This is a genomic window from Tersicoccus solisilvae, assembly GCF_014643255.1.
In the GTDB taxonomy this organism is placed as follows: domain Bacteria; phylum Actinomycetota; class Actinomycetes; order Actinomycetales; family Micrococcaceae; genus Tersicoccus; species Tersicoccus solisilvae.
Map to the genome: position 1 here is coordinate 55,842 of NZ_BMJI01000002.1, position 115,343 is coordinate 171,184.

Sequence of the window (115,343 nt, forward strand, 5' to 3'; positions counted from 1 at the left end):
GTCTCCACAGACGTTGCCGTGACACCGGTCACGGCGACCGTCGGACGAAAGGACATCCGGATGACCGCTCAGGTCGAGGCTGCGGGCCACGTGCTGCCGGTCTCCGCCACCCAGGACGCGATCGTGGTCGCGCGACGGGAGGCGGCGGACGGCATCGCGCACCTCACGCTGCGCCCCGCCGTGGGCGGGTCCTTCCCCGCCTGGGAAGCGGGCGCTCACATCGATCTGCACGTGCCGGGGCACACGCGCCAGTACTCGATCTGCTCCTCGCCGACCGACCGCTCCAGCCTGGAGATCGCGGTGCTGCACGACCCCGACTCCCGGGGCGGGTCCGCGTGGGTGCATGCGGAGCTGACCGTCGGCACCCGGGTGGTGGTCGGCGGACCCCGCAACAACTTCGCGCTCGCCCCGTCGCGCAAGTATCTCTTCATCGCCGGCGGCATCGGCATCACCCCGATGCTGGCGATGATCGAGGCGGCCGAGCACGCGGGCAAGGAATGGCGCCTCGCCTACGGCGGCCGGAGCCTGCGCACGATGGCATTCGCCCGGGAGCTGCTCGACACCTACGGTCCCGAGCGGATCCTCCTCTACCCGGCGGAGGAGACCGGGCGGCTCGATCTCGAGACACTGCTCGGCGTCCCGCGCGCGCTCATGCTCGTCTACGCCTGTGGGCCCCAGCGGCTCCTCGACGCGATCGAGGAGTACTGCCTCGGCTGGCCGGCCGGTGCCCTGCACCTCGAGCGCTTCGCCGCGGCGTCGGACGGGCAGGGCACCTCCGGTCCGTTCGACGTGGAATTGAGCCGGACCGGGCGGACCGTCCACGTGGCCGCGGATCGCACGATCCTCGACGCCGTCGAGGAAGCCGGGGTGCGGGTGCTCTCGTCCTGCCGGCAGGGCGTGTGCGGCACGTGCGAGATCCCGGTCCTCGCCGGCGAGATCGACCATCGTGACGCGATCCTCACCCCCGAGGACAAGGCCCGGAGCGCCTCGATGATGGTGTGCGTCTCCCGTGCCGCCGCCGGCTGCAGCAGACTCACCCTCGACCTCTGACCCCCGGGAGACCACCATGTCGCTCATCACCCAGCACGAGGCCCCCGTCCTCGACGTCGATCCGTTCTCCCCGGAGAACCTCCGCGGCCGTTACGCCCTCCACGAGACCCTCCGCGAGGCGGGCCCGGTGGTCTACCTGGAGCAGTACGGCGTCTACGCCGTCACCCACTTCGACGCCGTCCACGAGGTGCTCATGGACTTCGAGACGTACTGCTCCTCCGGCGGCGTCGGACCGACGGACATCCGCAGGGAATCCGAGTGGCGGCCCGCCGGCATCCTCGAGTCCGACCCGCCCACGCACACCGCCATGCGCCGCGGCCTGGCCAAGGTGATCCACCCCGGCTCGGTCCGGGAGCTCGCCGCCGGTTTCGCCCCGTCGGCGGACGCCCTGGCCGAGGCCCTCGTCGCCCGCGGCGGCTTCGACGCCGTGACGGACCTCGCCCAGGTCTACCCGCTGCGGGTCTTCCCCGACGCCGTGGGCATCCCCGACGTCGGACGGGAGAACCTGCTGCCCTACGGCAGCATGGCGTTCAACGCCTTCGGCCCGCGGAACGAGATCTACGACCGCGCGTTCGTCGGCGCCGAGTCGGTGACGGCCTGGGTGGAGCAGGCCTGCGCCCGCGGCAGCCTCCTCCCCGGCGGGTTCGGGGAGAAGATCTGGGAGCAGGCGGACCTGGGCAACATCACCGACACCGAGGCATCCTTCCTCGTGCGGGCCCTGCTCTCCGCCGGTGTCGACACCACCGTGGCCGGCATCGGCAACACCGTCCTCTGCCTGGCCAGGGAACCGGAGCAATGGGACCGGCTGCGCCGCGAGCCCCACCTGGTCAAATTCGCCGTCGACGAGGCGCTCCGGCTGGAGTCGCCCTTCCAGATGTTCCACCGCACGACGACGGTGGACACGGAGCTCGCGGGTGTCCGGATCCCCGCCGACGCGAAGCTCCTGCTCTTCCTCGGCGCCGCCAACCGGGACCCGCGGCGGTGGGGCGCGTCCGCCTCGTCGTTCGACCTGGAGCGGAACGCCACCGGCCACGTCGCCTTCGGGATGGGCCTGCACCAGTGCATCGGGCAGCCCATCGCCCGCCTCGAGATCGAACTGGTCCTCACGGCGCTGGTGGCCCGTGCCGCCACGCTGGAGCTCGACGGCGATCCCGTCGAGGAGCTCCACAACACCCTGCATTTCTTCGCTTCCGTTCCCCTCACGGTCTCCGCCGCGGCGCGGACCCGCGCTCCGAAGGAGTAGCCATGACTCAGCTCGCCGAACCCACACCGGACCGGGCGCCGAAGGCGCCCTCGACCGGCCCCGCGTCCTGGTCCTATGCCAGGCGCCGTCGCTACGGCTGGATCGTCACCGTCTCCCTGCTGTTCCTGATGATGCTCAGCTGGGCGGACAAGGCGGTCCTCGGCCTCGCCGCCGTGCCGATCATGAAGGACCTGCACATCACCCCCGAGGCGTTCGGCGTCGTCAGCAGCGCGATGTTCTTCACGTTCGGCGTCGCCCAGCTGATCGCCGCGCCCCTGGCCAACAAGGTGCAGAGCCGCTGGATCCTCCTGGTGATCTGCATCCTCTGGTCGATCGCGCAGGCCCCCGTCCTCGTCTTCGCGTCGCTGCCGGCGCTGTGGGTGAGCCGGCTGATGCTCGGTGCCGGTGAGGGGCCCCTCGCCCCCGTCATGATGCACGGCGTCTACAAGTGGTTCCCGGCGAAGAAGGGTGCCACCCCGGCCGCCCTCGCCTCCTCCGGCGTCACGCTCGGCATCGTGGCCTTCGCCCCCGTGCTGGCCTGGGTGATCGGTGCCTACGGTTGGCGCGCCGCGTTCGCCGTCCTCGCCGTCGTCGGGCTCCTGTTCGCCGTCTACTGGGCCGTGATCGGCAAGGAAGGGCCCTACACGAGCCGCGCCGCCGAGCTGGAGCTGGACGGTCCGGGCGAGGCCGCGCTGGCGGCCCACGGCATCGAGGGCCCGGCGGTCGTCGAGCAGCGGGTGCCGTACCTGCGCACCATCCTGACCCCGAGCTGGATCTTCGCCGTCCTCACCTCCTTCTTCGGCTACTGGACCTTCACCCTGGCGATGTCCTGGGGTCCCGCCTACTTCCAGACGGTGCTGGGCCTGACCGGACAGCAGGCCGGCAGCCTCATCGCCCTGCCGGCCGCCTGGGGTGCCGTCGCCACGGTCGGCCTGAGCGCCCTCACCCAACGGCTCCACCTGCGCGGGGTCCCCACGCGGAAGTCCCGCGCCTGGGTGCTGGGGGGAGGTGCCCTCTTCGGCGGGGCCGCCCTGTTCGCCGCGTCGATGGTGCCGAATCCGACGGTGGCCGTCGGGCTGATGGTGTTCGGCTTCGGGACGGCGCCGGCGCTGTTCGCCCTGAGCTACCTCGTGGTCGCGGAGCTGACGTCGGTGGCCCAGCGCGGGGCCAACCTGTCGATCGCCAATGCGGTGTTCACCACCGGCGGCGTGTTCGCCCCGGCCGTCTCCGGGTTCCTGATCGGGGGTGCCGCCGGGCCGGCCGCCGGCTACACCGCGTCGTTCGCCCTCGCCGGCGGCCTCATGCTCGTCTGCGGGATCCTGTGCCTGCTGTTCGTGAACCAGCAGCGGGACCGCCGGCGGATCGGGCTGGACGTCGACCCCGCGGCGGTCGCGCCCGGCGCCGAGCCCAACGCCGATCCGCGCCGCGGCGCGGAGGTCCCCGCCTGAGCCGGGCCGCCCGACCCTGATCCGGCACGAGCGGCCGGCGGACCCCGAGCTCGGGGGGCCGCCGGCCGCTCGTATCATGAACCGGGTGACCATGACCCCGTCCTCCCTCTCGCGTCCACTCGACCCCGTCGTGCTCGAGACCGCCGCCGCACCCGTCAGCGCCGCCGGGCTGCGCGTCGGCGTCCTCGCCGTGCAGGGGGACGTGCGGGAGCACGCGGCGATCCTCGACGCGGCCGGCGCCGACGTCGTGCTGGTGCGCCGGCCGCGGGAGATCGACGGTCTGGACGGCCTGGTCATCCCCGGCGGGGAGTCCACGACGATGGACCGGCTCACCCGCGCGTTCGACCTCGCCGATCCGCTGCGGACCGCCATCGCCGACGGCCTGCCCGTCTACGGCTCCTGCGCCGGCATGATCATGCTGGCCGACCGCATCGCCGACCCGGCACGCGACCGCCGGGGCGACCCGCAGCGGTCCCTCGGCGGCATCGACATGACCGTGCGGCGCAACGCCTTCGGTCGCCAGCGCGACTCCTTCGAGGTGACCCTCGACTTCACCGGGGTCGGCGCGGTGCCCGCGGTGTTCATCCGCGCGCCCCTGGCCGAGGACGTCGGCGACGCCGTCGAGGTGCTCGCCCGCACGCCGTCCGACGCCCCGGCCCAGCACCCCGAGGGGCTCGGCGGGCCGAGCGATGCGCCGGTGGTGCGGGACACGGCCGGTAGAATCGTCGCCGTGCGGTCGGGCCGGCTGCTCGCCACGTCCTTCCATCCGGAGGTCACCGGCGAGCGGCGGATCCACGACCTGTTCATCCGGATCATCAGAGGAGAAGCGTAGGCATGTCGGGCCACTCCAAATGGGCGACCACCAAGCACAAGAAGGCGGTCATCGACGGCCGCCGCGCGAAGGCGTTCGCCAAGTTCATCAAGAACATCGAGGTCGCCGCGCGGATGGGCGGGCCCGACACCTCGGGCAACCCGGCCCTCGAGCTCGCCGTCTCCAAGGCGAAGAAGAACTCGGTCCCGAACGACAACATCGACCGCGCGGTCAAGCGCGGCGCGGGCCTGACCGGCGAGACCGTCGACTACGCGGAGATCTTCTACGAGGCCCGCGGTCCCCAGGGGTCGGCGCTGCTCGTCGAATGCCTGACCGACAACAAGAACCGCGCCGCCTCCGAGGTGCGCGTGGCCATCACGCGCAACGGCGGCACCGTCGCCGACCAGGGCTCGGTCAACTACCTGTTCACGCGCAAGGGCGTCGTCCGGCTGCCGAAGAACGGGCTGTCCGAGGACGACGTCCTGATGGCCGTGCTCGACGCCGGTGCCGAGGAGGTCAAGGAGGAGGGCGAGTCCTTCGAGGTGATCTCCGAGGCCAGCGACCTGCCGGCCATCCGCGCCGCCCTGACCGAGGCGTCCATCGAGTACGAGACGGACGAGGCGGAGTTCCTCCCCTCGATGCAGGTGGAGCTGGACAGCGACGCCGCCCGCAAGTTCCTGCGCCTGGTCGACGCCCTCGAGGAGCTCGACGACGTGCAGAACGTCTACTCCAACGCGGACATCAGCGAGGCCGTGCTGGCCGAGCTGGACGCCGAGGGCTGACCGGGAGCGACGGCGGCGTGACCCTGCGCGTGCTCGGTGTCGACCCGGGCCTCACCCGGTGCGGGCTCGGCGTCGTCGACGTCGCGGCCAACCGGCGCGCCACCCTCGTCGAGGTCGGCGTCGTGGGCACATCGGCGGACACCCCGCTCGACGCCCGGCTGCTGGCCATCGACGCCGCGGTCGAGCAGTGGCTGGACCGCCACTCCCCGGACGTGCTCGCCGTCGAACGGGTGTTCAGTCAGCTCAACGTCTCGACCGTGATGGGCACCGCCCAGGCCTCCGGCGTCGTCATCGCCGCCGCCGCGCGCCGGGGGATCACCGTCGCCCTGCACACCCCCACCGAGGTCAAGGCCGCGGTGACCGGGAACGGGCAGGCGGACAAGGGCTCGGTCGCCCGGATGGTGGTGCGGATTCTGCGGCTGGACGTGGCACCGACCCCGGCGGACGCGGCGGACGCGCTGGCCCTGGCGATCACCCACGCCTGGCGCTCCGGGCTCTCGGCGGCGGCGTCGTCCGTCAACGGATCGGGCGGCGCCGCGTCGGGCGCGGGCTCACGGGCCGCGGCGGCCGCCCGTGCCGGCCAGCGCACGCCCGCGGGCACCCTGACGGCCGCCCAGCAGCTCTGGGTGCAGGCCGAGGCGAGCGCCCGCCAGGCCGGACACGGCCGGCGCCACCGATAGGGCGTGCCCTGGGGTGTCGGCACCGGTGGGTCGCCCTGGATGCCTGGATGCCTGGATGCCTGGATGTCTCGGTTCCCCCGTACCTCGGGACCCGGCGCGCCGGGACGATGCTGCACCGCCGCCCGGCGTGGCGATGATGCGGGACCGTCGGCGTCCGCCGCTAGGGTGTTCGTAGATATGTTCGACGACGTCTCGTCCGACGACCCCGCCCCCTCACGACAGGAGTGACCCGACGTGATCAGCTCGCTGCGCGGCACCGTGACCCACGTCGGCCTCACCTCGGCCGTCATCGACGTCAACGGCTTCGGCATGCTCGTCAACGCCACGCCCCAGACCCTCGCCGGCCTCCGGACGGGGGAGAGCGCCACCGTCGCGACGTCGATGGTGGTGCGCGAGGACTCGATGACGCTCTTCGGCTTCCCCGACGCCGAGCACCGCGAGGTGTTCGAGACGCTGCTCGGGGTCAGCGGCGTCGGACCCCGGCTCGCCCTCGCCGTCCTCGCCGTCCACGACCCCGAGACCGTCCGCGTCGCCGCTGCCTCGGGCGACGACAAGGCCTTCAGCAAGGTGCCCGGCATCGGCCCCAAGGGCGCGCGCCGGATCGTCCTCGAACTCGCCGACAAGCTCGTCCCGACGGGCGCCGCGCCCGTTGCCGCCGCGCCCGCCGGCCCCGTCTGGCAGCCGCAGGTGCTGCAGGCCCTCACTGGGCTGGGCTGGTCGGAGAAGGACGCGACCGCCGCCGTCGAGTCGGCCACCGCGGACGAGCCGGAGGTCGCCGCCCGCGGCCAGGTCGCCGAGATCCTCCGCCTCACCCTGCGCTGGCTCGGCCAGGACACCGGCCGAGCCCCCCGCAGCCCGGGCCGCATCACCGGCTCCCGCGGCACCGGCGTGCGGTCCGCCGCGGCCACCGACGACGACGCCGTGGGGGCCGGACGTGGCTGACCCTGACGGCGCTCAGCCCGGCGGCGCCGGCGCCCGCATGGTCTCCGCCGACGGGGAACCTGAGGAGCGGATGATCGAGGCCGCCCTGCGGCCGAAGAGCCTCGACGACTTTGTGGGGCAGCGGCGCGTGCGCGAGCAGCTCTCCCTCGTCCTGGAGGCCTCCCGGATGCGTGGCCGCAGCGCCGATCACGTCCTCCTGTCCGGCCCGCCGGGTCTGGGCAAGACGACGCTGGCCATGATCATCGCCGCGGAGATGAACGCGCCCCTGCGAATCACCTCCGGCCCGGCCATCCAGCACGCCGGGGACCTCGCCGCCATCCTGTCGTCGCTGAGCGAGGGGGAGGTGCTCTTCCTCGACGAGATCCACCGCATGTCCCGGCCCGCCGAGGAGATGCTGTACATGGCGATGGAGGACTTCCGGGTCGACATCGTCGTGGGCAAGGGTGCGGGCGCCACCGCCATTCCGCTGGATCTGCCGCCGTTCACCCTGGTCGGCGCCACCACCCGCGCCGGTCTGCTGCCCGGCCCGCTGCGGGACCGGTTCGGCTTCACCGGCCACCTCGAGTTCTACGCCGTCGACGAGCTCGAACGCGTGCTGCGCCGGTCCGCCGGGCTGATGGACCTCGCCGTCAACTCCGCCGGGTTCGCCGAGATCGCCATGCGGTCCCGCGGCACTCCCCGCATCGCCAACCGGCTGCTGCGCCGGGTCCGGGACTGGGCCCTGGTGCACGGGGTCGACCAGATCGACTCCCGCGCCGCCTCGGCCGCCCTGGACATGTACGAGGTCGACGCCCGCGGGCTCGACCGGCTCGACCGCGCGGTGCTGCAGGCCCTCGTCGGCAAGTTCCACGGCGGCCCGGTCGGCCTGTCCACCCTCGCCATCGCGGTGGGGGAGGAGACCGAGACGGTGGAGACGGTGGCCGAGCCGTATCTCGTCCGGGAGGGGCTGCTCGGCCGCACCCCGCGCGGGCGGATCGCGATGCCGGCCGCCTACGAGCACCTCGGCATCGAACCTCCCGCCGGGTACGCCGCCGCCTCGCTGTCGGCGCGGCTCGACGAGGACGTCGCGGCCGGCAGCGGTATGGCCCCGCTGTTCACCGGCGACGACGTCGACGGCTGAGGCGGGTGCGCTCCGGGGCGCCGACGCACGTCAGCGCGCCGTCGCCGCGTTCGTCGGTGACGTGGCCTAGACTGGGCCGACACTCGTGATGCTTCTGCGCGCCCGTTCAGGTTGCCGTGCCACCATCAGGGGTGCTCGCCGCTGGCCGGCGTGATCCTGCACTCGACGAATGGACTCTCAGGACCGTGGATCCCCTTTTCCTCATCATGCTCGTCGTGCTGATCTTCCTGATCTTCACGATGTTCCGCCGCAACAAGAAGGCTCAGACCGAAGCGCAGGAGCGGAAGTCCTCGATGGCCCCCGGTCAGCAGGTCATGACCAGCTACGGTCTCTTCGGCACCGTCGTCTCCGTGGACGCACCCGAGAACAAGGTGGTCCTCGAGCTCTCGCCCGGCAACACGGCCACCGTGCACCTGCAGTCCGTCACCAAGATCATCGACCCGGCAGAGACCTCCGCCACCGCCGACGCCGGGGCGACCGCCGCCGGTGCTCCGCTGGACGCCGAGCCCCTCGACACGCCGCGCGCCGACGCGCAGCGCACCGGTGATCCGGTCCTCGGTGACCCCCGCGACGCCGACGGCGCCGCCTCCGATGCGTCCGCCACTCGCACGGAGACCCCGGAGGAGACGCTGCGCCGCCTCAACGAGCGCAACGAGAACAACAACCGCTGACCCACGCCGGCGCCCACCCTCGCGGTGGGCGCCGCGTTCGCAGGAGACCCTCCGCCCATGGCAAAGAACCGGGCCGGCACGAACCGGACGATGTCCGGTGCCCGCCGCACCATCATCTGGCTCGCCGTCCTCTTCATCGCGCTCGGCGCGGTGCTGACCGGCGGTGCCCTGACCGGCCAGGCGAGTGCCGCGCCGAAACTCGCCCTCGACCTCGAGGGCGGCACCGAGATGATCCTCGCGCCCCGTACCCAGTCGGGCACCGAGATCAACGAGGAGCAGCTCGCGCAGGCGGTGGAGATCATCCGTCAGCGCGTCGACGGCTCCGGTGTCGCCGAGGCGGAGATCAGCACCCAGTCGGGCCGCAACGTCGTCGTCAGCATGCCCGGCACGCCCAGCGCCCAGACCCGGGAACTGATCCAGGCGTCCGCGGACATGACGTTCCGCCCCGTCCTGCAGGTCGGCGACGCCGCACCGGTCACCGGGGCGAACCGGGCGAAGGACGCGGCCCTGCCCAAGCCCACGGCCAAGCCGACGAACGCGAGCGACACCAACTGGATCACCGGCGACGTGTACCGGGCGTTCGAGGCGAAGGACTGCCGCCCCGAGGCCGCGGCGAAGCAGCAGCCGCCGACCGACCCGGCGAAGCCCGCCATCGCGTGCGAGCCCTCCACCGGCGCCAAGTACATCCTCGGTCCCGTCGAGGTCCCCGGGTCGGACATCCAGACCGCCAGCTTCGGCATGGAGACGGGCGCGCAGGGCGCGAGCACCGGCAAATGGGCCGTGAACATCCAGTTCAACGGCCCCGGCACCGACAAGTTCCGCACCGTCACGCAGCGCCTCTTCAGTCTGAAGCAGGAGTCGCCGCGTGATCAGTTCGCCATCGTGCTCGACGGGCGGGTCCTGTCCGCCCCGCAGACGAACGCGGTGATCACCGACGGCAAGCCGCAGATCACCGGCAACTTCACCCAGGAGTCGGCGAAGGCCCTGTCCGAGCAGCTGAAGTACGGCGCCCTGCCGATCAGCTTCGAGATCCAGAGCGAACAGCAGATCTCCGCGACGCTGGGCAGCCAGCAGCTGGCGATGGGCATCATCGCCGGTCTGATCGGCCTGGCGCTGGTGTGCGTGTACTCGCTGTTCCAGTACCGGCTGCTGGGCTTCGTCACCATCGCCTCGCTCGTGGTGGCCGGCGTCCTCACCTGGCTCGCCATCGCCATCCTCGGCTGGACCGCCAACTACCGGCTGTCCCTCGCGGGCGTGGCCGGCCTGATCGTCGCCATCGGCCAGACCGCGGACTCGTTCATCGTGTACTTCGAGCGCATCCGCGACGAGCTGCGCGACGGGCGATCGGTGATCTCCGCCGTCGATCACGGCTGGAAGCGCGCCAAGCGGACGGTGCTCGCCTCGAAGGCGGTCAACCTGCTGGCCGCGCTGGTGCTCTACTTCGTGGCCGTCGGCAACGTCCGCGGCTTCGCCTTCACCCTGGGCCTGACGGCGATCGCCGACCTGATCGTGGTGTTCATGTTCACCCACCCGACGATGGTGCTGCTCGCGCGCACCCGGTTCTTCGGCGGGGGCCACCGCTGGTCCGGGCTGGACCCGGAGCGGCTCGGCGCCGTGCCGTTCTACCGCGGCGCCGGCCGGTTCCGCGAGCCGGTGCTCGCCGGGGCGGGCGCCAGCCCCGCTCGGCGCGGCCGCAACAGTGGCGCGGGCCGGGAGGCGGAGCGTCGGCTGACGATCGCCGAGCGTCGGGCAGCCGAGCAGGGCGCGGGCGCGCGCGAGACCCACGACCGTGCCGGCAGCACCGCTGTCGGGAAGGACGAACGATGATCAGCTTCTCCCGTTTCGGCAACGACCTCTACAGCGGCCGGCGTTCCTTCGACTTCGTCGGCAAGCGGCGGATCTGGTTCGTGCTCGCGGCCCTCGCGATCATCGGGTCCATCCTCGTGCCGGTGATCGGCGGCGGCTTCAACCTCGGCATCGAATTCCGTGGCGGCTCCGAGTTCACCGTCTCCGGCAGCACCCACACCGAGATCAGCCGGGGTGAGGACGCCGTGGACTCCGTCGTCGGCGGTGAGGACGCCACCGTCACCAACGTCGCTCCGGGCACCATGCGGGTGCAGACGGAGCGCCTCAGCGACGACCAGACCCTGCAGGTGCGCGACGCGCTGCGGACCGCCTACGAGGTGCCCGAGGGGCAAGTGACCTCGAACTTCGTCGGCCCCACCTGGGGCGCCGACGTGACCCGGCAGGCCCTGCAGGGCCTGGTCGTGTTCGTCGTGCTCGCCGCCGTCCTGATGGCCCTGTACTTCCGCACGTGGAAGATGTCGGTGGCCGCGCTCGGGGGTCTGGTGACCGTCATGGTCGTCACCGCCGGCCTCTACGCGCTCAGCGGCTTCGAGGTGACACCGTCCGCGATCATCGGCTTCCTCACCGTGCTCAGCTACTCGCTGTACGACACGGTGGTGGTGTTCGACAAGATTCGCGAGAACACCGCCGATATCGCCACCAACACGCGACGCACCTTCGCCGAGGAGGTCAACCTCGCCGTGAACCAGACCCTGGTCCGGTCGATCAACACCTCGGTGGTGGCCATCCTGCCGGTCGCGGCGATCCTCTTCATCGGTGCCTTCCTGCTCGGGGCGGGCACGCTGAAGGACCTGTCCCTGGCGCTCTTCATCGGCATCATCCTCGGCACCCTGACCACCCTGTTCATCGCCGCCCCGCTGTACGCGGCGCTGCGCGCCCGGGAGCCGGACCTCGTGCACCAGGCGGAGCGCGTGAGCGCCCGCCGCGAGGCCGCGGCGACGGCCTGACGGCGTTTCGGGAGGCCCGCGCCGCGGCCGTGTAAACGTTTTCGTTGCGAGGGCATAAACTGTCACAACCGTTCTCGCGGACGGTCCGGCGCGGCGACGCGCGGGGCCGTCCCACGTCCTCGGAACCGGCGGCCGTTCCTCCGCTGACCGACCAAGGGAGGTGGCAGCCGTGGCAGATGACAGCCAGACCCCGGGCTCCATGTCCGTCCAGTCCGTCGTGCCCGCGCCCCGGGAAACGGCCACCGGCACGCCCCGGGAGCCCGGCCCGTCCCGGCCCGGGTCGCACGGCCCGGCGGCCGCACCGGCGCCGGCCACCGGGCGACGGGAGCGCACCCGGTCCCGGATCGCCCGGTTGACCGGACGGGGCACCCCGCCCGCGTACTCGCCCATCCTCGAGCCGTTGATGCGGACGGTGCGGTCGAACAACCCTCGCGAGGACCTCGACCTCATCCAGCGGGCCTTCGTCGTCGCCGAACGTGCGCACCGCGGTCAGAAGCGCAAGAGCGGCGACCCGTACATCACCCATCCGGTGGCCGTCGCGACGATCCTCGCCGAACTCGGCATGACCGGGTCCACACTCGCCGCCGCGCTCCTGCACGACACGGTGGAGGACACCGAGTACACGATCGAGCAGCTGACGAAGGACTTCGGCGAGGAGGTCGCCCGCCTCGTCGACGGTGTCACGAAGCTCGACAAGGTCACGTTCGGCGAATCGGCGCAGTCCGAGACGGTCCGCAAGATGATCGTCGCGATGTCCAAGGACATCCGGGTGCTGCTGATCAAGCTCTCCGACCGGCTGCACAACGCCCGCACCTGGCGCTTCGTCTCGCCGGAGTCCTCTGCCCGCAAGGCCCGCGAGACGCTGGAGATCTTCGCGCCGCTGGCCCACCGGCTCGGGCTGAACACCATCAAGTGGGAGCTCGAGGACCTCTCGTTCGCCGCGCTGTACCCGAAGGTGTACGAGGAGATCGTCCGGCTCGTGGGGGACCGCACCCCGGAGCGGGAGAAGAACCTCGCGGCCGTCAGCGCCCAGATCGCCGAGGACCTGCGATCCGTGCGGATCCGGGCCTCCATCAGCGGACGCCCGAAGCACTACTACTCGATCTACCAGAAGATGATCGTCAAGGGCCGCGACTTCGATGACATCTACGACCTGACCGGGGTGCGGGTTCTCGTCGACTCTGTCCGGGACTGCTACGCGACGCTCGGGGCGCTGCACGCCCGCTGGAGCCCGCTGCCGGGGCGGTTCAAGGACTACATCGCGATGCCGAAGTTCAACATGTACCAGTCGTTGCACACGACGGTGATCGGGCCGGGCGGCAAACCGGTGGAGATCCAGATCCGCACCCACGAGATGCACAAGCGTGCCGAGTACGGCATCGCGGCGCACTGGAAGTACAAGGACCGTAACCTCGCCACGGACGCTTCCGGCGGGCGCGACACCTCCGACATGAACTGGTTGCGTTCCCTCGTTGCGTGGCAGCAGGAGACCAGCGACCCGAACGAGTTCCTGGACTCCCTCCGCTTCGAGATCAACGCGAAGGAGGTGTTCGTCTTCACGCCCAAGGGCGAGGTGATGTCGCTGCCCGCCGGGTCCACCCCGGTGGACTTCGCCTACGCGGTGCACACGGAGGTCGGGCACCGCACCATCGGGGCCCGCGTGAACGGCAAGCTCGTGCCGCTGAACAGCGAGCTGACCAACGGGGACTGGGTCGAAATCTTCACGTCCAAGGCGGAGAACGCGGGACCGAGCCAGGACTGGCAGAACTTCGTCAAGTCGCCGCGTGCCCGGAACAAGATCCGCGCCTGGTTCTCCAAGGAGCGGCGCGAGGAGAACATCGAGAAGGGCAAGGACCAGCTCACCAAGGCGATGCGGAAGCGGCGGCTGCCGCAGCGGCTGATCACGCACGACCTGCTGGTCGCCGCCGCCGACGAGCTGCGGCACGCCGACATCTCCGCCCTCTACGCCGCCATCGGCGACAACCAGGTCTCGGCCGGCCGCGTGGTGGACTGGCTGGTCGAATCCATCGGCGGGCACGAGGGCGCCGAGGAGGACCTCTCGGAGACGGTCTCCGCGGCCGCCCCCGAGCGCCCGCGGTTCTCCGACTCGGGCATCATCGTCAAGGGCGTGGGCGACGTCTGGGCCAAGCTGGCCCGCTGTTGCACGCCGGTACCCCCCGACCCCGTCGTCGGCTTCATCACCCGGGCGCACGGCGTGTCCGTGCACCGGGCGGACTGTGCCAATCTCGGATCGATGCGCTCCGAGCAGGAGCGGTTCGTCGAGGTCGAGTGGGCGCCCACCCAGTCCAGCGTCTTCCTGGTCGAGATCCAGGTGGAGGCCCTGGACCGGAAGAGCCTCCTCTCGGACGTGACCCGCGTGCTGTCCGAGAACCACGTCAACATCCTCTCCGCCACGGTGCACACCTCCAGCAACCGGCAGGCGATCAGCCGGTTCTCGTTCGAGATGGGCGACCCGCGGTACCTGAACCACGTGCTGACCGCCGTGCGGAAGATCGACGGCGTGTACGACGTGCATCGCACCGTCGGGGGCACCCGCCACCCCGCCTGAGGGGCATCGCACGACGGGTACCGTGAGGGCGGCACTCGCCGGTCACCGGGGGACGAGCCCGCCGAGACGCTCGAGCGCCCGGTGCCGGCCCGGACGGCGTGGCATGGTCGCCAGCACCTCGGCGAGGTGCTCACGGTCCTGCGGGCTCATCGCTCGCCGCGCCGCCTCCAGGGCGGGCTCGTCCTCGGCACCGCCGTACTGCGCCAGGTCCAGCACGGTCTGCGGCAGGGTCGTCGTGAGCACCCCGGCGACCACCGCGGCCTCGACCCCCGAGCACACCGTCTCGTGCACCCGCAGCCCCGGCGGCGCCCGCTTGGAGCGCCGGCGTGCGTCGAGCAGGACGTCGAGCACCGGGGGCGGCGCACCACCGGCGTACAACCAGGCGGCCGTCGACCGACAGACGAGGGCACGTCGGCGCAGCACCGGATCCAGCAGGGCGTCCAGGGCGACGGCCCGCAACGCGATCGTCTCCGGCATGCCCACCGCCGTGTAGACGTCCCGGATCACGTGCCTCAGGATCCCGTCCCGCGTCAGGATGGTCAGCTCCTCGGCGCGGAACGGCCGACCGGGACGGAGCACGGGAACGGTGGTCATGCGGCCAGTCTCGTCCCGGAGGCGGCGCCTCCGGTCGGCGGGCGCGGCGGTTGTGGACAAGTGCGACGGCCGGTGCCCTCCGGGGAGGGAGAAGAACTCCCGGCCCGTCACGGGCCGGGAGTACCCGTCAGCGGAAGTCCTGGGCCGAGCGCTGCAGTGTCTCCAGCCACTGCTGACGAGCCTCGAGCGCCTGCCGAGCCCGCGCAACGCGGGACGCGTCGCCCGCGGACTCCGCCGCCGTGAGGTCGTCCTGCAGCGAGGCGATGGTCGACTCGAGCTGACTCAGCGCGCTGTTCGTGCGCGCCTTCGTCTCCGGGTCGGAGCGCCGCCAGTGGTCACGCTCGGCCTTCTGCACGGCCTCCTCGACCGCACGGAAGCCGGACTCCATCCGGTGCATGTCACCGCGCGGCACCTTGCCCGCCGCCTCCCACCGGTCCTGGAGGGACCCGAGGGCTTTGCGCGCCGCGGCGTGGTCGGTGACGGGCAGCAACCCCTGCGCCTCGCGGAGCAATTCCTCCTTGGCCGTCAGGTTCTGGGCGAACTCGGCGTCGACCGCGGCGTTGGCCGCCGTGCGCGCCGAGAAGAACGCGTCCTGCGCGGCCCGGAACCTGGCCCACAGCGCGTCGTCGTCCTTGCGGCTGGCCCGGGGGGATGCCTTCCAGCGGTCCATCAGGCGGCGGTACTCGCCGGCCGTCGCCCCCCAGTCGGTCGACCCGGAGAGGGACTCCGCCTCGGCGATCAGCTTCTCCTTCTCCTTGCGCGCGGTGGCGTTCGCGTCGTCGAGCTGGGAGAAATACGCCCGACGGTGCTTGTCGAAGGTGGTGCGGGCGGTGCGGAAGCGCTTCCACAGCCCGTCCTCCGCACTGCGGGGGAGGCGCACGCCGCTCTTCTGCGCCGTCTTCCACGCGTCGAACAGCTCGTTCATCCGCGTGCTGCTGGCCTTCCACTGCACGGTGGTGGGATCCTTGGCCGCCAGCTCCTCGGCCTCGGTCACGATCGCCTCGCGGGCGCTCACCGCCTCTCGGCGGGCCTGTTCGTGGGCCTGCTTCTCCTCGCCCTCGAGGGCACCGATCTTCTCGGCCAGGGCGTCCAGGCGGTGTTCGAGATCGCGGACGTCGCCGACGAGGGCGCGTTCGGCCAGCTGCTCACGGGCGTGATCGATGGTGCGACGCATGTCGGTACTCGGCGCGTGGGCGAACACCCGCTGCTCGAGCAGCTCCACCTTGCCCCGCACCTCGTCGAACTTGCGCACGAAGTAGGCGAGGGCCTCGTCCGCGGACGCCCCGGGGTACTGACCGGCGACCTGCTCCTGCCCGTCCACCGTCAGGTACACGGTGCCGTCGCCGTCGACGCGGCCCCACCGGGAGGCCTCCTCGAGCGTCATGGACGGCGTCGGTGGGGCGATCACCGGCAGCGACGTCGTCTCGGGCCGGGGGCCGGACGCGGCCGGGGCGTGCGGTACCGGTCGGGGGCCGGGTCGCGGGGCCGCCGGCTTCGGCGGGCCGGGCCGGGCTCCACCGGGCGCCGGCGAGGCCGGCCGGTCGGTGGCTGCCGGTGGCGTGGCGACGGTGTCCGCACCGGCGTCGTGAGAGGCGTCCTGAGTGCCGTCCGGGCCGGTGCTGCCCGGCTCGGCGCTGGGTTGCTCCAGGGAGGAGGAATCGGAATCGGGGTCCGCGGCGGGATCCACCGGGCGTTCACCGCCGTCGGACTCGGCCGGGGCGCCCGGCACGGGTGCGCCGTCGGCCGGGTCGGTGTCCTCGGTGAAAGTGTCCGGCTGGTCGTTCTCGTGCCGACCCGTATCGGGAAGGTCCGTGGTCTCGCGCCGCTCCGGTTCGGGGGCCGGGTCGGCATACTGGTCGGCGTCCTGGACATCGGGGCGGACGCTGCGTTCGTCGGATTGCTGACTGTGTGTCACCGCTGGAACTTCCTTCTCGGATCTGCACCGGCACCCGGACGGGCGGATACTGCCGAAGACAGGCACCGGCGACATGACTCAGGAGGATGAGTCTAGCGTCACAGGTTCGCCGCCCGCATCGCGCGCGACGAGCGGCGACGGGCGTGGCGGGGACCGACCCGCGGGCCCGGTTGGGGCGGGACGGGGACCGGAGAATAGACTGACGGACGCGCGCGACGCCCGGTCGCGACCACGCGCGGAACCGTCGAATCGAAAGGTGTTGCCGCTCCATGGCACGTCAAGCATCCCTGTCCGGCTTCACGGAACTGCTTCCGGCCGAACGGGTGGTGGAGCTGCACGTGCTCGACAGCCTGCGCCGCACCTTCGAGCTGCACGGTTTCTCCTCGCTGGAGACCCGCGCCGTGGAGACCGTCGGCTCGCTGCTGCAGAAGGGCGAGATCGACAAGGAGGTCTACGCCGTCAGCCGGCTGCAGGCCGACGAGGACGAGCGCGGCGGCCGCACCGACCCGCAGCAGCTGGCCCTGCACTTCGATCTGACCGTGCCCTTCGCCCGGTACGTCGTCGAGAACGCCGGCTACCTCTCCTTCCCGTTCCGGCGCTACCAGATCCAGAAGTGCTGGCGGGGGGAGCGGCCCCAGGAGGGCCGGGCCCGCGAGTTCACCCAGGCGGACATCGACGTCGTCGGCGACGGCGAGCTGCCCTTCGTGTACGACGTCGAGATGGCCCTGATCGCCGCCGAGGCCCTGGCGGCCCTGCCGATCGGCGACTTCGTCATCCGGATCAACAACCGCAAGCTCGCCGAGGGCTTCTACCGGGGACTGGGCCTCGACGACCCGACCGCGGTGCTGCGCGCCGTCGACAAGCTGGAGAAGATCGGCGAGAGCGGCGTCGTCGCCGAGCTGGTCGCGACGGCCGGCGCCACCGAGGAGCAGGCCCGCGCCGCCCTGGCCCTGGCCGCGATCCGCACCCCCGACACCGGGTTCGTCGAGCAGGTCCGGGCCCTCGGCGTCGAGCACCCGCTGCTCGAGCAGGGCCTGAGCGAGCTCGCCGAGGTGATCGGGCTCGCGAGCCGGCGCGCGCCGGGCCGGGTGGTCGCCGACCTGTCCATCGCCCGTGGGCTGGACTACTACACCGGCACCGTCTACGAGACCGTCATGGTCGGCCACGAGTCGCTCGGCTCCATCTGCTCGGGCGGGCGTTACGACGCCCTCGCCGTCAAGGGCGACCGGCGCTTCCCCGGCGTCGGCCTCTCCGTCGGCGTCACCCGGCTGCTGGCGCGCGTGCTCGCCCAGAAGCTGGCCGTCGCGACTCGCCCGGTGCCCACCGCGGTGCTGGTGAGCCTCGCCGACGAGGACGGCTGGGCCGCCGCCGACGACGTCGCCACCGGCCTGCGGGCGCGCGGCATCCCCACGGAGGTCGCCGCCACCGCCGCGAAGTTCGGCAAGCAGATCAAGTACGCCGACCGGCGGGGCATCCCGTTCGTCTGGTTCACCTCGGTGGATGACGACGGCACGGTCCGCCACGAGGTCAAGGACATCCGCTCCGGCGAGCAGGTGCCCGCGGACCCGGAGACCTGGACGCCGCCGGCCGACGACCTGCTGCCGCGCGTCGTCCCCGGCGACTGACCCGCCCCTCCCGCTCTCGGTCGGTAGAATCGACCGGACGTTTCCCCTTGTTCTTCGGAAGGACCCCTGTGCTGCGCACCCATGAGGCCGGCTCCCTGTCGGCCGAGCAGATCGGACAGACCGTCACCGTCGCCGGGTGGGTGGCCCGCCGGCGTGACCACGGCGGCGTCGCGTTCCTGGATCTGCGGGACGCCAGCGGCATCGTCCAGGTCGTCGTGCGCGACGAGGACGTCTTCCACGGGCTGCGCAACGAGTTCGTCCTCCAGGTCACGGGCGCGATCGAGCGCCGGCCCGAGGGCAACGAGAATCCGGGGCTGCCCAGCGGTGAGGTCGAGCTGATGGCCGACGACGTCGTCGTGCTCAACACCGCCGCGGCGCTGCCGTTCCAGGTGGACGAGCACGTCGAGGTCGGCGAGGAGGCCCGACTGCGGCACCGCTACCTCGACCTGCGCCGGCCCGGCCCGGCCGCGGCCATGCGGCTGCGTTCGACCGCCAACAAGGTGGCGCGGGACCTGCTGCACGACGACGGGTTCACCGAGGTGGAGACGCCGACCCTGACCCGCTCCACGCCCGAGGGCGCCCGTGACTTCCTGGTCCCGGCCCGCCTGGCGCCGGGCAGCTGGTACGCCCTGCCGCAGTCCCCGCAGCTGTTCAAGCAGCTGCTGCAGGTGGGCGGGATCGAGAAGTACTACCAGCTCGCCCGCTGCTACCGCGACGAGGACTTCCGCGCCGACCGGCAGCCCGAGTTCACCCAGCTGGACATCGAGGCGTCCTTCGTCGAGCAGGACGACATCATCGACCTGGGCGAGCGGATCGTCGCGGCGCTGTGGAAGCTGATCGACGTGGAGATCCCGCGGCCCATCGCGCGGATGACCTACGCCGACGCGATGGCCAGGTACGGCTCCGACAAGCCGGACCTGCGGTTCGGCCTGGAGCTGACCGAGCTGACCACCTTCTTCAAGGACACCACCTTCCGCGTGTTCCAGGCGCCGTACGTGGGTGCCGTGGTGATGCCGGGCGGCGCCTCCCAGCCGCGGCGCACGCTGGACGCCTGGCAGGAGTGGGCCAAGCAGCGCGGCGCGAAGGGCCTGGCCTACGTGCTCGTGCAGGAGGGCGGCGAGCTCACCGGGCCGGTCGCCAAGAACCTCACCGACACCGAGCGGGCCGGCCTCGCCGACGCCGTCGGCGCCTCCGCGGGGGACTGCATCTTCTTCGGCGCCGGAGACGCCAAGTCCTCCCGCGCGCTTCTCGGCGCGGCGCGCGTCGAGATCGGCCACCGGACCGGGCTGATCAAGGACGGGGACTGGGCGTTCGTGTGGGTCGTGGACGCGCCCCTGTTCGAGCCGGCCGCCGACGCGGTCGCCTCCGGCGACGTCGCCGTCGGGCACGGCGCCTGGACCGCCGTCCACCACGCCTTCACCTCGCCCAAGCCGGAGTTCCTGGACACGTTCGACACCGATCCCGGTTCGGCGCTGGCCTACGCCTACGACATCGTCTGCAACGGCAACGAGATCGGCGGCGGCTCCATCCGTATCCACCGCCGCGACGTGCAGGAACGCGTCTTCGCGGTGATGGGGCTGAGCGAGGCCGAGGCGCAGGAGAAGTTCGGCTTCCTCCTCGAGGGCTTCAAGTTCGGCGCCCCGCCGCACGGCGGCATCGCCTTCGGCTGGGACCGCGTCGTCGCACTGCTGGCCGGGTACGACTCGATCCGCGAGGTGATCGCCTTCCCGAAGACCGGTGGCGGCTACGACCCGCTCACCGCGGCGCCCGCCCCGATCACCCCGGAGCAGCGCAAGGAGGCCGGCGTGGACGCGAAGCCCGAGACGACGTCGCAGGCGGCGAGGAACGAGCCCGAGGGCGGCACCGGCATCACGACCGAACCGGCGGACCCCGAGGACGCCTGAGCCCTCAGCGGCTGCCGCCGGTCGCCGCGTGGCCGCGGATCCGCGCGGTCACGGCATCGACCGTGGTCGGTAGACCCTCGGTGAGGGACGTGCCCGGGTAGAGGCGAACGGTCCCTGCCGCGACGCGAAGTCTGCCGGACGGCCCGGAGAGGGTGACGTACACGTCGTCGTCCCCGGAGCGTCCGGTGGCGCGCAGGAACAGGATCTCGTCGTCGCCCGGGTGCAGGAGCGGGGCGTCCGGGGTGTGGACCTGCACACCGTCGACGACGCCCCCGCCCTGCCGGACGACGACGGTGCGCGGTCGACCCCTTCAGCCAGGCGGTGACCGTGACGGGCGAGTCCGTGTGGGGCATCCCGTTCTCGACGACGAGGCGCTGTCCCCGGCTGACGGTGCCGCGCACGACGACGTCGGCGTCCGCCGTCAGGCTCGCCAGGGTGGGGTAGGCGCGGGCCCAGCTCGCGCTGCTGCCGTGAGCCACGGTGGTCGTGATGGCCACGGTCGGCGCCGTCGCCGCCGGAGGCCCGGCGGTCGTCGTCGGGGGCGCCGAGCACCCGGTCGCCAGCGCGACCAGCGCGAGCGCGGCGACGGCTCTGCGCGCCATTCGTCCCCGCATGTCGCCTCCCGTTCCGGCCGGCCGCATCGGCGTCCTGCGTGCATCATGCCCCGGTCGAGTGCCCGCTGACCAGGCCGATCGTGTACCGATCGGACAACGGCGAGTTTCGTCGGTGGGGGCTGGTGGAGTGGGGTCATGGAGGCATCGACGACCGAACGCCCGGCACCGTCGCCGGGTGAGTCCCGGCCGCCGATCGGATTCGCTGCCGACCCGCGTGGACGCGGGGCTGGGCAGGGTTTGCCGCCTGGCGTCGGTGCCGGCTCGTCGGCGGCGAGTTTTGTCGGTGGGGGCTGGTGGAGTGGGGTCATGGAGGCACCCTTGACCGAACGCCCCGCACCGGCACCGTCGCCGGGTGAGTCCCGGCCGCCGATCGACACGGGCTCCGCGGACACGGGGGTCGCCGGAGGCCTCGGCCCGTCGACGGACGCCCTCTTCTCCCTGACCGCGCCCGCTCGGCGCAGGCCGAACGGTCCGACGTCGTTCGAGCTGCTCGCGGCCGTCGGGGCGGTCTCCGCCGTCGTCGACGCTGGTCGTGCGGAGGGGGATGCCGTCGCGCTGGGCTCGGCGGTGACGGCTCTCGAGGACCTCCGGCGGCTCGAGTCGTGGGTAGCGTGGGCCAGGCATCGGGTCGCGGCGGCGGCGGCCTCTGCGGCCCAGGCCGCGCACGGACGGTGGGTGGACGCGCATCCGCGCTGGTTCGACGACGAGTCGGAGCCGTCGCGGGGTTTGAGCCGTTCCGACCGGCTCGCGGTTGGTCACCGGAGCGGCGTGGCGGAGATCGCTTGCGCTCTGCGGATCAGCGAAGACGCGGTCACCACGCTGCTGCGAAGCGCGGAGCTGCTGGCCGAACGTCTCCCCGACACGGACGCCGCGCTGCGGACCGGCCGGATCTCGGGTCCGGCTGCGGCGGCGATCGCGGGCGCGACCGCCGAGTATGCCGACCGGCTCGAACAGGGCGTCGATCCCGGTATGGAGGCGGCACTGGAGGGAGCGATCGACACCACCGAGCAGGCATTGCTGCCGGCCGCGGAGCGGGGGGAGTCGACCACCAAGCTGAACGCCCGCGCTCGCCGCGTTCGTGAAGCCTGCCACCCCGTCGCCTTCGCCCAGCGGCACCGGGAGGCGTGCGCTGAGCGATACGTCAGGATCTTCTCCCGGCCCGACGGGATGGCGACGCTCACTGCCCTGCTTCCCGCCGCGGTGGCGTACCGAGTCGACGGCCGGCTCTCGTCGTTGGCGCGTCAGCTCCGCGCGACGCTTGTCAGCGACGGCGGTGAGGGGACCGATACCACGACGTCCGCGCCGCATGTCGGCGATCCGGGCACCGATGCCGCTGCCTCTCCGGGACCCGTGCCGGCGGATGACCGCACACTCGCTCAGCTGCGCGCCGACGTCCTGGTGGACCTGCTCGGCGGCCTCGGCGGCACGGGCATCACGCCGGACGGCTGCTCGCCGCCGGCCGATTCATCGAACGGCTCGCCGCCCCGCGAGTCGGGTGAATCGCCGCTCGACGGAGTGGTCAGACGCACGGATGATGGTCCCGTTCCCGGACTGACGCTCACGGTGTCGGCTGAGACCCTGCTGGGCGGTGACGATCCCGGCATACTCGGGATGTTCGGCCCCGTCGCCGCGGCCGATGCCCGTCGCCTCGCCGCCCTCGCGCCGTCGTTCACCCTTGCGGTGACCTCCGAGCGCTGGACAGGTGCGCGGCCGGGGTCATCGCTGTCGCGATGCGCTCCCGGACCAGGTTCGTACACTGGTCCGCCCACGGGATCGGCGTCCAGGCCCGACCTTGCACGACCACCCGACGCGGCACTGGCACCCGGTGGTGCCGGACCGGCCCCGGACGGTGACCCGCCACCCGAGAGCGGTGCCGCACCACCGTTCGGGAGCGATCCGCTCGGGATGGTCGTTCCCGTCACCTGGACGGCGGGGGAGCAGTACCGGTTGCCGCGGGCGCTGCATCGCGCACTGGCGATCCGCGACGTCACCTGTCGGTTCCCGGGCTGTCGGCGGACGGCCGAGAGTTGCGATGTCGACCACGTGATCGCCTGGGCCGACGGCGGGCGGTCGACGTCGGACAATCTCGCCCACCTGTGCCGCACCCATCACGTCCTCAAGCACCACTCCGGGTGGTCGGTCGAGGCGGTGCGTGGGGCCGTACCGGGCGCCGCTTCGCGGGCAGCCACCCTGGAGTGGACCTCGCCCGCGGGCCGACGCTACCTGACCGATCCCGAACCGCCGCCGTTCTGAGTACCCGACCCAGAACTCTGCTGCGGACCCGGGCGGGGCCGCCGGCGAACGGCGCTGCCGACCCGGGCGGGGCCGCCGGCGAACGGCGCTGCCGACCCGGGCGGGGCCGTCGGCGAACGGGATCAGGGAGATGGTGGGGCGAAGTCGGCGCTGTCGACCAACACCGTGAACGGGCCGCTGTTGATCGACTCCACGTCCATCATGGCGCCGAACACCCCGGTCTCGACGCGGGCGCCCCGCTCGCGCAGTTCGGCCACGAACCGCTCGTACAACGGTTCGCTGTGGTCACGCCCGGCGGCCCGGCTCCACGACGGCCGGCGACCCTTTCGCACGTCCCCGTACAGGGTGAACTGGCTGACCACCAGCAACGGTGCCCCGGCGTCCGCGCACGAGCGCTCCCCGTCGAGGATCCGCAGCCGCCAGCATTTCTCGGCCACGGCCGCGCACGTCGCCTCGGTGTCCTCGTGGGTGACGCCGAGCAGCACCAGCAGACCCGGTTCGTCGATCGCACCGACGACGGCGCCTTCGACGGTCACCCGGGCTCGGCTCACTCGCTGCAGGACGGCACGCACCGGCCCAGTCTTCCATTGCCACGGCCCGCCCCGGAGTGACGTCGTTCACCCGGACGTCACGGCGCGTCCTTCCCGGCGCCACCGGACGGTGGTGGGATCGGACGGTCATCCTCACTCGCGACCTCTCCCCAGGAGCGCACCATGGATCACCACACCCCCACCCCCGGCGGCCTTCTCCGCCGTCTGACCGGCGGAACGCTCGCCGCCGTCGTGGCCGCATCCGCCTTGGCCGGCCTCGTCGTCGGACCCGCGCAAGCCGCCCCGACCCCGACCCCGACGACCGCCCCAACCCCGACGACGACCCCGGCCCCGACGAAGGCGCCGACGAACGCCCCGACCACGCCGGACGACCGAGGTTCCGGTCACGGCAAGCCCGGCCGGGTCCAGGCGACCGCGCCTCGGCTGATCGCCCGGGCGACCCTGCCGGCCGACGCCCCGCAGCCCGGGCCGCCGTCGGGCGCCCAGGCCACCCCCGCCAACGGCCGCACCGGCCCCTTCCCCGGCCAGGTGATCCCCGGCTTCTCCGCCGCGATCGACAATGGCGACGGCACCTTCTGGGCCATGCCGGACAACGGTTTCGGGGCGAAGACCAACTCGGCCGACTTCCTGCTGCGGATCTATCGCGTCAAGCCGCTGTGGAAGAAGGCCGGACGCGGTCCGGGGACCGTCCGGGTACTGAACTTCATCACCCTCTCCGACCCGCGCCACCGCACCGGCTTCCCGATCGTGAACGAGAACACCGCCGGTCGGCAGCTGACCGGTGGGGACTTCGACATCGAGTCCCTGCAGCGCGGTAAGGACGGCAGCTTCTGGATCGGCGAGGAGTTCGGCCCCTTCGTGCTGCAGTTCGACGCGAACGGCAGGCTGCTGCGCGCCCCGCTGCCGTTCCCGGGCGGCGGCTCCCCGCAGAACCCCCGCGCGGGCACCGGCGCACCGCTGACCCAGGCCAGCGGCGGATTCGAGGCGATGGCCGCCTCGCGCGACGGCCGGTACCTGTACCCCGTGCTGGAGAAGGCGACCACCACCGCCTCTGATCCGCGGGCCCGCGTCATCAATCAGGTCGACACGCGCACCGGCCGGTACACCGGCCGTAACTGGACCTATCGGGTGGACACCGACGAGAACCTGGTCGGCGACGCGCAGATGATGCGCGACGGCAGTCTGCTGATCCTCGAGCGCGACGACCAGGACGGCGACGCCGCGGTCACCAAGAGGGTCTACCGGGTGCAGCTGGGCCGGACCGAGGCCGGCGGCACCCTGGCCAAGAGCCTCGTGGCCGATCTGCTCGCCATCACCGACCCGTCCCGGATCAGCGCCGGCGGCGGGTGGGGGACCGGCGACCCCTACGCGTTCGGCTACCGCTCCGTGGAGACGCTCGTGCCCCTGCGGGACGGCACGCTGCTGCTGGCCAACGACAACAACTACCCGGGCGACGCGGCGCGTCGGCCGGGCACCCCGGACGACACCGAGATGATCGTCATCGACCCGGCCGCTCGGATCGCCGCGCCCGTTCACACCGCCACCGTGATCGCTCACCGCGGCGCCAGCGGCTACCGGCCCGAGCACACCCTGGCCGCCTACGAGCTGGCGATCCGGCAGTGCGCCGACGTGATCGAGCCCGACGTCGTGGCGACCAGGGACGGGGTGCTGGTCGACCGGCACGAGCCGGAGATCAGTGGCACCACGAACGTGGCCAACCACCCGGAATTCGCCGACCGTCGCACCACGAAGACCGTCGACGGCACGATGCTGACCGGCTGGTTCACGGAGGACTTCACCCTGGCCGAGCTCCGCACCCTGCGCGCCGTCGAGCGGCTGCCGCAGGTGCGACCCCAGAACACGGCCTACGACGGGATGTACCGGGTGCCCACCCTCGCCGAGGTCCTCGACCTGGCCCGCCACTCCCGTACCTGCGCGGGCAAGCCGGTCGGGGTGGCCCCGGAGACCAAGCACCCGACGTACTTCCGCTCTCTCGGGCTGCCGCTGGAGGACCGGCTGGTCGCCGACCTGAGCGCGGCCGGCCTGAACCGTCCGCACGCCCCGGTGATCATCCAGAGCTTCGAGACGAGCAACCTCAAGACGCTGAACCGCAAGACCCCGGTCACCCTGAGCCAGCTGATCGACTGCCAGGGCAGCCCGTACGACCTGACCTCCGCCGGCACCCCGCGCACCTACCAGCAGCTCGTCACGGCGGGCGGCCTGCGGCAGATCGCCCGGTACGCCGACGACGTCAGCTTCTGCAAGGACGTGATGATCCCGCGCAACCCCAACGGCACGCTGGCGAAGCGCCCCACCCCGGTGATCCGGGACGCCCACCGCGCCGGGCTGACCGTGACCGGCTGGACCTTCCGGCGGGAGAACCAGTTCCTGCCGGTCGACTACCGGCGCGGCAGCGATCCCGCCGCCCCGGGTGACCTGGTCCGGGAGATCCGCACCTTCGTCGCCGCCGGCGTGGACTCGGTGTTCACCGACAACTCGGACCTCGGCGTCACGGCGGTCGCCCGCCGCTGACCGAGCCGGCAAACCGCGCGACGACGGCGGGCCGGTGGACGGGACATCCCGTCCGCCGGCCCGTCGTCGCGTCCGCATCAGCCCGAACCGCCCGGGTAAGCCCGAGCCGGCGGCGTCAGCCCGAGCCGCCCGGTTCAGCCCGAGCCGCCCGAACCGCTCGATCCGCGTGACGACGACGGGGACGGGGAGCTGGACGGGGTCGGGCCGCCGGCGGGCGGGGCGAAGGCGGTCGGATCGATCGGTTGCACCGTGGTGACGGCGTGTTCCCCGGCACCCGGCCCCGTCGTACCCGACAGCAGCAGGTTGCCCCGGCCGAGCACGGCCGCCAGCATCGTCGTCGAGCGTGCGGTGAAGGCGCCGGTGTCCACCGGGAGTCGCCGGCCGTACCCGCCGTCGGCATCGACGGCGACGATGCCAACGGACCGCTGCCCCGCTTTCTCCTCGACGACGGCGATCCCCGGCCGGCGGCCCGTCGCGAACGGGTCGACCGAGACGACCCGGGCGGCGGGGTCCGCGGCCCTGACCACCGTGGCCGGCCGCCACGTGACTCCCTGGTCCGCGGACGTCCAGACACAGTGCCGGTCACCGGTGCGGGTGGGGCAGGAGCCCGAGGCCAGCCGGTGCGTGCCGTCCGCCACGAGCTGGTCGACCGACCCCGACACGGACCCCGCCGGCAGGCGCAGCAGGATCCGGCCCCAGGAGACGGCCGTCTGTCCGCCCGGGAAGACGGTGGGTCGCCAGCCGTCCCGCGTGGTCACCGAGCCCCCGGCGAGCACCCGGCCCGCCCGACCGGCGGTGAGCGCAGTCACCCGGGTGTCAGCCGTGACGGTGCCGTCCAGCGCCCGTGGGCGCAGTGGCGACCAGCTCGATCCGTCCCGGGAGACCAGGGCGACCCCGCGCGTGACCCGTTCGGCGGTCTCGGTGCCCACCACGACCCATGCGGACCCTGCTCGGACCGCCCCGGTCAGGTCCAGATCGGTCCCACGGTGACGGGCCTCCAGGGGGTCACCGGAACCGGTCCGCCAGGTCACGCCGTCGCGGCTGGTGAAGATCGCCGGCGCCGGCCGGAGCGAGTACTGCTTCCACCCGGTGGCCAGATACCCGCCGGCGCCCGCGGCGACCCGGTCCACCCGGTAGCCGTCGGGCAGGGTGACGGTGGCCTGCACGGTCAGCGTCCGGGCGGGCGGCCCGGCCAGGAGCACCGCCTGCCGACCGATCGACCCCAGCAGGGGAGCGCCGTCGCCGCCGACCGGCCCACTGACCGTCGCACTGCGAGGCGTGCCCTCGTCCGGCAGGGCGGGGGTGCGCTCGGTGGTCCGCCCGGACGGGCCGACGAACAGCACGCGGGACCGCACGCCCCCGCCGGCGTAGTCGTTCCACACCAGCAGGTGACCGCCGGGCACCGGCCGCGCCGTGCGGATGAACCGCTCGTTGCCCGCGGGTTCGGGAGGCAGGGTGACCGGGCTGAAGGGCGCGGTGCCTGGGCCGGCGAGATGCACCTGGGTGTGCCGCTGCGCCCGGTCGCCGATGCTCTGCACCAGGAGCCGGGAGCCACCCGACAGCGACAGCGCCCGGGTCTCGTTCACCGGGTCGGTGCCCGTGACGAAGGCGCCTCCGGCCGGAGCGCGGCGCACCTCGTCGACGACGTCACGGGTGACCGTGTCCCCGCGGAACTGCGCCCACTCCGTCCGCACGTCGAGGTCCGGGTGACTCGCCTCCACGCTCGCGGCCAGGGTGTCGCCGGCGTACTGCAGAGCGTCCACCCGGGCGTAGTCGTCGTCCGGGTTGACCGGGTGCGGTGCCGCCCGTCGAGGTGACGATCGCGCCGCGGAAGACGCCGTCGGCCAGGGGCCCGCGGACCGTCACCCCGCCGAGGGCGATGCGGTCCGTCGTGGCGGCGGCCACGGTCAGGATGAAGTCGTCCACCGTCGGCCGGATCTCGACGGCCCCGTCCCAGTGCCCCCCGTCGGCGCTGCGCCGGGTGCGCAGCAGGTCCGGCCGGTCCGCCCGGACGGCGGAGGTCACCAGGACCCAACCGGACCGCGTGCCGAGCACCCGCTCCACTGTCTCGTCTGCGCGCACGTCGAGCCGGCTTCCCACGACCCGGAAGACCGCACCGTCCGCACTGGTGGCGACCGTGTAGCGCGACGACGCATCGGCCGGGTCGTGCAGCAGGAGCAGCCACTGGCCCGGGCGGTGCGCCAGCAGCCGGACGTCGGCGCCGATCATGGTGGCGTCGATCCCCGCGAGACCCTGCACGCTCGACTCCGTCCAGGTGCGGCCGGCATCGGTGCTGCGTCGCAGCTGCCACCGGTCCGTCCCGCGGTCCACCGGGGCCACCACCGTCGCCCCGTCGACCTCGAGGTGCTCGATGCGTGACCGGCCGATCCGGTCCTCGGCCGCGCCGGAGCGGACCGTGGCGGCGTCGATGTCGACCGGGGCCGCGGTGGCCGCGGCGCTGGTGACCGGGTGGGTCGACGCCGCATCGCCGGACCCGGGTGGTCGGTTGCCGGTGCAGCCCGCGAGCAGCAGCGCCATGACCAGCACGCCGATCACGGCCGCTCGGTGACGGATCCTCACGGTGGTCCCCCGTCCTGCCTCGCCGGGCGCCGTACGCGGTGGCCGACCCGGTGTCGCCGAGCGTAGGGAGGCAGGGCCGCCCGCCGCCAGAGGGCGGCGTGAACCTGTGGACAACTCCGTTCCGATCCGCTTCCGTCGGTGCGGGGACGTAGCCTGAAGGGCGTGCAGGATCTCTTCAGTGCCGCCTCCGACCCGGACTCCGACGAGGACGACGACGTCGTCGCGCCCCGGCGCACCCGGGAGCGGCAACCCCTGGCCGTGCGGATGCGACCGCGCGGCGTCGAGGAGATCGTCGGGCAGCAGCACCTGCTCAAGGACGGGTCGCCCCTGCGGGTGCTCTCCGGCAGTCAGGCCGGCCCCACCGGGCCGTCCTCGGTGATCCTGTGGGGACCGCCCGGCACCGGCAAGACGACGATCGCCCACGTCATCGCCCGCGCCGGCGGCCGCCGCTTCGTCGAACTCTCCGCCATCACCGCCGGCGTCAAGGACGTGCGCAAGGTGATGGACGACGCCCTGACCCACCGCGACCTGCACGGCACCACCACGGTCCTCTTCCTCGACGAGATTCACCGCTTCACCAAGGCCCAGCAGGACGCGCTGCTGCCCGGCGTCGAGAACCGGTGGGTGGTGCTCGTCGCCGCCACCACCGAGAACCCGTCCTTCTCCGTCGTCTCCCCGCTGCTGTCCCGGTCCCTGCTGTTGACGCTGCGGTCCCTGACGGACGACGACATCACGGGCCTGCTGCGCCGGGCCGTCGAGGACCCGCGCGGCCTCGACGGGTCCGTGACGGTCGACGACGACGCCATGGAGCACCTGGTCCGGCTCGCCGGTGGCGACGCGCGACGCGCGCTCACCTCGCTCGAGGCGGCGGCCGGCGTCGCCTTCGCCGAGGCCGTGGAGGGCAGCGGGACGGTACAGCGGACGGAGGACGACGGACCCGTCGTCGTCACCCTCGGCCACGCGGAACAGGCCCTCGACAAGGCGTCCGTGCGCTACGACCGGGCCGGGGACGGGCACTACGACGTCGCCAGCGCCCTGATCAAGTCGATCCGCGGGTCCGACGTCGACGCGGCCCTGCACTACCTCGCCCGGATGGTCGAGGCGGGGGAGGACCCGCGGTTCATCGCCCGCCGCCTGGTGATCTCCGCGTCGGAGGACGTCGGGATGGCCGATCCCACCGCGCTGCAGACGGCGGTCGCCGCCGCGCAGGCCGTGCAGCTGATCGGGATGCCCGAGGGCCGGATCGTCCTCGCCGAGGCCGTGGTGCACCTGGCCACCGCGCCCAAGTCCAACGCCGCCTACGTGGGCATCGACGCCGCGATCGCCGACATCCGCGCCGGAAAGGGGCAGTCCGTGCCCGCGCACCTGCGGGACGCCCACTACCCGGGCGCCAGGCAGCTCGGCCACGGCAGGGGTTACCGCTACAGTCACGACGCCCCGCACGGGGTGGCCGCCCAGCAGTACGCGCCCGACGACCTCGTCGGTCGGGAGTACTACCAGCCGACCGACCGCGGCGCCGAACGGGAGATCACCACTCGCGTCGACCGGCTGCGGCAGATCCTGCGGGGTGGGCGCTGAGCAGCGGCACGTCCCGCGTGCGGTAGGATGGACCGGTTGGCTGGCAAGCCACCACACCCCTGTCATCGGACTCGGTGCTGAACCGGGCCCTGGTCGCATGGGCACGTGGCGGCTGTAGCACGGGTAGCGGCTGCTCCACGCTCTCCGCTCCACGACCGGACGGGAACGTCCGGATCGCGACGGAGGCCAGACCATACAGACATGAGCCGGGGATCCGCATGCGCTGCGGTTCGCTCCGGCCACCGCAACCATGAAAGGTAGACGTGACTGCACAAGCACGTGTGCGCCGCCAGGCGCGCAAGTCCCGAGCCCTCGGGATCGCCCTGACGCCGAAGGCCGCCAAGTACTTCGAGCGTCGTCCGTACCCGCCGGGTGAGCACGGCCGTGCCCGCCGCAAGCAGGATTCCGACTACGCGGTCCGCCTGCGCGAGAAGCAGCGCCTGCGCGCCCAGTACGGCATTCGCGAGAAGCAGCTTGAGCGCGTGTTCGTCGAGGCCCGTCGCACCGAGGGTCTGACCGGTGAGAACCTCATCGAGCTGCTCGAGATGCGGCTGGACGCCCTCGTCCTGCGTGCCGGCTTCGCCCGCACCATGGCGCAGGCCCGCCAGATGGTCACCCACCGCCACATCATGGTGGACGGCCGTCGCGTGGACATCCCCTCCTTCCGCGTGAAGGAGGGGCAGACCATCCACGTGCACGAGCGCAGCGAGAAGATGACCCCCTTCCAGGTCGCCGCCGCCGGTGCGCACCGCGACGTGCTGCCGACGCTGCCGGGGTACCTGGACGTCTCGCTGGAGAAGCTGCAGGCCCGCCTCGTGCGGCGCCCGAAGCGCTCCGAGGTCCCCGTGACCTGCGAGGAGCAGCTGGTCGTCGAGTACTACGCTCGCTGACCCCGCTTCCACGAAGCACCACGAACAGCCCGCGGCACACGCCGCGGGCTGTTCGTGCCTGAAGAAGCGGACACTCTAGAGTGGACCGGGGCCGGACGCGCCCCGGAACCCCAGCCGAGACCGACCGAGGAGACCCGATGAGTGGTGGCGACATCGCCGGACTGATCGCCGCCGGCGTCTTCGCCGTGCTGGTGATCCTGCTCGCGGTCCCGATCCTCAAACTCGGGGCCGTGTTCGACGAGGCCCGCCGCGCCATCCGCGGCGTCAGCGACGAGACCACGCCCCTGCTGCAGGAGGTCACCGGCACCGTCGCGACCACGCACGAGCAGCTGCGCCGCGTCGACGACATCTCCCGACACCTCGCCGCGACGGCCGCCAGCCTGTCCTCCCTCTCGGCCAGCGTCACCGCCCTGATCGGCACGCCCCTGGGCCGGCTCGCCGCCGTCGCCCAGCGCCTCACCACCCCCGCACGAACCCCGACCACGCGAAGGACCGCCCGCCGACCATGAAGACGCACGAGATCACCGACCGCTGGAAGTCCTACTTCGCCAAGCACGGGCACGAGGTCGTGCCCTCGGCGTCGCTGGTCTCCGCGGACCCGACCGTGATGTTCAACATCGCGGGCATGGTGCCCTTCATCCCGTACCTGACCGGTCGGCAGACCCCGCCCTACTCGCGGGCCACCAGCGTGCAGAAGTGCATCCGCACCCTCGACATCGACGAGGTCGGCAAGACCGCCCGGCACGGCACCTTCTTCCAGATGGCCGGCAACTTCTCCTTCGGCGACTACTTCAAGGAAGGCGCCATCACGTTCGCGTGGGAGCTGCTGACCACCCCGGTGGCCGCCGGGGGCTTCGGCCTGGACCCGGACCGGCTCTGGGTCACCGTCTACCTGGACGACGACGAGGCGGCCGGCATCTGGCACCAGAAGATCGGCCTGCCCGCCGAGCGGATCCAGCGTCTCGGCATGGAGGACAACTACTGGCACACCGGCCAGCCCGGTCCCGCCGGCCCCGACTCGGAGATCTTCTACGACCGTGGGGAGAAGTACGGTCCCGGCGGGGGACCGGCCGCCAACGACACCCGGTACATCGAGATCTGGAATCTCGTGTTCATGCAGTACCAGCGCGGTGAGGGCAGCGGCGACGACTTCCCGATCCTCGGCGAGCTGCCGAAGAAGAACATCGACACCGGCCTGGGCGTCGAGCGCCTCGCCATGATCCTGCAGGGCGTCGAGAACATGTACGAGACGGACCAGGTCCGTCCCGTGCTCGACGCCGCCGCGGCCCTGTCCGGCAGGACCTACACCAGCACCGAGGACAAGAACGACCCGGCGTACGCGGACGACGTGCGGATGCGCGTGGTGGCCGATCACGTCCGGTCCGCCCTGATGCTCATCAGCGACGGGGTCGCCCCCTCCAACGAGGGTCGCGGCTACATCCTGCGCCGGCTGATCCGCCGGGCCGTGCGGGCCATGCGCCTGCTCGGTGTCGAGGACGCCTGCCTGCCCGCGCTGCTGCCGGCCTCCCGGGACGCGATGAAGGGCACCTACCCGGAGGTCGAGGCGGACTTCTCCCGGATCAGCCGCATCGCCTACGCGGAGGAGAAGGCCTTCCTGCGCACCATCGCCTCCGGCACCGCGCGGCTCGACGAGGCGGTCGCCGCCTCCCGCGCCGCCGGCACGCCGCTCTCCGGGCAGGACGCCTTCACCCTGCACGACACGTACGGCTTCCCGATCGACCTGACCCTGGAGATGGCCGCGGAGGCCGGCCTGTCGGTCGACGAGACCGGGTTCCGCACCCTGATGGCGGAACAGCGCGACCGGGCCCGCGCCGACGCCAGGGGCAAGAAGTCCGGCGGCGTCGACCTGAGCGTCTACCGCGACCTGATGACCGACGGCGGCACGACCTTCACCGGCTACGACGAGCTGACGACGGCGTCCCGCGTGCGGGGCGTGCTCTCCGGCGGCGCGCCGACCGGCAGCGCCGGCGTCGGCCAGGAGATCGAGATCGTCCTGGACGAGACCCCGTTCTACGCGGAGGGCGGCGGCCAGGCCGCCGACACCGGACTGATCACCGGGGACGGGTACGTCCTCGAGGTCACCGACGTGCAGGCCCCGATCAAGGGGCTGAGCGTGCACCGGGCGATCGTGCGCGAGGGCGAGGTCTACCCGGGGGCCCGCGCGACCGCGGACGTCGACCGGGAGCGGCGCCGCGCCGGGGAACAGGCGCATTCGGGCACCCACCTCGTGCACGCCGCCCTGCACCAGGTGCTCGGGCCCGAGGCGCTGCAGCGCGGCTCCTTCAACAAGGCCGGCTACCTGCGCTTCGACTTCTCGTGGGGTGAGCAGCTCTCGGCCGCCGCGCGCAGCGAGGTGGAGGAGGTCACCAACCTCGCCATCCGCAACGACCACGAGGTCGTCACCCGCGTGATGCCGCTGGCCGAGGCGAAGGCCCTCGGGGCGACCGCCCTGTTCGGCGAGAACTACGGTGACACCGTGCGCGTCGTCGAGATCGACGGCGCCTGGTCCCGCGAGCTGTGCGGCGGCACCCACGTGGCCAACACCTCCCTGATCGGCTCCCTCACCCTGACCGGCGAGCAGTCGGTCGGCTCCGGCAACCGCCGCGTCGAGGCGTTCGTCGGCATGGAGGCGTTCCGGCACCTGGCCGCCGAGAGGGCGCTCGTCACCGAACTGTCCGAGATGCTCAAGGTGCCCTCCCCGCAGCTGCCCGAGCGGCTCGCGGCGACGTTGAACCGGCTCAAGACCGTGGAGAAGGAACTGGACCGGCTGCGCGCCGCGTCCCTCGCCGCGTCCGCCGCCGCGCTGGTCGACACTGCGCAGGACGTCGACGGGGTGCGCCTGATCGCGCACGACGCCGGGCAGGTCTCCGGCGCCGACGATCTGCGCACCCTGGCGCTGGACCTGCGCTCCCGCCTCGGCTCCGGGCCCGCCGTGGTCGCCCTCACCGGGGTCGCGAAGGACCGGCCGCAGGTGCTCGTGGCCACCAACGACGCGGCCCGCGCCGCCGGGGTGAAGGCCGGCGCCCTGGTCCGCGTCGCTGCCGGGGTGCTCGGCGGCGGTGGCGGCGGCAAGGACGACATCGCCCAGGGCGGCGGGTCCGATGCCGGCCGGATCCCGGCCGCGCTGTCCGCCGTGCGCGACGCCGTGGCGGGCCGTGCATGACCGCTGACGACGGGCCCCGCTTCGCGCCGGGCGTGCGGATGGGCGTCGACGTCGGGGCCGTGCGCGTCGGCGTCGCCGCGAGCGACCCGCACCTGATCCTGGCCACTCCCGTCTCCACCGTGCCCCGCGACACGGCCACCGACAGCGACATTGCGGCTATTGTGGGCGAGATACGGGAGCGCGACGCCGTCGGCGTGTACGTCGGACTGCCGCGCACCCTCGCGGGGCAGGAAGGAACCAGTGCGCGGATGGCCCGTGAGTACGCCCAGCGCCTCGCCGACCGGCTCGCCGCACCACGCGGGCCCCACGAGCCCCCCGTCGAGGTCTACCTGATCGACGAGCGCCTGACCACCGTGTCCGCGCACCGGTCCCTGCACGCCGCGGGGCTGCCGATGAAGAAGCACCGCAGCCGGGTGGACCAGGTGGCCGCGACCGGCATCCTGCAGCAGGCCCTGGACGGGCTGCGTGCGGGCCGCCGGCCCGGTGAACCCGTCCCCCCGACCACCCCGGCGGAGACCCCGCCCGATGATGGAGGCCGTTCGTGAGCCACCTCTCCCACGGCCGTCCCGAGGACACCAGCACGGGTTCCCTGGACGCCATTCCCGGTTTCGGCCACGACGACGAGGACCGCAAGCGCCACGACCGCCGAGCGCGCCCGCCGCGTCGGGTCCGCCGCCGCCGCACCGTCGTCGTGCTCGCCGCGCTCGCCCTCGTTGTCGTCGCCGTCGTCGTGCTCGCCAACACCCTGGTCGCCCCGTTCCTGGCCCGGTTCCAGACGCCGGACTATCCCGGCCCCGGCAAGGACAGCGCGATCGTGACCGTCGCCCAGGGCGACACCAACCAGGCGATCGGCAACACCCTCGTCCAGCAGGGCGTGATCGCCAGCACCAAGGCCTTCACCGAGGCGCTGCAGAACCAGGGCGGCGGCAAGTTCATCCAGCCCGGTCAGTACCAGCTGAAGAAGGAGATGAAGGCCTCCGACGCGCTGACCTCGATGCTGGACACCACCGCCAGCGCCGTCCACTACGCGGCCGTGAGCCAGAACCTGCGGCAGAGCGACGTGTTCGCGATCCTCTCCAAGGCGACGAGCGTGCCCGTGGCCCAGTTCCAGGCCCTCGCGAAGAACCCGCAACAGTTCGGGCTGCCCGCGAAGGCACCCAGCCTCGAGGGCTACCTGCACCCGGGCGAGTACCGGTTCGCCCTCGACGCGAAGCCGAAGGACATCATCGGCCAGATGGTCGCCAGCACCAAGAAGTCGCTGACCGACGCGGGTGTCACCGACCCGAACGAGCAGTACCGGCTGCTCACCATCGCGTCCATCATCGAGGCGGAGGCCGGTGAGGCCGACTACGGCAAGGTCTCCGGCGCCATCTACAACCGGCTCGGTCCGAACAACAAGGAGACCGTCGGTCGGCTCGACTCGGACGCCACGGTCAGCTACGGGCTCGGCCGGCGCAGCTACCAGATCTCCAACGAGGAGAAGCAGGACGCGAGCAACAAGTACAACACCTTCGCCAACCCGGGCCTGCCGGTCGGGCCGATCGGTTCCCCGGCGGGCAAGGCCATCGAGGCGGCGAAGAACCCCGAGAAGGTGCCGTACTTCTACTGGGTGACGGTCAACCTGGACACGGGGGAGACCAAGTACGCGACCACGCTCGAGGAGCACCAGCGCAACGTGGACGAGTACACCGCCTGGTGCGGCGCGAACCCCGGCAAGTGCGACTGACGCCCGACCACCAGCGCGACGGGGCGCCGGGCGAGGCGACGACGCGCCGGGCGGCCGTGCTCGGGCACCCGATCGCGCACAGCCTGTCCCCGGTGCTGCATCCCGCCGCGTACCGGGTGCTCGAGACGGACATCGCGTACGAGGCGATCGACACGACCCTGGAGCAGCTCGACGACGTCCTGCGCCGGATCCGTGCCGAGGACGTCTGGATCGGCCTGTCGGTGACCATGCCGTTGAAGGCCGCCGTCGCCGAGCGGGTCGACCGGCTGGCCGGCCGGGCGGAGGCCCTCGGCGTCGTCAACACGGTCACCGTGTCCGGGGATCCCGGAGCCCGCGTGCTGACCGGCCACAACACGGACGTCGACGGCATCGTCGGCGCCGTCACCCACGCCGGCGCGGCGCCGGGGCTGCGCGGAGCGATCCTCGGCGGCGGGGGCACCGCCACTGCGGCGGTCGCCGCCCTGGCGGCCCTCGCGGCCCGGGAGGTCGACGTGTTCGTGCGTGACTCGTCCCGCGCCGCCAACGTCCGCCGGGTCGGCCGGAGGCTCGGCGTCGACCTGACCTTCTGCGACTGGGACGACGCCGTCGCCCGCCTCGCCGAGGCCGACCTCGTCGTCGCCACCCTGCCCCCGCGCGGGGCGGACGGCCTCGCGGCCGCGATGGTGCAGGCCCACACCGCCGTCCGGCCGGGCGCCGTCCTGCTGGACGCCGCCTACGACCCGTGGCCCTCGGCGCTGGCCGACCACTGGGAGCGGGCCGGCGGCACCATCGTCCCGGGCCTGGAGATGCTGCTCTACCAGGCCGTCGAGCAGGTGCGCCTGTTCGCGCCCGACGCGTGGGACGCCCGCATCGTCGACGCCGACGCGCGCAGCACCCTGCTCGACGCCATGTGTGACGCGGTGGGGCTGCCCCGGCGCGGATGACGGTCCCGCCCCGTGCGAGGATGGAAACCATGCGCTGGTTGACTGCGGGAGAATCACACGGTCCGGCGGTCGTCGGCATCCTGGAGGGCGTTCCCGCCGGCATCGAGGTGACCACCGCGCAGATCCAGGCCGCACTCGCGCGGCGCCGGCTCGGCTACGGCCGCGGCGCCCGGATGTCCTTCGAGAAGGACGCCGTCCGCCTCCTCGGCGGGGTCCGGCACGGCCTGAGCCAGGGCGGGCCCGTCGCCATCGAGGTCGGCAACACCGAGTGGCCGAAGTGGGAGCAGATCATGGCCGCCGACCCGGTCGACCCGGACGTGGTCGCCGGGCTGGCCCGCAACGCCCCGCTCACCAGGCCCCGCCCCGGGCACGCCGACTTCACCGGCATGCAGAAGTACGGGTTCGACGAGGCGCGGCCCGTGCTCGAACGCGCCAGCGCCCGCGAGACCGCCACCCGGGTCGCCCTCGGTACCGTGGCCGCGAACTTCCTCCACCAGCTCGGCATCGACCTGGTCAGCCACACCGTCGCCATCGGCCCGGTCGCCGCACCGGCCGAGGCGCCCGTCCCGGTGCCCGGGGACGTCGACGCGCTCGACGCCGACCCGATGCGCTGCTTCGACCCCGCCACGTCGACGGCGATGGTGGCCGAGGTGGACGCCGCCCACAAGGAGGGGGAGACCCTCGGCGGCGTCGTCGAGGTCCTCGCCTACGGCCTGCCGCCGGGACTGGGCAGCTACGTGCACTGGGACCGGCGCCTGGACTCCCGGCTGGCCGGCGCCCTGATGGGCATCCAGGCGATCAAGGGCGTCGAGGTCGGCGACGGCTTCACCACCGCCACCCGCCGCGGTTCGGCCGCGCACGACGAGATCGTCCGTGACGAGCACGGCGTCATCGTCCGCTCCACCAACCGCGCCGGCGGCATCGAGGGCGGCATGAGCATCGGCGACACCCTCCGGGTCCGCGCCGCGATGAAGCCCATCGCCACCGTGCCCCGCGCCCTGCGCACCATCGACGTCGCCACCGGCGAGGAGGCGAAGGCCCACCACCAGCGTTCCGACGTGTGCGCGGTGCCCGCCGCGGGCGTGGTCGCCGAGGCCATGGTCGCCCTCGTGCTCGCCGACGCGGTGCTGGAGAAGTTCGGCGGCGACTCGGTCGCGGAGACCCGCCGCAACCTGACCGCGTTCGTCGACGCCGTCCCGGCCGCCCTGGACTCGTTCGGCCACGACGGCGCGACGCGGTGACCCCGCATCCGGGACCGCCGGCCGCCCTGCTCAAACCCGTCGTCATCATCGGCCCGATGGCGGCCGGCAAGTCCTTCCTCGGCATGTGGATGGCCGACCTCTTCGGGTACACCTTCATCGACGCGGACCAGGTGATCGTCAGCCGGCACGGCTCCATCCAGGAGATCTTCGTCGAGCACGGCGAGGAGCGGTTCCGCGAGCTGGAACGGGACACCATCTGCGACCTGCTCGGTGAGCACCGCCCGCCCCCGCACGACGTGCATGCCAACGCGTCCGGCACCGACAGCGGGGCACTGGTCCTCTCCGTCGGCGGCGGGGCGCCCATGCACCCGGACATCGCCCAGGCCCTCGCCGACACCGTCGTCGTCTACCTGAAGACCGACCTCGAGACCGTGCTGCCGCGGATCACGGGAACCTTCACCCGGCCGATGCTCCGGCCGGACCCCCGCCGCCGGTGGACCGAGCTCTACGAGCAGCGCCGGCCCACCTTCGAGCGGCTCGCCGACATCACCCTCGACGTCCCGGGCCGGCCCATCCAGGACATCGCCATCGAACTGAACAACCGCCTGTTGCACTGGGAGGAGAACGCGTGAACGCGTCCACGACCACCATCCGGGTCTGCGGATCCACCAGCGCCGAGTCCTACGACGTCCTCGTCGGCCGGGGCCTGCTCGGCGCCCTGCCGGCGACCCTGGGCGAACGGGTGCGACGGGTGCTGATCATCCACCCCCGGGCCCTGCGCACGACCGGGGAGACGGTGCGCCAGGAGCTGCTCGACGCCGGGTACACCGCCCTGCTCGCGGAGATCCCGGACGCCGAGGAGGGCAAGCACATCCAGGTGGCCGCGTTCTGCTGGCAGGTGCTCGGCCAGAACGACTTCACGCGCTCCGACGCCATCGTCTCCGTCGGCGGGGGCGCCGTCAGCGACGTCGCCGGCTTCGTGGCCGCCACTTGGCTGCGCGGGGTGAAGGTCGTGCACCTGCCCACCTCGCTGCTGGGCATGGTCGACGCCGCGGTCGGTGGGAAGACCGGCATCAACACCGCGGAGGGCAAGAACCTGGTCGGGGTGTTCCACCCCCCCGCCGCCGTCCTCGCGGACCTGGACGCCCTGGCCACCCTGCCGCGTAACGAGCTGATCCCAGGGCTGGCCGAGGTGGTCAAGTGCGGGTTCATCGCCGACCCGGTCATCCTCGACACCATCGAGCAGCAGCCCGATGCCGCCACCGACGCCGGCTCGGACGTGCTGCGGGACCTGGTCGAGCGGGCCATCACGGTCAAGGCCGACATCGTCTCCACCGACCTGAAGGAGTCCGGCCGACGCGAGTTCCTCAACTACGGGCACACCCTCGCGCACGCCATCGAGCTCGCGGAGCGGTACCAGTGGCGGCACGGGGCGGCGGTCTCCGTCGGGCTGGTCTACGCGGCCGAGCTCGGCCGGCTGGTGGGGCGCACGCCCGACGACGTCGCCGACCGGCACCGCTCCATCCTGACCGGCCTCGGCCTGCCCGTCACCTACCGCGGTGACCGCTGGAAGACCCTGCTCGACGGGATGCGCCGCGACAAGAAGGCCCGCGGCGACCTGCTGCGCTTCATCGTCCTGGACGGGCTCGGCAAGCCGGGCATCCTCGAGGTGCCGGACACGTCCCTGCTGTTCACGGCCTTCGGCGAGATCGCGGACTGAGGCAGCCGCTCCCGCCCGCACCGGGAGGAGCGCCCCAGCAGGCTAGAATGGCCTCTGGTTTTTCGACATCGATACGGTGAGAGAGCGGTCTGTGGCAACCACGAACGACATCAAGAACGGCAGCGTCCTCAACCTCGAGGGCAACCTGTGGAACGTCATCGAGTTCCAGCACGTGAAGCCCGGCAAGGGCGGCGCGTTCGTGCGCACCAAGCTGCGGAACGTGCGCACCAGCAAGGTCGTCGACAAGACGTTCAACGCCGGCACCAAGGTGGACTTCGCGACCGTCGACCGGCGCGACTACCAGTACCTGTACCAGGACGGCGCCGACTTCGTGTTCATGGACACGGCCGACTACGACCAGCTGACCGTGCCCGGTGAGACCGTGGGCGACGCTGCGAACTTCATGCTCGAGAGCATGACTGTGCAGATCGCGCTGCACGAGGGCGAGGTGCTCTACATCGAGCTGCCGCCGTCCGTGGTCCTCGAGATCACCTACACCGAGCCGGGCCTGCAGGGCGACCGGTCCTCGGCCGGCACGAAGCCGGCCACCGTGGAGACCGGCTACGAGATCCAGGTGCCGCTCTTCCTCGAGACCGGCACCCGGGTCAAGGTCGACACCCGCACCGGGGACTACCTGGGCCGCGTCAACTGATGAGTGCCCGCGGCAAGGCCCGGCGCCGGGCCTTCGAGATCCTCTTCGAGGCCGAGCAGCGGTCGCTGCCGACCGGGGAGATCCTCGCGCTGCGGCGGCGGAACACCGAGGCGACCTACGGGGAGTACACCGAGCAGATCATCGACGGGGTGATCAGCCGGCAGGCCGAGATCGACGAGTACCTGACGACGTACTCGCAGGGCTGGTCCCTCGAGCGGATGCCCTCCGTGGACCGCGTCGTCCTGCGGGTCGGCGCGTGGGAGCTGTTGTTCAACGACGACGTGCCGGACAACGTGGCCGTCGCCGAGGCCGTCGCGATGGCGCGGGAACTCTCCACGGACGACTCGCCGTCGTTCATCAACGGCCTGCTCGGCCGGTTGCAGCAGCTCAAGCCGACGCTGCTGGCCTGAGCGGCGGTGCCGGGGCCGCTCACCGCACCCGGGCGAGCACCTCGCCGCGGGCCGTGGTGACCGCGTGCAGCAGGCGCAGCTCCTCCTCCTGCTGCGTGTCCCGGTCGAAACCGGCGATGATCCGCTGCCGGGTGAACGCCAGCGCCGTCGCGTCCCGGACGAACCGTTTCATCGGCGCACGGGCGCCGCGGGTCCCCGCCCACGCCAGCGCCTGACGCCGGCCGGCCGGGGTCGCGAGCATCTGCACCTCGGCGGGCGTGAACCAGCCCGCGTGCACGTAATCGGCCAGCCGCGCCCGAGTCAGCCGCACCTCGCCGCGGCCCAGCAGCACGACACCGACGATGCCGAGCACGAAGAGCGGCACCTCGATCAGGACGTAGAAGCCGAGGAAGCTGCCGGCCAGGGTCGCGCCGCCGTTCCAGAGCGCGTGCAGCGCGACCGCGGGCAGCAGGCCGAGCACGAAGGCCAGCAGCACCGGGGCGGTCCGGTGCCGGCGGGACGCCCAGCCCAGGGCGAAGCCGAGGCACGCGGTGAACATGGTGTGCGCGAACGGGGAGAGCAGGCCGCGGCCGATGAAGATCGCCGCCAGGGAGCCGTCGATGACACCGGCCTGCGCGAGGGTGGAACCGAAGTAGAGGATGTTCTCCGTGAAGGCGAAGCCCGCGGCCACCAGCATCGCGTAGACGACGCCGTCGACGGGCCCGTCCACGTGCCGGCGGCGCAGCAGCACCAGCAGCAGCACGCCCAGGCCCTTGGCGAACTCCTCGACCACGGGGGCCTGCAGCACCGTGCCGAGCACCTCGGACGTGGACGGGTCCGTCGCGGCCTGCAGGTAGCGGCGCACCGGCTCGCCGATCGTCATGGTGACCACGATCGACCCGGCCGCCCCCCACAGGAACGCGAACGCCTTCGTCACCAGCGGTTCGGGCTCCCAGCGGTCCAGCCAGCGCACGGCCAGCAGGACGATCGACAGGGGCACCAGGGCCAGCACCCAGCAGATCAGGAACGCCGTCGCCCCGAGCCGGGACACCAGCAGCAGCCCGACGCCGACCGACGCCGCCGCGAGGAACACGAACAGCAGCACGAGCACCACCGTCCCGGCCACGCCGCGGCGACGTCGCGCCGGGGCCTGCCAGAGGGGCGCCACCGCGACCTGGCGCTCGGGAGCGGGGGAGGCGTGCGGCCGCGTCGGGGAGCGCCACCCGGGCGCCGTCCACCCGGGACCGGCCGGCCCGGCGAGGCCGCTCGAGCCGGCCGCCGAAGCGCCCGACGGTGCCGGGGAGTCGGCCCGGTAGGCCGGCTGGTCGTAGGGGTCGAAGGTGCGGTCCTGCCGCCGGCCCGGGGTCGTCATAGCCCCAGAATAGGGGCGGCTGCGTGGTAGCGTGGATGCCGCACCCACCCTTTAATGACCGTCCTGTGAGGCGGGGAAGGAGGAGGCAGCGGATGAGTGTGCCCCCCGACGGGAGCCCGGTGAGGACGCGCGTCGTCCTGGCGGCCCCGGACATCGACCGGGCGTTGACCCGGATCGCCCACGAGATCATCGAGGGCAACAAGGGAGCCGAGGATCTCCTGCTGCTGGGCATCCCCCGCCGCGGATTCCCGCTGGCCCGCCGGCTCGCCGCCCGCATCGGCGCCATCGAGCCCGGCATCGACCCGGAGGCCATCGTCGGCCAGCTCGACGTCACCATGTTCCGGGACGACCTGCGGCGCCACCCGACCCGCACCCCCCACGCCACGACGCTGCCCCCCGCGGGCGTGGACGACAAGGTCGTCGTCCTCGTCGACGACGTGCTCTACTCCGGCCGGACCATCCGGGCGGCCCTGGACGCCATCGCCGACCTGGGCCGGCCACGCATCATCCGACTCGCGGTGCTCGTGGACCGCGGCCACCGCGAACTGCCGATCCGCGCCGACCACGTGGGCAAGAACCTGCCGACCTCCTCCGCCGAGCGGGTCCGGGTCCGCCTGACCGAGACGGACGGCGAGGACGCCGGGCCGCGCGACGGCGCCGGGGACGGTGTCGGCTCCGGGCCCGGCTCTCTCGACGAGGTCGTGATCGAGGGATGAAGCACCTGCTGAGCACCGCGGGCCTGCCCCGGGCCACCGCCGTCGGTCTGCTGGACACCGCCGAGCGGATGTCCGAGGTGGAGCACCGGGAGATCAAGAAGCTGCCGGTGCTGCGCGGCCGGACCGTCGTCAACCTCTTCTTCGAGGACTCCACCCGCACCCGCATCTCCTTCGAGGCCGCCGCCAAGCGGCTGAGCGCGGACGTCATCAACTTCGCCGCCAGGGGCTCCTCGGTATCCAAGGGCGAATCGCTCAAGGACACCGCCCAGACCCTGGAGGCGATGGGCGCCGACGCCGTCGTCATCCGGCACGCCTCCTCCGGTGCCGCCGAGCAGCTCGCCCGGTCCGGCTGGATCGACGCGGGCGTGGTCAACGCCGGGGACGGCACCCACGAGCACCCGACGCAGGCGCTGCTGGACGCGTTCACCCTGCGCCGGCACCGGGCCGCCGTCGCCGGCACCGATCCCGCCGGCACCGACCTGGCCGGGATGCGGGTCGCCATCGTCGGGGACGTGCTGCACTCCCGGGTCGCCCGGTCCAACCTCTGGCTGCTCACCACGCTCGGCGCCGACGTCACCCTCGTCGCGCCGCCCACCCTGGTCCCCGTCGGAGCCGGCGGCTGGCCCGCGCGGATCAGCTACGACCTGGACGAGGTGCTCGACGGCGGTGTCGACGCCGTGATGATGCTGCGGGTGCAGGCCGAGCGGATGCAGGCCGCGTTCTTCCCGACGGCCCGCGAGTACGCCCGCCGGTGGGGGTTCGACGCGGCCCGGCTGGCCGCGCTCGACCGCGCCGGCGCCGCCGGTGCTCGGGCCGCTGCCGCCGAGACGATCATCATGCATCCCGGCCCGATGAACCGGGGCCTGGAGATCGCCGCCGAGGCCGCCGACTCACCGCGCTCGACGGTCCTGGCGCAGGTCCGCAACGGCGTGTCCGTGCGGATGGCCGTGCTCTACCACCTGCTCGCCGGCGGCCCGGACGACCCGTCCACGGGCTCCGCCGCCGACGCTCACCTCGAGAGGACGCCGTGACCGACTCCGTGACCGACGCCAGTGCCCTGCCTCCCGGCGGCGGCCGGTACCTGATCCGCGGCGCCCGCCTCCTCGGCGGCGCGCCCACCGACCTGCTGATCGAGGACGGGGTGATCACCGAGACCGGGGCCCTCTCCGCGGCCGGCGCGCAGCTCGTCGACGCCGACGGGCTGGTCGCCCTGCCCGGGTTCGTCGACCTGCACACCCACCTGCGCGAACCCGGCCGCGAGGACGCCGAGACGGTGCTGACCGGCTCCCGCGCCGCGGCCCTGGGCGGGTTCACCGCGGTGCACGCGATGGCCAACTCGGACCCGGTCGCCGACACCGCCGGCGTCGTCGAGCAGGTGTTCACCCTGGGCCGGGACGCGGGTTGGACCGAGGTGCGCCCGGTCGGCGCGGTCACCGTGGGTCTGGGCGGCACCCGGCTGGCCGAGCTCGGCGCCATGGCCGACTCCCGCGCCCGCGTCCGGGTCTTCTCCGACGACGGGATGTGCGTGCACGACCCGGTGCTGATGCGCCGGGCCCTGGAGTACGTCAAGGCGTTCGACGGTGTCGTCGCCCAGCACGCCCAGGAGCCCCGGCTGACCGAGGGCGCCCAGATGAACGAGGGCGCCGTCTCGGCGACCCTCGGGCTGACCGGCTGGCCCGCCGTCGCCGAGGAGGCGATCATCGCCCGCGACGTGCTGCTCGCCGAGCACGTCGGCTCCCGGCTGCACGTGTGCCACGTGTCCACCGCCGGCAGCGTGGAGCTGATCCGCTGGGCCAAGCAGCGCGGCGTCGCCGTCACCGCCGAGGTCACCCCGCACCACCTGATGCTCACCGACGAGGCCGTCACCGGGTACGACCCCGTGTTCAAGGTCAACCCGCCGCTGCGCACGGCCGAGGACGTCACCGCCCTGCGGCAGGGTGTCGCCGACGGCACGATCGACGTCATCGGCACCGATCACGCCCCGCACCCGGCCCAGGCCAAGGAGTGCGAGTGGAGCCAGGCCGCGATGGGCATGACCGGGCTGGAGACCGCGCTCCCCGTCGTCCAGGAGGCCCTGGTCGAGACCGGGATGCTCGACTGGGCGGGAGTCGCCCGGATCATGGCGCAGACCCCCGCCCGGATCGGCCGGCTGCCCTGGCAGGGTGGCGGCCTCGCCGTCGGGGAGCGGGCGAACCTCGTCCTGGTCGACCCGGCCGCGCGCCGCGTCGTCGACCCCGCGACGATGGCCACCAAGGGGCGCAACAGCCCGTTCGCCGGTCGCGAGCTGCCCGGCCGGGTGGTGGCGACCTTCCTCGCCGGGCACCCGACGGTGCTTGACGGTGCCCTGAACGCCCCGTTCACGGTGGCCACGGCGACGGGAGGCGCCCGATGACCGGCCGGGTGCTCGCCGTCGTCCTCCTCGTCGTCGCGCTCGTGGTCGTGTTCGCCCTGATGCGGCGCGGCTGGCTGGCCCGGCAGCGGCGCCAGGGTGACCTGCCGGCCCCCCACCGGAGCGGCGACCTCGGCGCGAGCATCGCCGCCGCCGACGGCATGTACGTGGTGACGACCACCGCCGGCGACTGGCTGGACCGGGTCGCCGTGCACGGCCTCGGCGTGCGCACCGCCGCCGCCCTGAGCGTGCACCCGGGCGGGGTGCTGATCTCCCGCCGCGGCGCCGACGACGTCGTGATCCCCGCCGCCGACCTGGAATCCGTCACCACCACCTCCGGCATGGCCGGCAAGTTCGTCGAGCGCGACGGGCTGCTCGTGCTCACCTGGCGGCTCGGCCCGCGGCGCGTCGACACGGGCTTCCGCGTCCGGCACGCGGGGGAGCAGGCGGCGCTGATCGAGGCGCTGCTGACCCTGCCGGGCGTGCGACGACGCGAGGCGCCGCGGGGCGTGCCCGACACCGAGCCGGTGTCCGGCCCCGACCGCGGCGCCACCACCACCGATCCCACCGACCCCACCACCGAGACCAGGGGACCTTCCGCATGACCACTCCCGCCATCCTGATCCTCGAGGACGGGCGCACCTTCCGCGGCCGCTCCTACGGCGCCGTCGGGCAGGCGCTCGGCGAGGCCGTCTTCGCCACCGGCATGACCGGCTACCAGGAGACCATCACCGACCCGTCCTACGCCGGCCAGCTCGTGGTGCAGACCGCACCGCACATCGGCAACACCGGCGTCAACCGCGAGGACGCCGAGTCCGTGCGCATCCAGGTCGCCGGCTACATCGTCCGCGACCCCGCCCGCCGCGCGTCCAACTGGCGCAGCGAGTCCTCCCTCGACGACGAGCTGGTCCGCCAGGGCGTCGTGGGCATCGCCGGCATCGACACCCGCGCGCTCACCCGGCACCTGCGCGACGCCGGCTCCATGCGCGGCGGCATCTTCTCCGGCCCCGCCGCCGAGCGGCCCGTCGCCGAGCTGGCCGCGGAGGTCGCCGCGAGCCCGCGGATGACCGGCGCGAAGCTGGCCGAGACGGTCTCCGTCAGCGAGCCCGAGGTGATCGAGCCCGCCGACCACGGCTGGGACGGGCCGGTCCGCTTCACCCTCGCCGCCGTCGACCTCGGCATCAAGGCGATGACCCCGCACCGGTTCGCCGAGCGCGGCGTGCGGGTGCACGTGCTGCCCGCCACGACCACGTGGGAGCAGCTGCAGGCGGTGCAGCCCGACGGCGTCTTCTACTCCAACGGTCCCGGCGACCCGGCCACCGCGGAGGACCAGATCGCCCTGCTGCGCCGGGTCCTGGACGCCCGGATCCCGTTCTTCGGGATCTGCTTCGGCAACCAGCTGCTCGGCCGGGCGCTCGGCTTCGGCACCTACAAGCTCCGCTTCGGGCACCGGGGCATCAACCAGCCGGTGCTGGACCGCAGCACCGGCAGGGTGGAGATCACCTCCCAGAACCACGGCTTCGCCGTCGACGCCCCCCTGGACGGACCCGTCGAGGCGCCCGCCGGGGACTACGGCCGGGTCGAGGTCAGCCACGTGTGCCTCAACGACGACGTCGTCGAGGGCCTGCGCTGCCTGGACATCCCCGCCTTCTCGGTCCAGTACCACCCGGAGGCGGCGGCCGGCCCGCACGACGCGGCCTACCTGTTCGACCGGTTCATCGCACTCATGGAGGACTCCCACTGATGCCCAGACGCGACGACCTCACCTCCGTCATGGTGATCGGCTCCGGGCCGATCGTCATCGGGCAGGCGGCCGAGTTCGACTACTCCGGCACCCAGGCACTGCGCGTGCTCAAGGAGGAGGGCCTGCGGGTCATCCTCGTCAACTCCAACCCGGCGACGATCATGACGGACCCGGAGCTGGCCGACGCCACGTACGTCGAGCCGATCACCCCGGAGGTGGTCGAGAAGATCATCGCCAAGGAGCGGCCCGACGCCCTGCTGCCGACCCTGGGCGGGCAGACCGCCCTGAACACCGCGATCGCACTCGACGGCAACGGGGTGCTCGAGAAGTACGGCGTCGAACTGATCGGCGCCAACGTCGCGGCGATCAACCTCGGCGAGGACCGCGAGGCCTTCAAGGGCGTCGTCGAGCGCTGCGGCGCCGAGTCCGCCCGGTCCCGGATCGTGCACAGCCTGGACGAGGCGTTCGCCGCCGTCGAGGAACTGAACTACCCCGTCGTCGTCCGCCCGTCCTTCACCATGGGCGGCCTCGGCTCGGGCATCGCCTACGACGAGACGGACCTGCGCCGCATCGCCGGCGCCGGCATCCAGTACAGCCCGACCTCCGAGGTGCTCCTGGAGGAGTCCATCCTCGGCTGGAAGGAGTACGAGCTGGAGATGATGCGCGACCGCAACGACAACGTCGTGGTGGTGTGCTCCATCGAGAACCTCGACCCGGTCGGCGTGCACACGGGCGACTCCATCACCGTCGCCCCCGCACTGACCCTGACGGACCGCGAGTACCAGAAGCTGCGCGACGTGGCCATCGCCGTCATCCGCGAGGTCGGCGTCGACACCGGCGGCTGCAACATCCAGTTCGCCGTCGAGCCGTCCACCGGCCGCGTCGTCGTGATCGAGATGAACCCCCGGGTGTCCCGCTCGTCCGCGCTGGCGTCGAAGGCCACCGGCTTCCCGATCGCCAAGATCGCCACGAAGCTGGCCGTCGGCTACACCCTGGACGAGATCCGCAACGACATCACCCGGGAGACCCCGGCGTCGTTCGAGCCGACCCTGGACTACGTCGTCGTCAAGGTGCCGCGCTTCGCGTTCGAGAAGTTCCCGGCCGCGGACCCGACGCTGACCACCACGATGAAGTCCGTCGGTGAGGCGATGGCCATCGGCCGCAACTTCACCGAGGCGCTGCAGAAGGCGATGCGCTCGCTCGAGCAGTCCGGCTCCTCGTTCGACTTCCGGCCGGCCGCCGCGGGGGAGAAGGAGGCCGCCCTCGCGGGCGCCGCCAGCCCGACGACGGCGCGCATCCACCAGGTCCAGCGGGCCCTGCTGGCCGGGGCGAGCATCGAGGAGCTGTTCGAGACCACGGCCATCGACCCGTGGTTCCTCGACCAGATCGTGCTGCTGAACGAGGTCGCCGCCGAGATCCGCGAGGCCGAGGGCCTGACGCCGGAGCTGCTGCGCCACGCCAAGCAGCACGGCTTCTCCGACGCCCAGCTAGGCTCCCTGACCCACCAGTCCGAGGCCGTGATCCGGGGCATCCGGCACGCCCTGGGCATCCGTCCCGTGTTCAAGACGGTGGACACCTGCGCCGCCGAGTTCGCCGCGTACACGCCGTACCACTACTCGGCGTACGACGAGGAGGACGAGATCGCGCCGCACGGACACCCGTCCGTCATCATCCTCGGCTCGGGGCCGAACCGGATCGGGCAGGGCATCGAGTTCGACTACTCGTGCGTGCACGCGTCCCTGGTGCTCGGCGAGGCCGGCATCGACACGGTGATGATCAACTGCAACCCCGAGACGGTCTCCACCGACTACGACATCTCCTCCCGGCTGTACTTCGAGCCGCTGACGCTGGAGGACGTGCTCGAGGTGATCGCCGCGGAGCGTCGCACCGGCGGCCTGCTCGGCGTGTTCGTGCAGCTGGGCGGGCAGACCCCGCTCAAGCTCGCCGAGCAGCTGCAGGCCGCGGGCGTGCCGATCCTGGGGACCCCGCCGGAGGCGATCGAGGCGGCCGAGCACCGCGGCGTGTTCTCCCGGGTGCTGGACGCGGCCGGGCTGACCGTCCCGAAGAACGGCACCGCCGTCAGCTTCGAGGACGCGAAGGCCATCGCCGACGAGATCGGCTACCCGGTGCTCGTGCGCCCGTCGTACGTGCTCGGCGGCCGCGGCATGGAGATCGTGTACGACGAGGCGGGCCTGGCCCGGTACATCGCGCACGCCACCGAGATCACCGAGGACCACCCGGCCCTGATCGACCGGTTCCTCGAGGACGCCATCGAGATCGACGTCGACGCCCTGTTCGACGGCACCGACCTGTACGTCGGCGGCGTCATGGAGCACATCGAGGAGGCCGGCATCCACTCCGGCGACTCCGCGTGCGTGCTCCCGCCGATCACGCTGGGCTCCGACGTCGTCGACCGGGTGCGCACCGCGACCCGGGCCATCGCGGACGGCGTCGGGGTGCGCGGGCTGATCAACATCCAGTTCGCCCTCGCCTCCGACGTGCTGTACGTGCTCGAGGCCAACCCCCGGGCGTCCCGGACCGTGCCGTTCGTGTCCAAGGCGACCGGCGTGCAGCTGGCCAAGGCCGCCGCCCTGATCGGCACCGGGAGGACGATCGCGCAGCTGCGCGGCTCGCTGCTCCCCGAGACCGGGGACGGGTCCACCCTGCCGCTGTCCGCGCCGTTCGCGGTCAAGGAGGCCGTGTTGCCGTTCAGCCGGTTCCGCACCCCGGAGGGCACGGTCGTCGACTCGCTGCTCGGCCCCGAGATGCGCTCCACCGGCGAGGTGATGGGCATCGACGCGTACTTCGACACGGCGTTCGCCAAGAGCCAGGCCGCGGCGAACAACGCACTGCCCTCGGAGGGCACCGCGTTCGTGTCGATCGCGAACCGGGACAAGCGGGCCATGGTGATGCCGATCAAGCGGCTCGCGGATCTGGGCTTCCGGCTGCTCGCCACCGCCGGTACCGCCGAGGTGCTGCGCCGCAACGGGATCTCGGCGGACGTGGTCCGCAAGATCGGCGAGGAGCCCGGCGCGGTGGGCGAGCAGGACGCGCCGACCATCGCGGAGCTGATCACCAGCGGCGGCGTCGACCTGGTCGCCAACACCCCCACCGGGGGAGCGGCGCGCGAGGACGGCTACGAGATCCGCGCGGCCGCCACCTCCACCGGCATCCCCGTGATCACCACGCTGGCCGAGCTGGGCGCCGCGGTGCAGGCGATCGAGGCGCAGCGCACCTACACGTGGTCGGTCGCCAGCCTGCAGGAGCACGCGGCGCGGCTGGCCGCGGCGCGTGACGCGGGCGAGCAGGAGCCGGCACGTGTCTGAGCGGGATCCCGGGCGGGTTCCCGAGCCGGCCGCCGGCCCGGCGCCGACGCCGGATCCCCTGCCGGGCGCCGGTCCCGCGGCGGTGTCGGAGCTCGGCTTCGGGCCGCGCCTGCAGGCCGCGATGGCCCGCCGCGGTCCGCTGTGCGTCGGCATCGATCCCCACCCGGCGCTGCTGAGCGCCTGGGAGCTGCCCGACGACGCCGCCGGTGTGGAGCGGTTCTCCCGCACCGTGCTGGAGGCCGCCGCCGGGCGGTGCGCGGCGTTCAAGCCGCAGGTGGCCCTGTTCGAACGCCACGGGTCCGCGGGGATGGCCGCGCTCGAGCGGCTGCTCGCGGAGGCGGCCGCGGCGGACGTGTTGACCATCGCCGACGCGAAGCGCGGCGACATCGGCTCGACCATGGCCGCGTACGCGCAGGCCTGGTTGGCCGACGGCTCCCCGCTGGCCGCGGACGCCGTGACGCTGAGCCCGTACCTCGGGTTCGACTCGCTGCGGCCGGCCCTGGACCTGGCGGCCGTCACCGGCCGCGGGGTGTTCGTGCTCGCCCTGACGTCCAACCCCGAGGGCGCCGGCGTCCAGCACGCCGGCGACGACGGCGACGGTGGTTCCGTGGCCGGGCGGATCTGCGCCGCCGCGGCGGACGAGAACGCCGCCCGCCGGTCCGCCGACGGCTGGGGCCCGGTGGGCCTCGTCGTCGGCGCCACCGTCGGGGCGGAGACGATCCGGCGCCTGGGAATCGACCTCGCCGCCGTCGCCGGTCCTCTGCTCGCCCCCGGATACGGCGCCCAGGGGGCCGGCGTGGCCGAGGTCGCGGCCACGTTCGGCCGGGCCGTGCCGGCGGCACTCGTCTCCTCCAGTCGGCAGATCCTGGCGGCGGGGCCTGCGGCCGCGGACGTGCGCGCCGCCGTCGAGGCGACCGTGGAGGACCTCCGGTCGCTCGCCCCGGCGGGCTGAGGACGCCCGTCCGGCGCGCCCGTCCGACCCGCTCGTCCCACCGCTGACCTGCACGCACGTGCCGCGGCGGTGCTACGCCTGCTCCTGTTCCTGGCCGCGAGCCGGGGTTACACTACGTGCACGACGCGACATGGGGGGCTTTCCACCCGGGCACCGGTGCACTCGCGGAACCGGCGCGCGGAGCTTGTTCGACCATCCATCAGGAGCGCCGGACGGCCCGCGAGGCCGGTCCCGGTGCCCGGGACGTGTACGGGAGAGAACCGTGGCTCTGAAACCGTTGACCACCGACGAACGGGCGCGCGCCCGCGACAAGGCGACCGCGGCGAGGTCCGTGCGAGCCGACGCGAAGTCACGACTGAAGTCGGGGAACTCGTCGGTCGCCTCCGTGATCGATTCCGGCGCCTCCGACGAGGCGATCGGCCGGATGAAGGTCAGCGAGATGCTCGAGTCGCTGCCCGGCGTCGGCAAGAAGCGCTCGGCGGCTATCATGGCCGAGGTCGGCATCTCGCCGTCCCGTCGGATCCGGGGCCTCGGCGTGCACCAGCGCAAGGCCCTCATCGACTATCTCACCGCACACTAGGGGCCGGCCCACCGCAGCGTGGTCGCCCCGCGACGCACAGGGCGCCGCAGCACCCGCCGAGCGCACGGCGGACCGCGACGCCCGGACAAGGGCCCCAGCATCGTGAGCGACGACGCGCCGACGGCGATCGGTACCGAACCGGCCTCGAGCACCGACCCGGAAGCGCCGGGGACGGGAGCGGATGGTTCCCCGCGCCTGACCGTGCTGGCCGGGCCGACCGCCGTCGGCAAGGGCACCGTCTCCACCTACATCCGCGACCACTACCCCCAGGTGTGGCTCTCGGTCTCGGCGACGACCAGGCCGCCACGCCCGGGCGAGCGGGACGGCGTGCACTACTTCTTCCTCACCCCCGAGCGGTTCGACGAGCTGGTCGCGACGGGTCAGATGCTCGAGTGGGCCGTCGTGCACGGGCGGCACCGGTACGGCACCCCTCGCCCCGCGGTGGAGGCGGCGCTGGCCGAGGGCCGCAGCGTCCTGCTGGAGATCGACCTCCAGGGCGCCCGGCAGGTGCGCGACGCCATGCCCGAGGCGTCGTTCGTCTTCCTCGCGCCGCCGACGTGGGACGAGATGGTCCGGCGGCTGATCGGGCGGGGCACCGAGACCCCCGAGGAACAGCAGCACCGGCTCGAGACCGCTAGACTGGAGCTTGCTGCAGAACCCGAGTTCGACCACACCGTGGTCAACGACAGGGTCGAGCGGGCCGCCGCGGAGCTCGTCAGCCTGATGGGGCTGCCCGCCCGCTGAGCCGCTTCCCACCCGCCCGGCCCACCGGTTCTGCCCGACGAACCTCGGCCACCGGCCCGCCCGGCGCCCGAGACCCCGACACCTGGAGACAAATCCGTGACCACTCACGCCGAAGGCATCATTTCCCCGTCGATCGACTCGCTGCTGGAGACGACCGACTCCAAGTACGCGCTCGTCATCTACGGCGCCAAGCGGGCCCGCCAGATCAACGCCTACTACGCGCAGCTGCACGAGGGCCTGTTCGAGTACGTCGGCCCGCTGGTGGAGACCCGGCTGAACGAGAAGCCCCTGTCCATCGCGCTGCGCGAGATCGAGGAGGGCCTGCTCGAGCGCAAGGCCATCGACCCCGACGCCGTGCCGGCCGCCCCGTCCGCGCTGGACGACGCGGACGTCTTCGGCGACGCCGACCCCACCGCGTGACCCGGGGCGGCGCGTGAAGGTCGTCCTCGGTGTCGGCGGCGGGGTCGCCGCCTACAAGAGTGCCCTGTTGCTGCGGCTCTTCACCGAGCAGGGCCACGACGTCACCGTCCTGCCCACCGCCGCGTCGCTGAACTTCGTCGGCGCCGCCACCTGGGAGGCCCTCTCCGGCCGGCCCGCGCCGCGCGACGTCTTCGAGGACGTCGAGCAGGTCAACCACGTGCGCCTCGGCAGCGAGGCGGACCTCGTCGTCGTCGCTCCCGCCACCGCGGACCTGCTCGCCCGGGCCGCCCACGGCCTGGCCGACGACCTGCTGACCAACACCCTGCTGGTGGCCACCTGCCCGGTGCTGCTCGTGCCGGCCATGCACACGCAGATGTGGCAGCACCCGGCGACGGCCGCCAACGTCGCGACCCTCCGGTCCCGCGGCGTGCACGTGCTCGACCCCGCCGTGGGCCGCCTCACCGGCGCCGACAGCGGTCCCGGCCGGCTGCCCGACCCCGACGACATCCACGCGGCGGCCCTCGCGCTGATCGACGAGCCGTCCTCGCCGGGGCGGGAGGCCGCATCCGGCAGTGTTCTCGCCGGGCGGCGGGTTCTCGTGACCGCCGGCGGCACCCGCGAGCCGCTCGACCCCGTCCGCTACCTCGGCAACCGCTCCAGTGGCAAGCAGGGCGTCGCCCTGGCCCGGGCGGCACGGGCGGCCGGAGCCGAGGTCACCCTGATCGGGGCCAACCTGCAGGTCGAGCCGCCCGCCGGCGTCGAACACGTGGCCGTCGAGACCAGCGAGCAGTTGCACGACGCCGTGCTCGCCGCCCGGGGCGACGCCGACCTCGTCATCATGGCCGCCGCCGTCGCCGACTTCCGGCCCCGCAGCCTCGCCGCGCACAAGATCAAGAAGAGCGAGGACGGGACCGACCCCGTCATCGAACTGACCCGCACCCCGGACATCCTCGCCGAGATCTCCGCGCACCGGGCCCGGCCCGGGCAGGTGATCGTCGGTTTCGCCGCCGAGACCGGCGACGCGACGCACACCCCGCTCGAGTTCGCCCGGGCCAAGCTGGCCCGCAAGGGGTGCGACGCCCTGGTGCTCAACGAGGTCACCGACGGCGCCGTGTTCGGGCAGGACAGCACCGCCGTGCACGTCGTCACCCCCGACGGCCAGGTGGCCGAGGCGAGCGGCACCAAGGATGATGTCGCCGTGTTCCTCGTGGGCACATTCGCCCGGATCGCAGCCAGTACAGTGGGCAGGTGACTTCCACCGATCTGCGTCTGTTCACCTCCGAATCCGTGACGAACGGGCACCCGGACAAGATCTGCGACCAGATCAGTGACGCCATCCTCGACGGGCTGCTGACCGCCGACCCCAACTCCCGCGTGGCGGTCGAGACCATGGTCACGACCGGCCTCGTGCACGTCGCCGGCGAGGTGACCACATCGGGCTACGTCGAGATCCCGCGGATCGTGCGCGACACCATCCTGCGGATCGGCTACGACTCCTCCGACAAGGGCTTCGACGGCGCCAACTGTGGCGTCTCCGTCTCCATCGGCGAGCAGTCGCCGGACATCTCCGGTGGCGTCACCACCTCCCTGGAGGTGCGAGAGGGGCGGGCCGTCGACGACCTGGACCGGCAGGGCGCCGGCGACCAGGGGCTCATGTTCGGCTACGCCAGCGAGGAGACGCCGGTCCTGATGCCGATGCCGATCTGGCTCGCCCACCGGCTCTCGGAGCGACTGACGGACGTGCGCACGTCCGGGGCCCTGCCCGCCCTGCGCCCGGACGGGAAGACCCAGGTCACCATCGGGTACGACGGACTGACCCCGGTGAGCGTCGACACCGTCGTCGTCTCCACCCAGCACGAGGCCGACTACGCCCAGGCGCAGTTGAAGGCCGACATCACGGCCGCGGTCATCGAGCCGGTGCTCGCGTCCTCGGGCCTCGACACGTCGAACACGAAGCACATCATCAACCCCGGCGGGCCGTTCGTCATCGGCGGCCCGGTGGGCGACGCCGGTCTGACCGGCCGCAAGATCATCGTCGACACCTACGGGGGAATGGCCCGGCACGGCGGCGGCGCGTTCTCCGGCAAGGACCCGTCGAAGGTGGACCGCTCCGCCGCGTACGCGATGCGCTGGGTCGCGAAGAACGTCGTGGCCGCCGGGCTCGCCGCACGCGCCGAGATCCAGGTCGCCTATGCGATCGGTCGGGCGCACCCGGTGGGCCTGTACGTCGAGACGTTCGGCACCGAGAAGACCGACCCGGCGCGGATCTCCCGCGCCATCCGCGAGGTGTTCGACCTGCGCCCGCTGGCGATCATCCGGGACCTCGACCTGCAGCGGCCGATCTACGCCCGCACCGCCGCGCACGGTCATTTCGGTCGCGAGGAGCCGGGCTTCACCTGGGAGCTCACCGACCGCGCCGACGCGCTGCGGAGCGCCGCCGGGCTCTGACCGAGTCGCCCGGCACCTCGACCGTCCCCGCCGGCACGGTTCTGTCGGAGGCCGGTGGTGGACTGTGTCCACGGCCGTGACGTCGTCGCGGCGCCGGTCGATCGCACGCACCGCCCGGTCCCCGCCGAGTGGTGGGCGCCGTTCAGGAGGGAGGACCCGATGGCTGCATCCACGCCGGGGGAGGACTCCGGCCAGGCGGCGCTGCTCGACCTGCCCGCGGCCCGCACGGCGGCGGCCGTCGAGGACACCGCCGAGCCCGTCGATGTCGTGCGCGTCGTCGTCGACAGCCCGCTGCCGCATCTGGATCGGCCGTTCGACTACCGTGTCCCGGCCGCGATGAGCGAGTCGGTCACGGTCGGGTGCCGCGTCACCGTCCGCTTCTCCGGCCGGGTCCGTTCCGGCTTCGTGGTGGACCGGGTACGCGAGCCGGACCCGGACGGGCGGCTGGCCGACCTGCAGCGCGTCGACTCGTCGGTGCCCGTGCTCACCGGCGCGGTGCTGGAACTGGCCCGCGCGGTCGCCGCCCGTTACGCCGGTGTCACCTGGGACGTGCTGCGCGCCGCCGTGCCCTCCCGCGTCGCCTCCGTCGAGAAGGCCCTCGACGTGCCGCCCGCGCTGCTGCGCTGGACGGGCGACGGCGACGGCGACGACCGCCTCGACGAGGCGACGGACGACACCGCCACCGACGACACCGAGGCCCCGACGACGGTGGGCCGGGTGCCCACGGACCCGGCCTTCTCCCTCTATCCGCACGGTGAGGTGTTCCTCGCCCACCTGCGCGACGGCGGATCGCCCCGCGCCGTGCTGGACGCGGCCCCCGGGCACGGGCCGCATGCCTGGCCCGAGCTGCTGGCCGCGGCGATCGAGGCGTGTCATGCCTCCGGCCGGGGCGCGATCGCCGTCGTGCCGGACCTGCGCGATCTCGCCCGGCTGGAAGCCGCGCTGAGGGAGCGGCTGCCCGCGGGCACCGTCGTCCGGCTCAGCGCCGACGACGGGCCGACGCCGCGCTACCGGAACTACCTGGCCCTGCGATTCGGGGCGGCGCGGGTGGCGATCGGCACCCGGTCCGCCGCCTGGGCGCCGGTGCGGGACCTCGGCCTGCTGTGCCTCTGGGACGACGGGGACGACCTGCACGTCGAACCCCGCGCTCCCTATCAGCACAGCCGCGAGGTGCTGTTGCTGCGCGCCGGTCAGGCGGACACCGGCGTGCTGCTGGCCGGCGCGGGTCGGAGCACCGAGGCGCAACGACTGGTGGAGTCCGGGTGGGCGCAACCGCTCAGCCCGGACCGGCACACTCGCCGCCGGACGGCACCGCGCGTGGTCAGCACCGTCGACAGCGTCCAGTCCGCGCGGGATCCGCTCGCCCGGGTGGCCCGGTTGCCGCAACTCGCGCACGAGACCGCCCGCGCGGCGCTGGCCCGTGGGCCGGTGCTCGTGCAGGTGGCACGCACCGGGTACGCACCCGCGCTCTCGTGCCAGCGGTGCCGGCAACCCGCCCGCTGCCCGCACTGCGCCGGGCCGCTCGCGGTCGCCGGGCGGAACGCACCGCCGGTGTGCCGCTGGTGTCACCGCCACGCCCCCGGATACACGTGCCCGGTGTGCGGCGGTACCGCCCTGCGGATGATCGCCGTCGGGGCGCTGCGCACCGCGGACGAACTGGGCCGGGCGTTCCCGCAGGTGCCGGTCATCTCCTCGTCCGGGGATCACATCCGCACCGACGTCCCGGACGAGCCGGCGCTCGTCGTCGCCACGTCCGGCGCCGAACCCGTTGCGGTCGGCGGGTACGCCGCCGCGCTGCTGCTCGACGGGGACGCGATGCTCGAACGCGAGTCCCTGCGGGCGGCGGAGGAGACGGTGCGGCGCTGGTTCGGCGCGGCCGGCCTGGTCCGCGGCGCCGCGGACGGCGGCGTCGTGGTCGTCACGGCGGGGGAGTCCGCCGCCGTCGCGGCCCTGGTGCGCTGGGATGCCGCGGGCTTCGCGGAGCGGGAGTACGCGCTGCGCCGTGAGCTGGCGCTTCCGCCGGCCGTCCGGGTCGCCGCCATCACGGGGACGCCCGACTCGGTCCGGGACCTGGTCGAGCGGGCGGAGCTGCCGCACGACTGCCGGGTGATCGGGCCGGTGCCGGTTCCCGGCGCGGACACCGACGCACCCGGGCCGGCGGTGCCGGACGCCGGTGCGGCCGGAACGCGGGAGGAGCGCGCGCTCGTGTTCTTCTCCTACCGGCACGGTGCCGCGGTGGCCGGCGCCCTCAAGGCCTCACGGGCGCGCCAGTGGGCCGCCAAGCGGGCCGCGCCGGCACACCTGCGCCTGGACGGCCTCGACCTGGTCTGACGGTGTGCCCACGTGGACGTGTCGTGGGACCGGGACGGCCGGCCGGCGCGGACGGCTCAGCGGCGGCGGGCGATCCGGGTCAGCAGCCGCGACAGCCGCCCGGTCGCCGACCCGTCGACGGCATGCCGCTGCCGCACCACGTCCTCCGCCAGGTTCAGCAGGGTGCGCGCGGAGGCGTCCCAGTCGAAGTCGGCGGCGCGCTCGACGCCCCGGGTCGACGCGTCCGCGAACGCCCGCGGAACCTCCAGCTCCCGCACGGCGGCGGCCACCGCCGCCGGATCCGTCGGCGGCACGTAACGGACGGCGTCGGCGCCGACCTCCCGGAAGATCGGGATGTCACTGGCGATCACCGGCGTGCCCTCGGCCATCGCCTCCACCAGCGGCAGCCCGTACCCCTCCGCCTGGGACAGGGTGACGAGGGCGGTGCACCGGTGTAGCAGGTCCGTGTACTCCTCGTCGCTCACCCCGTCGTGGAACACCACGTCCGCGCCCGCCGGGATGCCCGCGGTCAGCTCCCGGCGTCGCACCGGCGGCACCCGGCTGAGCAGGTGCAGGGTGTACCCGGGCAGGTGCTCCATCGCGGCGATCAGCGTCTCGACGTTCTTGTACGGCAGGAAGGCGCCCATGTACACGAGGGAGCGCTCCGGCGTCGTGCGGGGATCCCGCGGACCGGAGGAATCGGCCGGTTGCGGGGCGTTGCCGATCACCGTGACCGGGCGCCGGGTCAGCCGAAGCCGCGCGATCGCGGCCGCCGTGGTGGCGCTGACCGTGGCGACGGCGTCGGCGCGGTTCAGCAGCAGCCGCTGCGGCCAGTACGCCCGATGATAGAGCCGCCACAGCACGCGCACCGGAGCGGGCAGGAACCCCGGCGGGGTGGGGTGCTCGTAGTAGATGGTGTCGTGCAGGGTCAGGATCAGCCCGTACCGGCGGCCGGCGCTGCCCATCGTCTGCATGGGGCAGAACACGACGTCGGGCCGCAGCCGGTTGACGGTACCGGCGATGACCAGTTCGGCGGGGGAGAGCGGGCTGCCGACCTTGACCCAGGGCACGTCCGGCAGCAGCTCGAGCTGGCGCTCGTCGTGGATCAGCATGACGACGTCGGTGTGCCGGGCCAGGGCGGCGATCAGGCTCGCGCCGTACCGGCTGATGCCGTCGTGCCGCCCGATCCGCGTGAACCGCGCGTCCACCAGCAGCCTCACGACGCCGCCCCCTCGCCGGTCGCGGCCGGATGCCGATCCAGGAAGTCGCCGATGAGCCCGGCGACCAGCTCCGGCGTCTCGTAGTGGGTCAGGTGGCCCACCCCGGCGATCACCGACAACTCGGAGCCGGGCAGCAGGGTGTGCAGCCGCCGCTGAGTGTCCAGGGGGGCGATGTCGTCCGCGTCGCCCGCGATCAGCTGCACCGGCAGCGTCAGTCGGCCCGCCACCTCCGTGACGGTGCCGGTGACCGACGCGGTGAACGCCTCCCGCACGACGCGCCGGTCGGCGAAGGCGCTGAAGTAGCGGCGGTGCTGGTCGTGGATGAACCGGCGCAGGGCGGGATCCTTCGTCGTGGCCATCACCTCGCTCATCAGCCGCACGATCACCCGGTTGCGCAGCAGCGCCTGCCCGATCGGTTCGGGGAGACGGGCGCCTGCGGCGTAGTACAGCTGGGCGAGCCGGGACATCAGCGCTTGCGGTCCCTCGAGCGCCGGCGCGGCGATCGGGTTGATCAGGGTGAGGCTGCTGAACGCGTCCGGACCAGCGGCGACGGCGTGCGCGGCGACGATCGAGCCGAAGGAGTGTCCCACCAGGGCGGGGGCGCCACCGGGCTGGACCGCGTCGGCGACCAGCCGGACGAACCGAGCGTACGCGGGCACGTCGTGCCGGCCGTCGAACGGGGCGGCGGCGCCGAAGCCGGGCAGATCGGGCACGACGACGCGCCATCCCGGCGTCGCGCTCGACGAACCGCTCGCCAGCGCGGCGGCGATCCCCGCGAGGCCGTGGTGGTCGCCGCGGAAGCCGTGGACGAGCACGACGGTGCGGGCGGGTGCGCCCGCATCGCCGTACCACCAGACGGGAGCCCGGCGTCCGTCGGCCAGGTCGAGAGTGGCGGACCGAGCGTCCATCACATCTGCTCCGGGTCGGGACCGCCCCGGTCACCGCGGTCCAGCGCCGCGATCCGGGCCATCGTCTCGTCGTCGAGCCGGAACGAGAACAGGTCGACGTTCTGGGCGATCCGCTCCGCGCTGCTCGCCTTCGGGATGACGACGGTGCCGCGCTGCAGGTGCCAGCGCAGGATCAGCTGGGCGATCGAGACGCCGAGCGGTCCGGCGATCGAGGCGAGCTCGGCGTCGTGCAGGCAGGCACCACGGCCCAGCGGGCTCCACGCCACGGTCACGATGCCGTGCGCGGCGTGGAAGGCGAGCAGGTCGTCCTGCTGCAGATACGGGTGCAGCTCCACCTGGTTGACCGCCGGGATCACGTCCGTCTCCGCGAGCAGCCGCTCGAGCTGGCCGACGGTGAAGTTGCTGACGCCGATGCTGCGCACCGCGCCCTCGTGGTACAGGGCCTCGAGCTGCCGCCAGGCGTGCACGTACCGGTCCGCCGACGGCACCGGCCAGTGGATCAGATACTGGTCCACGGTGGTCAGGCCGAGGGTTTCCCGGGACCGGGCGAAGGCCGCCCGCGCGTCGTCGTGCCGGTCGTTCCACAGTTTCGTGGTGACGAACACGTCCTCGCGGCGCAGACGGAGGTCGCCCGCCTCCGCGGCGGCCTCCCGCACGGCGGCGCCGACGCCGGCCTCGTTGCGATACAGGGCGGCGGTGTCCACGTGCCGGTACCCGGCCTCCAGGGCGAGGCCGACGAGCTCGGCCGCGCGCTCCGGTGGCACCTGGTAGGTGCCGAAGCCGACGGTCGGCATGGTCACCCCGTTGTTGAGCACGATCTGGTGCGGTACCGGGGCCGCGTGCGTGGTGCGGCTCGACGCTGGATCCATGGTCCCGACTCTATCCGTGCACGTGGAGCATGCTTTCGACGGGGGCGCGACACGGGCAACAGCGGTTGCGTCGGCGTCCACTTGCGCTGAAGATGTGGTGGGGACCACACCGGTTCCCCACCCCATCGGCACCACGGGGATGTCCGTTCCACCCCGCGCACGAGGGACGACGACGTTCCGCGTGTCCGCTTCCATGAAGGAGTCAACGGTGTCACCAACCGCATTCGTGGCCGAGCTGATCGGCACCACGCTGCTGCTGCTGCTCGGCTGCGGCGTCGTCGCGAACGTCGCTCTCGCCCGCACCAAGGGCAACGGCGGCGGCTTCCTGATGGTCAACTTCGGCTGGGGCCTCGCGGTCTTCGCCGGTGTCTACGCCGCTGCCGCCTCCGGGGCCCACCTGAACTTCGCGGTCACCGTGGGACTCTGGGTCAACCCGCAGACGGAGGCCTTCGGTCCCGGCATCGACAAGACGTTCGGCAACGCCCTGCTGTACCTGCTCGCCCAGATGATCGGGTCGATCCTCGGCGCCGTGCTCGCGTGGGCCGCCTACAAGCAGCACTTCGACGAGGAGCCGGACCCGGCGAACAAGCTCGGGGTGTTCTCCACCGGCCCGGCCATCCGCAGCACCGCCTGGAACCTGATCACCGAGATCATCGGCACCTTCGTGCTCGTGCTCGTCATCGTCAGCTTCGGGAACAACCCGAGCGGCCTCGGCCCGCTGGCCGTCGCCCTGCTCGTCGTCGGCATCGGGGCGTCCCTCGGCGGACCGACGGGCTACGCGATCAACCCGAACCGTGACCTCGGCCCGCGCATCGCCCACGCCTTCCTGCCGATCAAGGGCAAGGGCTCCAGCGACTGGGGCTACGCCTGGATCCCGGTCGTGGGGCCGATCGTCGGGGGCATCCTCGGCGGCCTGGTCGCCCCGCTCGTGCACTACGCCGCCACCGCGGCCTGAGTCGCGCCCCCACCCGTTCACCCTCACGACAGGAGTCACTCATGGCCGACTACGTTCTGGCGATCGACCAGGGCACCACGTCCTCCCGCGCCATCGTCTTCGACAAGTCCGGCAGCATCATCTCCACCGGCCAGCTCGAGCACGAGCAGATCTTCCCCCGGGCCGGCTGGGTCGAGCACGACCCGGAGGAGATCTGGACCAACGTCCGGGAGGTCATCGGCATCGCGCTGAGCCGTGCCAACCTGACCCGGCACGACATCGCCGCCGTCGGCATCACCAACCAGCGGGAGACCGCGGTGGTGTGGGACAAGACCACCGGCAAGCCGGTCTACAACGCGATCGTCTGGCAGGACACTCGCACGCAGAAGATCGTCGACGAGCTCGCCGCCGACGGCGGGGTCGAGCGGTTCAAGGACAAGGTCGGCCTCCCGCTGGCCACCTACTTCTCCGGCACCAAGGTCAAGTGGATCCTCGACAACGTCGACGGCGCCCGCGAGAAGGCCGAAGCCGGCGATCTGCTGTTCGGCAACACGGACAGCTGGGTGGTGTGGAACCTGACCGGCGGCACCGACGGTGGCGTGCACATCACCGACGTCACCAACGCGTCCCGCACCATGTTCATGGACCTGGAGACCCTGTCCTGGGACCAGGGCATCCTCGACGTGTTCGGCGTGCCCGCCTCGATGCTGCCGCAGATCAAGTCCTCCTCCGAGGAGTACGGCACGGTGCACAGCTCCCAGCTGCTGCGCGAGACGCCGGTGGCCGGCATCCTCGGCGACCAGCAGGCCGCCACGTTCGGGCAGGCGGCGTTCGAGAAGGGCGGCGCCAAGAACACGTACGGCACCGGCAACTTCCTCATCGTCAACACCGGGGAGGAGATCGTCCACTCGAAGAACGGCCTGCTGACCACCGTCTGCTACAAGCTCGGCGACGCGAAGCCGGTGTACGCGCTCGAGGGCTCCATCGCCGTCACCGGCTCCCTGATCCAGTGGCTGCGGGACAACCTGGGCCTGATCAAGACGGCGCCCGAGGTGGAGGAGCTCGCCCGCACGGTCGAGGACAACGGCGGCGTGTACGTCGTGCCGGCGTTCTCCGGCCTGTTCGCCCCGTACTGGCGTGGCGACGCCCGCGGCGCCATCGTGGGCCTGACCCGGTACGTCAACAAGGGACACATCGCCCGGGCGGCGCTGGAGGCCACGGCCTTCCAGACCCGTGAGGTGCTCGACGCCGCCAACGCGGACGCCGGGGTCGACATGGAGGACCTGCGGGTGGACGGCGGCATGGTCGCCAACGACGCCCTGATGCAGTTCCAGGCCGACATCCTCGGCATCCCCGTGGTCCGCCCGAAGGTCGTCGAGACGACCGCGCTCGGTGCCGCGTACGCAGCGGGCCTGGCGGTCGGGTTCTGGCAGAGCACGGACGACGTGACCGCCAACTGGGCCGAGGACAAGCGCTGGGAGCCGCAGATGGACGCCGCCGAGCGCGACCGTCAGATGCGGCTGTGGAAGAAGGCCGTCACCAAGACCTTCGACTGGGTCGACGAGGACGTCCAGTAGCACTCTCGCTCCACCGTCCCACGTCGGCGCCGGGTTCGTCCCGGCGCCGACGTGCTGCGGTAGCATGGAGCGCATGCCGATCCGACTTCCCTAGTGGCTGTGCCGGCGGAGGCCCCGTCCCCGCCCCACGGCACAGCGGCCCCTTGCGCAGCGAGGGGCTTTTGTGTGTCCGGACCCGGCCCCGACGCGTACCGAAGGACGAGTGAGAAGCGTGAACACCGAGGCGCAGACCGCCCCCGACGCCCAGCCCACCGGCTGGGACTTCGCCACCCTGGAGGCGACCTGGGGTCCGTGGTGGGAGGAGCACGACGTGTTCGCCCCGGTCGACGACGGGTCGCGGGAACGCCGGTACGTGGCCGACATGTTCCCCTACCCCTCCGGGGACCTGCACATGGGCCACGCGGAGGCCTTCGCGATGGGTGACGTCGTCGCCCGCTACTGGCGCCTGCGGGGCTACGACGTGCTGCACCCGATCGGGTGGGACTCCTTCGGCCTGCCCGCGGAGAACGCCGCGATCGCCCGGAACGCCCACCCGGCCGAGTGGACCTACGCGAACATCGCGACCCAGGCGGCCTCCTTCAAGCGGTACGGGCTGAGCCTGGACTGGAGCCGGCGCCTGCACACGTCCGACCCCGAGTACTACCGGTGGACGCAGTGGCTGTTCCTGCAGCTGTACCGCCGCGGCCTGGCGTACCGGAAGAACTCGCCGGTCAACTGGTGCCCGAAGGACCAGACGGTGCTGGCCAACGAACAGGTCGTCAACGGCGCCTGCGAGCGGTGCGGCACCCCGGTGACGAAGAAGGCCCTGAACCAGTGGTACTTCCGGATCACCGACTACGCGGACCGGCTGCTGGACGACATGGACGCCCTGGCCGGGCACTGGCCCGAGCGGGTGCTGGCGATGCAGCGGAACTGGATCGGCCGGTCCACCGGCGCGCACGTCGACTTCGTCATCGAAGCAGCGGGTTCTGCTCCCGAGCGAAAGGTCACGGTCTTCACCACCCGACCGGACACCCTGTACGGGGCCACGTTCTTCGTCGTCGCCGCGGACGCGGACCTGGCCACCGAGCTGGTCACGGACGAGCACGCGCAGATGCTCACCGCGTACCGCGAGGAGGTCAAGCACCTCTCCGACATCGAGCGGCAGGCCACCGACCGCACCAAGACCGGCGTGTTCCTGGGCCGGTACGCGGTCAACCCGCTCAGCGGGGAGCGGATCCCGGTGTGGGCGGCCGACTACGTGCTGGCCGACTACGGCACCGGCGCGATCATGGCCGTGCCCGCGCACGACCAGCGCGACCTGGACTTCGCCCGCACCTTCGACCTGCCGGTCCGGGCCGTCGTCGACACCGGCGACGAGGACCCGGCCGTGACCGGCATCGCGACCGCCGGCGACGGCACGCTGATCAACTCCGGGCCGCTGGACGGCCTGGCCAAGGCCGAGGCGATCGCCCGCGCCGTCGAGCTGGTCGGGGAGGCCGGCACCGGTGAGGCGACCGTCAACTACCGGCTGCGGGACTGGCTGCTGTCCCGGCAGCGGTTCTGGGGCGCCCCGATCCCGATCATCCACTGCGAGACGTGCGGCGAGGTGCCCGTGCCGGACGAGGCGCTGCCGGTGCGGCTGCCCGACGACATGCGCGGGGCGGACCTGGCGCCGCAGGGCCAGTCCCCGCTGGCGTCCAACGAGGCGTGGGTGCGCGTGGACTGCCCCGCCTGCGGCGGTGAGGCGCGCCGGGACACCGACACGATGGACACCTTCGTCGACTCGTCCTGGTACGTGCTGCGCTACACGTCGCCGCACGACACCGAGGCGGCGTTCGACCCCGAGGCGGTGCGCCGGTGGGCTCCCGTCGACCAGTACGTGGGCGGCGTCGAGCACGCCATCCTGCATCTGCTGTACAGCCGGTTCATCACCAAGGTGCTGCACGACGAGGGCCTGCTCGACTTCACCGAGCCGTTCACGGCGCTGCTGAACCAGGGTCAGGTGCTCAACGGCGGCCGGGCGATGAGCAAGTCGCTGGGCAACGGTGTGGACCTGGGCCAGCAGCTGGACCGGTACGGCGTCGACGCCATCCGGCTGACCATGGTGTTCGCCTCCCCGCCCGAGGACGACGTGGACTGGGCGGATGTGTCCCCTGCCGGGTCGGCGAAGTTCCTGGCCCGGGCGTGGCGGTTGGCGTCCGACGTGGCGTCCCCGGTGGGCGCCGACCCGGCCGCCGGTGACCGGGCGCTGCGGGCCGTCACCCACCGCACCGTCGCGGACGCGGCGGCCCTGTTGGACGACCACAAGTTCAACGTCGTCGTCGCCCGCACCATGGAGCTGGTCAACGCGACCCGGAAGGCGATCGACGCCGGCCCGGGCGCCGGCGACCCCGCGGTGCGCGAGGCCGCCGAGGCGGTGGCGATCCTGCTGAGCCTGGTCGGCCCGTACACCGCCGAGGACATGTGGCACCGGCTCGGGCACGACGGCCCGGTCAACCAGGCCGCGTGGCCGACCGTGGACGAGTCACTGCTGGTGCAGCAGACCGTGACCGCCGTCGTCCAGGTCGCCGGCAAGGTCCGGGACCGGCTCGAGGTGCCCGTCGACATCGGCGAGGACGAGCTGCGCGAGCGGGCCCTGGCCGCGGACGGGGTGACGCGGTCCCTGGACGGCCGCGGGGTGCGCACGGTCATCGTGCGGGCACCGAAGCTCGTCAACATCGTCCCGGCCTGAGCCGGCGGACGTGACCGGCAGCGGGGGACGGTCCGCGTGAACGTCTCCGGGCGCGGGTCAGTGCCGCCGGTGGCCGTGGTCACCGACGCCGCCGCCGGCCTGCCCGACGACCTGCGCGCCTCCCTGGAGACCGAGCACGGGCTGATCGTGCTGGACCTGCCGGTGACCGTGGACGGCGTCCCCCTGCCGCCGGGCCCGCCGACCGCGCTGGAGCTCGCCCTGGCGTCGGGCCGTCCCGTGGCCACCTCCCGGCCGTCGCCCGGCGCCGTGGAGGCCGTGTACCGGCGCCTGGCCGAGGCGGGGCACGACCACATCGTCTCGATCCACCTCTCCTCGGGACTGTCCGGCACCGTCGACTCCGCCCGCTGGGCGGCCGGCCGCGTGCCCGTCCCCGTCTCGGTGATCGATTCCGGGACCGCCGGGATGGCACTGGGCTATGCCGTCCGCGACGCCTGCGCGGCGGCCGCCGCAGGGGCGACCCCCGGGGCGGTGGCGGCCGCCGCCCGCCGGACGTCCGAGCGGCACCGCGTGCGGTTCTACGTGCCCAGCCTCGAGACGCTGCGCCGCGGCGGCCGGGTCGGAGGTGCGGCCGCGTGGATCGGCGGGGTGCTCGCCATCAAGCCGCTGCTGCAGATCGCCGACGGCGTGGTGGTGCCCGTCGAGCGGATCCGCGCGGCCGCCCGGGCGGTCCGGCGGCTCGAGGCGCTGGCCGCGGCCGACCTCGCCGCGGCGCCGCCGTCCGCCGGCCGTGAGTGCGCGGTGCACCACTTCGGCAACGTCGCCGAGGCCGAGGAGCTGGCGGAGCGGCTGACCGAACTCACGGGCGTGCGCCCGGTGGTCTCCCGCCTGCCGTCCGTGCTGGCCGCCCACGTCGGGCTCGGGGTGCTCGGCGTCGTCACCGGGCCGGCGGCTTCTCCCTCCCCAGGGCCACCGGACCGCGACTGAATCCACAGTCGGGACTCGTCCGGCACCGGCCCGGTGGTGGGCTTCCTAGCGTGGGGACATGCCCGATCCGCCGCCGCCGTCCCGGAAGGCGCTATTCCGCGACACACCATCCCGCGAGACACCGTCCCGCGAGACACCATCCCGCGAAACACGGTCCCGCGAGACGTGGGCGCGCGTGGACGGCGACGATGGTGACGTCACCCCCGAGGAGGAGTTCGGCTTCGCGCGTGGCATCGGGCGCCGGGGGAGGAGGAGCGCGGCCCTGATCCGGCAGGTCGGTGGCCGTGACGCGAGCGACGGAGTGGGCGAGCCGCCCGACGGCGAGGGCCTGGACCCATGGCCGGACGCGAACCGCGGTGATCATGTCGAGGACGCGTACGACGCGGATGACCGTGACACCGTGGTCGACGAGGGGGCCGTCGACGGGGTCGACGGCGTCGGCGTGCTCGACGGCGACGGTCCCGCGACACGGTATCGCCGGCGTGCGGAGCGTGGCGGCGCACCGCGGGTGGTCTGGCGCATCGGCGCCGGGGCCGCCGCGGTCCTGGCGGTGATCGCGGTCGTGCTGGTGGTGCGGGCGCTCCTCGCCCCCGCCGCGGACATCAGCGTGCAGCCGGTGACGGCTGCCGGGGCCGCCGGCGCGGCGGCGACCGCGTCGCCGCCGGCGGGTTCGGCGCAGGCGGAGTCGTCGCCGGGATCGCCGTCGCCGGGATCACCGTCTCCAGGATCACCGCCGCGCGGGCAGCAGACCGGGTCGCCGGCGGCGCCGGGCGCGCCCGGCGCCGCCGGGGACCCGGCCGCGGTGGCATCGGGTTCGACGGGCGAGAGCCGGGTGGTGGTCCACGTGACCGGAGCCGTGCGTCGGCCCGGCGTGGTCCGGGTGGCCCCGGGCGGTCGCGTCGCCGACGCCGTGGCGGCGGCGGGTGGGGCCCTGCCGGGGGCCCGCCTGGACGCGATCAACCTGGCCGCCCCGGCTCAGGACGGGACACAGATCCACGTGCCGGCCGCGGGCGAGGAGGCCACGAGCGGCGCGTCCGCGACGGTACCCGGCCCCGCGCCGGGCACCGGTGGGAACGAGGCAGGGGCAACCCCGAGTCCTGGTTCGGCGGCCGGTCCGGTGCCGGCGAGTCCGGGCGTCACCGGTCCGGGACCGGGCTCCGTGGCGGCACCGGTGAACATCAACACGGCCGACGTGGCCGGCCTGGACTCGCTTCCCCGGGTCGGTCCGGTGCTGGCACAGCGCATCGTCGCGTGGCGCACCGAGCACGGCCCATTCGGCGGCGTCGACGACCTGGATGCCGTGCCCGGCATCGGCGAGAAGATGATGGCCGATCTGCGTCCGCTGGTGACGACGGGATGAACCGGCGAGCCGATCCTGCGTGGCGCCGGCTGGCCGAGGCGGCCAGCCGCGGTCCTGACCCGGGGGGAGCGGCGGCCGTGAGCGCGGGCGCGCCTACCCGGCCCGCCGCGCCTCGACCCCCTTCCGGGGAGCGGGACAGGGTGCGGGAACGAGCACGGGCGGTCCGGGCGCGGGAACCGGCGCGCGCGGTGGCCGACCGCGAGCGGCGCTGGGACCTGCGGTTGATCGCGCCGGCCGCGGTGATCTGGGCGGGCACCGCCACGGCCGTGACGGTGCCGGATGCGGTGGGATGGGCCCTCGTCGCCGCCGCGGTGGCAGGAATCGCCGTGCTCGTCGTGGCACTGGTCGCGTCGGGCTCTCCTTCGCCTGTGCGGACACGACGGCGAGCGTCGCTGCTGGCCGGCGCCGCCCTGCTGCTCCTGGCCGGTGCGGCCCTCGGGACCGGGCGGATGGCTCACGACACGCAACGGGCCGGACCGATCGGCGCGGCCATCGTCGCGGGCCGCGCCGTGACCGCCGACCTGGTGGTGTCCGAGGAACCTCACCCGCTCCGGCCGGACGCCGGGACACCCCGGGACGCGCAGCTGCTGGTGCGGGGCACGATCACCGCGGCGACCGCCGCCGGTGCGCGCTTCTCCGCGTCGACGCCGGTGCTGGTCGTCGGCGACGACCGGTGGAGGACCGTCCGGCCCGGGCAGACCGTGCGCGTCGCCGGCAGGCTCGCGGCAACCGCGCCCGGGGCACGGGAGGCGGCGTTCCTGCGCGCCAGTGCGCCGCCACGCGTCCTGGTCGCACCCGGACCGGGCGAGGACCTCGCCGCCACGATCCGATGGCAGCTGCGCGAGCGGAGCGCCGCGCGATCGCCGGATGCGGGGCAGCTCGTCCCGGGACTGGTGCTCGGCGACCGGACGCCCCTGGGCGAGGAGCTGCGCACCGTGATGCGCACCGCCTCCCTGACCCACCTGACCGCGGTGAGCGGCACCAACTGCACGATCGTCCTCGGCTGTGTGCTCGGCCTCGGGGTCCTCCTGCGTCTGCCCCGGTGGTCGCTCGTTCCCGGTGCGCTGGCCGCCTTGGCCGCGTTCGTGCTGGTGGTCGGGCCGGACCCGAGCGTGCTGCGGGCCGCGGTGATGGGCGCCGTCGGCGTCGTCGCCGTCATCTCGGGCCGGGGCCGGACGCCGGTCGCGATGCTGTGCACGGCGGTGGGAGTGCTCCTGCTGGTCGACCCGTACCTGGCGACGGCGCTCGGCTTCGCCCTGTCGGTGGTGGCGACCGCTGCCCTGGTCGGGCTGTGCGGGCCGATCGGTGGCGCCGTGACCGCCCTGCTGCCCGCGGGGCCGGCGGCCCGAGTGCCCGTGCCGGTGATCCGACTGATCGCCGCCCCGCTCGCGGCACAGCTCGCCTGCGCCCCGCTGCTCCTGCTCGTCCAGCCCGGCGTGAGCACCTGGGGGGTGGTGGCGAACGCGCTCGTGGCCCCGCTCGTTCCGGTGGTCACCGTGGCCGGGTCGACCGCCGTGCTGCTCGGGTCCGCGTGGGCACCGCTCGCGGCGCTCCCGCTGCAGGTCGCCGCGAGCGGAGCGGACGCCATCGCCGCCGTCGCCCGGACCGCGGCCGCGGCGCCCGCCGCCACACTCCCGTGGCCCGACGGCCCCGCCGGCGCGGCACTGCTGGCCGTTGCCTCGGCGCTGGCCACCGGCGTCCTGCTCTGGGCGGCGCGCCGCAGGGCCCGCGGGCCCCGTGCGACGGGTCCGCCCGCCCGATCGCCGCATCCGGTCCGTCCCGCACCGGCGCGGCGTCGCGTCGACGAGGCGCTGCGCCCACCCCCGGGCAGGACGCCCCGCATCCTGCGGCCGATCCCGTCGGGGGGTCGCGCCGGTGCCCGGCTGCTGGTGCGGACCGCGGTGGTGACTAGCGGCCTCGGGCTGGTGGCGGCCGGCACCGCGGCCTTCACGACAGCGGTGCCCGCCGCCGGGGAGTGGCAGTTGGCCGTGTGCGACGTGGGGCAGGGCGACGGCCTGGTCCTGCGGGCGGGCGAGGGGACGGCGATGCTCGTCGACAGCGGGCCGCCCGGGCCGGCCATGGCGCGCTGCCTGGACCGGTTGGGGGTGCGGCGCCTCGCCGCGGTCGTGCTCACCCATCAGCACGACGACCACTACGGCGGTCTGGCCGAGGCGGTACGAGGCCGCGTGCCGCAGCGGGTGCTCGTCTCCGCCGCGGACGCGACCCTCGCGCCGCCGGTCGCCGCGCTGCTCGGTCGGACCGCGACGCCGGTCGATCGGCTGCAGGCGCCCGCACACGGCAGCGTGGGCGCGGTGAGCTGGTCGGTGCTGTGGCCCCTGTCCCCCCGTCCCGTCGGCGACGAGAACGACAACAGCGTCGTCCTGCGGGTCGACATCGCGGCCGCCGGCGGTCCGCCGCTGCGGGTGCTGCTCACCGGGGATCTGGAGGAGGACGCGGCGGCCGCCCTGCTGAGGGCACCCGGAACCTCGGCCGCGCTGCGGGGGGTCGACGTCATCAAACTGGCGCACCACGGTGCCCGCAACGGCGGCACCGCGCTGCTCGACGCCGTGCGTGCACCGCTCGCCCTCGTCTCCGTGGGCCGAGACAACGAGTACGGGCACCCGGCCGCGGCCGTCCTCGACCATGCCCGGGGCATCGGCGCCACGGTCTGGCGCACGGACCAGCGTGGCGGCGCCACCGTGCGCCGCACCGCCGACCGGGTGGTCGCCACAGCCCTGCCGCCGTGACGCCTGCCGCCGTGACATCGGGCCCCGGGCGTGCGGGCGGCCCGCACGTTGGCGTCGTGTCGGTGGCCCGTGACATGCTCGGAAGCGACGTCGCCGAACCGCCGATCGGGCCGGCACACGTCCGCTCGATACCGCCGTCCGTCCCGAGGAGGACACCGCCGTGGCCGCTCGCTCCACCACCGCGTCCCGCGGCAGGGCCCCGGCCCTGGTCCCCTGGCGGGAGGCCGCCGCCGCCCCCGTCGTGCTGCTCAGCGGCGCGGAGGACCTGCTGGCGCAGCGCGCGCGCCTGCGAATCCGGGCGCAGTTGCGGGAGAACGGCGCGGACCTGCAGGTCCAGCAGCTCGACGCCTCGACCTACGCCGCCGGCCAGCTGACCATGGTCGCCAGTCCGTCCCTGTTCGGGGAGACCATCCTGCTGGAGGTGGGGGGACTGGCCGCGATGACCGACGACTTCCTCACCGACGCCCTGGCCTACGTGGCCGACCCGGAGCCCGAGGTCTTCCTCGTGCTCTGGCACGCCGGGGGGAACCGGGGGAAGAAGTTGCTGGACGCGCTGCGAGCCGCCGGCGTGCCCACGATCGACTGTCAGCCGCTCAAGCGGGACAGCGACAAGATGGACTTCGTCACGGGGGAGTTCCGGGCCGCCCGCCGGCGGATCGAGGTCGACGCCGTGCGAGCCCTCGTCAACGCCGTCGGATCCAGCCTGCCGGAGCTGGCGGGGGCGTGCGAGCAGCTGGTCTCCGACACGGAGACCACCGTGGACGCCGACACCGTCGAGCGTTACTACGGCGGCCGGGTCGAGGCGACCGCGTTCAAGGTGGCCGACGCCGCTCTCTCCGGCAACAGCGTCCGCGCGCTGGCGACCCTGCGGCACGCCTTCGCCACGGGCGTCGACCCGGTGCCCCTGGTCGCGGCCCTGGCGATGAAGGTCCGCGCCGTCGCCAAGGTCTACGGGGTGCGCGGGTCGTCCCAGGCGCTGGCCGGTCAGCTGTCGATGGCGCCCTGGCAGATCGATCAGGCCCGGCGGGAGGCGTCCCGCTTCACCGAGGAGCACCTGGCCGCGGCCCTGACCGCCTTGGCCGCCGCCGACGCCCAGGTCAAGGGCGAGTCGCGCGACCCGGAGTACGCCGTCGAGAGCGCCGTCATGCTGATCGCCGCGGGACGCGCCTGACGCCGCTCGCCCGGGGGAGCACACCGCGACGGCCCCCGGACACAGCAGTGGCCCGGACCGAACGGTCCGGGCCACCTGGCTCTCGTCTCCGGTGCAGTGCAGTCTCGCTGCCGGGGACGCCGCGTCCTTCAGCTCAGAGGCTGGAGACCTGCTTGGCGATCGAGGACTTGCGGTTCGCCGCGTTGTTCTTGTGGATGACGCCCTTGCTGACGGCCTTGTCCAGCTTCTTGCTGGCGTTCTTCAGGGCCGAGGTGGCGGCCTCCTTGTCGCCGGCGGTCAGGGCCGAGTGCACCGCGCGGATGGCGGTCTTCAGCTCCGACTTGTACGAGTTGTTGCGCAGACGCGCCTTCTCGTTGGTGAGGATGCGCTTCTTCTGGGACTTGATGTTGGCCACGTGCTGATCTCTTTCCTGCGGGAAAACGGGTGTGTGGTCTGAGGGCAGTGGGTCGAGAAGACTGAGAACGGCGTGGGGCACCGTAGTGGCGGTTCGACCCGGGTCGTGCCCGTCGACCAACGGACACACAGCGGTCAAGTCTAGCAGAGGAGCACGCCGCGGCGGTGATGCCCGCCCGGGCGTGCCGCCCGGGCGGTGGGCCGTGCGCTTCGTGGGAGACTGGAGGGTGAATCGCCGCGTCGTCGGCCACCCCCGTCCGCCATCCGTCCTGAGTGAGGGCTATTCGTGTCACCGCTGGCACGCACCGCACCGGTGCCCGCCGAGACCGCCCCGGAGATCCTCCGGAACTTCTGCATCATCGCGCACATCGACCACGGCAAGTCCACCCTGGCCGACCGGATGCTGCAGGCCACCGGCGTGGTTCAGCCGCGGGACATGAAGGCCCAGTACCTGGACCGGATGGACATCGAGCGCGAACGCGGCATCACCATCAAGTCGCAGGCCGTGCGCATGCCGTGGGAGGTCGACGGCACCGCCTACGCGCTGAACATGATCGACACGCCCGGCCACGTCGACTTCACCTACGAGGTGTCCCGGTCGCTCGCCGCGTGCGAGGGTGCGCTGCTGCTGGTCGACGCCGCCCAGGGCATCGAGGCGCAGACGCTGGCCAACCTGTACCTGGCCATGGAGAACGACCTGACCATCATCCCGGTGCTGAACAAGATCGACCTGCCCGCCGCGCAGCCGGAGAAGTACGCGGCGGAACTGGCCAACCTGATCGGCGGGGACCCCGAGGACGTCCTGCTCGTCTCGGGCAAGACCGGCGTCGGTGTCGAGGCGCTCCTCGATCGGATCGTCGCCGAGATCCCCTCGCCGGTCGGTGTCGCCGACGCCCCCGCGCGCGCCATGATCTTCGACTCCGTGTACGACTCCTACCGCGGCGTCGTCACCTACGTCCGCGTGGTCGACGGCGCCCTGACCCCACGCCAGCGGATCCAGATGATGTCGACCCGCGCCAGCCACGAGCTGCTCGAGATCGGTGTCATCTCCCCGGAGCCGAACCCCACGAAGGGGCTCGGCGTCGGCGAGGTCGGCTACCTCATCACCGGCGTGAAGGACGTGCGCCAGTCCAAGGTCGGTGACACCGTCACCGACCTGGCGAAGCCCGCGACCGAGTCCCTCGGGGGCTACGAGGACCCGAAGCCGATGGTCTTCTCCGGGCTGTACCCGCTGGACGGGTCGGACTACCCGGACCTGCGGGACGCGCTCGACAAACTCAAGCTCAACGACGCGGCGCTGGTGTACGAGCCGGAGACCTCCGCGGCGCTCGGCTTCGGCTTCCGTTGCGGCTTCCTCGGTCTGCTGCACCTGGAGATCACGCGCGACCGGCTCGAGCGCGAGTTCAACCTCGACCTCATCTCCACCGCCCCCAACGTCGTCTACGACGTGACGATGGAGGACGGGTCGGAGGCCGTGGTGACCAATCCCAGCGAGTTCCCCACCGGGGGCAAGGTCGCCGAGGTGCGCGAGCCCATGGTCGCCGCCACCATCCTCGCCCCGAGCGACTACGTCGGCGCCATCATGGAGCTGTGCCAGGCCCGCCGCGGCCAGCTCAAGGGCATGGACTACCTCTCCGAGGACCGCGTCGAACTGCGCTACCGGCTGCCGCTCGCCGAGATCGTCTTCGACTTCTTCGACCAGCTCAAGTCGAAGACCCGCGGCTACGCCTCCCTGGACTGGAAGGCCGAGGGCGAGGAGGCCGCCGACCTGGTCAAGGTGGACATCCTCCTGCAGGGCGAACAGGTCGACGCCTTCAGCGCCATCACGCACCGGGACAAGGCCTACGCCTACGGCGTCATGATGACCGGCAAGCTGCGCGAACTGATCCCGCGCCAGCAGTTCGAGGTGCCCATCCAGGCGGCCATCGGCTCCCGCATCATCGCCCGCGAGAACATCCGCGCGATCCGCAAGGACGTGCTCGCCAAGTGCTACGGCGGCGACATCACCCGCAAGCGCAAGCTGCTGGAGAAGCAGAAGGAGGGCAAGAAGCGGATGAAGATGGTCGGCCGGGTCGAAGTTCCCCAGGAGGCGTTCATCGCCGCGCTCTCGTCCGACGACGGCGGCAGCGGCGGCGGCAGCAAGGACAAGGACAAGGCGAAGAAGTAGCCCCATGCCCAGTGCGCTACCCCTGGCCGACCCGGCGCCCGCCGACGGCCGGCTGCCCGCCGTCGTCGCCGACGGCGCCGGGGACCGGACCTTCAGCCTCTACGTGCACATCCCGTTCTGCGCGGTGCGCTGCGGGTACTGCGACTTCAACACCTACACCGCCACCGAGCTCGGCGGCGGGGGCAGCCAGGCCGAGTACGCGTCCCGGGCGGTCGCCGAGGTGGACCTCGCGGCCACCGTGCTGACCGAGGCCGGCGTCGGGAGCCGGCCGGTGCACACCGTGTTCTTCGGCGGCGGCACGCCGACCCTGCTGCCCGCCGGGGACCTGATCGGCATCCTCGACGCCGCCCGATCGCACTGGACGTTCGCTGACGACGTCGAGATCACCACCGAGGCGAACCCCGACTCGGTCACCCCGGAGAGCCTGCGCCGGCTGGCCGACGCCGGCGTCACCCGCGTCTCCTTCGGCATGCAGTCCGCTGTGCCGCACGTCCTGGCCGTGCTGGACCGCACCCACAACCCGGACAACGTGCCGCAGGCCGTCGCCTGGGCCCGGGACGCCGGCCTCGACGTGAGCCTGGACCTGATCTACGGCACGCCGGGGGAGAGCCTGGCCGACTGGGAACGCTCCCTCGACGCGGCCCTGGCCTGCGAGCCGGATCACCTCTCGGCCTACGCGCTGATCATCGAGGAGGGCACACGCCTGGCCGCGCGGATCCGCCGCGGGCAGGTGCCCGACGTCGACGACGACGATCACGCCGCCAAGTACGAGCTCGCCAACGCGCGGCTGACCGAAGCCGGCATGGGCTGGTACGAGGTGAGCAACTGGGCGCGCACGGCCGACCACGCCTGCCGGCACAACGTCGCGTACTGGCGCAGCGGCGACTGGTGGGGCATCGGCCCCGGCGCCCACTCCCACGTCGGAGGCGTGCGCTGGTGGAACGTCAAGCACCCCACCGCCTACGCGGCCCGGCTGGCGGCCGGGGACTCACCGGCCGCGGGCCGGGAGACGCTGGACGCGGCGACCCGCCACGTGGAGGACGTCATGCTGCGCGCCCGGCTCGCCGAGGGGCTGCCCGTCGCCATGCTCGGCGCCGCCGGCCGCCGGCAGGTGGCCGGGTTGATCGCCGAGGAACTGGTCGAGCCGGCCGCGGCCTTCGCCGGCACGCTGCGCCTCACCCTGCGCGGGCGGCTGCTGGCCGACGCCGTCGTGCGGCGCCTGCTCGACGACTGAGGGCCCCTGCCCGGACACGCCGGACCGCGGGAGCGGGCCGGCGGGGTCGTCAGCGACGGAGCAGACGCAGATTGACCGGATACCGGTACGGTTCGCCGCGGTTGGCGTGCACGCCGCCGATCACCGAGAAGACCGTGATCCCGAGCCACAGCACCGCGGCGAGCAGGGCGAAGATCCAGCCGATGACCGGGATCAGGGCCAGCACGTTGCAGACGACGGCGATCACGGTGGGTGGAGCGGTGAAATTGAGGGCCTCCCCGGCCTCCTGCGCGGTGAACGGACCGCGCTCCCGGAAGACGAGGAAGATGACCAGCGACGGGATGCAGCCGAGGATGCCGCCGAAATGGGCCAGGGTCGCCCACTGGCGGTCCTCGGTCGCCGTCAACGGCAGGGCGTGGGCCGGCACACCGGTGTAGTCGCCCGCCTCGCCGTGGCTGCGGGCGCCGGGGCTCTCGGGCCGGGGGGTCTGCGACACGACTGCCTCTCTGCGAGCCGACGACGGCCCGCCGGATCGTTGGCCGGCACGGACCCGGGGCTGTCCGCGCCGGCTCCAGTGTATCGGGGCGGCCGCCGCGGCCCGCGCACCGGTGGCGCGGCCCCACGTCAAGCGGCGCGGCCGCCAGAAACCGGCGGTCAGCCGGTCGCCGTGAGGAAGTCGATGATCTCCTCGACGCGGCCGAGCATCGCCGGCTCCAGGTCGGTGTAGGTGTGCACGGAACCGAGAAGGCGTTGCCAGCCGCGGGCGACGTCGGCCTGGTCGCCGTGCGGCCAGCCGAGGCCGGCGAGGATGCCGGTCTTCCAGTCCTGGCCACGGGCGATCACGGGCCAGGCGTCGATGCCGAGGACGGCCGGTTTGATCACCTGCCAGACATCGACGTAGGGGTGCCCGACGACGAGCACGTTGCCCGCCGCGCCGGGCACCCGGATCGCGTCGCCGGCGATCCGGGACTCCTTGCTGCCGGGGACGAGATGGTCGACGAGCACGCCGAGCCGGCGCGCCGGGCCCGGACCGAAGTCGCGGATCGCGTCGACGAGGTCGTCGATGCCGCCGAGCGGTTCGACGACGATGCCCTGCTCGCGCAGGTCGTCACCCCACACCTTCTCGACCAGCTCGGCGTCGTGCTTGCCCTCCACCCAGATGCGGCTGGCCCGCGCGACGCGCGCCTGGGTGGGGGCGGCGGCCCGCACCGAGCCGGACGCGGTGCGCGCGGTGGCGGCCGGAGCCGCGGCGCCGGTCGTCCGGACGGAGCCGGGGTCCACGATCTCGACGGGCCGGCCCTCGAGCAGGAACCCGTGGCCGAGGGGGAAGGCACGGGTACGCCCGCCGCGGCCCTCCAGCACCATGACGACCATCCCGGCGGTGCGCTCGAGCCGCAGCAGCTCGCCGACCCACCCGCTGGCGCTGTCCTCGAGCACGAGTCCGCGCCGGGCGGGCACCGCGGGCACCTCGCGGCGGACCCGCCCGGACCGGTGCCCGACGCCCGACGTCGTCAGCTCCTGCGGACCCCAGCCGTACTCGTGCACACGTCCTCCTGGCCTCGCCGGGTTCCCGGTCGTCGGGCCCCGCACCGTTGCGGGCGGGGCGGCGCCGGGCCGGCCGGCCGCGGGCGCCTCCATGCTAACAACGGGCATGCCGCGAGGGCCGAGGTACTAGACTTGGCACTTGAGCATCCCGAGTGCTAACCCGGATGCAGCCCCGCGGCGTGCTCCGCGGGTGACCGAGGCACCGTCGAGAGCGCCAGGAGGTGCGGCAGTGAGCGATGCGCGACGACTGGACGTGCTGCGCGCGATCGTCGAGGACTACGTCCAGTACCGTGAGCCGGTCGGCTCCCGCGCGCTGGTGGACCGACACCGGCTCGGCGTCTCCTCCGCCACGATCCGCAACGACATGGCGGTGCTCGAGGAGGAGGGCCTGATCGTGGCGCCCCACACGAGCGCGGGGCGTGTGCCCACCGACGCGGGCTACCGCCTCTTCGTGGACCGGATCTCCGACGTCAAGCCGCTGTCCCCGGCCGAGCGCCGCGCCATCCAGACGCTGCTCGACGAGGCGAACGACCTCGACGACGTGATGGAGAAGACCGCCCGGCTGCTGGCCCAGCTCACCCGTCAGGTGGCGCTGATCCAGTACCCCACCATCGGCAGCGCCCACGTGCGTCACCTCGACGTCGTCGCCCTGACCGAGGACCGCGCCCTCGTGGTGCTGATCGCCAGCAATGGGCACGTGGAGCAGCGGGTGGTGGCCCTGGACGAGCCCGCGACCGTCGAGGACCTGGCCGACGCCCGCACGCGGCTGCTCGGCCTGGTCGACGGCCGGCAGCTCACCGAGGTCCCGGCGATGCTCGGCCGGTTGCGCCTGCCGGGGGACACGACCGAGGGTGGGGGTCCGACACCGGACGACGGGACCGGGCCCGGCGCGCGGCTGCTCGACCGGCTCGCCGCGGCCGTGACCTCCCTCGTCGGCTTCGCCGGCCAGGACCGGATCGTCATGGCCGGCACCGCCAACCTCGCGCGCGCCACCCGCGACTTCCCGCTGACGATCCTGCCGGTGCTCGAGGCGCTGGAGGAACAGGTCGTCATGCTCCGGTTGTTGTCGGAGATGGGACAGGACGAGGCCGGTGTCTCGGTCCGCATCGGCCACGAGAACCCGTACGAGCCCCTCAGCGAGGCCTCGGTCATCGCGTCCGGCTACGGGCCCGCGTCCGCGTCCCGGCTCGGGGTGGTCGGCCCCACCCGGATGGACTATCCGACCTCCATGGCCGCCGTGCGTGCGGTGGCCCGTTATCTCTCCCGCATCCTCGCGGGCTGATGCTCGCCGCCGGGGCACCCGCGCCCGGCGGCGCCGACGATCGACGTGAAAGGACGTTGTGGCCAGTCATTACGAGGTCCTGGGTGTGTCCCGGGACGCCACCGGCGAAGAGATCAAGAAGGCGTACCGCAAGCTGGCCCGCAAGCTGCACCCCGATGTGAATGCCGGGCCCGAGGCGGCCGAGGAGTTCAAGAAGGTCAGCCACGCCTACGAGGTGCTCAGCGATCCGCAGAAGCGGCAGATCTACGACACCACGGGCAACGAGAACGGCAGCGCCACCGGGTTCGGCGGCGGCTTCGACGGCGCGGGCTTCGGGTTCCAGGACATCTTCGACACGTTCTTCGGCGGCACGGGTGCCGGTGCGGCCGGGCCGGCGTCGCGGATGCGGCGCGGTCAGGACGCCCTGATCTCGGTGGGCGTCGAGCTGCGCGACGCCGTGTTCGGCACGAACAAGAGCATCGAGCTCGAGACCGCCGTCGTGTGCGACCGGTGCTCCGGTTCCTGCTGTGAACCCGGCACCGCGCCGACCACGTGCGACATCTGCCACGGCACCGGCCAGATCCAGCGCGCCGTCCGCTCCATCCTGGGCCAGGTGATGACGACGGCCGCGTGCCCCACCTGCCAGGGGCACGGCACCGTCATCCGCAACCCCTGCAACGAGTGCGCGGGGCAGGGCCGGGTGCGCAGCCGCCGCAACCTGACGCTGAAGATCCCCGCGGGCGTCGCCACCGGCACCCGCATCCAGCTGGGCGGCCAGGGCGAGGCCGGCGTCGCCGGCGGGCCGCAGGGCGACCTGTACGTCGAGATCCAGGTGGCGAAGGATCCCGCCTTCGTGCGCGACGGTGACGACCTGCACGCCACCCTCCAGCTGCCGATGACGGCGGCGGCGCTCGGCACGGTGCTCGACTTCGACACCTTCGACGGTCCCCAGCCCGTGCGCGTCGCGTCGGGCAGCCAGTCCGGCGAGGTGATCACCCTCAAGGGCCTCGGCGTCACGCACCTGCGCTCGGGCGGTCGCGGCGACGTGCGCATCCACCTGCACGTGGAGACGCCCACGCGGCTGGACGACGAGCAGGAGGAGCTGCTGCGCCGGCTGGCGGAGCTGCGGCACGAGGAGAAGCCCTCCGCCAAGCCGGCGACCGCCGGCAGCGGCGTCTTCTCGCGGCTCCGGGAACGCTTCGGCGGTCTCTGAGCCCCGGCCGCCGCGGCCCGCATTCCTCGCCCCACCGTCCCGTCCGACCCGACCCAGGAGGCCGACCACGTGAGCGCCCCGGTGTTCTACCCGACCGCCGACCTGTCCGGCGTGGCCGCGGGGGGCCGGTTCCGGCTGGACGGGCCGGAGGGCCGGCATGCGGCCACCGTGCGCCGGATCGGTTCGGGGGAGACGGTCGAGGTGTGCGACGGCGACGGGCGGCGCCTCACCTGCGTCGTCGTCGGCGTCGGCAGGGACGCACTGGAGTTGAGCGTGCGGTCCGTGACGATCGAACCCGCGCCGGCGCCCGTGCTCGAGCTGGTCCAGGCCCTGGCGAAGGGCGACCGGGATCTGCAGGCGATCGAGACGGCCACCGAGCTCGGGGTCGACGTCGTCGTGCCCTGGCAGGCCGACCGGTCGATCGTGCGGTGGCACGCCGATCGCGCGGCCAAGGCCGCCGGGAAGTGGGAGAGCACCCTGCGCGCCGCGGCCCAGCAGTCCCGCCGGGCCCGCATTCCGCGCCTGGCCGGGCTGACCGGGACGCGCGCCCTGGCGGCGCGCATCGCCGCGGGCACCGCCGACGGCTCCCTGGCCGCCGTGGTGCTGCACGAGGACGCCGCGGCGCCGCTGGGCGCGGTGCTGGCCGAGAGCGTCGGCGCCGACGGTCCCGCACGCGTGCTGGTGATCGTCGGTCCGGAGGGCGGCATCGGGCCCGACGAGCTCGGTGCCCTCACCGGCGCCGGAGCCCGCACCGCGGTGCTCGGGCCGCACGTGCTGCGTTCCTCGACCGCCGGCCCCGCGGCGATCGCCCTCGCCTCCGTGCAGCTCGGGCGCTGGCCCGCGGCCTGACGCCGTGGCGCGTCAGCGCATCGTGATCGTCTTGCTGTCCGCCCAGCGCTGGGACCCGTCGTCCCCGGGCTCGAAGAAGGTCAGGCGGTAGTTGCCGGGCGGGAGCTGCTCGGTCAGCGAGAAGGTGCCCCCGGTCGCCGTGTCGGCCTGCAGCGACGCCGTGCCGCTGCGATAACGGCGATACCCGTCCCGGCCGTCGTCGGTGGCGCGGCCGATCTCCCAGCCGACCCGGTGCACCACGCTGGTGGTCCGGCCCGAGGCCCGCACGGTGGACCCGGTCACCACGGTGCCGTCCTGCGGGTCGATCACCCAGATCGGCGCGGCCCGCTCCACCTGCCGGCTCATCGGCTCCCCGAGGGTCACCTGCCCGAACGCGCGGTACTGGGTGTGCCCGTCCACCAGGATGATCACCCGGCTCTGCTGGTCCGTCGGGATCAGGCCGGCGTTGGCCGCGGCGCCCGTCGCCGTGTACACCAACTGCTGGACGGCCAGCTCCGCCTCCTCGGGGCTGAGCTGAGCGCCGAAGGCGTCGGAGGAGACGTCCACCGTCACCGTGTTGTTGTCGCCGATCGCCGATCCCACCCGCGACGCCGGACGCCACGGGGTGTAGTAGTCCGGGTCCAGGGGCCGGGCCGACATCATCGCCGCCACGGCGGTCGAGACGGAGTCGTCCCGGGCCGGGAGCAACCGGTACTCCCGGAACAGGTACCGGCCCTCGTTCGTCCCGCCCAGCCAGTAGACGGGCACCTGGGAGGTGCTCGCGACGGACTCGGCGGCCCCGGTCGGCTGGCTGAGGTCGGAGGCGTCCTGTCCCTCGGCGCTCGGCTCGGCGGTGGGCCGCGGCGTGGAGAGCGCGGTGCACGCGGTGAGGCAGGGCAGCACCAGGGCCAGGGCGGTGAGGACCGTCAGCAGTCGCCTCGACCGCCGTCCGCCCGGCCGGCCGGGACAGCATCGGGCACGGCGTCGCGTGTCGATGACGACCATCTCCACCTCCGTCGTTCGCGTCCCGGGCCGGCGTCCCACCGTCGCCGGAGGACCTCCCGGCGACCGTCGAGCGCCCGATCCACCCTGCGCGAACGCGGGCCGTCCGCGCGCCGTCCCCAGTCTGGCACGGGGGCCGGTGCCGTAGAATCGGCAGTGCCGGAGAAGCGTTCCGCGCCGGCGTCGGGCACCGACCGACCAGCAGATCCACCAGCACATCCCGTGAGGAGCGACGGCAGGCCCTTCGGCCGCACCCATGAGCGAGTTCACCGCACCCGCATCCCCCGGCAGCACCGGACCCGAGAACCGCACCATCGACTTCGACTCACCGGAGCAGATGGTCCAGGCGCTCGGCGCGCAGGACGAGGCGCTGCGCATCATCGAGAGCACCTATCCCACCCTCAGCCTGACCGTGCGCGGCCACTCCGTGCAGGTGACCGGCGCCGACCCCGCCGCCGTCACCCGCGCCGCCGAGGTGCTCGCCGAGGTGAAGGACATGGCCGCCGCGCACACCGTGATGTCGGCGCAGACCCTTCGTCAGCTGATGAGCATGCTGGAGACCGCCGGCGAGGCCCGCCCCGCGCAGGTGCTGACGCAGAACATCCTCTCCAGCCGCGGCCGCACCATCCGCCCCAAGACCCTGAACCAGAAGCTGTACGTCGACGCGATCGACGCGAACACGGTGATCTTCGGGATCGGGCCGGCCGGCACAGGGAAGACCTACCTGGCCATGGCCAAGGCGGTGCAGGCGCTGCAGAACCGCGAGGTCAACCGGATCATCCTGACCCGACCGGCGGTCGAGGCGGGGGAGCGGCTCGGCTACCTGCCCGGCACGCTGAGCGACAAGATCGACCCCTACCTGCGTCCGCTGTACGACGCGCTGCACGACATGATGGATCCCGAGTCCATCCCCCGCCTGATGGCCGCCGGGACGATCGAGGTGGCACCGCTGGCCTACATGCGTGGCCGCACCCTCAACGACGCGTTCATCATCCTCGACGAGGCGCAGAACACGACGCCCGAGCAGATGAAGATGTTCCTCACCCGGCTCGGCTTCGGCTCCCGCATCGTCGTCACCGGCGACGTCACCCAGGTCGACCTGCCGCAGGGCACCCAGTCGGGGCTGCGGGTGGTCAGCGACATCCTCTCCGGGATCGACGACGTCGCCTTCACGACGCTGGACTCGACCGACGTCGTGCGGCACCGCCTGGTCGGCGACATCGTCAACGCGTACAGCCGGTGGGACGAGCAGCAGCGCCAGGGGCAGGAGCGCGCCCGGGAGCGCCGCGAGCACCGGCGCGCCGACGACCGGCCACGCGGGGACCGCCCCCGCTCCGACCGGGCAGCGGACCGGGTCCGCCCGCAGGAGCGGCGGGAGTCGGCCTCGTGAGCATCGAGATCTCGAACGAGTCAGCCCGCACCGTCGACGAGGACGCGATCCTGGCCCTGGCCCGGTACCTGTTCGACCGCCTCCACCTGCACCCGCAGACCGAACTCTCCGTCGTCCTCGTGGACGAGCAGGCGATGGCGGCCCTGCACCAGCAGTGGATGGACGAGCCCGGGCCCACCGACGTGATGTCCTTCCCCATGGACGAGCTGCGCCCCGGCACCGAGGAGGCACCGGCCGCCGAGGGCCTGCTCGGCGACATCGTCGTGTGCCCGCAGGTGGCCGCCCGGCAGGCCGAGCGCGGGGGCCACGGCGTCGACGACGAGATCCTCCTGCTCGTCACCCACGGTGTCCTCCACCTGCTCGGCTACGACCACGAGGAGCCCGACGAGAAGGCCGAGATGTTCGCCCTGCAGCGCGAGCTGCTGACCGGGTACCTGGGGCGGCCCGCCCCGCGGGAGACCGACTCGTGACGGTGGCGCTGCTGCTGGTCCTCGTGGTCCTCTTCCTGTGCGGAGCGGCGCTGACGGCCGCCGCGGAGGCGGCCTTCACCTACCTTCCCCGGCACGACGCCGAGGCCGCCCTCGGGGGCCGGAACGCCGGCGCGCTGCGGCGCATCATCGACGAGCCGGCCCGACACATGCACGCCACCCGGTTCTGGCGCGTGTGGTTCGAGATGGCCGCGGCCGTCGCCGTGGCCATGCTGCTCCTCCACACGCTCGGCAACCCGTGGATCGCGGGCCTGATCGGCACCGTCGTGATGGCCGCGATCGGCTTCGTCCTCGTCGGCGTCTCACCCCGCCAGCTCGGCCGCACCTACTCGGTGGGCGTGGTCACCGCCACGGCCCCGCTGGTGCACCTCCTGTGCGTCGTGCTCGGGCCGGTGCCCGGTTGGCTGATCTCCGTCGGCAGCCTCGTCACGCCGGGCGCCCCGCGTGCCGACGCCGCGTTCTTCACCGAGGACGAGCTGCGGGAGATGGTCTACCGGGCCAACGAGTCCGAGATGATCGAGGACAACGAGGCGGAACTGATCCACTCGGTGTTCGACCTGAACGACACCAAGGTCCGGGCCGTGATGGTGCCGCGCACCGACATCGTCGGCATCGAGACCGGTGCCACACTGCGCCAGGCCCTCTCCCTGTTCCTGCGCTCGGGCTACTCCCGCGTGCCGGTGATGGGGCACAGCACGGACGACCCGCGCGGGGTGCTGTACCTCAAGGACGTCGTGGCCGCGGTGTACGGGGCGGACCGCGCGGTGCACGGTGCGGCCGGCGCGTCCACGACCGTCGACCCCGGCACCGCGACCGTGGACAGCATCGCCCGGCCGGTGCGGTTCGTGCCCGAGTCCAAGCCGGTGGCCGACCTGCTCAGCGAGCTGCAGCGGGAGGGCACCCACGTCGCCATCGTCATCGACGAGTTCGGCGGGACCGCCGGCATGGTCACCCTCGAGGACCTGATCGAGGAGATCGTCGGCGACATCGTCGACGAGTACGACTCCGAACGGCCGGAGATCGAGGATCTCGGCGACGGCCGGTACCGGATCTCCGCCCAGCTAGCCGTCGAGGACCTCGGCGAGCTGTTCGACATGGAGCTCGAGGACGACGAGGTCGACACCGTCGGCGGGCTGCTCGGCAAGGCGATCGGCAAAGTTCCGATCGTCGGCAGCGAGGCCCGCATCGCCGGCATCGACCTGCACGCCGAGCGGCTCGAGGGCCGCCGGAACCGGGTGTCCCACCTCATCGCGCGCCTGGCCGACCCGGTGCCCGAACCGGAGGGCGACGACGACGCCGACGGCGGCCGCCGGGACGCACCCCGGCACGGCAGCACCCGGCACGACGCCACCAGACACGACAGCACCAGCCAGCAGGAGGTCGCCGGATGAGCCGCGGACCAGCCACGTCCGGTCCCCGTCGACCGGGCGGCGAGAAGACCGACGCCGCATCGACGCCGTCGGTGCTGCACGCGCGGCGCGACACCGCGCCCGATCCCGGCACCGGGGCGCCGGCCCCCTTCCGCGCCGGCTTCGTCAGCCTCGTCGGACGACCCAACGCGGGCAAGTCCACCCTGACCAACGCGCTGGTGGGGCAGAAGGTCGCCATCACCTCGTCGCGGCCGCAGACCACCCGGCACACCATCCGGGGCATCGTGCACCGCGAGGACGGCCAGCTCATCCTCGTCGACACCCCGGGCCTGCACCGGCCCCGCACCCTGCTCGGCCAGCGGCTCAACGACCTCGTCACCGAGACGCTGGCCGAGGTCGACGCCATCGGATTCTGCCTGCCGGCGAACGAGAAGATCGGCCCGGGCGACCGGTTCATCGCCGAGAAGCTGGCGGGACTGCGCCGACGGCCCGTCTACGCGCTCGTCACCAAGACCGACACGGTGAGCCGGGACGCGCTGGCCTCCGCCCTCGTCGCCGTCGACACCCTGGGCCGGGAGGCGCTCGGGGAGGACGGCTGGGCGGGCATCGTGCCGGTCAGCGCCGTCGACGGGTTCCAGGTCCGCACCGTGGCCGACGTGCTGATCGCCGCCATGCCGTCGTCGCCCCCGCTCTACCCGGACGGGGAGCTGACGGACGAACCCGAGGCCGTCATGGTCGCCGAGCTCGTCCGCGAGGCGGCGCTCGAGGGTGTGCGCGACGAACTGCCGCACTCGCTCGCCGTGGTGGTCGAGGAGATCGTGCCCCGCGAGGACCGGCCCGAGGACCGGCCGCTGCTCGACGTGCGGGTCAACCTCTTCGTCGAACGGTCCTCCCAGAAGGCCATCATCATCGGCCGGGGCGGCTCCCGCCTCCGCGAGGTGGGGACGGCGGCGCGGAAGGGGATCGAGGCGCTGCTCGGCACCCCCGTGTACCTGGACCTGCACGTGAAGATCGCCAAGGACTGGCAGCGCGACCCCAAGCAGCTGGCCCGGCTCGGGTTCTGATCGTCCGGGCGGCGTGAGCCGGGCCACGCGAGGTCCCGGAGTCCCCGGAGCGACCAGCCGGCACCCGGACCGGTGTGCCACAATACAGCGAGTCCGCCGGTGGAGAGCGCCCGGTCGACCGCACCGTTCGCGGTCCCTCGGCGCCGCCCGCTCACCCGTACGGCACACCGACCGGACACCAGCAGCGACAGCCAGAAGGGTGGGGGGATGAGCCGACGTCACGTCGCCGACGACGAACACCCCGCCGACCGGCACGCCGACCATCCGACCGGCCCCGGGCTCAGCCGCGGCACCGTCCGCCACCCGGTGCCCAAGCACCTGGGACGTGGCCGGCACATCGGGCGGGAGCCACGGCACCGCGCGCTGAAGCTCACGGCCGCGGTCCTCGCCCTGGTCCTCGTCGCCGGCGTCGCCTTCGCCGGCATCCAGGTGCTCCGCCTGCAGGGCAACCTGCTCTCCCGGCCGCTGAACCTCGACGCCGAGTCCAGCGCCGGCCCGGACGAGGACCTCGACCACCGGCCGATGCAGATCCTCGTGCTCGGCACGGACACCCGCACGGGGGAGGACGCCCGGTTCGGCAGCCCCTCGGACTCGTCGACGGCCGGCAACTCCGACGTGATGATGCTGATGCAGGTCTCCGCGGACCGGAAACGCGTCACCGTCGTCAGCTTCCCCCGTGACCTGATGGTCGCCATCCCCCGCTGCAAGGACCCGGGGACCGGCAAGGAGTACCCGGCCACGGCCATGGGCCAGCTCAACAGCGCCCTGGCGTCCGGCGGTCCCGGCTGCACGGTCGCGGCGATCAACCGCTTCACGGGTCTGAACATCGACCACTTCATGATGGCCGACTTCAACGCGGTCACCGAGCTCTCCCGCACCCTCGGCGGCGTCGAGGTCTGCGTCAACCAGGCGATCGACGACCCCGACTCGGGGCTGAAGCTGCCCGCAGGTGTCAGCACCATCGAGGGCGACCAGGCGCTCTCCTTCCTGCGCACCCGGCACGGCTTCGGCAACGGGGGCGACGAGGGCCGCATCCGCGCCCAGCAGAGCTTCCTCGCCTCGATGGTGCGCAAGGTCAAGGCGGAGGGCACGCTGACGGACATCCCTCGCCTGTACTCGATCGCCGAGACCATCACGAAGAACCTCACCGTCGACGACCAGCTCGCCCAGATCCCCTCCCTGATCAACCTGGCCACGAAGCTGCAGAACATCGACCTGGCGCGCGTCGCCTTCGTCACCGCCCCGGTCGAGGAGTACCCCCAGGACCCGAACCGCCTGAAGCTGAAGAAGAGCGCCGCCGACGCCCTCTTCGCGCGGTTGCGCGCCGACGAGGACCTGACGGCGCCGGCCACGACCGCCGGCCCGACCGCCTCGGCTTCCCGGCCCGGTGGCAGCACCTCCTCGCCCGCCACCGCGAGCGCCACGGCGACGGCCACCGCGAAGCCCAGGGCCACCCCCACCGCCACGCCCACGTCGACGCCCACGGCCACGGCCGACGCGCAGGAGGTCCTCGCCGCCCGCGCCGCGGTTCCGGTCAGCGTGCGCAACCTCTCCGGCGCGGCGAAGCGGGACGCCGCCATCGCGCGTGTGCTCGTCAAGGCGGGCTACACCCAGGCGGGGGTCGACTCCGCCTCCGGCAAGCGCCCGGGCACGCAGGTGTTTTACGGCGCCGGCTACCAGGACCAGGCGCGGGCGCTGGCGACCGTGCTCGGGATCGGCCGCGTCCAGGTCGTCCCGTCGGCCGAGATCGCCGGGGTCCGCGTGGACATCGGCACCGACTTCACCACCGGCACGAAGATGACCAGCGGTGCGGATCTGGGCGAGTTGAACGGCCAGACCGCCGACCAGGTCACCTGCCAGTCCGCGTACGGGAACTTCTGACCGCGCCGCCCGTGGCCCCCGCCGTGTGACGCCCGTCGGTTTGCCGCGCGCCCGCGCGCCCCGTGTAGGGTGACAACGTGCCTCAGGGACTTCTCCTCCTTAGCTGCCGCGCCAGGGTCTGAGTCTTCGTTTCGAGTTCGACGCTCGCGAAGGCGGCCGACGCCCCGGTGCGGAGTCGTTGTGTCTGGCCAGACCCACTTCCGCCCAGCAGGGCCCGCCCGGCCGCTGGTCGTCGACAGGAGAGAAGGCGAACCCGATGCAGAATCAGCAGAAGCCGTCCGGCATGCCGGTCCACCGGTACACCCCGTTCCATGAGCAGATCGCCGTCGAACTACCGGACCGCACCTGGCCCACCCGGCGGATCACGACGGCGCCGCGCTGGTGCGCCGTGGACCTGCGGGACGGCAACCAGGCCCTGATCGACCCGATGAGCCCCGAACGCAAGCACCGCATGTTCGACTTGCTCGTGCAGATGGGCTACAAGGAGATCGAGGTCGGCTTCCCGTCCGCCTCCCAGACCGACTTCGACTTCGTCCGCCAGCTCATCGAGCGGGACCGGATCCCCGACGACGTCACCATCCAGGTGCTGACCCAGTCGCGGGAACACCTGATCGAGCGCACCTACGAGTCGCTGCAGGGCGCGAAGCAGGCCATCGTCCACCTGTACAACTCGACGTCCGTGCTGCAGCGGCGCGTCGTGTTCAAGCAGGACCAGGATGGCATCCTGGACATCGCGCTGTCCGGTGCCCGGCTGTGCAAGAAGTTCGAGGAGACCCTGCGGGACACGCGGATCACCTACGAGTACTCCCCGGAGTCCTACACCGGCACCGAGCTGGAGTTCGCGGCCCGGATCTGCAACGCGGTGGCCGACGTGTTCGAGGTGTCCGAGGACAACCAGGTGATCCTCAACCTGCCGGCCACCGTGGAGATGGCCACCCCCAACGTGTACGCCGACTCGATCGAATGGATGGGCCGGCACCTGTACCACCGAGAGAACATCATCCTCTCCCTGCACCCGCACAACGACCGGGGCACGGGCGTCGCCGCCGCGGAACTGGGCTACCTCGCCGGGGCGGACCGGATCGAGGGCTGCCTGTTCGGCAACGGGGAGCGCACCGGCAACGTGGACCTGGTCACCCTGGGCCTGAATCTGTTCAGCCAGGGCATCGACCCGATGATCGACTTCTCCGATCTGGACGCCGTGCGCCGGACCGCCGAGTACTGCACCCAGCTCGGTGTCCCCGAGCGGTCCCCGTACGGCGGCGACCTGGTCTTCACCGCCTTCTCCGGCTCCCACCAGGACGCCATCAAGAAGGGCTTCGAGGCGATGACCGCCGACGCGCAGGCCGCGGGCCGAGACGTGTCGGACATGGTCTGGGGGGTGCCGTACCTGCCGATCGACCCGAAGGACATCGGCCGCTCCTACGAGGCGGTCATCCGGGTCAACTCCCAGTCCGGCAAGGGCGGCGTCGCCTACCTGCTCAAGAACGAGCACAGCCTGGAACTGCCGCGCCGCATGCAGATCGAGTTCTCCGGCGTCGTCCAGCGCCTCACGGACACCGCCGGGGGCGAGGTCAGCGGGGCGGACCTGTGGAAGATGTTCATCCACGAGTACCTGCCCTCCGCCGAGCACGAGCGGGTCGGCGAGCCCCTGCCTGAGTGGGGCCGGTACGCCATCTCCTCGTTCAGCACCCGCAGTGAGGGCGACGTCACCACCCTGGACGTCGACCTGGTCGTCGCCGGCGTCGAGCAGCACCGGACCGCCACCGGCAACGGTCCCGTGTCGGCGCTGCTGACCCTGCTGGCGGGGGACGGGATCGACGTGCGGGTGCTGGACTACACCGAGCACGCCCTGTCCGAGGGCGGCAACGCCAAGGCCGCCGCCTACGTCGAGGCGGCCGTCGGCGAGCGCGTGCTCTGGGGTGCCGGTATCGACGAGAACACCACCCTGGCCTCGCTGAAGGCGGTCGTCTCCGCCGTCAACCGGGCCGTGCGCGACCAGGACTGAGGGGCTGCCGTGGCCCGGTCGTCCTCCTTCGCCTCGCGGCAGTACCGCGACCACGGGGTGATCCTCCGTACCCACAAGCTGGGGGAGGCGGACCGCATCATCGTGCTGCTCACCCGGCGACACGGTCAGGTGCGGGCAGTGGCGAAGGGCGTCCGGCGCACGAGCAGCAAGTTCGGTGCCCGGCTGGAACCGTTCATGGTGGCCGACCTCCAGCTGGTCACCGGCCGGAACCTGGACATCGTGTCCCAGGCCGAGTCGGTGGCCAGCTACGGTCAGCCGATCGTCGCGGACTACGCCAAGTACACGGCCGCCGCGGCGATCTGCGAGACGGCGGAACGGCTCAGCGACATCGACACCGAGGCGGCCAGCAGCCAGTACGGGTTGCTGCTCGGCGCCCTGCACGCGCTGGCCGCCGGAACGCACGCGCCACAGACCGTGCTCGACTCGTACCTGCTGCGGGCCCTGGCCGACGCCGGCTGGGCGCCGAGCTTCACCGCGTGCGCACGGTGCGGAGCGCCCGGCCCGCACCGGGCGTTCTCCGTGCCGGTCGGCGGCGTCGTCTGCCCGGACTGCCGGCCCCCGGGGTCCGCGTCGCCGGATCCCGGCGCGCTCGCCCTGCTGGCCGCGCTGCTGGCGGGGGACTGGGACCGCACCGCGGACGCGGACCAGGCCCAGCGCAACGAGGCGTCCGGCCTCGTGGCGGCCTACGCCCAGTACCACCTGGAGCGTTCCGTGCGCTCGTTCAAGCACATCGAGAGGGTCTGAACACCGATGCCCGACCGTCGCCACGTCGCCCCCGAGCCGCACCCGAGCGGCGCGCGGCCTCCCGTCGTGCCGCCCGCCCTGGTGCCCCGGCACGTGGCGATCGTGATGGACGGCAACGGCCGATGGGCGAACGCCCGCGGCCTGCCCCGCAACGAGGGGCACCGGCGCGGTGAGGCCGCCCTGCTGGACGTGATGGCCGGGGCCATCGAGATCGGCGTGAAGTACGTCAGCGTGTACGCGTTCTCCACGGAGAACTGGAAGCGCTCCCCGGAGGAGGTGCGCTTCCTGATGGGGTTCAGCCGGGACGTGCTGCGCCGGCAGCGCGACCAGCTGGACGCCTGGGGGGTGCGGGTCCGCTGGTCCGGACGCCGGCCGCGGCTGTGGCGGTCCGTGGTCAACGAGCTCGAGATCGCCGAGGAGCGCACCCGCGGCAACGACGTCTGCCACCTGACCATGTGCGTGAACTACGGGGGCCGCGCCGAGATCGCCGACGCCGTCGCCGGGATCGCGCAGGACGTGGCGGCGGGTCGGCTTCGGCCGGGCTCGGTGTCGGAGCGGACCATCCAGCGTTACCTCGACGAGCCGGACCTGCCCGACGTCGACCTGTTCCTGCGCACGTCGGGCGAGCAGCGGATGAGCAACTTCCTGCTGTGGCAGTCCGCCTACGCCGAGTTCGTCTTCCTCGACACCCTGTGGCCCGACGTCGACCGGCGCACCCTGTGGGACGCCATCGAGATCTACGCCCGACGGGATCGCCGGTACGGCGCGGCCGTGGACCGGGCCGTGGGTCTTCCGGACGACGGCTCGGCGATCGCGGCCGGGGAGTAGACCGGATCGGCCCTAAGCTGGCAGGCGTGACTGGCACCCTCGTCGCGAAGGACCTGGCCGGTGGCCACGGCCACCGCACCCTCTTCGAATCCCTCGACCTCACGGTGGCGCCCGGCGACGTGGTCGGCGTCGTGGGGGCCAACGGCGCCGGGAAGTCGACCCTGCTGCGGCTGCTCGGCGGTGAGGCGACGCCGATGGGCGGGACGGTGTCGACGGCGCCGGCCGGCGCGTTCGTGGGCTGGCTGCCGCAGGAGCACGAGCGGGTCCCGGGGGAGACCGTGGCGGCCTACCTCGGCAGGCGCACCGGCGCCACCGCCGCGACCGAGGCCATGGAGGCGGCGGCCGCCGCCCTGGAGTCCGAGGATCCCGACGCCGGCGAGACCTACGCCGACGCCCTCGAGCACTGGCTCGCCACGGGCGCGCCGGACCTTCAGGACCGCGCGCCCGCGACGCTCGCCGAGCTGGGGCTGGACGTCGGGATCGACGCGCTGATGACCGGTCTGTCCGGCGGGCAGGCCGCGCGGGTCGCCCTCGCCGCGCTCCTGCTCAGCCGCTTCGACGTGGTGCTCCTCGACGAGCCCACCAACGACCTCGATCTCGACGGCCTCGAACGCCTGGAGCGCTTCGTCCGCGGCCTGCGCGCGGGCGTCGTGCTCGTCTCGCACGACCGCGAGTTCCTGGCCCGCTGCGTCACGCGGATCGTCGAGCTCGACCTCGCGCAGGGCCAGGTCGCGGTCTACGACGGAGGCTACGACGCGTTCCTCGAGGAGCGCGCCATCGCGCGCCGGCACGCCCGCGAGGCCTACGAGGAGTTCGCCGACCGGAAGGCCGACCTCGTGAGCCGCGCCCGCACCCAGCGCGAGTGGAGCTCGCAGGGCGTGCGCAACGCCCTGCGCAAGTCACCCGACAACGACAAGATCCGGCGCCGTGCCCAGAGCGAGTCGTCGGAGAAGCAGGCGCAGAAGGTGCGCCAGATGGAGTCGCGGATCGCGCGCCTGACGACGGTCGAGGAGCCCCGCAAGGAGTGGGTGCTCCAGTTCGACATCGCCGCCGCGCCGCGGTCCTCCAGCGTCGTCGCCACGCTCGACGCGGCCGTCAAGCGGCTGGGTGACTTCGTCCTCGGACCGGTCTCCCTCCAGGTCGCCGCCGGCGACCGGATCGCCATCACCGGCCCCAACGGCGCCGGCAAGACCACCCTGCTGCGCCTGCTGCTGGGCCGCGTCACCCCCGACGAGGGACGGGCCTCGCTCGGCGCCAGCGTCGCGATCGGCGAGATCGACCAGTCCCGCACGTCGCTGGACGAGGCCCTGCCGCTCGGCGACGCCTTCGAGGCCGCCGTCCCGGCCATGGCGTCGGCGGAGGTCCGCACGCTGCTGGCGAAGTTCGGGCTCAAGGCCGACCAGGTCGCGAGCCTGGTCGGACGGCTGTCACCGGGCGAACGCACGCGCGCCGCGATGGCGCTGCTCCAGGCCCGTGGGGTCAACCTGCTCGTCCTGGACGAGCCGACCAACCACCTCGACCTGCCCGCGATCGAGCAGCTCGAGCAGGCGCTCGGGTCCTACGACGGCACCCTGCTGCTGGTCTCGCACGACCGCCGGCTCCTCGCCAACGTCCAGCTCGACCAGCGGTGGGAGGTCGACGCGGGACGGGTCACGGTGCGCTGACGGGACCCATGCCCGGGGGATCCAGCACCGGCACCGCGACGGGAGTGGATCCGAACACGTACGCCTGCGCCCACTGATCCATCGCCCTGTACACGTCGGCGCGGATGCCGGCGGGGGAGAGCAGCACGTCGTGCAGGGCGCCGTCGAACCGGTTCACCGTCACCCGCGGGCCGAGGTCGAGGGCCCGGTGGGCCATCGTCGTCACGTCGAGGACGCAGTCGGCCGTCCGCATCCGCTCGTTCCACCGGGGTGAGATGACCGAGCGGGCACTGGCGAGCACGAGCACGGGGCAGTCCAGGTCCAGGCCCCGGGCCACCCGCTCCTGCCCGGCGACGACGGCGCGCAGCCACCCGGCCCGGACCGGGAACGAGAACCGGGGCCGCCAGCGCGGATCCAGTTCCCACTCGCCCTCCGCCTGGTCGCTGAGCGTGCGCCAGTAGTGGTCGACGGTGGGCAGGCGCAGGGCCGTGCGGGGCCGGCGCCGGGCGAGGTGCTCCAGCACCGGCGTCGTGGTCGTGCGCAGCAGGGCGCTGCCGTGCGCCTCCAGCCACGGGCTGTTCAGCACCAGGGCACGCACCCGGCCGGGACGCCGTGCGGCCCACAGGCTGGCCACCAGGCCGCCGGTGGAGTGACCCATCAGCACGAGCGGCCCACGCGGCGTCGGGTGGCCGTCCGCCGCGATGGCCGCCAGTGCCGCGTCGATGTCGTCGTCGTAGGCTCCGAGGTCGTCCACGTATCCCGGGGTCTGACCATCACGCAGGCTGCGACCATACTTGCGCAGGTCCAGGGCGTGGAACGCGCACCCGCGGTCGGACCAGAACCGGGCGAGGTCCCGCTGGTGGAAGTAGTCGGTCCACCCGTGCACGTAGAGGACGACCGGCGCCCGCGGCCCCGGCGGGGCGTCCGGATCCCGGTAGCGGACCAAGGTCGCGCCCACCGGTCCCTCCGTGTCCTCGCCCAGGGGCAGGTCGCGGCTCGTGAACCCGGGACCGAGCAGGTCCGGGGCGTATCCATCCACCACATCGGGAAAGCTATCACCGGTGGTGGGGACGCTCAGTCCGGGCCGCCGCCGACCAGGCGGAGGAAGTGGTCCCGCATCCGGGTCCGGTCCGGCGTGATGCCGGTGATCAGCGCGAAGGCATCGGCGGCCTGCCCCACGGCCATGTGGCCGCCGTCGAGGACGCGGCAGCCGCGCGCGCGGGCGGCCTGCACGAGCGGGGTGTCGATCGGCAGGTAGACGACGTCGGCCACCCACTGGTCCGGACGCAGCCGATCGGCCGGCAGCGGGGTGCCGGGGTGGTGATGCATGCCGATGGGGGTGGCGTTGACCACCCCGTCAGCGGTCTCCATCACCTCGCCGATCCGGTCGGTTCCGACGACGACGAACTCGCGGTCGGCGTGCTGCTCCTGCAGGACGGCGGCCCGGGCGCGCGCGCGGGCGGGATCCGCGTCGGTCAGCACCAGCCGCTGCACCCCGGTGTCGACGAGGGCGGCCGCGACGGCCGCGCCGGCCCCGCCGGTCCCGATCTGCAGCACGGTGCTCCGGGGCACGTCGGGAAGTTCCGCGGCCAGGCCGGTGGCGAAGCCGGTCCGGTCGGTGTTGTAGCCCACCAGCCGGCCGTCCACGACCAGGACGGTGTTCACCGCCTGCAGCGCGGCGGCCTGGGGCACCAGCTCGTCCAGGTGGTCGATCACCAGCTGCTTGCACGGGTGGGTGATGTTGAAGGCGTTGAACCCCAGGTCTCGGCCCGCGCGCAGCAGCTCCCCGACGGCGGTGCCGGGCCGGCCGATGACGTCCAGGTCGACCGGGCGGTACAGGTACCGCAGACCGAGCCGCGCCGCCTCCTCCTCGTGCATGGGCGGGGTCAGACTGGCGGTGATCCCCGACCCGACGAGCCCGACGAGGAACGATTCAGCGGTGGTGCTCATGGGTCATCCTCCGTGCGGGGCGTGGTCGGGTCGGGCGGTCGCGGTGCGGAAGGCGGGCAGGGTCGCGGCGAGCTCGTCGGCGGCGGAGCGCAGCTGCGGCAGCCACCGCTGCAGCGTGTCCAGGTCGGCGCGGAACACCGGTGCCGCCAGGGCCACCGCGGCGATGACGTCACCGGACAGGGACCGGACAGGGACCCCGATGGCGACCATGCCGACGTCGTGCTCCTCCTGCTGGCCTGCCCAGCCCCGGTCCCGGATCGCCTCCAGCTCGCGGTCCAGCGTGGCGCGGTCCGTGATCGAGTGCGGGGTGCGGGGGGTCAACTCGAGTTCGTCGAGCAGCGCAGCCCGGCGTTCGGGCTCCGCGAAGGCCAGCAGGGCCTTACCGAGGGCGCTGGTGTGCAGGAACCCGCGGTCCCCGGGATCCGTGGTGGTGCGGAACTGGGGGCCGTCGACCTTGCCGACGGTGAGGAAGCGGTCACCGTCCAGCACCGCGAGCAGGGAGCTCTCGTCGGTCTGCGCGGTCAGGCGCTGCAGGACCGATCCGCTGACGTCGGTGAATCCCCGGGCGTGCGCGACCTGCTGGCCGAGCTGGTAGATCCGCAGTCCGGGGCGGTAGCGCTTGTGCTGCGGGTCGAACTCCGCGAACCCGGAGGTGACGAGCACGCCGAGCAGGCGGTACACGGTGCTGAAGGGGTAGCCGACGTCGCCGACGATCTCCGCGGCCGTCGCACCCCGCGGCCGGCCGCACAGGGCGGTCAGCACGTCGAACGCCTTGCCCGGCGTCCCCGCGGCGTGAGCGGACATGGCGCTCCTTCCGAATCCGACGTCCGGCACCGATCGTGACGGTGCCGACCTTGACAGCGTGACATGACCTGCATCACACTCGGTGTTCAGCATACAGCAATAATTGCCAAATAGTGCAAACACAGAGGAGAAGCCAGGTGCGGACATCCATCGCGACGGTGTGCATGTCGGGCAGCCTCGAGGAGAAGCTGCACGCGAGCGCCGGCGCCGGGTTCGACGGCGTGGAGATCTTCGAGCAGGACCTGCTCGTCAATCCCGCCTCGCCCGAGGAGGTGCGCGCCCTCGCCGACCGGCTCGACCTGCGGCTGAACCTGTACCAGCCGTTCCGCGACTTCGAGGGCGTGGAGGAGCGACTGCTGGCCGAGAACCTGCGCCGTGCCGAGGCGAAGTTCAGCCTGATGAACCGGCTGGGTATCGACACCATGCTGGTGTGCTCCAACGTCGCCACCGCCGGACCGGACGACGACGACCTCGCCGCCGACCACCTGCGCCGGTTGGGCGAGCTGGCCGCCGGGCACGGGGTGCGGGTGGCGTACGAGGCCCTGGCCTGGGGAAAGAACGTCTCCACCTACCGGCACGCCCAGCACATCGTCGAGCTGGCCGATCACCCCGCCGTCGGCACGTGCCTGGACAGCTTCCACATCCTCTCCCGCGGTGACGACCCCGCCGGCATCGAGGACATCGACCCGGAGCGGATCTTCTTCGTCCAGCTCGCGGATGCGCCCACACTGACGATGGACGCCCTCTCTTGGAGCCGGCACCATCGCCTGTTCCCCGGCCAGGGGGGCTTCGACCTCGCCGGGTTCCTTGCTCACCTGGTGCGGGGTGGCTACGGCGGGCCCGTGTCCCTCGAGATCTTCAACGACACCTTCCGGCAGTCAGACGTGCTGCGCACCGCGCTGGACGGGATGCGGTCCCTGCTGTGGCTGCAGGACCGGACGCGGGACCGGCTCGCCGGCACGCCCGAGCCGGCCGGAGCCGGCCGGCAGGCGATGACGCTGACCGCCCTGCCACGCTCCGGCGGCCCGGCGGGACACGCGTTCACGGACATCCGCACCGACGACGCCGACGGCGTCGGCACCGTGCTGGCCCAGCTGGGCTTCCGGTTCCGGGGCCAGCACCGGCGCAAGCCGGTGCAGTTGTGGGAGCAGGGAGGCATCCGGATGGTGATCGACGGGCAGCGCGCCCGCGGGGTGGCCCCGAGCATCTCGGCGCTCGGCCTGGCCGTGGCCGATCCGGCCGCGAGCGCCGACCGCGCGAGCATGCTCGCCGCACCGCGGGTGCCCCGCCAGAACACCCCCGACGAGGAGGCGCTCGTCGGCGTCCTCGCCCCGGACGGCACGGAGATCTTCTTCGCTCCGCTCGATCCCACCCCCGCCTGGGCGGACGAGTTCGGGCCGGCCCCGGGCGACGCCACGAGCCTGCTGACCGCGGTGGACCACGTCAATCTCGCGCAGCCGTGGCAGGCCTTCGACGAGGCCGTGCTGTTCTTCGAGAGCACCCTCGGTCTGTCCCGGCAACCGACCGCCGAGGTGCCCAGTCCCCGCGGGCTGGTCCGCAGCCAGGTGATGCGTACCGAGGACGGCTGCGTGCGGCTGGCCCTGAACATGGTGCCGCACGTGCTCGACGCCGGGGCCTACCCCGAGCACATCGCCTTCGCCACGAGCGACGTCGTCGCGGTGGCCCGGCGCGCCCGGGCCGCGGGCATGGCCGTGCTGCCGGTGCCGGCCAACTACTACGAGGACCTCGCCGCCCGCTTCCCGCTGGACCCGGACGAGGTCGCCGTCCTGCGCGAACTCGACCTGCTCTACGACCGCGAGGGGGACGGCGAGTACCTGCACTTCTACACCGAGACCGTCGGCACTCTCTTCTTCGAGGTGGTCGAGCGCCGCCACGGCTACGACGGCCACGGTGCCGCCAACGCGCCGGTGCGCCTCGCTGCTCAGTTCGCCCTCGACGAGCGCCGCCGCACCCGGCCCCCGCACCCCGTGCGGGGCTGACCGCCCCGCACACCTGCCCACCGACCTGCCCGCTCCCTGAAGGAACCGTCATGCACCAGCCCGTAGCCCCCGCCCATCCGGACGCCTCCCACGGCCGCACGCCGCGCAGGGCGATGCTCGCCTCCTGGATCGGCAGCGCCCTGGAGTACTACGACTTCGCCGTGTACGGCACCGCCGCCGCCCTCGTGCTCAACCACCTCTTCTTCCCGGACAGCACGGCGCCCGGCATCGCCATCCTGCTGTCCCTGGGCACCGTGGGCGTCGCCTACTTCGTCCGCCCGCTCGGCGCCCTGCTGATGGGCCCGCTCGGTGACCGCCTCGGCCGGCGCTTCGTGCTGATGCTGACCCTGTTCGCCATGGGCGGCGCCACCTTCGCCGTCGGCTGCCTGCCGACGTACGACCAGGTCGGGTTCCTCGCACCGGCGCTGTTGGTGCTGTGCCGGTTGATCCAGGGGCTCTCCGCCTCCGGCGAGCAGGCCAGCGCCATCTCGGTCTCGCTGGAGCACGCGGACGACCACCGGCGCGGCTTCACCACCAGCTGGACCCTGCAGGGCACTCAGTTCGGCACGCTGCTGGCCACCGGCGTGTTCATCCCGTTCACGTTCCTTCTGACGGAGGACCAGCTGTTCAGCTGGGGCTGGCGGATCCCGTTCTGGCTCTCCGCGGTGGTGGTCGTCGTCGCCTGGATCATCCGGCGCCGGCTCGAGGAGCCGCCGGCCTTCGAGGCGGCCGTCGAGGAGTCGGCCTCCACCCGGGGAGCCTCGCCCATCACGCTGGCGTTCCGGTTCCACAAGGCCGCGATGCTCCGGGTCGCGGCGGCGGCCATGATCAACACGGTCAACGTCGTCTTCCTGGTGTGGTCGCTCTCCTTCGCGACGTCCGTGGTGAAACTGGACCGCGCGACGATGCTGTGGGTCTCCGTCGCGGCCAACGCCCTGGCGCTGCTGGTCATCCCGCTCGCCGGTACGGTGGCCGACCGGGTCGGACGCAAACCGGTGTTCATGGCCGGCGTGATCGGCTCGGCGATCATGGTGTACCCGTACCTGGCCGCGGTGGCTGCGGGCAACTGGGCGCTGATCTTCCTGCTCGGCGTCGTGATGTCGGGCCTGCTCTACTCCCTGGCCAACGCGGTCTGGCCGTCGTTCTACGCGGAGATGTTCCCGATCCGGGTCCGGGTCACCGGCCTCGCGCTGGGCACGCAGGTTGGCTTCGCGGTCTCCGGCGGCCTGACGCCGATCATCGCCGGCACCCTCGCCGGCACCGGGGGCGGCAACTGGGTGGCCGTCGGGATCCTGGTGACGGTGGCGTGCCTCATCTCGCTCGTCGCGGCGATCACGGCGAAGGAGACCGCATCCCTCAGCCTGCGGGACATCGACGCCGTGCACACCTCCCGCACGGAGGCGGCGGTGGCGGCGGGGGCGGACACCGCGCCCGTCCCGGGCGGGCGGGCGCAGTAGCGGGGCGGGCGGGTGATTCGGCCGGCGCGGCACCCGTGTGGCACCGTGATCCCATGCGCGTGTATCCCCTCGTCTTCCGGGCCGCCTTCTCGTGGATGGACGCCGAACGCGCGCACGGCATCGGCGCCGGGCTGATCGGGCTGGCGCACCGCGTCGGCGCCGGCCGGGTCCTGCGCCGGATCGCCGCCCCGGACCCCGCACTGCGCACCACCGTGATGGGCCTGGACTTCCCCTCGCCGTTCGGCCTGGCCGCCGGCTTCGACAAGCACGGCCGGCACACCGTCGCCCTGACGGACCTCGGCTTCGGGCACATCGAGGTCGGCACCATCACCGGCACCGCGCAGCCCGGCAACCCGCGGCCCCGCCTGTTCCGGCTGATCGCCGACCGGGCCGTGATCAACCGGATGGGGTTCAACAACGACGGCGCCGCGGCCCTCGCGCCGCGACTGGCCGCGGCCCGCGCCGCGCTCTCGCGTGACCACGGCGCGCCGAGGCCGATCATCGGGGTGAACATCGGCAAGACGAAGGCGGTGCCGCTGGAGGACGCCGTCGCCGACTACGAGCTCTCCGCCCGCACCCTCGCCCCGCACGCCGACTACCTCGTCGTCAACGTGTCCAGCCCCAACACGCCCGGGCTGCGTCAGCTGCAGGAGATCGACGCCCTCGCGCCGTTGCTGCGTGCCGTGCGGGCGGCCGCCACGGCAGCCGGCCGACCCGACGTGCCCCTGCTGGTCAAGATCGCCCCCGACCTGGCCGACGAGGACGTCGACGCCGTCGCCGCCCTCGCCCTCGAGCTCGATCTCGACGGCATCATCGCCACCAACACGACGCTGCGCCGGGACGGGCTCGCCACCGACGCCGCCACGGTCGCCGGCGCGGGTGCCGGCGGGCTCTCGGGAGCCCCCCTGGCCGACCGGTCCCTGGCGGTGCTGCACCGGCTCAAGACCGCGGTCGGGGACCGGCTCGCGCTCGTCTCGGTCGGCGGGGTGACGACCGCCGACGACGTCGCCGAGCGGCTGGTCGCCGGCGCCGACCTGGTCCAGGGCTACACCGCCTTCCTCTACGAGGGGCCCTTCTGGGCGCGGCGGATCAACCGCGGTCTGGCCCGCCGCCTGGGTGCCGTCCGGCGCTGAGAGGGCTCCCGCCGCCCCCGCCGCCCCTACGCCCCTACGCCGAGTGTGCGGGTGACGCACGCGTTCGCGCCGAATGACGACATCGTGCGCACACTCGGCGCGCCGACGGCCTCGACACGGCGCTGGGCCCGGGCCACCGGCGAACGGCGACCCGGGCCCAGCGATGCTGCGTGGCCGCGACCGGTCAGGCCGGACGGTGCTCCGGGGAGACCGTCTTCGCCGGGTCCGTCTCGACGACGCCGGAGAGCGCCTTGTCGATGGCCTTCATGGCGTCCTTGTCGAGCTTCACGCCCGCCGCGGCGACGTTCTCCGCCACCTGCTCGGGCCGGGAGGCGCCGACGAGCGCGGAGGCCACGTTGTCGTTCTGCAGCACCCACGCGACGGCCAGCTGGGACATCTTCAGGCCTGCCTGCTCCGCCACCGGCTTGAGCCGCTGCACCGCGGTCAGGGTCTTGTCGTCCATGAAGCGGGAGATCGTCTGCGATCCGCCCTTGCTGTCGGTGGCGCGGGAGCCCGACGGGGCGTCCTTGCCGGGCTCGTACTTGCCCGAGAGCACGCCCTGCGCCATGGGGGACCAGACGATCTGGGAGATGCCGAGCTCACGGGAGGCCGGCACGACCTTCTTCTCGATGACGCGCCACAGCGCCGAGTACTGGGGCTGGTTGGAGACGATCGAGAATCCGGCCTGCCGGGCCAGCTCCTGGCCACGCCGCAGTTGGTCCGCGTCCCACTCGGAGACGCCGATGTAGAGTGCCTTGCCGGACCGGACGACGTCGGCGAAGGCCTGGATCGTCTCCTCCAGCGGCGTCTCGTGGTCGTACCGGTGCGCCTGGTAGAGGTCGACGTAGTCCATCTGCAAGCGGGCCAGCGAGGCGTTGATGCCCTCCATGATGTGCTTGCGGCTGAGCCCGACGTCGTTGACGCCCTTGGGTCCGACCGGCCAGTACACCTTGGTGAAGACCTCCAGCGACTCGCGTCGCTCGGTCTTCAGGGCTTCGCCGAGCACCTGCTCGGCGGCGCCGTTCGCATACGCGTCGGCGGTGTCGAAGGTGGTGATGCCCGCGTCGAGCGCCGCCCGCACACACTGGGTGGCGACGTCGTTCTCGACCTGGGAGCCGTGGGTGAGCCAGTTGCCGTAGGTGATCTCGGAGACCTTGAGACCGCTGTTGCCGAGGTAGCGATAATCCATCCGGCCAGCCTATCCCCGCAGGTCGAACGCTTCGGACCGCCGGCCGCCCGACGGGGCTCGGGTCAGGAGGGGTACTGGCCGCGCTTGACCATCGGCTTGGGCAGGCGGATCCGGCGGAACTGCAGGGTGCGCATGAAGGCGTACCAGTAGACGCCGCGCTCGGTCGCCCCGAACTTCGCCGTCAGCTTCCGCTTGAGAGTGCGCCGCAGCCACAGCCCGTCGAGCACCACGATCGCGAAGAAGGCGTAGAAGAGGACGAGCACAACGGACTGGATCGTGGTGTTCGGGATGAACGTCAGCAGCACGAACACCAGCGCCAGGGGCAGCAGCACCTCGCCGACGCTGAACCGGGCGTCCACCCAGTCGCGGGCGAATCGCTTCTGCGGTCCCTTGTCCCGCAGCGGCAGGTACTTGTCCTCGCCGGTGTCCATCGCCCGCCGGGTGCGCAACCGCGCCTCGCGCGTCGCCTCCCGGTTGGCCTCACGGGCGGCCTTGCGGTCGTCGGGCACCAGCGGACGCCGCCGTGCGGCCTCCTGGTCGCGCCGCTTCGGCGTGGGGGCGCCCTTGCCCGCACGGCGCGTCGCGTCGGCCGGCTCCTCGACGGGAGCGGCGGTCACGGCAGTTGATCCCTTGTTGCGTCCGAACACCCGTCAAGGATACCGGGCGCGGGCCCCCTCGGGCCCCGCACCCCTCACCGGACGCGCCGGTGGTCGCCGCTAGGCTGACCGGCATGAGCGAACCCACCTTCCGTTCCCCGCAGACGACCGCGGCCGACGCCACGGAGGCCGCGATCGCCGCCGCCGTCGACGACGGTCTCGCCGGCACCCTCGACGCCCTCGCCGGACTGGTGAGCATCCCGGGCATCGCGTGGGCGTCCTTCGACCCGGAGAACCTGCGGCGCAGCGCCCACACCGTGGCCGGCCTGTTCGCCGATCTCGGGCTCGAGGCGCAGGTGCTCAGCGTGGACGACGGCGACCGGACCGGCGGCCCGGCCGTGGTGGCGACCCGGCCCGCGGCGGAGGGCCAGCCCACCGTGCTGCTCTACGCCCACCACGATGTGCAGCCTCCGGGCGACCCCGACGCGTGGGACAGCGACCCCTTCACCCTGGTCGAGCGGGACGGGCGGCTCTACGGCCGCGGCGCCGCCGACGACAAGGGCGGCGTGCTGGTGCACGTGGCCGCGCTCGGCGCCCTGGCCCGGGCGGTGGGGGAGTCCGGCGTCGGCGTCACCGTCTTCGTCGAGGGGGAAGAGGAGGCGGGCTCGCCGACGTTCCGCGCCTTCCTCGACGCGCACCGGGACCTGCTGCGCGCCGACGTCATCGTCGTCGCGGACGCCGGGAACTGGAAGGCCGGCGTGCCCGCGCTGACCACGAGCCTGCGCGGCCTGGTCGACGGGACCGTCACCGTGACGGTGCTGGACCACGGGGTGCACTCGGGCATGTTCGGCGGCCCGGTGCTCGACGCGGTCACCCTGCTCGCCCGCCTGATCGGCACGCTGCACGACGAGAACGGCGACGTGGCCGTCGAGGGCCTGGCCCGGGGCACCGCCGACGGGCTGGACTACGACGAGGACGCGTTCCGCGCGGACGCCTCGATGCTGCCCGGCACGGAGCTGGCCGGCACGGGCTCCCTGACCACGCGTCTGTGGAACCGGCCGGCGCTGTCCGTGATCGGGCTCGACGCGCCCGCGGTCGACGTCGCGTCCAACACCCTCATCCCGGCTGCGCGGGCCAAGCTGAGCATGCGCCTGGCCCCGGGGCAGGACCCGGACGCGGCGATGGCGGCGCTGGAGCGGCACCTGACCGACCACGCCCCCTTCGGCGCGCGGGTGGAGTTCACCGCGGGGGAGCGGGGCCAGGCGTTCGACGCCGACGTCACGTCCACCGCCTCGGAGCTGGCGCTGCGGTCCTTGAGCGACGCGTGGGGCACCCCGGCGGTGACGGCCGGCATGGGCGGCTCCATCCCCTTCGTCGCCGACCTGACCGAGGTGTACCCGGAGGCGCAGATCCTGCTCACCGGCGTCATCGACCCCGACACGCGTGCCCACGGCGCGAACGAGTCGATGGACCGGTCCGACTTCCGCAACGCGATCCTCGCCGAGGCCCTGCTGCTGCACCGGCTGCGACGCTGACGGACGACGTACGATGGAACCACGCCGTCGGGCGCCGGTCGCGAGAACACGCGTCCCGGTTCCCGGTCAGCACAGAGAGGACTCACCGTGAGCGCATCGACCACCGAGACCGTGGACACCGCCGACCTGCCCGCCCATGACGTCAACCTCAGCGACGTCGCCGCGCAGAAGGTCGCCAGCCTGCTCGACCAGGAGGGCCGCACCGACCTGCGGCTGCGGATCGCCGTGCAGCCGGGCGGCTGCTCCGGTCTGATCTACCAGCTCTACTTCGACGAGCGCCTGCTCGACGGCGACGCCGTGCGCGAGTACGACGGCGTCGAGGTCGTGGTCGACAAGATGAGCGTGCCGTACCTCGCGGGGGCGAGCATCGACTTCGAGGACACCATCGCCAAGCAGGGGTTCACCATCGACAACCCCAACGCCGCCGGCTCCTGCGCCTGCGGCGACTCGTTCCACTAGAGCACCGGAGCCCGGCGGTCGACCCGCCGGGCTCCGCCGCAGATCAGCCCCATCACGGAGACCGCCACGCGGTTCTTCGGATGGGGGCGGGAACCCGGATCTGGCGGTAGGCTCTACAGAGAGTAGTAAAGCGGTCACGTTCCCGGGGCACCGTCGGAAGGCGGATGCGGAACGGCAGCACCGCATCTCGTACCGAAGAGGAAGGGCCGTTTCGTGACTTCGCGGAAACCCAACGGCGGGCACCGGTTCCGTCTCGCCGGGACGGTGGCCATCGGGGCAGCGGCAGCCGTGCTGCTGTCCGGATGCACCAGTGAGGCCAGCAAGGGCTGGCTGCCGTCCGAGCGGGACATCACGGACCGCTCGCACTACATCTGGGATCTCTGGATCAACTCGTGGATCGCGGCCCTGGCCGTCGGCCTGCTGGTCTGGGGTCTCATCCTGTGGTGCATCATCGCCTACCGCCGCCGCAAGAACGACAAGGGCTATCCCCGGCAGCTCAGCTACAACCTGCCGATCGAGATCTTCTACACGTTCGTGCCGCTGGCCATGGTGTTCGTGCTGTTCTACTTCACGGACGTCGCCCAGACCAACATCACGCAGCGCAGCGACAACCCCGACGTCGTCGTGGACGTCCGGGCGAAGCAGTGGTCCTGGGACTTCAATTACGTCAAGCAGGACACGTACGACACCGGCCAGCAGGCCCACCTGGACGGTCAGACCGGCGCCAAGGACCGGCTGCCGACCCTGTACCTGCCGGTCAACCGCACCGTGGAGCTGCAGCTGAACGCCCGCGACGTGATCCACTCGTTCTGGGTGCCGGCGTTCCTGCAGAAGACGGACATGATCCCCGGCAAGACCAACTACATGACGATCACCCCTCAGAAGGAGGGGCAGTTCGACGGCAAGTGCACCGAGCTGTGCGGCGAGTACCACTCCGAGATGTTGTTCAACGTCAAGGTGGTCAGCCAGGCCGAGTTCGACCAGCACATGTCGGAGCTGCGTGACCGTGGGCAGAGCGGACAGATCGGCCAGGAGTACGACCGCAACGCGTCCCTGACCCCCAACTCCGAGTCGGAAGGCTGAGGGACTCGTGTCAACATACGACTACACCGCTGAGGAATCCTCCGTCCGGACCGCCCCCCGGGTGGTGCCGCGCTCCAAGGGCAGGATCGTCGTCAGCTGGCTGACCAGCACGGACCACAAGACGATCGGGTACATGTACCTGATCGGTTCGTTCTTCTTCTTCTGCATCGGCGGCGTGATGGCGCTGCTGATCCGTTCGGAGCTGTTCGAGCCGGGGATGCAGATCCTGCAGACGAAGGACCAGTACAACCAGCTCTTCACCATGCACGGCACGATCATGCTGCTGATGTTCGCGACGCCGCTGTTCGCGGGGTTCACCAACGTGATCATGCCGCTGCAGATCGGCGCGCCGGACGTGGCCTTCCCGCGACTGAACGCCCTGGCCTTCTGGTTCTACCTGTTCGGCTCGCTCATCGCCGTCGCCGGCTACATCACGCCGCAGGGTGCCGCGTCGTTCGGCTGGTTCGCCTACGCGCCCCTGTCGAACACCACGTTCTCACCGGGCGTCGGTGGTGACCTGTGGGTCTTCGGCCTCGCGCTGTCCGGTTTCGGCACCATCCTCGGTGCCGTCAACTTCATCACCACGATCATCTGCATGCGCGCCCCCGGCATGACGATGTGGCGGATGCCCATCTTCACCTGGAACGCGCTCGTCACCTCGATGCTCGTCCTGATGGCGTTCCCGCCCCTGGCCGCCGCGCTGTTCGCGCTCGGCGCGGACCGCAAGTTCGGTGCCCACATCTTCGACCCGGAGAACGGCGGGGCCATCCTGTGGCAGCACCTGTTCTGGTTCTTCGGGCACCCCGAGGTGTACATCATCGCGCTGCCGTTCTTCGGCATCGTGACCGAGATCTTCCCGGTGTTCAGCCGCAAGCCGATCTTCGGCTACAAGGGCCTCGTGTTCGCGACCATCGCCATCGCCGCCCTGTCGGTGACGGTGTGGGCGCACCACATGTACGTCACCGGCTCGGTCATGCTGCCGTTCTTCGCCTTCATGACGATGTTGATCGCGGTGCCGACCGGTGTGAAGTTCTTCAACTGGATCGGCACGATGTTCCGGGGCTCGGTGACGTTCGAGACTCCCATGCTGTGGGCGATCGGCTTCCTGATCACCTTCCTGTTCGGTGGCCTGACCGGGATCATCCTGGCGTCCCCGCCGCTGGACTTCCACGTCTCGGACACCTATTTCGTCGTCGCCCACTTCCACTACGTCGTGTTCGGCACCGTGGTGTTCGCGATGTTCGCCGGCTTCTACTTCTGGTGGCCCAAGTTCACCGGCACGATGCTGAACGAACGGCTCGGTAAGGTGCACTTCTGGATGCTGTTCCTCGGCTTCCACGGCACGTTCCTCATCCAGCACTGGCTCGGTGTCGTGGGCATGCCCCGGCGGTACGCGGACTACCTGCCGGAGGACAACTTCACCTGGATGAACCAGATCTCCACGGTCTCCTCGTTCGTCCTGGGCGCCTCCCTGCTGCCGTTCTTCTGGAACGTCTACGTGACCTGGCGGCGCAAGGAGAAGGTCATGGTGGACGACCCGTGGGGCTTCGGCGGCTCCCTCGAGTGGGCGACGTCGTGCCCGCCCCCGCGGCACAACTTCACCTCGCTGCCCCGGATCCGGTCCGAGCGTCCCGCGCTCGACCTGCACCACCCCGAGCTGGCGGCGCACTCCGCTCCCCGCAACCCCACCGCGGCCGTCTTCGGCCCGGCCGACCGAGGAGAAGGCTGACCCATGCGCGTCGAGACGAAACTGTTCCTCTACATGGTGCCGTTCTTCCTTCTGGTGGGCACCGTGTACGGCTTCATGGTGGCGTGGACGGAGCCGGTCGGTTTCCTGGGCATCTGGCTCGTGGCCGCACTGTCGGCGATGGTCGGCCTGTACCTCTGGTACACCGGTCGGCGCGTCGGTTTCCGGCCCGAGGACCGCACCGACGGGGAGATCCACGAGGGTGCCGGCGAACAGGGCTTCTTCAGCCCCTGGAGCTGGTGGCCTCTCACTCTCGCCCTGTCCGCCGCCGCCGCGATGCTGGGCATGGCCGTCGGCTGGTGGATCGTGTTCATCGGCGCCGGCTTCGCCGTCGTCGGCCTGGTCGGCTGGGTCTACGAGTACAGCCGCGGGGACCACGCGCACTGATGTCCTGATCCGTGTCCGGCCAGCGATGCCCGGGACGGAAGGTTCGATGAAGAGGCCCGGGCGGGCGACCGCTCCGGGCCTCTTCGCACCTCGTCGAAGGGAGGCGTGGTGGAGGAGGGCATGACCGGCTACCGCCGTGTGCTGGCGCACCTGCGCGAGGACGTGCTCGGCGTCCTGGAGCCCGGGGACGGACTGCCGCCGGAGCGCGAGCTCGCCGCGCGGTTCGGCGTGGCTCGGATGACGGTCCGGCGTGCGCTGGACGAGCTGGCCACCGAGGGCCTGATCGACCGGCTGGTGGGGGTCGGCACGTTCGTCGCCTACCCGAAGCGGTCCATCCACGTGCAACTGACCTCCTACACCGAGGAGATGACCCGTCGCGGCATGATCCCGACGGCCACCGTGCTGGACTTCGGCGCCGTCGCCGCGTCCGACCACGTCGCCCGGCAGCTGCGCCTGGAGCCGGGCGATCCGGTGGTCCGGTACCGGCGCCTGTTCTACGCCGACGGGGAGCCGATGAGCGTGGACGAGAACTTCCTCGTGCCCCAGCACGTGCCCGGCATGGCCCGGGCGGCGCCACCGTCCTCGCTGTACCGCTACCTCAGCGAGGAGTACGGGCTGGTGATCGAGTGGGGCGAGGACACCATCGAGGCGACCTCGGCGACACCGTCCCTGGCCCGCCTGCTGACCATCGACGCACGCGACCCGCTGCTGAAGATCGAGCGGCGAGCCTATGTCGGCCGCGTCGTGGTGGACTTCTCGGTCTCGTACTACCGGGCGGACCGCTACCGGCTGTCCGTGCCGCTGCAGCGGCCGCGCCGTCCGCAGGGGCACCGTCCGGTCCTGCGGCGACGCTGAGGACGGACGGCCGCCATGACCACCTCCCCGTTCTCCTCGTCCGGCGTACCCGCGTCCACGCCCCGTGCGAATACCGTCAGCCACGCCGAGGGACTCCTTCTCCCCGGCGTCCGGCCCGTTGACGCCACCGGTCGGGTGCCGGCCAGTGGGGACCGTGCGCTGGTCCTCCACGGCGGCGGCTCGGCCGGCCACGCCTGGGAGATCGGCGTCATCGCCGGGCTGGCCGACGCCGGCCTGGACGTGACCGACGCCGACCTGATCGTCGGCACCTCGGCCGGATCGACGGTCGCGGTCCAGATCACCGCGTCGACACCGGCCGACCTGGTGGCCGCCGTCCTCGCCGAACAGCCGGGGGACCGGCAACATCCGCCCGGAGCCGGAGCCGGAGCCGGAGCCGGGGGCAGGCCGGCGCGCCCGGGTGCGGTGGCCGCTCAGCTGGAGCGGACCGCCCGCATCATCGCCTCCGCCGCGGACCCCGCGGACATGCGCCGCCGGATGGGGGCCGCGGCCCTGGAGCTGGACGCGGCGTCGGACGGGTCCCGGGCGGAGCGGTGGCGCGAGACCGTCGCGGCCCGCCTGCCCGGCGTCACCTGGCCGGCCCGGACACTGCTGATCACGGCGGTCGACGCCCGCACCGGGGAACCGATCGTGTTCGACCGGCACAGCGGCGTCGACCTGGTCGACGCCGTCGCCGCCAGCACGTCCAGCGGGGCGCCGCACCGCATCGGGAACGATCGGTACCTGGACGGTGGCTACCGTCGCAACGAGAACGCCGACCTGGCGGAAGGGTACGGACGGGTGCTGGTGCTGTCCCCGTTCGGGGGGCGGACCCGGCATCCGCTGACGTGGGGGATGCAGCTGGCGGCCCAGGTGAGCGAGCTGCGCGCCGGCGGCAGCGCCGTCGAGACGGTGTTCCCGGACGACGCGGCGCGACGCACCTTCGGCGAGACCATGATGGATCCGTCCACGCGTCCGGCGGCGGCACACGCCGGTCTCGCCCAGGGGCGGGCCCTCGCGAGGCCGCTGACGGCCTTCTGGCGGTGATCCGAGCCCCTCGGAAGGCGGGGCTCCGGACACGCCACGGGGCCGGCAGGACGAATCCTGCCGGCCCCGTGGAGGGGGGAACGAGCGTCAGTGACCGATGCCGGCGCGCTCCGATTCCGCGGTCTCGATCTCGTCGTGACCGTGGTGGGAATGCGCGGCCTCCAGCTCCGCCGGGGTGACCGGGGCGACGCGGTCCTCGAAGAAGAACCGGGACAGGCGGCCACGGATCTTCTCGGCACCGGAGACCTTGCCGTTGCGGCCCGGTCGCGCCTCGAGCACCTCGGGAGAATCGAAGTTGATCATCCGGTACAGGCGGTACCGGTCGACCGGCTCGTGCACCTCGATGAACTCGCCGTGCGGCAGCCGCACGATGCGGCCCGTCTCCCGGCCGTGCAGGGCGATCTCACGATCCTTGCGCTGCAGCGCCAGGGCGACCCGGCGGGCGACGATGAACCCGACGATCGGCCCGATGAAGAACAGCGCGCGCAGCCAGTACGTCACGTCGTTCAGCGACACGTGGAAGTGGGTCGCGATCAGGTCCGAGCTCGCCGCCGCCCACAACACGCAGTAGAAGATGACGCCGGCGACGCCGATACCGGTCCGGGTCGGGGCGTTGCGCGGCCGGTCCAGGATGTGGTGCTCCCGGTCGTCCTTGGTCACCCAGCGCTCGATCCAGGGGTACGCGAACATCAGTGTGAACAGCAGACCCGCCGGGCCCAGGGCCGGCAGCAGCACGTTCAGCGTCAGCGTCCAGTTGCCGAACAGGACGAATTCCCAGTGCCACGGCCAGGTGCCGGGCATCAGACGCAGTGCACCGTCGACCCAGCCGATGTACCAGTCCGGCTGGGTGCCGGCGGAGACGGGGGAGGGGTCGTACGGACCGTAGTTCCAGATCGGGTTGATCGTGAACGCCGCCGCCATCAGCGCGATCACGCCGAACACGATGAAGAAGAAGCCGCCCGCCTTGGCGGCGTACACGGGACCGACGGGATACCCGACCACGTTGGTCTCCTTGCGACCCGGCCCGGGGTACTGCGTGTGCTTGTGCAGGACCACCATGAACAGGTGCACGGCGATCATCAACAGGATGATGGCGGGGATCAGCAGGATGTGCAGCACGTACAGGCGGCCGACGATGTCGGTACCCGGGAACTCGCCGCCGAACAGGAAGAACGAGATGTACGTGCCGATCAGCGGGATCGACTTGATCACGCCGTCGATGATGCGCAGGCCGTTGCCGGAGAGCAGATCGTCCGGGAGGGAGTAGCCGGTGAAGCCGGCGGCCAGACCCAGGATCAGCAGGACGGAGCCGACGACCCAGTTCAGTTCGCGGGGCTTGCGGAACGCGCCGGTGAAGAACACGCGCAGCATGTGCACCGCGTTGGACGCCACGAACAGCAGGGCGGCCCAGTGGTGCACCTGGCGGATGAACAGGCCACCGCGGATGTCGAACGAGATGTCGAGGGAGGACTGGTACGCCACCGACATCTCCACGCCCTTGAGGGGCACGAAGGACCCGGCGTAGTGCGTCTCCGCCATCGACGGATCGAAGAAGAACGTCAGGAACGTGCCCGACAGCAGCAGGATGACGAACGAGTAGAGCGCCACCTCGCCGAACATGAACGACCAGTGGTCGGGGAAGACCTTGCGGCCGAACTCCTTGACCATGGCGGAGCCGCCGACGCGCTGGTCGACGAAATTGGCCATCTTGCCGACGGCGGTGGGCGCCACGTACGCGGCGCGCTGATCAGTGGTGGTGGATGACATCAGCCACGCTCCCAGAAACTCGGACCCACGGGCTCGTGGAAGTCGCTTTGTGCAACGAGGTAGCCCTGGTCGTCGACCATGATGGGCAGTTGGGGCAGCGGGTGTGACGCCGGCCCGAAGATGACCTTGCACTCCTGCGTCAGGTCGAAGGTCGACTGGTGGCACGGGCAGAGCAGGTGGTGCGTGTGCTGCTCGTACAGCGCGACCGGGCAACCGACGTGCGTGCAGATCTTCGAATAGGCCACGATGCCCTCGTAGCCCCAGTTCTCGCGCCCGGCGGAGGGGTTGAGGTCCTCCGGGTTCAGGCGCATCAGGAGCACGACGGCCTTGGCCTTCTGCTCGAGCTTGTCCTCGGCCTCGTTCAGGCCCTCGGGGATGACGTGGAAGACCGAACCGATCTGCACGTCGGCGGCGCGGATGGGGGTGCCGTCCGGGTCGCGGGTCAACCGGACGCCCTTGTCCCACATGGTGTGCCGCAGCGTGTCGCCCGGCAGGGGCCCGAGGTCGCGGAAGATCGCGATCGCGGGGAGCACCGCGAGGGCGCCGGCACCGATCAGGGTGTTGCGGATCAGCGGCCGGCGGGCGATGCCGGATTCCTCGAGGACACCCTTGACGATGCCCTCGGCGTCCCGGCGGTCGGCCTCGGGCCGGATCTCGTGCCGCTCCTCGACCCATTCGTGGTCCGGCATGAGCGTCTTCGCCCAGTGCACGACGCCGATGCCGATGCCGAACATGGCGAAGGCGGTACCCAGGCCCAGCAGCAGGTTCTGCAGCCGCAGCGTGGCGACGGTGTCGTCGAGCCGGATGAAGAAGTACCCGAAGAAGAACAGCAGCGTGCCCAGGATGGACACGAGGAACAGCAGGGAGACCTGCCGCTCGCTGCGCTTCGCGGCACGCGGCTGCGTGTCGGAGAGCCGCGGGCGGTGCGGCGGCAGCCCCGGATCCGGGTGCGCCAGGTCGTTGGGTCGGCCGTCCGCCGTGGCGACTGCGCCGGAGTTGCCCGGGGTGCCGTTGCTACGGTCGCTCATGAGCCCCCTCATTCTTCGTCGTGGTGCTGGTGTCTGTCGGGTTCCCGGGGCGACGGGCGGGTCTCCCGCCGTCCGTCGATCCGGGTCGTGCTCAGGAGGACCGGGAGGTCAACCAGATGGTGAACGCGATGATGATGCCGAGACCGGCCACCCACGCGAACAGACCCTCGGAGACCGGACCGAGCGAGCCGAGGTCGGCACCGCCGGGCGAGCCCTGCGTCTCGATGGTCTTGAGGAACGTGATCAGGTTCTTCTTCTCCTCCGGGGAGATGTTCGAGTCGTTGAACACGGGCATGTTCTGGGGGCCCGTGACCATGGCCTCGTAGATGTGCTTCTCGCTCACGCCCTCGAGGGCGGGAGCGAACTTGCCGCGGGTGAGCGCGCCACCGGCGGCCGCGGCGTTGTGGCACATGGCGCAGTTGACGCGGAAGACCTCGCCGCCCTTGGCGGCGTCGCCGTCGGCCGTGTCGACCTGCTCCTCGCTCGGGACCGCGGGACCGGAACCCAGCGAGGCCACGTAGGCGGCCAGCTGCCGGGTCTGCTCCTCGTCGAACTGGGCCGGCTTCTTCTGCGCCTGCGGGCCCTGCATGGCCATCGGCATCCGGCCGGTGCCGACCTGGAAGTCGACGCTCGCCGCGCCGACGCCCACGAGCGACGGGCCGGACGGGCTGCCCTTGGCACCCATGCCGTGGCAGGATGCGCAGTTCGCCAGGAAGAGCTTCTCGCCGTTGTCGACGTCCTCGGCGGTGTAGCTCTCGCGGGACTGGGACGCCTGCGCGGTGTTCGCCGAGCTGGCGGCCGCGTAGACCGTGCCCGTGATCAGCAGCGCCAGCAGGATCAGGGCCACCGCCGCGAGGGGGTGCCTGCGCCGTTGTGCGAGTGACTTCACCTGTCCGTACCTCTTCCGTCGTGGTTCTGCTTCTCGGGAGCTGCGGGTCGCACCCGTGCGGTGCTCGGTCATCCGAGGTGTCTCGTTTTTCGAGATATCTGTGGTCTCATTCTCGTCCGCCTCCGGCTGCCGTCAAGGCCGATCTACTTGAGGAAGTAGATGATGAAGAAGAGGGCGATCCAGACGACGTCGACGAAGTGCCAGTAGTACGAGACGACGACGGCGGAGGTCGCCTCGAAGTGACCGAAGCGCTTGGCGATGTACGCGCGGCCGATGATGAACAGGAAGGCGATCAGGCCGCCGGTCACGTGCAGGCCGTGGAACCCGGTGGTCAGGTAGAACGACGAGCCGTACGCGTCGGAGGAGAGCGAGACGTGCTCCGAGACGAGCATCGTGTACTCGAACGCCTGCACGGAGACGAAGACCGCGCCCATGATGAAGGTCAGGATGAACCACTCGACCATGCCCCAGCGCGCCACGTTCAGCAGGCCGCCGGTCCGGCGGGGCTGCAGCCGCTCGGCGGCGAACACCCCGAACTGGCAGGTCACCGAGCTGAGGACGAGCACGATGGTGTTGGCCAGCGCGAACGGCACGTTCAGCTTCTCGGTCTCGGTGGCCCACATGTCGGGCGACGTCGACCGGAGCGTGAAGTACATCGCGAACAGGGCCGCGAAGAACATGATCTCGCTGGAGAGCCACACGATCGTCCCCACCGACACCATGTTCGGACGGTTCAGAGCCGGGTGCGCCTGGGGGCTCGGAGCATGGGTTGCACTGGTCACCTTGCCATTATGGCTGGTAAAACCCTGAGCCACCAACGCAACGCGCCCGAACTCGTCTCTGACGTGGGACGATACCCCCGAAAATTTGTCTACGCAGGATAGAAAAGGGGTCCGCGCTAGGATTCGCTCCCAGCCCGCACTCAGGTTCGGCGGAACGCCCGCGGGAACGGGCGCGCCGGCGGGACGGCGATAGGATCGACGCGTGAATCCCCAGCCCGAGAGCCCGAGCACCCGCGCGTCCGCGACCGACCGTGTTGCCTCGACCGGATCGGTGGTGCGCTCCTGGCCCGAACTGCTGACGGCGCTGCTGGCGGGGCGCGACCTCTCGGCCCCGGAGACGGCGTGGGCGATGGACCGGGTGATGTCGGGCGAGCTGCCCGACGCGGCGGTCGCGGGCTTCCTGGTGGCGCTGAAGGCCAAGGGGGAGACGGTCGAGGAACTCGCCGGGCTCGTCGAGGCGATGCTCGAGCACGCCAACCCGCTGCCGATCGGCAGCGACGCCCTCGACATCGTCGGTACCGGTGGGGACCGCCAGAACACCGTCAACATCTCCACCATGGCCGCGCTCGTGTGCGCGGGCGCCGGCACGCCCGTGGTCAAGCACGGCAACCGGGCCGCGTCGTCGTCGACCGGCACGGCCGACGTGCTCGAGGCCCTCGGCGTCAACCTCGACCTGTCGGTCGGGGACGTGGCCGAGGCCGCGCGGGCCGTCGGGGTCACGTTCTGCTTCGCCCAGGTCTTCCACCCGTCGATGCGGTTCGCCGCCGGTGCGCGCAAGGCGCTCGGGGTGCCGACCGTCTTCAACTTCCTCGGCCCGATGACGAACCCGGCCCGCGTGGACGCGTCCGCGATCGGGGTCGCCGACCCGAGGATCGGCCCGCTGATCGCCGGCGTCCTCGCGCGGCGAGGCAACCGCGCCCTCGTCTTCCACGGCCACGACGGGCTGGACGAGCTGACGACGACGGCGGCGTCGACCGTCTGGGAGGTCCGCGACGGCGCGGTCACCGAACAGCAGATCGATCCGCAGTCCGACCTGGGCATCCCGCGCGCCACCCTGGACGACCTGCGCGGCGGGGCGCCGGTGCACAACGCCGCCGTCGTCCGGTCGGTGCTGGCGGGAGAGACGGGCCCGGTCCGGGACGCCGTCGTGCTCAACGCGGCCGCCGGCCTGAC

At 72.5% G+C, this 115,343-nt stretch carries 95 protein-coding genes and 1 pseudogene (1 of these 96 only partly in view); 73 read left to right on the forward strand and 23 right to left on the reverse strand.

Annotated elements, in window-relative coordinates; all coding sequences use genetic code 11:
* Positions 1-60 precede the first annotated feature (60 nt).
* The 12 genes and pseudogenes from IEX22_RS03200 to IEX22_RS03255 all read left to right on the forward strand — a co-directional run bounded on the left by IEX22_RS03200 (position 61) and on the right by IEX22_RS03255 (position 14,129).
* Positions 61-1,050 (forward strand): PDR/VanB family oxidoreductase, encoded by a 990-nt coding sequence (locus IEX22_RS03200; RefSeq protein WP_188666240.1) that lies wholly within the window; start codon positions 61-63, stop codon positions 1,048-1,050.
* Between the two features lie 16 nt (positions 1,051-1,066).
* Complete coding sequence (locus IEX22_RS03205) at positions 1,067-2,293, forward strand: cytochrome P450 (RefSeq protein WP_188666241.1); 1,227 nt, start codon at positions 1,067-1,069, stop codon at positions 2,291-2,293.
* 2 nt (positions 2,294-2,295) lie between these two features.
* Complete coding sequence (locus tag IEX22_RS03210; protein ID WP_188666243.1) at positions 2,296-3,741, forward strand: MFS transporter; 1,446 nt, start codon at positions 2,296-2,298, stop codon at positions 3,739-3,741.
* 76 nt (positions 3,742-3,817) lie between these two features.
* Positions 3,818-4,573: a pyridoxal 5'-phosphate synthase glutaminase subunit PdxT gene (gene pdxT, locus IEX22_RS03215; RefSeq protein ID WP_438816581.1), complete on the forward strand. Its 756-nt coding sequence runs from the start codon at positions 3,818-3,820 to the stop codon at positions 4,571-4,573.
* A gap of 2 nt (positions 4,574-4,575) precedes the next feature.
* Positions 4,576-5,334, forward strand: coding sequence for a YebC/PmpR family DNA-binding transcriptional regulator (locus IEX22_RS03220; RefSeq protein ID WP_188666245.1), 759 nt, complete (start codon positions 4,576-4,578; stop codon positions 5,332-5,334).
* Between the two features lie 17 nt (positions 5,335-5,351).
* Entirely contained in the window at positions 5,352-6,014 is a 663-nt protein-coding gene (gene ruvC, locus IEX22_RS03225) for a crossover junction endodeoxyribonuclease RuvC (protein ID WP_188666247.1), read from the forward strand.
* Between the two features lie 234 nt (positions 6,015-6,248).
* Positions 6,249-6,896: pseudogene (gene ruvA / locus IEX22_RS03230) on the forward strand (Holliday junction branch migration protein RuvA); the annotation flags it as partial.
* Positions 6,897-6,993: 97 nt separating this feature from the next.
* Positions 6,994-8,076, forward strand: a complete 1,083-nt coding sequence (ruvB, locus tag IEX22_RS03235) for a Holliday junction branch migration DNA helicase RuvB (RefSeq protein ID WP_229659758.1) — start codon at positions 6,994-6,996, stop codon at positions 8,074-8,076.
* Between the two features lie 185 nt (positions 8,077-8,261).
* Positions 8,262-8,747 carry a preprotein translocase subunit YajC gene (gene yajC / locus IEX22_RS03240; protein ID WP_229659739.1) on the forward strand — a complete coding sequence of 162 codons (486 nt, stop codon included), beginning with the start codon at positions 8,262-8,264 and terminating at the stop codon, positions 8,745-8,747.
* Positions 8,748-8,804: 57 nt separating this feature from the next.
* Entirely contained in the window at positions 8,805-10,574 is a 1,770-nt protein-coding gene (gene secD, locus IEX22_RS03245; protein WP_229659740.1) for a protein translocase subunit SecD, read from the forward strand.
* Positions 10,571-11,560, forward strand: a complete 990-nt coding sequence (secF, locus tag IEX22_RS03250) for a protein translocase subunit SecF (RefSeq protein WP_188666256.1) — start codon at positions 10,571-10,573, stop codon at positions 11,558-11,560. The genes secD and secF overlap by 4 nt, the downstream gene beginning before the upstream one ends.
* 199 nt (positions 11,561-11,759) lie before the next feature.
* The gene (locus IEX22_RS03255) at positions 11,760-14,129 is read left to right on the forward strand and encodes a RelA/SpoT family protein (RefSeq protein WP_188666578.1); all 2,370 of its coding nucleotides are present in this window, start codon (positions 11,760-11,762) and stop codon (positions 14,127-14,129) included.
* Positions 14,130-14,171: 42 nt separating this feature from the next.
* On the opposite strand, the gene IEX22_RS03260 is transcribed toward IEX22_RS03255, so the two are convergent.
* Complete coding sequence (locus IEX22_RS03260) at positions 14,172-14,723, reverse strand: hypothetical protein (RefSeq protein WP_188666258.1); 552 nt, start codon at positions 14,721-14,723, stop codon at positions 14,172-14,174.
* Positions 14,724-14,850: 127 nt separating this feature from the next.
* The gene (locus IEX22_RS03265) at positions 14,851-16,452 is read right to left on the reverse strand and encodes a DUF349 domain-containing protein (RefSeq protein ID WP_438816586.1); all 1,602 of its coding nucleotides are present in this window, start codon (positions 16,450-16,452) and stop codon (positions 14,851-14,853) included.
* Positions 16,453-16,907: 455 nt separating this feature from the next.
* On the opposite strand from IEX22_RS03265, the gene hisS reads away from it, so the two are divergent.
* Together hisS and aspS are read left to right on the forward strand one after the other, a co-directional pair.
* Positions 16,908-18,263: a histidine--tRNA ligase gene (hisS, locus tag IEX22_RS03270; protein ID WP_188666262.1), complete on the forward strand. Its 1,356-nt coding sequence runs from the start codon at positions 16,908-16,910 to the stop codon at positions 18,261-18,263.
* A 68-nt stretch (positions 18,264-18,331) separates the two neighbouring features.
* Positions 18,332-20,167: an aspartate--tRNA ligase gene (gene aspS, locus IEX22_RS03275; RefSeq protein ID WP_188666264.1), complete on the forward strand. Its 1,836-nt coding sequence runs from the start codon at positions 18,332-18,334 to the stop codon at positions 20,165-20,167.
* A 4-nt stretch (positions 20,168-20,171) separates the two neighbouring features.
* Here aspS and IEX22_RS03280 read toward each other — a convergent pair whose 3' ends face one another.
* Entirely contained in the window at positions 20,172-20,423 is a 252-nt protein-coding gene (locus IEX22_RS03280) for a hypothetical protein (protein WP_188666266.1), read from the reverse strand.
* Positions 20,424-21,099: 676 nt separating this feature from the next.
* Here IEX22_RS03280 and IEX22_RS15755 point away from each other — a divergent pair.
* Positions 21,100-23,034 carry an HNH endonuclease signature motif containing protein gene (locus IEX22_RS15755; protein ID WP_229659742.1) on the forward strand — a complete coding sequence of 645 codons (1,935 nt, stop codon included), beginning with the start codon at positions 21,100-21,102 and terminating at the stop codon, positions 23,032-23,034.
* 122 nt (positions 23,035-23,156) lie between these two features.
* Here the strand turns inward: IEX22_RS15755 and dtd are convergent, their stop codons facing one another.
* Positions 23,157-23,606, reverse strand: coding sequence for a D-aminoacyl-tRNA deacylase (gene dtd / locus IEX22_RS03290; RefSeq protein ID WP_188666268.1), 450 nt, complete (start codon positions 23,604-23,606; stop codon positions 23,157-23,159).
* Positions 23,607-23,747: 141 nt separating this feature from the next.
* Here dtd and IEX22_RS03295 point away from each other — a divergent pair, with 141 nt between their 5' ends.
* Complete coding sequence (locus IEX22_RS03295; protein ID WP_188666270.1) at positions 23,748-26,117, forward strand: esterase-like activity of phytase family protein; 2,370 nt, start codon at positions 23,748-23,750, stop codon at positions 26,115-26,117.
* A 134-nt stretch (positions 26,118-26,251) separates the two neighbouring features.
* On the opposite strand, the gene IEX22_RS03300 is transcribed toward IEX22_RS03295, so the two are convergent.
* The gene (locus IEX22_RS03300; protein ID WP_188666272.1) at positions 26,252-27,880 is read right to left on the reverse strand and encodes a hypothetical protein; all 1,629 of its coding nucleotides are present in this window, start codon (positions 27,878-27,880) and stop codon (positions 26,252-26,254) included.
* Positions 27,765-28,697, reverse strand: coding sequence for a hypothetical protein (locus tag IEX22_RS03305; protein ID WP_188666274.1), 933 nt, complete (start codon positions 28,695-28,697; stop codon positions 27,765-27,767). Before IEX22_RS03305 ends, IEX22_RS03300 begins: the two co-directional genes overlap by 116 nt.
* 162 nt (positions 28,698-28,859) lie before the next feature.
* Between IEX22_RS03305 and IEX22_RS03310 the strand changes: the two genes are divergently transcribed.
* The 12 genes from IEX22_RS03310 (at position 28,860) to nusB (ending at position 40,982) form a co-directional block, all read left to right on the forward strand.
* A complete protein-coding gene (locus IEX22_RS03310; protein ID WP_229659743.1) occupies positions 28,860-30,275 on the forward strand; it encodes a replication-associated recombination protein A in 1,416 nt (471 codons plus the stop codon).
* A gap of 263 nt (positions 30,276-30,538) precedes the next feature.
* The gene (gene rpsD / locus IEX22_RS03315; RefSeq protein ID WP_188666284.1) at positions 30,539-31,165 is read left to right on the forward strand and encodes a 30S ribosomal protein S4; all 627 of its coding nucleotides are present in this window, start codon (positions 30,539-30,541) and stop codon (positions 31,163-31,165) included.
* 137 nt (positions 31,166-31,302) lie between these two features.
* Positions 31,303-31,674 (forward strand): DUF948 domain-containing protein, encoded by a 372-nt coding sequence (locus IEX22_RS03320; RefSeq protein WP_188666286.1) that lies wholly within the window; start codon positions 31,303-31,305, stop codon positions 31,672-31,674.
* The gene (gene alaS, locus IEX22_RS03325) at positions 31,671-34,349 is read left to right on the forward strand and encodes an alanine--tRNA ligase (RefSeq protein ID WP_188666288.1); all 2,679 of its coding nucleotides are present in this window, start codon (positions 31,671-31,673) and stop codon (positions 34,347-34,349) included. Before IEX22_RS03320 ends, alaS begins: the two co-directional genes overlap by 4 nt.
* Positions 34,346-34,894 (forward strand): Holliday junction resolvase RuvX, encoded by a 549-nt coding sequence (ruvX, locus tag IEX22_RS03330; protein WP_188666290.1) that lies wholly within the window; start codon positions 34,346-34,348, stop codon positions 34,892-34,894. The genes alaS and ruvX overlap by 4 nt, the downstream gene beginning before the upstream one ends.
* Positions 34,891-36,075, forward strand: coding sequence for an endolytic transglycosylase MltG (mltG, locus tag IEX22_RS03335; protein WP_188666292.1), 1,185 nt, complete (start codon positions 34,891-34,893; stop codon positions 36,073-36,075). The genes ruvX and mltG overlap by 4 nt, the downstream gene beginning before the upstream one ends.
* Complete coding sequence (locus IEX22_RS03340; RefSeq protein ID WP_229659744.1) at positions 36,066-36,998, forward strand: shikimate dehydrogenase; 933 nt, start codon at positions 36,066-36,068, stop codon at positions 36,996-36,998. The genes mltG and IEX22_RS03340 overlap by 10 nt, the downstream gene beginning before the upstream one ends.
* Positions 36,999-37,027: 29 nt before the next feature.
* Positions 37,028-38,239, forward strand: a complete 1,212-nt coding sequence (gene aroC, locus IEX22_RS03345; RefSeq protein WP_188666299.1) for a chorismate synthase — start codon at positions 37,028-37,030, stop codon at positions 38,237-38,239.
* Positions 38,236-38,832 carry a shikimate kinase gene (locus IEX22_RS03350; protein ID WP_229659745.1) on the forward strand — a complete coding sequence of 199 codons (597 nt, stop codon included), beginning with the start codon at positions 38,236-38,238 and terminating at the stop codon, positions 38,830-38,832. Before aroC ends, IEX22_RS03350 begins: the two co-directional genes overlap by 4 nt.
* The gene (aroB, locus tag IEX22_RS03355) at positions 38,829-39,920 is read left to right on the forward strand and encodes a 3-dehydroquinate synthase (protein WP_188666301.1); all 1,092 of its coding nucleotides are present in this window, start codon (positions 38,829-38,831) and stop codon (positions 39,918-39,920) included. The genes IEX22_RS03350 and aroB overlap by 4 nt, the downstream gene beginning before the upstream one ends.
* Positions 39,921-40,011: 91 nt before the next feature.
* The gene (efp, locus tag IEX22_RS03360) at positions 40,012-40,572 is read left to right on the forward strand and encodes an elongation factor P (protein WP_188666303.1); all 561 of its coding nucleotides are present in this window, start codon (positions 40,012-40,014) and stop codon (positions 40,570-40,572) included.
* The gene (gene nusB / locus IEX22_RS03365; protein WP_188666304.1) at positions 40,572-40,982 is read left to right on the forward strand and encodes a transcription antitermination factor NusB; all 411 of its coding nucleotides are present in this window, start codon (positions 40,572-40,574) and stop codon (positions 40,980-40,982) included. The genes efp and nusB overlap by 1 nt, the downstream gene beginning before the upstream one ends.
* 19 nt (positions 40,983-41,001) lie before the next feature.
* Here the strand turns inward: nusB and IEX22_RS03370 are convergent, their stop codons facing one another.
* Positions 41,002-42,333: a PrsW family intramembrane metalloprotease gene (locus IEX22_RS03370; protein WP_188666306.1), complete on the reverse strand. Its 1,332-nt coding sequence runs from the start codon at positions 42,331-42,333 to the stop codon at positions 41,002-41,004.
* Positions 42,334-42,425: 92 nt separating this feature from the next.
* Between IEX22_RS03370 and pyrR the strand changes: the two genes are divergently transcribed.
* The 13 genes from pyrR (at position 42,426) to IEX22_RS03435 (ending at position 57,983) form a co-directional block, all read left to right on the forward strand.
* Positions 42,426-43,049, forward strand: coding sequence for a bifunctional pyr operon transcriptional regulator/uracil phosphoribosyltransferase PyrR (pyrR, locus tag IEX22_RS03375; RefSeq protein ID WP_188666308.1), 624 nt, complete (start codon positions 42,426-42,428; stop codon positions 43,047-43,049).
* Positions 43,046-44,080 (forward strand): aspartate carbamoyltransferase catalytic subunit, encoded by a 1,035-nt coding sequence (locus IEX22_RS03380; RefSeq protein ID WP_188666310.1) that lies wholly within the window; start codon positions 43,046-43,048, stop codon positions 44,078-44,080. Before pyrR ends, IEX22_RS03380 begins: the two co-directional genes overlap by 4 nt.
* Entirely contained in the window at positions 44,077-45,441 is a 1,365-nt protein-coding gene (locus IEX22_RS03385) for a dihydroorotase (RefSeq protein WP_229659746.1), read from the forward strand. The genes IEX22_RS03380 and IEX22_RS03385 overlap by 4 nt, the downstream gene beginning before the upstream one ends.
* On the forward strand, positions 45,438-46,043 hold the full coding sequence (locus IEX22_RS03390; RefSeq protein WP_229659747.1) for a PH-like domain-containing protein: 606 nt from the start codon (positions 45,438-45,440) through the stop codon (positions 46,041-46,043). Before IEX22_RS03385 ends, IEX22_RS03390 begins: the two co-directional genes overlap by 4 nt.
* Positions 46,040-47,182 carry a glutamine-hydrolyzing carbamoyl-phosphate synthase small subunit gene (carA, locus tag IEX22_RS03395; protein WP_188666318.1) on the forward strand — a complete coding sequence of 381 codons (1,143 nt, stop codon included), beginning with the start codon at positions 46,040-46,042 and terminating at the stop codon, positions 47,180-47,182. Before IEX22_RS03390 ends, carA begins: the two co-directional genes overlap by 4 nt.
* Positions 47,182-50,508 carry a carbamoyl-phosphate synthase large subunit gene (gene carB, locus IEX22_RS03400; RefSeq protein ID WP_188666324.1) on the forward strand — a complete coding sequence of 1,109 codons (3,327 nt, stop codon included), beginning with the start codon at positions 47,182-47,184 and terminating at the stop codon, positions 50,506-50,508. Before carA ends, carB begins: the two co-directional genes overlap by 1 nt.
* Positions 50,509-50,566: 58 nt before the next feature.
* The gene (gene pyrF / locus IEX22_RS03405) at positions 50,567-51,460 is read left to right on the forward strand and encodes an orotidine-5'-phosphate decarboxylase (protein WP_268236854.1); all 894 of its coding nucleotides are present in this window, start codon (positions 50,567-50,569) and stop codon (positions 51,458-51,460) included.
* A gap of 262 nt (positions 51,461-51,722) precedes the next feature.
* On the forward strand, positions 51,723-52,040 hold the full coding sequence (gene mihF, locus IEX22_RS03410) for an integration host factor, actinobacterial type (RefSeq protein ID WP_188666325.1): 318 nt from the start codon (positions 51,723-51,725) through the stop codon (positions 52,038-52,040).
* A 195-nt stretch (positions 52,041-52,235) separates the two neighbouring features.
* Positions 52,236-52,784 carry a guanylate kinase gene (gmk, locus tag IEX22_RS03415; protein WP_188666592.1) on the forward strand — a complete coding sequence of 183 codons (549 nt, stop codon included), beginning with the start codon at positions 52,236-52,238 and terminating at the stop codon, positions 52,782-52,784.
* A gap of 96 nt (positions 52,785-52,880) precedes the next feature.
* Entirely contained in the window at positions 52,881-53,204 is a 324-nt protein-coding gene (gene rpoZ, locus IEX22_RS03420) for a DNA-directed RNA polymerase subunit omega (RefSeq protein ID WP_188666326.1), read from the forward strand.
* Positions 53,205-53,217: 13 nt separating this feature from the next.
* Positions 53,218-54,456 carry a bifunctional phosphopantothenoylcysteine decarboxylase/phosphopantothenate--cysteine ligase CoaBC gene (gene coaBC / locus IEX22_RS03425; RefSeq protein ID WP_188666327.1) on the forward strand — a complete coding sequence of 413 codons (1,239 nt, stop codon included), beginning with the start codon at positions 53,218-53,220 and terminating at the stop codon, positions 54,454-54,456.
* A complete protein-coding gene (metK, locus tag IEX22_RS03430; protein WP_188666328.1) occupies positions 54,453-55,652 on the forward strand; it encodes a methionine adenosyltransferase in 1,200 nt (399 codons plus the stop codon). Before coaBC ends, metK begins: the two co-directional genes overlap by 4 nt.
* Before the next feature lie 159 nt (positions 55,653-55,811).
* Positions 55,812-57,983 carry a primosomal protein N' gene (locus IEX22_RS03435; protein ID WP_188666329.1) on the forward strand — a complete coding sequence of 724 codons (2,172 nt, stop codon included), beginning with the start codon at positions 55,812-55,814 and terminating at the stop codon, positions 57,981-57,983.
* 56 nt (positions 57,984-58,039) lie between these two features.
* Here the strand turns inward: IEX22_RS03435 and IEX22_RS03440 are convergent, their stop codons facing one another.
* From IEX22_RS03440 to IEX22_RS03450, 3 genes are read right to left on the reverse strand one after another with little or no spacing between them, the layout of a single operon-like run.
* Entirely contained in the window at positions 58,040-59,182 is a 1,143-nt protein-coding gene (locus IEX22_RS03440) for a glycosyltransferase family 4 protein (protein ID WP_188666330.1), read from the reverse strand.
* Positions 59,179-60,090 (reverse strand): alpha/beta fold hydrolase, encoded by a 912-nt coding sequence (locus IEX22_RS03445; protein WP_188666331.1) that lies wholly within the window; start codon positions 60,088-60,090, stop codon positions 59,179-59,181. The genes IEX22_RS03440 and IEX22_RS03445 overlap by 4 nt, the downstream gene beginning before the upstream one ends.
* Positions 60,090-60,959 (reverse strand): aldo/keto reductase, encoded by an 870-nt coding sequence (locus IEX22_RS03450; RefSeq protein ID WP_188666332.1) that lies wholly within the window; start codon positions 60,957-60,959, stop codon positions 60,090-60,092. The genes IEX22_RS03445 and IEX22_RS03450 overlap by 1 nt, the downstream gene beginning before the upstream one ends.
* Positions 60,960-61,152: 193 nt before the next feature.
* Between IEX22_RS03450 and IEX22_RS03455 the strand changes: the two genes are divergently transcribed.
* The 7 genes from IEX22_RS03455 (at position 61,153) to holA (ending at position 72,406) form a co-directional block, all read left to right on the forward strand.
* Positions 61,153-61,914: an MIP/aquaporin family protein gene (locus IEX22_RS03455; RefSeq protein ID WP_188666594.1), complete on the forward strand. Its 762-nt coding sequence runs from the start codon at positions 61,153-61,155 to the stop codon at positions 61,912-61,914.
* A gap of 41 nt (positions 61,915-61,955) precedes the next feature.
* Complete coding sequence (gene glpK / locus IEX22_RS03460) at positions 61,956-63,470, forward strand: glycerol kinase GlpK (protein ID WP_188666333.1); 1,515 nt, start codon at positions 61,956-61,958, stop codon at positions 63,468-63,470.
* Positions 63,471-63,672: 202 nt separating this feature from the next.
* Complete coding sequence (gene leuS, locus IEX22_RS03465; RefSeq protein ID WP_229659749.1) at positions 63,673-66,183, forward strand: leucine--tRNA ligase; 2,511 nt, start codon at positions 63,673-63,675, stop codon at positions 66,181-66,183.
* Between the two features lie 69 nt (positions 66,184-66,252).
* Positions 66,253-67,128 carry a DegV family protein gene (locus tag IEX22_RS03470; protein ID WP_188666334.1) on the forward strand — a complete coding sequence of 292 codons (876 nt, stop codon included), beginning with the start codon at positions 66,253-66,255 and terminating at the stop codon, positions 67,126-67,128.
* 175 nt (positions 67,129-67,303) lie between these two features.
* Positions 67,304-68,488, forward strand: coding sequence for a ComEA family DNA-binding protein (locus tag IEX22_RS03475; RefSeq protein WP_188666335.1), 1,185 nt, complete (start codon positions 67,304-67,306; stop codon positions 68,486-68,488).
* Positions 68,489-68,628: 140 nt separating this feature from the next.
* Positions 68,629-71,235, forward strand: coding sequence for a ComEC/Rec2 family competence protein (locus tag IEX22_RS03480; protein WP_188666336.1), 2,607 nt, complete (start codon positions 68,629-68,631; stop codon positions 71,233-71,235).
* 160 nt (positions 71,236-71,395) lie between these two features.
* Positions 71,396-72,406 (forward strand): DNA polymerase III subunit delta, encoded by a 1,011-nt coding sequence (gene holA, locus IEX22_RS03485; protein ID WP_188666337.1) that lies wholly within the window; start codon positions 71,396-71,398, stop codon positions 72,404-72,406.
* A 133-nt stretch (positions 72,407-72,539) separates the two neighbouring features.
* Here holA and rpsT read toward each other — a convergent pair whose 3' ends face one another.
* Positions 72,540-72,800, reverse strand: a complete 261-nt coding sequence (gene rpsT / locus IEX22_RS03490; protein WP_188666338.1) for a 30S ribosomal protein S20 — start codon at positions 72,798-72,800, stop codon at positions 72,540-72,542.
* A gap of 285 nt (positions 72,801-73,085) precedes the next feature.
* Between rpsT and lepA the strand changes: the two genes are divergently transcribed.
* Both lepA and hemW read left to right on the forward strand, forming a co-directional pair.
* Positions 73,086-74,966 carry a translation elongation factor 4 gene (gene lepA / locus IEX22_RS03495; protein WP_188666339.1) on the forward strand — a complete coding sequence of 627 codons (1,881 nt, stop codon included), beginning with the start codon at positions 73,086-73,088 and terminating at the stop codon, positions 74,964-74,966.
* A 4-nt stretch (positions 74,967-74,970) separates the two neighbouring features.
* The gene (gene hemW / locus IEX22_RS03500; RefSeq protein ID WP_188666341.1) at positions 74,971-76,200 is read left to right on the forward strand and encodes a radical SAM family heme chaperone HemW; all 1,230 of its coding nucleotides are present in this window, start codon (positions 74,971-74,973) and stop codon (positions 76,198-76,200) included.
* Between the two features lie 49 nt (positions 76,201-76,249).
* On the opposite strand, the gene IEX22_RS03505 is transcribed toward hemW, so the two are convergent.
* The gene (locus IEX22_RS03505) at positions 76,250-76,675 is read right to left on the reverse strand and encodes a DUF4870 domain-containing protein (protein ID WP_188666343.1); all 426 of its coding nucleotides are present in this window, start codon (positions 76,673-76,675) and stop codon (positions 76,250-76,252) included.
* A gap of 158 nt (positions 76,676-76,833) precedes the next feature.
* Positions 76,834-77,724: a DUF3097 family protein gene (locus tag IEX22_RS03510; RefSeq protein ID WP_438816582.1), complete on the reverse strand. Its 891-nt coding sequence runs from the start codon at positions 77,722-77,724 to the stop codon at positions 76,834-76,836.
* Positions 77,725-77,953: 229 nt separating this feature from the next.
* Here IEX22_RS03510 and hrcA point away from each other — a divergent pair, with 229 nt between their 5' ends.
* From hrcA to IEX22_RS03525, 3 genes are all read left to right on the forward strand, one after another.
* Positions 77,954-79,006: a heat-inducible transcriptional repressor HrcA gene (gene hrcA, locus IEX22_RS03515; RefSeq protein ID WP_188666345.1), complete on the forward strand. Its 1,053-nt coding sequence runs from the start codon at positions 77,954-77,956 to the stop codon at positions 79,004-79,006.
* 58 nt (positions 79,007-79,064) lie between these two features.
* Positions 79,065-80,198, forward strand: a complete 1,134-nt coding sequence (gene dnaJ, locus IEX22_RS03520; RefSeq protein WP_188666347.1) for a molecular chaperone DnaJ — start codon at positions 79,065-79,067, stop codon at positions 80,196-80,198.
* 69 nt (positions 80,199-80,267) lie between these two features.
* Complete coding sequence (locus IEX22_RS03525) at positions 80,268-81,047, forward strand: 16S rRNA (uracil(1498)-N(3))-methyltransferase (RefSeq protein WP_188666349.1); 780 nt, start codon at positions 80,268-80,270, stop codon at positions 81,045-81,047.
* 12 nt (positions 81,048-81,059) lie between these two features.
* On the opposite strand, the gene IEX22_RS03530 is transcribed toward IEX22_RS03525, so the two are convergent.
* Entirely contained in the window at positions 81,060-82,031 is a 972-nt protein-coding gene (locus IEX22_RS03530; RefSeq protein WP_188666351.1) for a GerMN domain-containing protein, read from the reverse strand.
* 253 nt (positions 82,032-82,284) lie between these two features.
* On the opposite strand from IEX22_RS03530, the gene IEX22_RS03535 reads away from it, so the two are divergent.
* The 9 genes from IEX22_RS03535 to IEX22_RS03575 all read left to right on the forward strand — a co-directional run bounded on the left by IEX22_RS03535 (position 82,285) and on the right by IEX22_RS03575 (position 93,486).
* Entirely contained in the window at positions 82,285-83,418 is a 1,134-nt protein-coding gene (locus IEX22_RS03535) for a PhoH family protein (RefSeq protein ID WP_188666353.1), read from the forward strand.
* Complete coding sequence (gene ybeY / locus IEX22_RS03540) at positions 83,415-83,888, forward strand: rRNA maturation RNase YbeY (protein ID WP_188666355.1); 474 nt, start codon at positions 83,415-83,417, stop codon at positions 83,886-83,888. Before IEX22_RS03535 ends, ybeY begins: the two co-directional genes overlap by 4 nt.
* A complete protein-coding gene (locus IEX22_RS03545) occupies positions 83,885-85,297 on the forward strand; it encodes a hemolysin family protein (RefSeq protein WP_188666357.1) in 1,413 nt (470 codons plus the stop codon). Before ybeY ends, IEX22_RS03545 begins: the two co-directional genes overlap by 4 nt.
* On the forward strand, positions 85,294-86,340 hold the full coding sequence (gene era / locus IEX22_RS03550) for a GTPase Era (protein ID WP_188666359.1): 1,047 nt from the start codon (positions 85,294-85,296) through the stop codon (positions 86,338-86,340). The genes IEX22_RS03545 and era overlap by 4 nt, the downstream gene beginning before the upstream one ends.
* A 207-nt stretch (positions 86,341-86,547) precedes the next feature.
* The gene (locus IEX22_RS03555) at positions 86,548-88,221 is read left to right on the forward strand and encodes an LCP family protein (RefSeq protein ID WP_188666361.1); all 1,674 of its coding nucleotides are present in this window, start codon (positions 86,548-86,550) and stop codon (positions 88,219-88,221) included.
* A gap of 256 nt (positions 88,222-88,477) precedes the next feature.
* Positions 88,478-90,229: a 2-isopropylmalate synthase gene (gene leuA, locus IEX22_RS03560; RefSeq protein ID WP_188666363.1), complete on the forward strand. Its 1,752-nt coding sequence runs from the start codon at positions 88,478-88,480 to the stop codon at positions 90,227-90,229.
* A 9-nt stretch (positions 90,230-90,238) separates the two neighbouring features.
* On the forward strand, positions 90,239-90,994 hold the full coding sequence (recO, locus tag IEX22_RS03565) for a DNA repair protein RecO (RefSeq protein ID WP_188666365.1): 756 nt from the start codon (positions 90,239-90,241) through the stop codon (positions 90,992-90,994).
* A 6-nt stretch (positions 90,995-91,000) separates the two neighbouring features.
* Positions 91,001-91,822 (forward strand): isoprenyl transferase, encoded by an 822-nt coding sequence (locus IEX22_RS03570; protein WP_188666367.1) that lies wholly within the window; start codon positions 91,001-91,003, stop codon positions 91,820-91,822.
* A gap of 26 nt (positions 91,823-91,848) precedes the next feature.
* The gene (locus tag IEX22_RS03575) at positions 91,849-93,486 is read left to right on the forward strand and encodes an ABC-F family ATP-binding cassette domain-containing protein (protein ID WP_188666369.1); all 1,638 of its coding nucleotides are present in this window, start codon (positions 91,849-91,851) and stop codon (positions 93,484-93,486) included.
* Here IEX22_RS03575 and IEX22_RS03580 read toward each other — a convergent pair.
* From IEX22_RS03580 to IEX22_RS03590, 3 genes are read right to left on the reverse strand one after another with little or no spacing between them, the layout of a single operon-like run.
* Positions 93,473-94,507 (reverse strand): alpha/beta hydrolase, encoded by a 1,035-nt coding sequence (locus IEX22_RS03580; protein WP_229659750.1) that lies wholly within the window; start codon positions 94,505-94,507, stop codon positions 93,473-93,475. The genes IEX22_RS03575 and IEX22_RS03580 overlap by 14 nt on opposite strands.
* A gap of 32 nt (positions 94,508-94,539) precedes the next feature.
* A complete protein-coding gene (locus tag IEX22_RS03585) occupies positions 94,540-95,415 on the reverse strand; it encodes a shikimate dehydrogenase (protein ID WP_188666371.1) in 876 nt (291 codons plus the stop codon).
* Positions 95,416-95,418: 3 nt separating this feature from the next.
* Entirely contained in the window at positions 95,419-96,219 is an 801-nt protein-coding gene (locus IEX22_RS03590) for an IclR family transcriptional regulator (protein ID WP_188666373.1), read from the reverse strand.
* A gap of 137 nt (positions 96,220-96,356) precedes the next feature.
* Here IEX22_RS03590 and IEX22_RS03595 point away from each other — a divergent pair, with 137 nt between their 5' ends.
* Genes IEX22_RS03595 through IEX22_RS03605 form a run of 3 tightly spaced genes read left to right on the forward strand, consistent with a single transcriptional unit; the run spans position 96,357 to position 100,809 of the window.
* Positions 96,357-98,219, forward strand: a complete 1,863-nt coding sequence (locus IEX22_RS03595) for a bifunctional sugar phosphate isomerase/epimerase/4-hydroxyphenylpyruvate dioxygenase family protein (RefSeq protein WP_188666375.1) — start codon at positions 96,357-96,359, stop codon at positions 98,217-98,219.
* A gap of 50 nt (positions 98,220-98,269) precedes the next feature.
* The gene (locus IEX22_RS03600; protein WP_188666377.1) at positions 98,270-99,676 is read left to right on the forward strand and encodes an MFS transporter; all 1,407 of its coding nucleotides are present in this window, start codon (positions 98,270-98,272) and stop codon (positions 99,674-99,676) included.
* 53 nt (positions 99,677-99,729) lie between these two features.
* Positions 99,730-100,809 carry a quinone-dependent dihydroorotate dehydrogenase gene (locus IEX22_RS03605; protein WP_188666379.1) on the forward strand — a complete coding sequence of 360 codons (1,080 nt, stop codon included), beginning with the start codon at positions 99,730-99,732 and terminating at the stop codon, positions 100,807-100,809.
* Positions 100,810-100,993: 184 nt separating this feature from the next.
* Here IEX22_RS03605 and IEX22_RS03610 read toward each other — a convergent pair whose 3' ends face one another.
* Both IEX22_RS03610 and IEX22_RS03615 read right to left on the reverse strand, forming a co-directional pair.
* A complete protein-coding gene (locus tag IEX22_RS03610) occupies positions 100,994-101,998 on the reverse strand; it encodes an aldo/keto reductase family protein (protein WP_188666381.1) in 1,005 nt (334 codons plus the stop codon).
* Between the two features lie 62 nt (positions 101,999-102,060).
* Positions 102,061-102,615: a DUF3043 domain-containing protein gene (locus tag IEX22_RS03615; protein ID WP_229659751.1), complete on the reverse strand. Its 555-nt coding sequence runs from the start codon at positions 102,613-102,615 to the stop codon at positions 102,061-102,063.
* Positions 102,616-102,728: 113 nt separating this feature from the next.
* On the opposite strand from IEX22_RS03615, the gene IEX22_RS03620 reads away from it, so the two are divergent.
* From IEX22_RS03620 to IEX22_RS03650, 7 genes are all read left to right on the forward strand, one after another.
* On the forward strand, positions 102,729-104,129 hold the full coding sequence (locus tag IEX22_RS03620; RefSeq protein WP_188666385.1) for a dipeptidase: 1,401 nt from the start codon (positions 102,729-102,731) through the stop codon (positions 104,127-104,129).
* 87 nt (positions 104,130-104,216) lie between these two features.
* Entirely contained in the window at positions 104,217-104,588 is a 372-nt protein-coding gene (locus IEX22_RS03625) for a HesB/IscA family protein (protein WP_188666387.1), read from the forward strand.
* 213 nt (positions 104,589-104,801) lie between these two features.
* Positions 104,802-105,671, forward strand: coding sequence for an aa3-type cytochrome oxidase subunit II (ctaC, locus tag IEX22_RS03630; protein ID WP_438816583.1), 870 nt, complete (start codon positions 104,802-104,804; stop codon positions 105,669-105,671).
* Between the two features lie 7 nt (positions 105,672-105,678).
* Positions 105,679-107,400 carry an aa3-type cytochrome oxidase subunit I gene (gene ctaD, locus IEX22_RS03635; protein ID WP_188666389.1) on the forward strand — a complete coding sequence of 574 codons (1,722 nt, stop codon included), beginning with the start codon at positions 105,679-105,681 and terminating at the stop codon, positions 107,398-107,400.
* Positions 107,401-107,403: 3 nt separating this feature from the next.
* Positions 107,404-107,805, forward strand: a complete 402-nt coding sequence (locus IEX22_RS03640) for a cytochrome c oxidase subunit 4 (protein WP_188666391.1) — start codon at positions 107,404-107,406, stop codon at positions 107,803-107,805.
* A 120-nt stretch (positions 107,806-107,925) separates the two neighbouring features.
* Entirely contained in the window at positions 107,926-108,660 is a 735-nt protein-coding gene (locus IEX22_RS03645) for a GntR family transcriptional regulator (RefSeq protein WP_188666393.1), read from the forward strand.
* Between the two features lie 15 nt (positions 108,661-108,675).
* Positions 108,676-109,704: a patatin-like phospholipase family protein gene (locus IEX22_RS03650; protein ID WP_229659752.1), complete on the forward strand. Its 1,029-nt coding sequence runs from the start codon at positions 108,676-108,678 to the stop codon at positions 109,702-109,704.
* An 87-nt stretch (positions 109,705-109,791) separates the two neighbouring features.
* Here the strand turns inward: IEX22_RS03650 and qcrB are convergent, their stop codons facing one another.
* The 4 genes from qcrB to ctaE form a co-directional block, all read right to left on the reverse strand.
* Positions 109,792-111,471 (reverse strand): cytochrome bc1 complex cytochrome b subunit, encoded by a 1,680-nt coding sequence (gene qcrB, locus IEX22_RS03655; RefSeq protein WP_188666395.1) that lies wholly within the window; start codon positions 111,469-111,471, stop codon positions 109,792-109,794.
* The gene (qcrA, locus tag IEX22_RS03660; protein ID WP_188666397.1) at positions 111,471-112,499 is read right to left on the reverse strand and encodes a cytochrome bc1 complex Rieske iron-sulfur subunit; all 1,029 of its coding nucleotides are present in this window, start codon (positions 112,497-112,499) and stop codon (positions 111,471-111,473) included. The genes qcrB and qcrA overlap by 1 nt, the downstream gene beginning before the upstream one ends.
* 91 nt (positions 112,500-112,590) lie before the next feature.
* Positions 112,591-113,388 carry a cytochrome bc1 complex diheme cytochrome c subunit gene (gene qcrC, locus IEX22_RS03665; RefSeq protein WP_188666399.1) on the reverse strand — a complete coding sequence of 266 codons (798 nt, stop codon included), beginning with the start codon at positions 113,386-113,388 and terminating at the stop codon, positions 112,591-112,593.
* A gap of 143 nt (positions 113,389-113,531) precedes the next feature.
* On the reverse strand, positions 113,532-114,170 hold the full coding sequence (ctaE, locus tag IEX22_RS03670; protein ID WP_438816584.1) for an aa3-type cytochrome oxidase subunit III: 639 nt from the start codon (positions 114,168-114,170) through the stop codon (positions 113,532-113,534).
* A gap of 202 nt (positions 114,171-114,372) precedes the next feature.
* Here ctaE and trpD point away from each other — a divergent pair, with 202 nt between their 5' ends.
* Positions 114,373-115,343, forward strand: the 5' portion of a protein-coding gene (trpD, locus tag IEX22_RS03675; protein ID WP_229659753.1) for an anthranilate phosphoribosyltransferase. Its footprint extends 142 nt past the window's final position; 971 of the gene's 1,113 nt are visible here — the first part of the coding sequence; its start codon is at positions 114,373-114,375; its stop codon lies beyond the right edge, outside the window.

Coding starts and splice junctions, on each gene's coding strand:
- IEX22_RS03255 (WP_188666578.1), top strand. CDS start 11,760: ATGTCCGTCCAGTCCGTCGTGCCCGCGCCCCGGGAAACGGCCACCGGC.
- hemW (WP_188666341.1), top strand. CDS start 74,971: ATGCCCAGTGCGCTACCCCTGGCCGACCCGGCGCCCGCCGACGGCCGG.
- IEX22_RS03445 (WP_188666331.1), bottom strand. CDS start 60,090: ATGGACGCTCGGTCCGCCACTCTCGACCTGGCCGACGGACGCCGGGCT.
- secF (WP_188666256.1), top strand. CDS start 10,571: ATGATCAGCTTCTCCCGTTTCGGCAACGACCTCTACAGCGGCCGGCGT.
- nusB (WP_188666304.1), top strand. CDS start 40,572: ATGAGTGCCCGCGGCAAGGCCCGGCGCCGGGCCTTCGAGATCCTCTTC.
- IEX22_RS03220 (WP_188666245.1), top strand. CDS start 4,576: ATGTCGGGCCACTCCAAATGGGCGACCACCAAGCACAAGAAGGCGGTC.
- ruvX (WP_188666290.1), top strand. CDS start 34,346: ATGACCGCTGACGACGGGCCCCGCTTCGCGCCGGGCGTGCGGATGGGC.
- qcrB (WP_188666395.1), bottom strand. CDS start 111,471: ATGTCATCCACCACCACTGATCAGCGCGCCGCGTACGTGGCGCCCACC.
- IEX22_RS03650 (WP_229659752.1), top strand. CDS start 108,676: ATGACCACCTCCCCGTTCTCCTCGTCCGGCGTACCCGCGTCCACGCCC.
- IEX22_RS03200 (WP_188666240.1), top strand. CDS start 61: ATGACCGCTCAGGTCGAGGCTGCGGGCCACGTGCTGCCGGTCTCCGCC.
- IEX22_RS03390 (WP_229659747.1), top strand. CDS start 45,438: ATGACCGGCCGGGTGCTCGCCGTCGTCCTCCTCGTCGTCGCGCTCGTG.
- IEX22_RS03205 (WP_188666241.1), top strand. CDS start 1,067: ATGTCGCTCATCACCCAGCACGAGGCCCCCGTCCTCGACGTCGATCCG.
- era (WP_188666359.1), top strand. CDS start 85,294: ATGAGCCGCGGACCAGCCACGTCCGGTCCCCGTCGACCGGGCGGCGAG.
- IEX22_RS03435 (WP_188666329.1), top strand. CDS start 55,812: ATGGCTGCATCCACGCCGGGGGAGGACTCCGGCCAGGCGGCGCTGCTC.
- aroC (WP_188666299.1), top strand. CDS start 37,028: ATGCGCTGGTTGACTGCGGGAGAATCACACGGTCCGGCGGTCGTCGGC.
- IEX22_RS03380 (WP_188666310.1), top strand. CDS start 43,046: ATGAAGCACCTGCTGAGCACCGCGGGCCTGCCCCGGGCCACCGCCGTC.
- leuA (WP_188666363.1), top strand. CDS start 88,478: ATGCAGAATCAGCAGAAGCCGTCCGGCATGCCGGTCCACCGGTACACC.
- IEX22_RS03645 (WP_188666393.1), top strand. CDS start 107,926: ATGACCGGCTACCGCCGTGTGCTGGCGCACCTGCGCGAGGACGTGCTC.
- qcrA (WP_188666397.1), bottom strand. CDS start 112,499: ATGAGCGACCGTAGCAACGGCACCCCGGGCAACTCCGGCGCAGTCGCC.
- hisS (WP_188666262.1), top strand. CDS start 16,908: ATGGCACGTCAAGCATCCCTGTCCGGCTTCACGGAACTGCTTCCGGCC.
- IEX22_RS03610 (WP_188666381.1), bottom strand. CDS start 101,998: ATGGATTATCGCTACCTCGGCAACAGCGGTCTCAAGGTCTCCGAGATC.
- IEX22_RS03600 (WP_188666377.1), top strand. CDS start 98,270: ATGCACCAGCCCGTAGCCCCCGCCCATCCGGACGCCTCCCACGGCCGC.
- IEX22_RS03590 (WP_188666373.1), bottom strand. CDS start 96,219: ATGTCCGCTCACGCCGCGGGGACGCCGGGCAAGGCGTTCGACGTGCTG.
- ruvB (WP_229659758.1), top strand. CDS start 6,994: ATGGTCTCCGCCGACGGGGAACCTGAGGAGCGGATGATCGAGGCCGCC.
- carB (WP_188666324.1), top strand. CDS start 47,182: ATGCCCAGACGCGACGACCTCACCTCCGTCATGGTGATCGGCTCCGGG.
- pdxT (WP_438816581.1), top strand. CDS start 3,818: ATGAACCGGGTGACCATGACCCCGTCCTCCCTCTCGCGTCCACTCGAC.
- carA (WP_188666318.1), top strand. CDS start 46,040: ATGACCACTCCCGCCATCCTGATCCTCGAGGACGGGCGCACCTTCCGC.
- IEX22_RS03640 (WP_188666391.1), top strand. CDS start 107,404: ATGCGCGTCGAGACGAAACTGTTCCTCTACATGGTGCCGTTCTTCCTT.
- IEX22_RS03570 (WP_188666367.1), top strand. CDS start 91,001: ATGCCCGACCGTCGCCACGTCGCCCCCGAGCCGCACCCGAGCGGCGCG.
- IEX22_RS03620 (WP_188666385.1), top strand. CDS start 102,729: ATGAGCGAACCCACCTTCCGTTCCCCGCAGACGACCGCGGCCGACGCC.
- alaS (WP_188666288.1), top strand. CDS start 31,671: ATGAAGACGCACGAGATCACCGACCGCTGGAAGTCCTACTTCGCCAAG.
- IEX22_RS03295 (WP_188666270.1), top strand. CDS start 23,748: ATGGATCACCACACCCCCACCCCCGGCGGCCTTCTCCGCCGTCTGACC.
- IEX22_RS03585 (WP_188666371.1), bottom strand. CDS start 95,415: ATGAGCACCACCGCTGAATCGTTCCTCGTCGGGCTCGTCGGGTCGGGG.
- pyrR (WP_188666308.1), top strand. CDS start 42,426: ATGAGTGTGCCCCCCGACGGGAGCCCGGTGAGGACGCGCGTCGTCCTG.
- IEX22_RS03455 (WP_188666594.1), top strand. CDS start 61,153: ATGAAGGAGTCAACGGTGTCACCAACCGCATTCGTGGCCGAGCTGATC.
- IEX22_RS03260 (WP_188666258.1), bottom strand. CDS start 14,723: ATGACCACCGTTCCCGTGCTCCGTCCCGGTCGGCCGTTCCGCGCCGAG.
- IEX22_RS03370 (WP_188666306.1), bottom strand. CDS start 42,333: ATGACGACCCCGGGCCGGCGGCAGGACCGCACCTTCGACCCCTACGAC.
- IEX22_RS03320 (WP_188666286.1), top strand. CDS start 31,303: ATGAGTGGTGGCGACATCGCCGGACTGATCGCCGCCGGCGTCTTCGCC.
- IEX22_RS03605 (WP_188666379.1), top strand. CDS start 99,730: ATGCGCGTGTATCCCCTCGTCTTCCGGGCCGCCTTCTCGTGGATGGAC.
- IEX22_RS03535 (WP_188666353.1), top strand. CDS start 82,285: ATGAGCGAGTTCACCGCACCCGCATCCCCCGGCAGCACCGGACCCGAG.
- IEX22_RS03555 (WP_188666361.1), top strand. CDS start 86,548: ATGAGCCGACGTCACGTCGCCGACGACGAACACCCCGCCGACCGGCAC.
- secD (WP_229659740.1), top strand. CDS start 8,805: ATGGCAAAGAACCGGGCCGGCACGAACCGGACGATGTCCGGTGCCCGC.
- IEX22_RS03210 (WP_188666243.1), top strand. CDS start 2,296: ATGACTCAGCTCGCCGAACCCACACCGGACCGGGCGCCGAAGGCGCCC.
- IEX22_RS03450 (WP_188666332.1), bottom strand. CDS start 60,959: ATGGATCCAGCGTCGAGCCGCACCACGCACGCGGCCCCGGTACCGCAC.
- glpK (WP_188666333.1), top strand. CDS start 61,956: ATGGCCGACTACGTTCTGGCGATCGACCAGGGCACCACGTCCTCCCGC.
- IEX22_RS03530 (WP_188666351.1), bottom strand. CDS start 82,031: ATGGTCGTCATCGACACGCGACGCCGTGCCCGATGCTGTCCCGGCCGG.